112 protein-coding genes (2 of these 112 only partly in view) are annotated in these 110,296 nt (G+C 63.9%); 49 read left to right on the top strand and 63 right to left on the bottom strand.

Translation table 11 applies throughout. The features are described from left to right. From aroA to ACRARG_RS08810, 7 genes are all read left to right on the top strand, one after another. Positions 1-65, top strand: the 3' portion of a protein-coding gene (aroA, locus tag ACRARG_RS08840; RefSeq protein ID WP_432689649.1) for a 3-phosphoshikimate 1-carboxyvinyltransferase. It extends 1,282 nt beyond the left edge of the window; the window shows 65 of its 1,347 coding nt (coding positions 1,283-1,347); its start codon lies off the left edge, out of view; the stop codon is at positions 63-65. Positions 66-136: 71 nt separating this feature from the next. Beyond that, positions 137-760, top strand: a complete 624-nt coding sequence (locus tag ACRARG_RS08835) for a (d)CMP kinase (RefSeq protein WP_432689648.1) — start codon at positions 137-139, stop codon at positions 758-760. Between the two features lie 283 nt (positions 761-1,043). After that, the gene (locus tag ACRARG_RS08830) at positions 1,044-1,214 is read left to right on the top strand and encodes a hypothetical protein (RefSeq protein ID WP_432689647.1); all 171 of its coding nucleotides are present in this window, start codon (positions 1,044-1,046) and stop codon (positions 1,212-1,214) included. 626 nt (positions 1,215-1,840) lie between these two features. Beyond that, positions 1,841-3,517, top strand: a complete 1,677-nt coding sequence (gene rpsA / locus ACRARG_RS08825; RefSeq protein ID WP_432689646.1) for a 30S ribosomal protein S1 — start codon at positions 1,841-1,843, stop codon at positions 3,515-3,517. A 343-nt stretch (positions 3,518-3,860) separates the two neighbouring features. Further along, the gene (ihfB, locus tag ACRARG_RS08820) at positions 3,861-4,145 is read left to right on the top strand and encodes an integration host factor subunit beta (RefSeq protein ID WP_432689645.1); all 285 of its coding nucleotides are present in this window, start codon (positions 3,861-3,863) and stop codon (positions 4,143-4,145) included. Position 4,146: 1 nt separating this feature from the next. Beyond that, complete coding sequence (locus ACRARG_RS08815) at positions 4,147-4,488, top strand: LapA family protein (RefSeq protein WP_432689644.1); 342 nt, start codon at positions 4,147-4,149, stop codon at positions 4,486-4,488. A 37-nt stretch (positions 4,489-4,525) separates the two neighbouring features. Continuing rightward, complete coding sequence (locus tag ACRARG_RS08810) at positions 4,526-5,182, top strand: phosphoribosylanthranilate isomerase (protein WP_432689643.1); 657 nt, start codon at positions 4,526-4,528, stop codon at positions 5,180-5,182. On the opposite strand, the gene ACRARG_RS08805 is transcribed toward ACRARG_RS08810, so the two are convergent. From ACRARG_RS08805 to soxR, 4 genes are all read right to left on the bottom strand, one after another. Further along, positions 5,161-5,991, bottom strand: a complete 831-nt coding sequence (locus ACRARG_RS08805) for a 4-(cytidine 5'-diphospho)-2-C-methyl-D-erythritol kinase (protein WP_432689642.1) — start codon at positions 5,989-5,991, stop codon at positions 5,161-5,163. The two genes, ACRARG_RS08810 and ACRARG_RS08805, sit on opposite strands and share 22 nt — an antisense overlap. Before the next feature lie 3 nt (positions 5,992-5,994). Next, entirely contained in the window at positions 5,995-7,716 is a 1,722-nt protein-coding gene (locus tag ACRARG_RS08800; RefSeq protein WP_432689641.1) for a tetratricopeptide repeat protein, read from the bottom strand. A gap of 129 nt (positions 7,717-7,845) precedes the next feature. Continuing rightward, positions 7,846-9,492, bottom strand: coding sequence for an electron transfer flavoprotein-ubiquinone oxidoreductase (locus tag ACRARG_RS08795; RefSeq protein ID WP_432689640.1), 1,647 nt, complete (start codon positions 9,490-9,492; stop codon positions 7,846-7,848). Between the two features lie 115 nt (positions 9,493-9,607). Further along, on the bottom strand, positions 9,608-10,078 hold the full coding sequence (soxR, locus tag ACRARG_RS08790) for a redox-sensitive transcriptional activator SoxR (RefSeq protein WP_432689639.1): 471 nt from the start codon (positions 10,076-10,078) through the stop codon (positions 9,608-9,610). A gap of 74 nt (positions 10,079-10,152) precedes the next feature. Here soxR and ACRARG_RS08785 point away from each other — a divergent pair, with 74 nt between their 5' ends. From ACRARG_RS08785 to ACRARG_RS08775, 3 genes are all read left to right on the top strand, one after another. Beyond that, positions 10,153-10,536 carry a VOC family protein gene (locus ACRARG_RS08785; protein ID WP_432689638.1) on the top strand — a complete coding sequence of 128 codons (384 nt, stop codon included), beginning with the start codon at positions 10,153-10,155 and terminating at the stop codon, positions 10,534-10,536. A 107-nt stretch (positions 10,537-10,643) separates the two neighbouring features. Further along, positions 10,644-11,114 carry a transcription elongation factor GreA gene (gene greA / locus ACRARG_RS08780; RefSeq protein ID WP_432689637.1) on the top strand — a complete coding sequence of 157 codons (471 nt, stop codon included), beginning with the start codon at positions 10,644-10,646 and terminating at the stop codon, positions 11,112-11,114. Between the two features lie 45 nt (positions 11,115-11,159). Next, positions 11,160-12,179: a hypothetical protein gene (locus ACRARG_RS08775; protein WP_432689636.1), complete on the top strand. Its 1,020-nt coding sequence runs from the start codon at positions 11,160-11,162 to the stop codon at positions 12,177-12,179. Positions 12,180-12,233: 54 nt separating this feature from the next. On the opposite strand, the gene mobB is transcribed toward ACRARG_RS08775, so the two are convergent. Both mobB and mobA read right to left on the bottom strand, forming a co-directional pair. Continuing rightward, the gene (gene mobB, locus ACRARG_RS08770; RefSeq protein ID WP_432689635.1) at positions 12,234-12,734 is read right to left on the bottom strand and encodes a molybdopterin-guanine dinucleotide biosynthesis protein B; all 501 of its coding nucleotides are present in this window, start codon (positions 12,732-12,734) and stop codon (positions 12,234-12,236) included. Further along, a complete protein-coding gene (gene mobA, locus ACRARG_RS08765) occupies positions 12,731-13,330 on the bottom strand; it encodes a molybdenum cofactor guanylyltransferase MobA (protein ID WP_432689634.1) in 600 nt (199 codons plus the stop codon). The genes mobB and mobA overlap by 4 nt, the downstream gene beginning before the upstream one ends. Positions 13,331-13,446: 116 nt before the next feature. On the opposite strand from mobA, the gene ACRARG_RS08760 reads away from it, so the two are divergent. Together ACRARG_RS08760 and ACRARG_RS08755 are read left to right on the top strand one after the other, a co-directional pair. Beyond that, entirely contained in the window at positions 13,447-14,166 is a 720-nt protein-coding gene (locus ACRARG_RS08760) for an AzlC family ABC transporter permease (protein ID WP_432689633.1), read from the top strand. Then, entirely contained in the window at positions 14,163-14,483 is a 321-nt protein-coding gene (locus tag ACRARG_RS08755; RefSeq protein ID WP_432689632.1) for a branched-chain amino acid transport AzlD family protein, read from the top strand. Before ACRARG_RS08760 ends, ACRARG_RS08755 begins: the two co-directional genes overlap by 4 nt. Here the strand turns inward: ACRARG_RS08755 and ACRARG_RS08750 are convergent. The 5 genes from ACRARG_RS08750 to ACRARG_RS08730 form a co-directional block, all read right to left on the bottom strand. Then, positions 14,478-15,092: a hypothetical protein gene (locus ACRARG_RS08750; protein WP_432689631.1), complete on the bottom strand. Its 615-nt coding sequence runs from the start codon at positions 15,090-15,092 to the stop codon at positions 14,478-14,480. The genes ACRARG_RS08755 and ACRARG_RS08750 overlap by 6 nt on opposite strands. A 38-nt stretch (positions 15,093-15,130) precedes the next feature. Then, positions 15,131-15,265 (bottom strand): aa3-type cytochrome c oxidase subunit IV, encoded by a 135-nt coding sequence (locus ACRARG_RS08745; protein WP_432689630.1) that lies wholly within the window; start codon positions 15,263-15,265, stop codon positions 15,131-15,133. 61 nt (positions 15,266-15,326) lie between these two features. Continuing rightward, the gene (locus ACRARG_RS08740) at positions 15,327-15,788 is read right to left on the bottom strand and encodes a DUF6173 family protein (RefSeq protein WP_432689629.1); all 462 of its coding nucleotides are present in this window, start codon (positions 15,786-15,788) and stop codon (positions 15,327-15,329) included. A gap of 32 nt (positions 15,789-15,820) precedes the next feature. After that, positions 15,821-16,864 (bottom strand): MBL fold metallo-hydrolase, encoded by a 1,044-nt coding sequence (locus ACRARG_RS08735; protein WP_432689628.1) that lies wholly within the window; start codon positions 16,862-16,864, stop codon positions 15,821-15,823. Beyond that, positions 16,861-18,585 carry an acyl-CoA dehydrogenase gene (locus ACRARG_RS08730; RefSeq protein ID WP_432689627.1) on the bottom strand — a complete coding sequence of 575 codons (1,725 nt, stop codon included), beginning with the start codon at positions 18,583-18,585 and terminating at the stop codon, positions 16,861-16,863. Before ACRARG_RS08730 ends, ACRARG_RS08735 begins: the two co-directional genes overlap by 4 nt. A gap of 134 nt (positions 18,586-18,719) precedes the next feature. Here ACRARG_RS08730 and ACRARG_RS08725 point away from each other — a divergent pair, with 134 nt between their 5' ends. Then, positions 18,720-19,661, top strand: a complete 942-nt coding sequence (locus tag ACRARG_RS08725; protein WP_432689626.1) for an L-threonylcarbamoyladenylate synthase — start codon at positions 18,720-18,722, stop codon at positions 19,659-19,661. Here the strand turns inward: ACRARG_RS08725 and ACRARG_RS08720 are convergent. Beyond that, positions 19,658-20,224 (bottom strand): YqgE/AlgH family protein, encoded by a 567-nt coding sequence (locus tag ACRARG_RS08720; RefSeq protein WP_432689625.1) that lies wholly within the window; start codon positions 20,222-20,224, stop codon positions 19,658-19,660. The two genes, ACRARG_RS08725 and ACRARG_RS08720, sit on opposite strands and share 4 nt — an antisense overlap. A 139-nt stretch (positions 20,225-20,363) precedes the next feature. Here ACRARG_RS08720 and ACRARG_RS08715 point away from each other — a divergent pair, with 139 nt between their 5' ends. Further along, positions 20,364-21,176, top strand: a complete 813-nt coding sequence (locus tag ACRARG_RS08715) for a protein-disulfide reductase DsbD domain-containing protein (protein ID WP_432689624.1) — start codon at positions 20,364-20,366, stop codon at positions 21,174-21,176. Here the strand turns inward: ACRARG_RS08715 and ACRARG_RS08710 are convergent. From ACRARG_RS08710 to ACRARG_RS08690, 5 genes are all read right to left on the bottom strand, one after another. Further along, complete coding sequence (locus ACRARG_RS08710; RefSeq protein ID WP_432689623.1) at positions 21,173-24,580, bottom strand: efflux RND transporter permease subunit; 3,408 nt, start codon at positions 24,578-24,580, stop codon at positions 21,173-21,175. The two genes, ACRARG_RS08715 and ACRARG_RS08710, sit on opposite strands and share 4 nt — an antisense overlap. Before the next feature lie 3 nt (positions 24,581-24,583). After that, positions 24,584-26,077, bottom strand: a complete 1,494-nt coding sequence (locus ACRARG_RS08705; protein ID WP_432689622.1) for an efflux RND transporter periplasmic adaptor subunit — start codon at positions 26,075-26,077, stop codon at positions 24,584-24,586. Between the two features lie 90 nt (positions 26,078-26,167). Next, positions 26,168-26,698: a molybdenum cofactor biosynthesis protein B gene (moaB, locus tag ACRARG_RS08700; protein ID WP_432689621.1), complete on the bottom strand. Its 531-nt coding sequence runs from the start codon at positions 26,696-26,698 to the stop codon at positions 26,168-26,170. After that, a complete protein-coding gene (locus ACRARG_RS08695; protein ID WP_432689620.1) occupies positions 26,695-27,315 on the bottom strand; it encodes a LysE family translocator in 621 nt (206 codons plus the stop codon). Before ACRARG_RS08695 ends, moaB begins: the two co-directional genes overlap by 4 nt. Further along, complete coding sequence (locus ACRARG_RS08690; protein WP_432689619.1) at positions 27,312-28,085, bottom strand: uracil-DNA glycosylase; 774 nt, start codon at positions 28,083-28,085, stop codon at positions 27,312-27,314. Before ACRARG_RS08690 ends, ACRARG_RS08695 begins: the two co-directional genes overlap by 4 nt. A gap of 102 nt (positions 28,086-28,187) precedes the next feature. Between ACRARG_RS08690 and ACRARG_RS08685 the strand changes: the two genes are divergently transcribed. Together ACRARG_RS08685 and trpB are read left to right on the top strand one after the other, a co-directional pair. Next, positions 28,188-28,430, top strand: coding sequence for a hypothetical protein (locus ACRARG_RS08685; RefSeq protein WP_432689618.1), 243 nt, complete (start codon positions 28,188-28,190; stop codon positions 28,428-28,430). After that, positions 28,431-29,684 carry a tryptophan synthase subunit beta gene (trpB, locus tag ACRARG_RS08680; protein ID WP_432689617.1) on the top strand — a complete coding sequence of 418 codons (1,254 nt, stop codon included), beginning with the start codon at positions 28,431-28,433 and terminating at the stop codon, positions 29,682-29,684. 152 nt (positions 29,685-29,836) lie between these two features. Here trpB and ACRARG_RS08675 read toward each other — a convergent pair whose 3' ends face one another. From ACRARG_RS08675 to ACRARG_RS08650, 6 genes are all read right to left on the bottom strand, one after another. Continuing rightward, positions 29,837-30,379, bottom strand: coding sequence for a tetratricopeptide repeat protein (locus ACRARG_RS08675; protein WP_432689616.1), 543 nt, complete (start codon positions 30,377-30,379; stop codon positions 29,837-29,839). Between the two features lie 66 nt (positions 30,380-30,445). Continuing rightward, on the bottom strand, positions 30,446-30,829 hold the full coding sequence (locus ACRARG_RS08670; protein ID WP_432689615.1) for a DUF2237 family protein: 384 nt from the start codon (positions 30,827-30,829) through the stop codon (positions 30,446-30,448). 24 nt (positions 30,830-30,853) lie between these two features. Continuing rightward, a complete protein-coding gene (locus ACRARG_RS08665; protein WP_432689614.1) occupies positions 30,854-31,909 on the bottom strand; it encodes a DUF2332 domain-containing protein in 1,056 nt (351 codons plus the stop codon). Further along, positions 31,906-32,601 (bottom strand): aminoacyl-tRNA hydrolase, encoded by a 696-nt coding sequence (pth, locus tag ACRARG_RS08660; RefSeq protein ID WP_432689613.1) that lies wholly within the window; start codon positions 32,599-32,601, stop codon positions 31,906-31,908. The genes ACRARG_RS08665 and pth overlap by 4 nt, the downstream gene beginning before the upstream one ends. A 9-nt stretch (positions 32,602-32,610) precedes the next feature. Beyond that, positions 32,611-33,060, bottom strand: a complete 450-nt coding sequence (locus ACRARG_RS08655) for an Rv1443c family protein (RefSeq protein WP_432689612.1) — start codon at positions 33,058-33,060, stop codon at positions 32,611-32,613. Positions 33,061-33,181: 121 nt separating this feature from the next. Continuing rightward, a complete protein-coding gene (locus ACRARG_RS08650) occupies positions 33,182-33,832 on the bottom strand; it encodes a 50S ribosomal protein L25/general stress protein Ctc (protein WP_432689611.1) in 651 nt (216 codons plus the stop codon). Between the two features lie 269 nt (positions 33,833-34,101). On the opposite strand from ACRARG_RS08650, the gene ACRARG_RS08645 reads away from it, so the two are divergent. After that, a complete protein-coding gene (locus ACRARG_RS08645) occupies positions 34,102-35,328 on the top strand; it encodes an Hsp70 family protein (RefSeq protein ID WP_432689610.1) in 1,227 nt (408 codons plus the stop codon). A gap of 20 nt (positions 35,329-35,348) precedes the next feature. On the opposite strand, the gene ACRARG_RS08640 is transcribed toward ACRARG_RS08645, so the two are convergent. The 3 genes from ACRARG_RS08640 to ACRARG_RS08630 form a co-directional block, all read right to left on the bottom strand. After that, a complete protein-coding gene (locus ACRARG_RS08640) occupies positions 35,349-36,512 on the bottom strand; it encodes an alpha-hydroxy acid oxidase (protein ID WP_432689609.1) in 1,164 nt (387 codons plus the stop codon). A gap of 22 nt (positions 36,513-36,534) precedes the next feature. Beyond that, on the bottom strand, positions 36,535-37,326 hold the full coding sequence (gene trpA, locus ACRARG_RS08635) for a tryptophan synthase subunit alpha (protein ID WP_432689608.1): 792 nt from the start codon (positions 37,324-37,326) through the stop codon (positions 36,535-36,537). Between the two features lie 89 nt (positions 37,327-37,415). Beyond that, on the bottom strand, positions 37,416-38,411 hold the full coding sequence (locus ACRARG_RS08630; protein WP_432689607.1) for a polyprenyl synthetase family protein: 996 nt from the start codon (positions 38,409-38,411) through the stop codon (positions 37,416-37,418). A 58-nt stretch (positions 38,412-38,469) separates the two neighbouring features. Between ACRARG_RS08630 and ACRARG_RS08625 the strand changes: the two genes are divergently transcribed. The 3 genes from ACRARG_RS08625 (at position 38,470) to ACRARG_RS08615 (ending at position 39,725) form a co-directional block, all read left to right on the top strand. Then, complete coding sequence (locus ACRARG_RS08625) at positions 38,470-38,685, top strand: putative signal transducing protein (protein ID WP_432689606.1); 216 nt, start codon at positions 38,470-38,472, stop codon at positions 38,683-38,685. Then, positions 38,682-39,464 carry a tRNA1(Val) (adenine(37)-N6)-methyltransferase gene (locus tag ACRARG_RS08620; RefSeq protein WP_432689605.1) on the top strand — a complete coding sequence of 261 codons (783 nt, stop codon included), beginning with the start codon at positions 38,682-38,684 and terminating at the stop codon, positions 39,462-39,464. Before ACRARG_RS08625 ends, ACRARG_RS08620 begins: the two co-directional genes overlap by 4 nt. 99 nt (positions 39,465-39,563) lie before the next feature. Beyond that, positions 39,564-39,725, top strand: a complete 162-nt coding sequence (locus ACRARG_RS08615) for a YdcH family protein (protein ID WP_432689604.1) — start codon at positions 39,564-39,566, stop codon at positions 39,723-39,725. A gap of 10 nt (positions 39,726-39,735) precedes the next feature. Here the strand turns inward: ACRARG_RS08615 and yddG are convergent, their stop codons facing one another. The 5 genes from yddG to ACRARG_RS08590 all read right to left on the bottom strand — a co-directional run bounded on the left by yddG (position 39,736) and on the right by ACRARG_RS08590 (position 44,470). Beyond that, entirely contained in the window at positions 39,736-40,632 is an 897-nt protein-coding gene (yddG, locus tag ACRARG_RS08610) for an aromatic amino acid exporter YddG (protein WP_432689603.1), read from the bottom strand. Between the two features lie 99 nt (positions 40,633-40,731). Continuing rightward, positions 40,732-41,454 (bottom strand): acetoacetyl-CoA reductase, encoded by a 723-nt coding sequence (phbB, locus tag ACRARG_RS08605; protein ID WP_432689602.1) that lies wholly within the window; start codon positions 41,452-41,454, stop codon positions 40,732-40,734. A gap of 254 nt (positions 41,455-41,708) precedes the next feature. Next, positions 41,709-42,884 (bottom strand): acetyl-CoA C-acetyltransferase, encoded by a 1,176-nt coding sequence (locus tag ACRARG_RS08600; RefSeq protein ID WP_432689601.1) that lies wholly within the window; start codon positions 42,882-42,884, stop codon positions 41,709-41,711. Positions 42,885-43,004: 120 nt separating this feature from the next. Next, entirely contained in the window at positions 43,005-43,835 is an 831-nt protein-coding gene (locus ACRARG_RS08595; RefSeq protein WP_432689600.1) for an EAL domain-containing protein, read from the bottom strand. Between the two features lie 80 nt (positions 43,836-43,915). Then, on the bottom strand, positions 43,916-44,470 hold the full coding sequence (locus ACRARG_RS08590) for a TlpA disulfide reductase family protein (RefSeq protein WP_432689599.1): 555 nt from the start codon (positions 44,468-44,470) through the stop codon (positions 43,916-43,918). A 21-nt stretch (positions 44,471-44,491) separates the two neighbouring features. On the opposite strand from ACRARG_RS08590, the gene argH reads away from it, so the two are divergent. From argH to ACRARG_RS08565, 5 genes are read left to right on the top strand one after another with little or no spacing between them, the layout of a single operon-like run. After that, positions 44,492-45,883, top strand: a complete 1,392-nt coding sequence (gene argH, locus ACRARG_RS08585) for an argininosuccinate lyase (protein ID WP_432689598.1) — start codon at positions 44,492-44,494, stop codon at positions 45,881-45,883. Continuing rightward, the gene (locus ACRARG_RS08580; protein WP_432689597.1) at positions 45,880-46,035 is read left to right on the top strand and encodes an argininosuccinate lyase; all 156 of its coding nucleotides are present in this window, start codon (positions 45,880-45,882) and stop codon (positions 46,033-46,035) included. Before argH ends, ACRARG_RS08580 begins: the two co-directional genes overlap by 4 nt. After that, the gene (locus tag ACRARG_RS08575) at positions 46,035-46,349 is read left to right on the top strand and encodes a DUF2834 domain-containing protein (protein ID WP_432689596.1); all 315 of its coding nucleotides are present in this window, start codon (positions 46,035-46,037) and stop codon (positions 46,347-46,349) included. The genes ACRARG_RS08580 and ACRARG_RS08575 overlap by 1 nt, the downstream gene beginning before the upstream one ends. Before the next feature lie 18 nt (positions 46,350-46,367). Continuing rightward, positions 46,368-47,639, top strand: coding sequence for a diaminopimelate decarboxylase (lysA, locus tag ACRARG_RS08570; protein ID WP_432689595.1), 1,272 nt, complete (start codon positions 46,368-46,370; stop codon positions 47,637-47,639). A gap of 35 nt (positions 47,640-47,674) precedes the next feature. Beyond that, complete coding sequence (locus ACRARG_RS08565; RefSeq protein ID WP_432689594.1) at positions 47,675-50,302, top strand: TIGR02302 family protein; 2,628 nt, start codon at positions 47,675-47,677, stop codon at positions 50,300-50,302. 6 nt (positions 50,303-50,308) lie between these two features. On the opposite strand, the gene ACRARG_RS08560 is transcribed toward ACRARG_RS08565, so the two are convergent. Continuing rightward, on the bottom strand, positions 50,309-51,154 hold the full coding sequence (locus tag ACRARG_RS08560; RefSeq protein ID WP_432689593.1) for a zinc-ribbon domain-containing protein: 846 nt from the start codon (positions 51,152-51,154) through the stop codon (positions 50,309-50,311). 152 nt (positions 51,155-51,306) lie between these two features. On the opposite strand from ACRARG_RS08560, the gene ACRARG_RS08555 reads away from it, so the two are divergent. Genes ACRARG_RS08555 through ACRARG_RS08545 form a run of 3 tightly spaced genes read left to right on the top strand, consistent with a single transcriptional unit; the run spans position 51,307 to position 53,626 of the window. Next, positions 51,307-51,984 carry a cell division ATP-binding protein FtsE gene (locus ACRARG_RS08555; RefSeq protein WP_432689592.1) on the top strand — a complete coding sequence of 226 codons (678 nt, stop codon included), beginning with the start codon at positions 51,307-51,309 and terminating at the stop codon, positions 51,982-51,984. Positions 51,985-51,992: 8 nt separating this feature from the next. Further along, positions 51,993-52,883, top strand: coding sequence for a cell division protein FtsX (locus tag ACRARG_RS08550; RefSeq protein ID WP_432689591.1), 891 nt, complete (start codon positions 51,993-51,995; stop codon positions 52,881-52,883). Then, on the top strand, positions 52,883-53,626 hold the full coding sequence (locus ACRARG_RS08545; RefSeq protein WP_432689590.1) for a lysophospholipid acyltransferase family protein: 744 nt from the start codon (positions 52,883-52,885) through the stop codon (positions 53,624-53,626). The genes ACRARG_RS08550 and ACRARG_RS08545 overlap by 1 nt, the downstream gene beginning before the upstream one ends. A gap of 127 nt (positions 53,627-53,753) precedes the next feature. Here ACRARG_RS08545 and lpdA read toward each other — a convergent pair whose 3' ends face one another. From lpdA to sucC, 12 genes are all read right to left on the bottom strand, one after another. Next, positions 53,754-55,142 carry a dihydrolipoyl dehydrogenase gene (gene lpdA, locus ACRARG_RS08540; protein ID WP_432689589.1) on the bottom strand — a complete coding sequence of 463 codons (1,389 nt, stop codon included), beginning with the start codon at positions 55,140-55,142 and terminating at the stop codon, positions 53,754-53,756. Positions 55,143-55,280: 138 nt separating this feature from the next. After that, the gene (locus ACRARG_RS08535; protein ID WP_432689588.1) at positions 55,281-55,703 is read right to left on the bottom strand and encodes an MAPEG family protein; all 423 of its coding nucleotides are present in this window, start codon (positions 55,701-55,703) and stop codon (positions 55,281-55,283) included. Then, on the bottom strand, positions 55,700-55,966 hold the full coding sequence (locus tag ACRARG_RS08530; protein ID WP_432689587.1) for a hypothetical protein: 267 nt from the start codon (positions 55,964-55,966) through the stop codon (positions 55,700-55,702). The genes ACRARG_RS08535 and ACRARG_RS08530 overlap by 4 nt, the downstream gene beginning before the upstream one ends. 21 nt (positions 55,967-55,987) lie before the next feature. Next, complete coding sequence (locus ACRARG_RS08525) at positions 55,988-56,371, bottom strand: MAPEG family protein (RefSeq protein ID WP_432689586.1); 384 nt, start codon at positions 56,369-56,371, stop codon at positions 55,988-55,990. Positions 56,372-56,513: 142 nt separating this feature from the next. After that, positions 56,514-58,037, bottom strand: a complete 1,524-nt coding sequence (gene odhB / locus ACRARG_RS08520) for a 2-oxoglutarate dehydrogenase complex dihydrolipoyllysine-residue succinyltransferase (protein WP_432689585.1) — start codon at positions 58,035-58,037, stop codon at positions 56,514-56,516. A 6-nt stretch (positions 58,038-58,043) separates the two neighbouring features. After that, on the bottom strand, positions 58,044-61,016 hold the full coding sequence (locus tag ACRARG_RS08515) for a 2-oxoglutarate dehydrogenase E1 component (RefSeq protein WP_432689584.1): 2,973 nt from the start codon (positions 61,014-61,016) through the stop codon (positions 58,044-58,046). Beyond that, on the bottom strand, positions 61,013-61,546 hold the full coding sequence (locus ACRARG_RS08510; protein WP_432689583.1) for a DUF805 domain-containing protein: 534 nt from the start codon (positions 61,544-61,546) through the stop codon (positions 61,013-61,015). Before ACRARG_RS08510 ends, ACRARG_RS08515 begins: the two co-directional genes overlap by 4 nt. Positions 61,547-61,728: 182 nt before the next feature. Then, positions 61,729-62,613, bottom strand: a complete 885-nt coding sequence (gene sucD, locus ACRARG_RS08505) for a succinate--CoA ligase subunit alpha (protein ID WP_432689582.1) — start codon at positions 62,611-62,613, stop codon at positions 61,729-61,731. A gap of 19 nt (positions 62,614-62,632) precedes the next feature. Next, entirely contained in the window at positions 62,633-63,148 is a 516-nt protein-coding gene (locus ACRARG_RS08500; RefSeq protein ID WP_432689581.1) for a hypothetical protein, read from the bottom strand. Beyond that, the gene (locus ACRARG_RS08495; protein WP_432689580.1) at positions 63,148-63,705 is read right to left on the bottom strand and encodes a hypothetical protein; all 558 of its coding nucleotides are present in this window, start codon (positions 63,703-63,705) and stop codon (positions 63,148-63,150) included. The genes ACRARG_RS08500 and ACRARG_RS08495 overlap by 1 nt, the downstream gene beginning before the upstream one ends. Further along, entirely contained in the window at positions 63,702-64,316 is a 615-nt protein-coding gene (locus tag ACRARG_RS08490) for a hypothetical protein (RefSeq protein WP_432689579.1), read from the bottom strand. The genes ACRARG_RS08495 and ACRARG_RS08490 overlap by 4 nt, the downstream gene beginning before the upstream one ends. Before the next feature lie 4 nt (positions 64,317-64,320). After that, on the bottom strand, positions 64,321-65,514 hold the full coding sequence (sucC, locus tag ACRARG_RS08485) for an ADP-forming succinate--CoA ligase subunit beta (RefSeq protein ID WP_432689578.1): 1,194 nt from the start codon (positions 65,512-65,514) through the stop codon (positions 64,321-64,323). A 287-nt stretch (positions 65,515-65,801) separates the two neighbouring features. Between sucC and ACRARG_RS08480 the strand changes: the two genes are divergently transcribed. Beyond that, on the top strand, positions 65,802-66,137 hold the full coding sequence (locus tag ACRARG_RS08480) for a hypothetical protein (RefSeq protein ID WP_432689577.1): 336 nt from the start codon (positions 65,802-65,804) through the stop codon (positions 66,135-66,137). Positions 66,138-66,206: 69 nt separating this feature from the next. On the opposite strand, the gene mdh is transcribed toward ACRARG_RS08480, so the two are convergent. Continuing rightward, the gene (mdh, locus tag ACRARG_RS08475; RefSeq protein WP_432689576.1) at positions 66,207-67,169 is read right to left on the bottom strand and encodes a malate dehydrogenase; all 963 of its coding nucleotides are present in this window, start codon (positions 67,167-67,169) and stop codon (positions 66,207-66,209) included. 254 nt (positions 67,170-67,423) lie between these two features. Next, positions 67,424-67,744: a hypothetical protein gene (locus ACRARG_RS08470; protein WP_432689575.1), complete on the bottom strand. Its 321-nt coding sequence runs from the start codon at positions 67,742-67,744 to the stop codon at positions 67,424-67,426. A 291-nt stretch (positions 67,745-68,035) separates the two neighbouring features. Between ACRARG_RS08470 and ACRARG_RS08465 the strand changes: the two genes are divergently transcribed. The 11 genes from ACRARG_RS08465 to ACRARG_RS08415 all read left to right on the top strand — a co-directional run bounded on the left by ACRARG_RS08465 (position 68,036) and on the right by ACRARG_RS08415 (position 77,065). Beyond that, complete coding sequence (locus tag ACRARG_RS08465) at positions 68,036-68,890, top strand: HpcH/HpaI aldolase/citrate lyase family protein (RefSeq protein ID WP_432689574.1); 855 nt, start codon at positions 68,036-68,038, stop codon at positions 68,888-68,890. 49 nt (positions 68,891-68,939) lie between these two features. Then, positions 68,940-69,485, top strand: coding sequence for an NnrU family protein (locus ACRARG_RS08460; protein WP_432689573.1), 546 nt, complete (start codon positions 68,940-68,942; stop codon positions 69,483-69,485). 18 nt (positions 69,486-69,503) lie between these two features. After that, positions 69,504-69,707, top strand: a complete 204-nt coding sequence (locus ACRARG_RS08455; protein ID WP_432689572.1) for a DUF1737 domain-containing protein — start codon at positions 69,504-69,506, stop codon at positions 69,705-69,707. Then, positions 69,707-70,738 (top strand): MaoC family dehydratase, encoded by a 1,032-nt coding sequence (locus tag ACRARG_RS08450; protein WP_432689571.1) that lies wholly within the window; start codon positions 69,707-69,709, stop codon positions 70,736-70,738. Before ACRARG_RS08455 ends, ACRARG_RS08450 begins: the two co-directional genes overlap by 1 nt. Before the next feature lie 221 nt (positions 70,739-70,959). Beyond that, positions 70,960-71,589, top strand: coding sequence for a TorF family putative porin (locus tag ACRARG_RS08445; RefSeq protein WP_432689570.1), 630 nt, complete (start codon positions 70,960-70,962; stop codon positions 71,587-71,589). A 220-nt stretch (positions 71,590-71,809) separates the two neighbouring features. Next, on the top strand, positions 71,810-72,199 hold the full coding sequence (sdhC, locus tag ACRARG_RS08440) for a succinate dehydrogenase, cytochrome b556 subunit (RefSeq protein WP_432689569.1): 390 nt from the start codon (positions 71,810-71,812) through the stop codon (positions 72,197-72,199). 10 nt (positions 72,200-72,209) lie between these two features. After that, entirely contained in the window at positions 72,210-72,581 is a 372-nt protein-coding gene (gene sdhD / locus ACRARG_RS08435) for a succinate dehydrogenase, hydrophobic membrane anchor protein (RefSeq protein ID WP_432689568.1), read from the top strand. A 16-nt stretch (positions 72,582-72,597) separates the two neighbouring features. Continuing rightward, the gene (gene sdhA / locus ACRARG_RS08430) at positions 72,598-74,403 is read left to right on the top strand and encodes a succinate dehydrogenase flavoprotein subunit (protein WP_432689567.1); all 1,806 of its coding nucleotides are present in this window, start codon (positions 72,598-72,600) and stop codon (positions 74,401-74,403) included. Positions 74,404-74,413: 10 nt separating this feature from the next. Next, the gene (locus ACRARG_RS08425) at positions 74,414-75,193 is read left to right on the top strand and encodes a succinate dehydrogenase iron-sulfur subunit (RefSeq protein ID WP_432689566.1); all 780 of its coding nucleotides are present in this window, start codon (positions 74,414-74,416) and stop codon (positions 75,191-75,193) included. Positions 75,194-75,433: 240 nt separating this feature from the next. Next, entirely contained in the window at positions 75,434-75,586 is a 153-nt protein-coding gene (locus ACRARG_RS08420; protein WP_432689565.1) for a hypothetical protein, read from the top strand. Positions 75,587-75,892: 306 nt separating this feature from the next. Beyond that, positions 75,893-77,065, top strand: coding sequence for a type III PLP-dependent enzyme (locus ACRARG_RS08415; RefSeq protein ID WP_432689564.1), 1,173 nt, complete (start codon positions 75,893-75,895; stop codon positions 77,063-77,065). A gap of 100 nt (positions 77,066-77,165) precedes the next feature. Here the strand turns inward: ACRARG_RS08415 and ACRARG_RS08410 are convergent, their stop codons facing one another. Both ACRARG_RS08410 and yghU read right to left on the bottom strand, forming a co-directional pair. Beyond that, positions 77,166-77,432 (bottom strand): hypothetical protein, encoded by a 267-nt coding sequence (locus tag ACRARG_RS08410; protein WP_432689563.1) that lies wholly within the window; start codon positions 77,430-77,432, stop codon positions 77,166-77,168. 293 nt (positions 77,433-77,725) lie between these two features. Further along, positions 77,726-78,604, bottom strand: coding sequence for a glutathione-dependent disulfide-bond oxidoreductase (gene yghU / locus ACRARG_RS08405; RefSeq protein WP_432689562.1), 879 nt, complete (start codon positions 78,602-78,604; stop codon positions 77,726-77,728). Between the two features lie 135 nt (positions 78,605-78,739). Here yghU and ACRARG_RS08400 point away from each other — a divergent pair, with 135 nt between their 5' ends. Further along, positions 78,740-79,600, top strand: coding sequence for an urea carboxylase-associated family protein (locus ACRARG_RS08400; protein WP_432689561.1), 861 nt, complete (start codon positions 78,740-78,742; stop codon positions 79,598-79,600). A 37-nt stretch (positions 79,601-79,637) separates the two neighbouring features. On the opposite strand, the gene deoD is transcribed toward ACRARG_RS08400, so the two are convergent. Together deoD and ACRARG_RS08390 are read right to left on the bottom strand one after the other, a co-directional pair. Further along, positions 79,638-80,342 carry a purine-nucleoside phosphorylase gene (deoD, locus tag ACRARG_RS08395; protein WP_432689560.1) on the bottom strand — a complete coding sequence of 235 codons (705 nt, stop codon included), beginning with the start codon at positions 80,340-80,342 and terminating at the stop codon, positions 79,638-79,640. 272 nt (positions 80,343-80,614) lie between these two features. Continuing rightward, positions 80,615-82,606, bottom strand: a complete 1,992-nt coding sequence (locus ACRARG_RS08390; RefSeq protein WP_432691336.1) for an ethylmalonyl-CoA mutase — start codon at positions 82,604-82,606, stop codon at positions 80,615-80,617. Between the two features lie 297 nt (positions 82,607-82,903). Between ACRARG_RS08390 and ccrA the strand changes: the two genes are divergently transcribed. From ccrA to ACRARG_RS08375, 3 genes are all read left to right on the top strand, one after another. Further along, entirely contained in the window at positions 82,904-84,193 is a 1,290-nt protein-coding gene (ccrA, locus tag ACRARG_RS08385; protein WP_432689559.1) for a crotonyl-CoA carboxylase/reductase, read from the top strand. A 323-nt stretch (positions 84,194-84,516) separates the two neighbouring features. Continuing rightward, on the top strand, positions 84,517-86,052 hold the full coding sequence (locus tag ACRARG_RS08380) for an AAA family ATPase (RefSeq protein ID WP_432689558.1): 1,536 nt from the start codon (positions 84,517-84,519) through the stop codon (positions 86,050-86,052). Then, positions 86,049-86,768 (top strand): SDR family oxidoreductase, encoded by a 720-nt coding sequence (locus tag ACRARG_RS08375; RefSeq protein WP_432689557.1) that lies wholly within the window; start codon positions 86,049-86,051, stop codon positions 86,766-86,768. The genes ACRARG_RS08380 and ACRARG_RS08375 overlap by 4 nt, the downstream gene beginning before the upstream one ends. A gap of 358 nt (positions 86,769-87,126) precedes the next feature. Here ACRARG_RS08375 and ACRARG_RS08370 read toward each other — a convergent pair whose 3' ends face one another. Then, the gene (locus ACRARG_RS08370; RefSeq protein WP_432689556.1) at positions 87,127-89,616 is read right to left on the bottom strand and encodes a GcvT family protein; all 2,490 of its coding nucleotides are present in this window, start codon (positions 89,614-89,616) and stop codon (positions 87,127-87,129) included. A gap of 102 nt (positions 89,617-89,718) precedes the next feature. Next, positions 89,719-91,509, bottom strand: coding sequence for a gamma-glutamyltransferase (ggt, locus tag ACRARG_RS08365; RefSeq protein WP_432689555.1), 1,791 nt, complete (start codon positions 91,507-91,509; stop codon positions 89,719-89,721). A gap of 229 nt (positions 91,510-91,738) precedes the next feature. On the opposite strand from ggt, the gene ACRARG_RS08360 reads away from it, so the two are divergent. After that, positions 91,739-92,497 (top strand): electron transfer flavoprotein subunit beta/FixA family protein, encoded by a 759-nt coding sequence (locus ACRARG_RS08360; protein WP_432691335.1) that lies wholly within the window; start codon positions 91,739-91,741, stop codon positions 92,495-92,497. Then, positions 92,497-93,423, top strand: coding sequence for an electron transfer flavoprotein subunit alpha/FixB family protein (locus tag ACRARG_RS08355; RefSeq protein ID WP_432689554.1), 927 nt, complete (start codon positions 92,497-92,499; stop codon positions 93,421-93,423). Before ACRARG_RS08360 ends, ACRARG_RS08355 begins: the two co-directional genes overlap by 1 nt. 60 nt (positions 93,424-93,483) lie before the next feature. On the opposite strand, the gene ACRARG_RS08350 is transcribed toward ACRARG_RS08355, so the two are convergent. Next, positions 93,484-94,359, bottom strand: coding sequence for a DUF6473 family protein (locus ACRARG_RS08350; RefSeq protein ID WP_432689553.1), 876 nt, complete (start codon positions 94,357-94,359; stop codon positions 93,484-93,486). 116 nt (positions 94,360-94,475) lie between these two features. On the opposite strand from ACRARG_RS08350, the gene ACRARG_RS08345 reads away from it, so the two are divergent. Then, positions 94,476-95,351: a 3-hydroxybutyryl-CoA dehydrogenase gene (locus tag ACRARG_RS08345; protein ID WP_432689552.1), complete on the top strand. Its 876-nt coding sequence runs from the start codon at positions 94,476-94,478 to the stop codon at positions 95,349-95,351. A gap of 3 nt (positions 95,352-95,354) precedes the next feature. Here ACRARG_RS08345 and ACRARG_RS08340 read toward each other — a convergent pair whose 3' ends face one another. Beyond that, positions 95,355-96,710: a surface lipoprotein assembly modifier gene (locus ACRARG_RS08340; protein ID WP_432689551.1), complete on the bottom strand. Its 1,356-nt coding sequence runs from the start codon at positions 96,708-96,710 to the stop codon at positions 95,355-95,357. Positions 96,711-96,733: 23 nt separating this feature from the next. Then, a complete protein-coding gene (locus tag ACRARG_RS08335) occupies positions 96,734-97,822 on the bottom strand; it encodes an NAD(P)/FAD-dependent oxidoreductase (RefSeq protein ID WP_432689550.1) in 1,089 nt (362 codons plus the stop codon). Positions 97,823-97,938: 116 nt separating this feature from the next. Between ACRARG_RS08335 and ACRARG_RS08330 the strand changes: the two genes are divergently transcribed. Further along, positions 97,939-98,346, top strand: coding sequence for a CBS domain-containing protein (locus ACRARG_RS08330; protein ID WP_432689549.1), 408 nt, complete (start codon positions 97,939-97,941; stop codon positions 98,344-98,346). Positions 98,347-98,489: 143 nt separating this feature from the next. On the opposite strand, the gene ACRARG_RS08325 is transcribed toward ACRARG_RS08330, so the two are convergent. From ACRARG_RS08325 to ACRARG_RS08290, 8 genes are all read right to left on the bottom strand, one after another. After that, positions 98,490-99,560: a BMP family ABC transporter substrate-binding protein gene (locus tag ACRARG_RS08325; RefSeq protein ID WP_432689548.1), complete on the bottom strand. Its 1,071-nt coding sequence runs from the start codon at positions 99,558-99,560 to the stop codon at positions 98,490-98,492. A 61-nt stretch (positions 99,561-99,621) separates the two neighbouring features. Next, positions 99,622-100,551, bottom strand: a complete 930-nt coding sequence (locus ACRARG_RS08320) for an ABC transporter permease (RefSeq protein ID WP_432689547.1) — start codon at positions 100,549-100,551, stop codon at positions 99,622-99,624. A 10-nt stretch (positions 100,552-100,561) separates the two neighbouring features. Next, positions 100,562-101,641, bottom strand: a complete 1,080-nt coding sequence (locus ACRARG_RS08315) for an ABC transporter permease (protein WP_432689546.1) — start codon at positions 101,639-101,641, stop codon at positions 100,562-100,564. A gap of 108 nt (positions 101,642-101,749) precedes the next feature. Next, positions 101,750-103,267, bottom strand: coding sequence for an ABC transporter ATP-binding protein (locus ACRARG_RS08310; protein WP_432689545.1), 1,518 nt, complete (start codon positions 103,265-103,267; stop codon positions 101,750-101,752). Further along, positions 103,264-104,193, bottom strand: coding sequence for a xanthine dehydrogenase accessory protein XdhC (gene xdhC, locus ACRARG_RS08305; protein ID WP_432689544.1), 930 nt, complete (start codon positions 104,191-104,193; stop codon positions 103,264-103,266). The genes ACRARG_RS08310 and xdhC overlap by 4 nt, the downstream gene beginning before the upstream one ends. After that, on the bottom strand, positions 104,186-106,612 hold the full coding sequence (xdhB, locus tag ACRARG_RS08300) for a xanthine dehydrogenase molybdopterin binding subunit (protein ID WP_432689543.1): 2,427 nt from the start codon (positions 106,610-106,612) through the stop codon (positions 104,186-104,188). Before xdhB ends, xdhC begins: the two co-directional genes overlap by 8 nt. Next, complete coding sequence (gene xdhA, locus ACRARG_RS08295) at positions 106,609-107,973, bottom strand: xanthine dehydrogenase small subunit (RefSeq protein WP_432689542.1); 1,365 nt, start codon at positions 107,971-107,973, stop codon at positions 106,609-106,611. Before xdhA ends, xdhB begins: the two co-directional genes overlap by 4 nt. Before the next feature lie 160 nt (positions 107,974-108,133). Further along, positions 108,134-108,892: a LamB/YcsF family protein gene (locus tag ACRARG_RS08290; RefSeq protein WP_432689541.1), complete on the bottom strand. Its 759-nt coding sequence runs from the start codon at positions 108,890-108,892 to the stop codon at positions 108,134-108,136. Positions 108,893-108,990: 98 nt separating this feature from the next. On the opposite strand from ACRARG_RS08290, the gene dnaE reads away from it, so the two are divergent. Further along, on the top strand, positions 108,991-110,296 hold the 5' portion of the coding sequence (gene dnaE / locus ACRARG_RS08285) for a DNA polymerase III subunit alpha (protein ID WP_432689540.1). Its footprint extends 2,219 nt past the window's final position; the window shows 1,306 of its 3,525 coding nt (coding positions 1-1,306); the start codon lies at positions 108,991-108,993; its stop codon lies beyond the right edge, outside the window.

Here is a 110,296-nt window from a genome sequence, read left to right as displayed (position 1 = left end):
CCACTTCCTTCCCGATTTTCGAGGGGCTGATGGGCGGTCTGGGGGCCAAGCTCGCCCGGGTGTGACATCGGGGGCGGTGACAGGCGCGTCCAGTCGGGCTAGTCTGACCCTCCTGACGGGACGCAAGGACAGAGACTTGGCTTTCACGATTGCAATCGACGGGCCCGCCGCAGCGGGCAAAGGCACCATTTCGAAAGAGCTGGCGCGGGTCTTCGGCATCGCGCATCTCGACACAGGTCTGATCTATCGCGCGACCGGCCGGCGGCTGCTGGACGGGGTAACGGCGCTGGAAGCGGCGCAGACCCTGACGGCGGCGGATCTGGAGGCCGACGGGCTGCGCACGCCAGAGGTGGCGCGGCTGGCCTCTCAGGTTGCGGCGATCCCGGAGGTGCGGGCGGCGCTGGTCGATTTCCAGCGTGCTTTTGCGCGGCGGTCCGGGGGCGCGGTGCTGGACGGGCGCGACATCGGCACTGTGATCTGTCCGGAGGCGGAGGTGAAGTTCTTCGTCACCGCCAGCGACGAGGTCCGGGCGCATCGCCGGTTTCTGGAATTGCAGCCCAAGCATCCGGAGATGACGGAGGCGCAGGTGCTGGCCGATCTCAGGGAGCGGGACGCGCGGGATAGTGCGCGGGCGACGGCGCCGCTGAAACCGGCGGAGGACGCCGTGGTGATCGACACGTCCGAGATGGATATCGCGGAAGCGCTGGCCGAGACGATCCGTCTGGTCGAGGCACGGTCCGGGCGGGTGGCGACCGTCTGACCCGGGCCTGATCCCAGGAATGAAGTGACGTGATCAGCCCTTTCCGGCATCGGAGAGGGCGATTCTGACTGCGCTGCAGAAAAACCCCAAGCTTACCCAGCCCGCGCCGCAGCCATGCCTCAATATGTGGATAATCTGTCTGCAACCGGAAGGATTGTTCAGACGGACACACATCTGACGCTTAAAAATAAGGTCTGGAATACCCGACTATGGCGAAAGTTGGAACCGTGCGAGCCTGTTTTCGGTTATCCTGTAACCATTGTAGAATGGAAGGAATTTGCAGATGACCATCTTGTTCGACGCCAAGAAAGCCGAGGCCGGCGAGGCTGAGCCCACCTCCGAGCGTAAGCCCGTTCCGGAGGCAACCTGGCGCAGCTTTGACTTTGGCATGGATTGCCTGATCCCGGCCGAAGACTATGCCGTGCCAAAGGGCATGACCACCGGAGACAAGTGAAGCGCCAAAGGACCCGGGACACCCGGATCGGACCGGTTCCTCTCTAACGGGTGTGTAATTCACCCGGTCTCCAGGAGTGGTCATGGACGGTTTTGTCCTTAAGAAATTTGGCTCCACGGTCGAGGCTACATGAAAATCCCCGATATTGCCGGGGAAAGAAAGACCGAGATCGAGGCGATCTGGGGTACCAACGGCACCTCGCTGCCAATTGAACTGCCGCGGGTGAGGTAAGCGGACGAACGCTTCATCCTCGATCCCGAGAATATCACCACGGGGCCAGTTTTCTTCGAAGACCCGCTTTCGGCTGACGCCGGTTTATCGGTTTCAAAAAGCACTTTTCAGCAGAACAATGCCCGGGGCTTCGGCCCCGGGTATTTTTTCGGGCGCCTGCGCCCGACGGCTCCGGCCTGCCGAAAGGCCTGTTAAACGCGCTTTGGGGCTTGATTTGCTGGGCCGACCCGACTATTTCCGCCCCGTCGACAAGGCGCAAATGCCGCGATGAAGGATGAGCAGGGGTCGGGCAACCGGCCCTCTTTCGTTTCGCGGCGTCTACCTGACCAACCCCAAGACCGGCGGAGACAACCGCACGGCCAGTCAAACCGAAGTAAAAGGAAACCCATAGCCACATGGCAAACGCAACCATGGAGGAATTCGAAGCCCTCCTTAACGAAAGCTTCGAAATGGACACGCCCGAAGAAGGGTCTGTTGTCAAAGGCAAGGTCATCGCAATCGAAGCGGGACAAGCCATCATCGACGTCGGCTACAAAATGGAAGGCCGCGTTGATCTCAAAGAATTCGCAAATCCCGGTGAGACCCCCGACATCTCTGTCGGCGACGAGGTCGAAGTGTTCCTGCGTGCCGCAGAGAACGCCCGTGGCGAAGCCGTCATCTCCCGCGAGATGGCCCGCCGCGAAGAAGCCTGGGATCGTCTGGAAAAAGCCTATGCCGACGACGCCCGCGTCGACGGTGCGATCTTCGGCCGTGTCAAAGGCGGCTTCACCGTCGATCTGGGCGGTGCAGTTGCATTCCTGCCCGGCTCTCAGGTTGACGTGCGCCCCGTGCGCGACGCCGGCCCGCTGATGGGTCTGAAGCAGCCGTTCCAGATCCTCAAAATGGACCGTCGCCGGGGCAACATCGTTGTGTCGCGCCGCGCGATCCTCGAAGAGTCCCGCGCCGAACAGCGTGCCGAGGTTATCTCCAACCTCGAAGAAGGTCAGGCCGTGGAAGGCGTGGTCAAGAACATCACCGAGTACGGCGCATTCGTCGATCTGGGTGGCGTTGACGGCCTGCTGCACGTCACCGACATGGCATGGCGCCGCGTGAACCACCCGTCCGAGATCCTGAACATCGGCGAGACCGTCAAGGTCCAGGTGATCAAGATCAACAAGGACACCCACCGTATCTCGCTCGGCATGAAGCAGCTGCAGGAAGATCCGTGGGATCTGGTTGCTGCCAAGTACCCGCTGGGTTCGGTCCATCAGGGCCGCGTGACCAACATCACCGACTACGGCGCATTCGTCGAACTGGAAGCCGGTGTCGAAGGTCTGGTCCACGTCTCCGAGATGTCTTGGACCAAGAAGAACGTGCACCCCGGCAAGATCGTCTCCACCTCGCAGGAAGTGGACGTCATGGTTCTGGAAATCGACGGTGCGAAGCGCCGCGTGTCCCTGGGCCTCAAGCAGACGATGCGCAACCCGTGGGAAGTGTTTGCCGAAACGCACCCCGAGGGCACCGTTGTCGAAGGCGAAGTCAAGAACATCACCGAATTCGGTCTGTTCGTTGGCCTCGACGGCGATATCGACGGCATGGTTCACCTGTCCGACCTCAGCTGGGACGAGCGTGGCGAAGACGCGATCCAGAACTACCGCAAGGGCGACATGGTCACTGCAGTGGTTTCCGAAGTCGACACCGAGAAGGAGCGCATCTCGCTCTCCATCAAGAATGTCGGCGGCGACAAGTTCGCGGATGCCGTTGGCGGCGTGAAGCGCGGCTCGATCATCACCGTGACCGTCACGGCGATCGAAGATGGCGGGATCGAAGTGGAATACGAAGGCATGAAGTCCTTCATCCGCCGCTCCGACCTGTCGCGTGACCGTGCCGAACAGCGCCCTGAGCGTTTCTCGACCGGCGACCACGTCGATGTGCGCGTCACCAATGTCGACAGCAAGACCCGTCGTCTGGGCCTGTCGATCAAGGCACGCGAGATCGCCGAAGAGAAAGAGGCCGTGGAACAGTACGGTTCGTCGGACTCCGGTGCATCGCTGGGCGACATCCTGGGCGCCGCGCTCAAGTCGAACGACTGATCACGGGCCACAGACGGAGCTAAGGCCTTCGTTCAAATCAAGGAAAGGCGGGTCCCTGTGGCCCGCCTTTCTTTCTGGCGGCTCCGGTTTTCCACGGCATGCAACTGGCACATGGCGGGCATACGAATCAGCCATGGATGCCGCAATGCAGCACCGGGCCCGAGCCATGTCCGACTCTGCCGAAGCGCGCGAAATTGCGCCGTCAACTCCCTCAATCACGTATTTTTCCCTGATAATTCCGGTGTTTCGCCTTCACGTGACAGTTTCGGGACGAAACAAATGCTCCTATAGTCGACAGGTGTCTGTTGGATGCTGTTACCAAGCGCTTGGGGAGAAACCGCACATGATCCGGTCTGAACTCATTCAGAAAATCGCCGACGAGAACCCACATCTCTACCAACGGGACGTCGAAAGGATCGTGAATGTGATCTTCGAGGAGATCATCGATGCAATGGCCCGTGGCGACCGGGTGGAGCTGCGCGGATTTGGGGCCTTTTCCGTCAAGAAGCGGGATGCGAGAACGGGGCGAAACCCCCGCACAGGCGATGCGGTCGAAGTTGAAGAAAAGCACGTGCCGTTCTTCAAGACCGGGAAATTGCTGCGCGACCGTCTGAACGGACAGAACTGACATGAAATATATCCGATACCTCTTTTTGCTGTGTCTTGCGATCATCCTGATCTGCGTCGCTCTGGCGAACCGGGAACCCGTGACGCTGAACATGCTGCCTGACGGGCTGGCCGACATCGCCGGGATGAATTTCAGCGTGAACCTGCCGCTGTTTGTGGTCATCTTTGGTGGCGTCGTTGCGGGGCTGCTGATCGGTTTCGTCTGGGAATGGATGCGCGAACACAAGCACCGCGTGGCCATGCGGAAAGGCACCAAGCAGGTCGGCCGGCTTGAACGTGAGGTCAAGCGGCTGAAAAACGAAAAGCATGACGGCAAGGACGAGGTTCTGGCCCTGCTGGACTGACCTTGCCGGTCCGGGTCTGCTGGCGTAGACCCGGCGCATGGATATCCGTGTAAAAATCTGCGGGCTGACATCGCCTGGCGAAGTTGACGCGGCGGCGCGGGCCGGCGCGGCCTATGGCGGGTTTGTCTTCTTTCCCAAATCGCCCCGGCATCTGGAGGTCGAGGCCGCCCGCGCGCTGATGGCGGACGCGCCGGTCGGCATGGCCAAGGTAGCGCTTGTCGTTGATCCGGACGATGCCCGGGCCGACGTGCTGGCGGGCCTGCCGCTGGATATGGTGCAGCTGCATGGCAAAGAGAGCCCGGAGCGGGTCGCGGAGCTGCGGGCGCGGCTGGGCCTGCCTGTCATGAAGGCGGTCGGGGTCGCAGGACCGGATGATCTGGTCGCGATCGACACCTATTCACAGGTGGCTGATCAGATCCTCGTCGATGCCAAGGCGCCAAAGGGGGCGGAGCTGCCCGGCGGCAATGGCCTGCCCTTTGACTGGCGGCTGTTGTCGGGGCGGAAATACTGGACGCGCCCCTGGATGCTGGCGGGCGGTCTGACGCCGGGCAATGTGGCCGAGGCGATCCGGTTGACCGGCGCGCGGCAGGTCGATGTGTCGTCGGGTGTCGAAGGGGCTCCGGGCGTCAAGGACCACGGGCTGATCCGCGACTTTGTCGCCGCGGCGACGGGTCAGGCGAAGGTGACCGGCTGAACCCACCAGCCGGTCTGGCGGAGGGCTGCGGCCAGGGCTTCGGCATCCGGGCGGGTTGTGGTCAGGCCAAAGCAGGTCGCGCCGGAGCCGGACATGCGGGCCAGGCGGCAGAGCGGGCTTTGGGCAATCTGATGAAGGACGTCCCGGATGATCGGGGCGCAGGCGATGGCGGCTGCTTCCATGTCATTGCGCTGGTCCGCGAGCCAGCCGATCAGCGTTTCGGTATCGTTCCAGCGGGGCAGAGGTTCCGGCATCGGCGGGTTGGTCCGCTGCGACATGGCATTAAACACTGCGGGCGTCGCAACTGACACACCGGGGTTCACCAGAACGCCATGCAGCGGCGGCAGGGCAGGCAGGGGGGTGATCCGCTCTCCCACGCCCTGCAGGCGGCTGACGCGGGGGGTCAGGCAGACCGGAACGTCAGCGCCAAGCGCCTCTGTCCCGCAGGGCAGGGGGCGGGCATACAGAGTGGACAGGCCACGCAGCACAGCCGCCGCGTCGGAAGAGCCGCCGCCAATCCCGGCCGCTGCGGGCAGATGTTTGTCCAGCACGATGTCAGCCGTGAGGTTCATAAAGGCCGCCGCTTTCAGAACCAGATTGTTCGGGCCGGTGGGCACGCCACTGGCCAATGGCCCAGTGACCGACACTCTGGGTACATCGGCTTTCATCATGGTCAGATGGTCGCCGATATCGGCGAAGGCGACCAGCGAATCCAGCAGGTGATAGCCGTCCGGCCGCTGTCCGGTGACGTGCAGGCTCAGGTTGACCTTGGCCGGTGCGAATTCCTGCACCGCCCCGTCCGGGATCATGGGTCAGCCGCCGTTTTTCTGAAGGTCCTGCGCCACCTTGAGAGGTGCTGCGCCTTCCTCGGCCAGGACGGCATCTAGGCCGACTTTCAGCTTGCGCCGAATACGGGCCGCATCCTGATCCTGCGGGCTGAAGGACAGCGCACGGTTCCACTGGAACGCGGCCTCCATCCGGCGCCCGACGGCCCAGTAGACATCGCCGAGGTGATCGGTCACGACGGGATCGACGGGCATCAGTTCCGTTGCGCGTTCCATATGGCTGACCGCGTCCTGATATTGCCCCATCCGGTAGAGCGCCCAGCCCAGGCTGTCCAGGATATAGCCGCTGTCGGGCTGTGCCTCCACGGCCTCTTCGATCATGGCGAGTGCTTCGTCGAGCTTTTCGTTCTTTTCGACAAGCGAGTAGCCAAGGTAGTTCAGCACACGCGGTTGGCCGGGGTTCAGTTCCAGCGCTTCGCGGAAGTCGGCTTCGGCATCTGTCCACTGGCCCAGACGCTCCTGGCTGATGCCGCGCGCATAGTGGATGAACCAGCGGGTTCCATCGTCGTCTTTCGCCAGCTCCAGCGCTTTGTCATAGGCGGCCACCGCATCCATGTAGCGGTCCATGGTGCGCAGCAGATCGCCGCGCGTGGTGTGGACCACCGGCAGGTCGCCATGGCTGACAACGAGCTGGTCCAGTACTTCGAGCGCGGCGTCTTCGCGGCCTGCTTTGGACAGCGCATCGGCCCGGCCCAGCTCTGCGGCGTGGAAGGCGGGGTTGTCGCGCGGCACCCGGCGATAGGTGCGGGTGGCCAGCTCCGGCCGGCCCATATCTTCGAGCAGTTCGGCAGACAGCAGAATGGCGTCGACATGATCGGCGCGCAAATATTCGGCGACGCGGGAATAGATCAGCGTGTAGTCATCCGTGGCCTCACCACGAAGGGCCCCTGCGACCGAGTAGAAAATTTCGGACACGCCATCGGTGATATTGGTGACATGGGTAAAGGGCAGCGTATCGCCTGCCTTGAGCCGGTCCCGCAGATCGAGCAGGCCGGGGTCCAGATCGGCGCCGAAGAGCTGTTCCAGCAGGGCAAGGGCATCGGCGTTGCGGTCCAGCTGGCTGAGCACTTCGATCCGCGCCATCGCGCCGCGGCGGGTCATCTGAAGCGGGCCTGCGCTTTCGTCGGAATAAATCGCCTCGGAGGCCTCAAAGTCGCCGACCATCGCGAGGGCGAGCGATTTGTGGTACATGGCAAAGCCGTAGAGCCCCTGGGTCTGGGCAACTTTGTCGAATTGGGACAAGGCGGCGGACATGTCGCCGGAGCCCAGCTTGGCCCATGCAGACATCAGGCCATCCACCAGCGGTCCGATGCCCCGGTCTTCGTCGACACGTTTCAGAACCGATGTGTAATCGGCATTGTGGAATTCGTAGGCCGACAGGATCGCGCGTGCGATCTGGCTGGAGATCCCGTCTGCTTCCATCCGCTCTGCGATCGAAACCGCCCGGTCAAGATCGCCGGCGGAGAGCTGGGACAGGGCCGCCCCTTCCAGAAGCTGGGGATTATGCGGTGCCTCACCCAGAGCGCGCATGTAGTAATAAACCGCGGTGTCAAAATCGCTCGACAGCCGGGCCTGTCTGGCGGCCAGATAGTCGCCCGCGTTCCCGGCCAGGGCCGGTGCCACGAGGGATGTCGAGAGCGCGAGCGTTGCCGCCGCGGTGAGGATGCGCCAAGTGCCTTTAGTCTTCATGCCAATCTGCCCTTCTTCCCGTCACAGAAGCGTAATGGACAGTTGGGGGGCAACGCAATGAGGGGCAGGAAAACCTGCCCCTCAATGTAACTAAATTGTTCTTCCGGGTGAACTGCGCGTCAGGGCTGCTCACATATTGGGATAATTCGGCCCGTCGCCACCCTGCGGGGTTGTCCAGTTGATGTTCTGCGAGGGGTCCTTGATGTCGCAGGTCTTGCAGTGGACGCAGTTCTGGAAGTTGATGACGAATTTCGGGTCGCTGCCCTCTTCCGTCACAAATTCGTACACACCGGCCGGGCAGTAGCGGGCGGAGGGGCCGGCGAATTTGGGCAGGTTCACACCGACCGGAATCGACGGGTCCTTGAGCTTGAGGTGCGCCGGCTGCGATTCCTCGTGGTTGGTCATCGAGAAGCTGACGTTGGTCAGCCGGTCGAAGCTGAGCTTGCCGTCGGGCTTGGGGTAGTCGATGGGCTGATGTTTGTCGGCGGGTTCCGTCGCCTCCGCGTCGGATTTGCCGTGACCGATCGTACCCAGCAGCGAAAAGCCGAAGGTGTTGGTCCACATGTCCAGCCCACCGATCGCCAGCGAGGGAAAGAGGCCGTATTTGGACCAGAGCGGTTTGACGTTGCGGACCTTCTTGAGGTCCTTGCCGATGGCGCCGGTGCGGACCTCTGCCTCGTAATCGGTGAGCTCGTCACCCTCACGGCCTGCCTGGATTGCCGCATAGGCGGCCTCGGCCGCGGCCTTGCCCGAGAGCATGGCGTTATGGTTGCCCTTGATGCGCGGGACGTTGACCATACCGACGGAGCACCCCAGCAGGGCGGCGCCGGGGACGGTCATCTTGGGCATGGACTGATAGCCGCCCTCGGTGATGGCGCGGGCGCCATAGGCCACACGTTTGCCGCCCTCCAGCAGCTCCGCCACCATCGGATGATGTTTGAAGCGCTGGAATTCCATATAGGGGTAGAGATAGGGGTTCTTGTAGTTCAGGTGGACAACGAACCCGACGTAGACCTGATTGTTATCAAGGTGGTAGATGAAGGAGCCGCCGCCGGCCTTCGATCCCAGCGGCCAGCCCATGGTGTGGGTGACCGTGCCTTCGCGGTGCTTGGCCGGGTCGATCTCCCAGATCTCTTTCATGCCGATGCCGAATTTCTGCGGCTCGTGCCCTTCGGACAGCTCGTACTTGTTGATCAGCTCTTTCGCGAGCGATCCGCGCACGCCTTCGGAGATGAAGACGTATTTGCCGTGCAGCTCCATGCCCGGCTCCGTGTTCGGCCCGATGGAGCCGTCGGCTTCCAGCCCGAAGACGCCAGCGACAACGCCCTTCACGCGGTCGCCGTCATAGACGATCTCGGAGGCAGCCATGCCGGGGAAGACCTCGACGCCCAGTTCTTCGGCCTGTTCGGCCATCCAGCGGCAGACGTTGCCCATGGACACGATGTAGTTGCCGTGATTGTTCATCAGCGGCGGCATAGGGAAGTTGGGGACGCGGATCTTGCCGGCCTCGCCCAGGACGTAGAAGTTGTCTTCCTTCACCGGCACGGTGATCGGGGCGCCCTTTTCCTTCCAGTCGGGGATCAGCGCGTCGAGGCCGCAGGTGTCCAGAACTGCGCCCGACAGGATATGCGCGCCCACTTCGGAGCCCTTCTCCAGCACGACCACGCTGATTTCGGGATCAAGCTGCTTGAGACGGATCGCGGCTGACAGGCCAGCGGGGCCCGCGCCCACGATGACCACGTCATATTCCATTGCCTCGCGTTCAACTTCCGACATGTCGTTTCCTTCTCCCAAGCGGGTCCTTGCGAAATTTTGTTTCGCAGTGATTATCCCGCTGCCATGCAGCGGGTCAATCAGGACCAAGTGTATTTCACCGGTTAATGCGCGGAAATCATCGGTTTTCCGCAGCGTCCTCCTCCGGGCGGTCGCCCAGGAGGTAGCGCGGGCCGCTGCCTTTTCGAGCGGCGCGGTCACCAGGATTATAGAGACGGCATTTGTCGAGCGAGAGGCAGCCGCAGCCGATACAGCCGTCCAGATCGTCGCGCAGCCGTTCCAGCGCGGCGATCCGCTGGTTCAGGTCGCTGCGGTAGAGCGTCGACAGGCGGCGCCAGTCGGCGGCGGTGGGGGTGCGGCCCTTGGGCAGGGTGGACAGCTGGTCGCGGATCTCTGCGATCGAGAATCCCAGCTTTTGCGCGATCATCACGAAGGAGAGGCGGCGGATGTCGGCCTTCTGGAACTGGCGCTGACCGCCGGGACCGCGGTCGGGCGACACCAGCCCCTGGTCTTCGTAGAACCGGATGGCAGACACGGCGAGGCCTGTGCGCTCTGCCAGATGGCCAATCTGTATCCCTCTGAATTTCATGCGATCTTTCTTATTGATCTGAATATTTGTTGAGGTTTTATCTTGTGGCCTGATCAAAATGAAAGGAAAAATTCATGATCAGGTTGGAACATGCCAATGTCACGGTGTCGGACCCGAAGGCCACAGCGCGCTGGCTGTGTGAGGTGTTTGGCTGGGATATCCGCTGGGAAGGGCCGGGGATGCAGACCGGCTACACCGTCCATGTCGGCACAGGCGACAGCTACGTCGCGCTCTTTTCCTATGGAGAGGCAAAGGGGGAGGTGCCGGACAGCTACCGGACCGTGGGCATGCTGAATCACCTTGCTGTTTTCACGGAGGAGGAGATCGGAAAGGTTGAAACGCGGGTCTGGGCGGCCGGGTTCACGCCGATCAATCACGGGGAGTATGCGCCGGGCAAACGGTTCTATTTCCACGACCGGGACGGGATCGAATGGGAGGTCGCCTCGCATCAAAGATGAGCCAAAGCGCTTGCATTTGGCGGCCCGATTGGGTGAGGTATGCCGCACTAGAGATTTATGAAGGGGCCTGACCGCGGGCCCCTTCGTTATTGCCGCCGGAGGGAGCAATGGAAAAGATACCGATGACGCGCGCGGGCTTCACCGCCCTGGAGACCGAGCTGAAGCAGCTCAAGAGCGTGGAGCGTCCGGCAATCATTCAGGCCATCGCAGAGGCCCGCGAGCTGGGCGATCTGTCGGAAAACGCCGAATACCATTCCGCGCGCGAAAAGCAGTCCTTCATCGAGGGCCGGATCAAGGAGCTGGAGGGTGTGTTGTCGCTGGCCGATGTGATCGATCCGACCACTCTGTCCGGCAATGTGAAATTCGGCGCCCGGGTCACCGTGGTCGACGAGGATACGGACGAGGAAAAGGTCTGGCGGATCGTTGGCGAATACGAAGCCAATATCGAAAAGGGCCTGTTGAACATCAAAAGCCCCATCGCCAGAGCTCTTATCGGCAAGGACGAAGGCGATTCTGTCGAAGTGCGGACGCCCGGCGGTGAGAAAGCCTACGAAATTCTTAAAATTGAGTATAACTGACCGGGCTTCCGGCACAGAATCTCCGGGGGCGCAGAGCGCTGACTGATGACCGATTTGAGCGACACCCGCCCGACTCCGATGGGGGTCTATGATAAGCCAGACCGCGACGGGTTGACGGCCGCAGAGGTCATCGCACTGATCCTGTCCGTGCTGTGGCTGCTGGGGACGGGCAGTCTGTTCCTTTTCCTGCGGGACCCGGGGCAGCAGCCCGAGATGCAGTTCGATGTGCTGAACTTCGTTATGGTGCTGCTGGCGATTTTCATGCCCGTGGCCCTGATGTGGGTTGCCGCGATGGTGTCGCGGTCGGCGCGGACGATGCGGTCGGAAAGCCGCCGGATAGAGGCGGCCATCGACACGATCCGGGTCTCTTTCCAGCCCGATTTGTCCGGCACGACCGGGGCCACCGCCGGGTCCATCAGCCGAAAACTGGACGAGATCGCCGCTGCGCAGCGCAAGACCGAGGCGTCGCTGGCGACATTCCATTCGATTCGCGGTGAAGCCCCCTCACGGCCCGAACCGCCGGCCAAAATCGAGGAGCCGGGCGATGGTCAGCCCAGCCTTCCGCTGGACAATCTGCCAGAGGACAGCGATGTCGATCTTCCGCGCGATGTGTATCTGCGGGCGCTGAACTTCCCCGAAACGGCCGAGGACGAGGACGGGTTCACGGCGTTGCGCCACGCGCTGAAGGACCGTCAGACGGCGGCGCTGATCCAGGCGGCGCAGGATGTCCTGACGTTGCTGAGCCAGGACGGCATTTATATGGACGATCTCAGTCCGGACATGGCGCGGCCCGAAACATGGCGCCGGTTCGCCAATGGGGAGCGTGGACGTGTGGTCGCGGCGCTCGGCGGGGTCCGGGACAGGTCTTCGCTGGCGCTCACCGCAGGGCGCATGCGGCAGGATCCGGTTTTCCGGGACGCGGCGCACCATTTCATCCGCATCTTCGACCGTATGTTTGTCGAGTTTGAGAAAACCGCAAGCGATCAGGAGATTACGGAACTGTCCGAAACCCGGACAGCCCGGGCCTTTATGCTGCTGGGGCGGGTCGCGGGTACGTTCAACTGATTTCGACCGGACAAGGGATTGGCCGAGGGTCGACTTTGGGCTGACCCGGGGCCGTTACAGTCCGATCCGGTCCGCGATGAACGCGGCAATTTCCTGAGTGTCGTTCAGGTCCAGCACGGGATGATCGTAAGGGCCGAGCGTTTCCGGCGCATCGCTGGCAATGGCGAGCACGGTCGGGTCCTCATGGGCAAATGGCGCCTTACCAGTGTCGCGGCGGTGGGTTTCGATCTTGGGATGGGCGCCGGTCTTGTATCCCTCGACCAGCAGCAAATCGACGGGTGAGAGACGCGGCAGCAGCTCGTTCAGATCGGGTTCGGGCTGATCCCTGAGTTCGTGCATCAGCGCCCAGCGGCTTCCGGACACGACAAGGACTTCCTGCGCGCCGGCTAGACGGTGCCGATGACTATCCTTGCCGGGCTGATCCAGATCGACACGGTGATGGGTATGCTTGACCGTCGATACCGACAGGCCGCGGGCGGTGAATTCTGTCACCAGCCGTTCCATCAGACCGGTTTTGCCGGAATTCTTCCAGCCGGCAATTCCAAAGATCTTCACGTGCGCGCCCCTGACAGCTCTTCGGCCCGGCGCAGATCTTCCGGACGATTGATATTGTAAAACGGGTCCAGCTGCGTGGCCGGAAACTCCGCCAGACCTGGGTCCAGCCGATCGACCCAGTCCGACATGCGCCGTGTGCCCTGATCGAGGGCGCGCGACAAATCCTGTGCCAGCTCTGTTGGCCATATGCCGACGACAGGATGGCGGCGCCCCGCACTTATTGCGATGGCAGGACGATCGGGGCGGGGTTCCTGCGCCAGCAGAAGACGCGGGACAAGGTCCTGGGGCAGGAAAGGCGTGTCGGCGGGAAGGGTTATCACCCGGTCGGCCCCGATGCCGCGGGCCCAGTTCAGCGCCGCCAGCACGCCGGCCAGCGGGCCCCGGTCGTCTTTTTCGTCGCTGATCACCGGAAGACCGTAGTGGGCGAACCGTTCCGGGGCACCATTGGCGTTCAGTGCGACAGGTCCGGCCTGCGGGGTCACCCGGGCGAGGATGTGGTCCAGCAAGGGCTGCCCGCCAAGGGGCATCAGGCATTTGTCGCCGCCGCCCATGCGGCGCGCCCTGCCTCCGGCAAGGATGACGGCCGGCGGCGGCATCATTGGCAAAGCAGCCAAATGGCGGGTGCAAAGGCGGCTGTGTGAGGAAGGGGGAATTGCATTGAAGCTGGCACTGCACTAGTCGGATATCTTTACCAGTTTATGAGAAGCCGAGGATGTCCTCCACTCCGAATAGCATATATTGGCGCGGTGTGCGGGACGGTCTGCCGTTTCTTCTGATCGTGTCTCCCTTTTCGCTTCTGTTCGGCGTGATGGCGACGGAATCGGGTCTGAACGTTCTGGAAGCGCTGAGCTTTTCCGTCGTGGTGATTGCCGGCGCGGCGCAGTTCACCGCGCTTCAGCTGTTGCAGCACGATACACCGACCATTGTGGTGATCCTGTCGGCGCTGGCGGTGAACCTGCGGATGGCCATGTATTCGGCTTCGCTGACACCGCATCTGGGGGCGGCACCGATCTGGAAGCGGGCACTGGCGGCCTATCTGACGGTTGATCAGTCCTATGCCCTCAGCATCACGACATTCGAACGTAATCCCGAATGGGATGCGGGGCGAAAGATGAGCTATTTTTTCGGCGTCGTGACACCGATCGTTCCGGCCTGGTACGCGCTGACGGTGGTCGGGGCGCTGGTGGGCAGCAGCATTCCCCCGGAATACGCATTGGATTTTGCCATGCCGATCACCTTTATCGCCATGATTGCGCCCATGCTGCGGTCCGTGCCGCATCTTGTGGCGGCTGTTGTCGCGGTGGTTTCGGCCTTGGCTCTGGTCTGGCTGCCTTATAACTTCGGGCTGATCATCTCGGCTGTACTGGGCATGATGGCAGGCGCACAGACAGAGAAAAGGCTTTTGCCACGGCTTGATGAGGTCCAATCGTGATCGATAATCTCGACCTCTGGATTGTGATCGTGGCCCTTGGCGTCGGGAGCTTTGCGCTGCGGTTTGCCTTTACCGGCATCGTCGGTGACCGGAAAATGCCGGACTGGCTGCTCAGGCATCTCAGATATACTGCCGTCGCCGTGCTGCCCGCGCTGGTTGCGCCTCTGGTCGTATGGCCGGCTGCAACGGGGGGCGAGCCTGATATCGCGCGGATCGGGGCTGCGCTTGTGGCCCTGCTGGTCGGGCTGATGTCGCGCAGGACCTTTCTGGCGATTGCTGCGGGGATCGCGGCGCTCTACCTTCTTTTGTGGCTATAGGTCGGGGCGCTCGTCGAATTTTTGCGCACTGATGACCCGTGTCTGCGGGAACATGTCCTCGGTCAGTTCGGATATCTTTGCGCCCGGCATCTGGTCCAGCTGCTGGCCCAGTTTTTTCGGCGAATAGGTTTCCTGCAGCGCAGCGAAGGCCGGTTCAGATTTCAGAATTTCGATTGTGCTCACGGCACAATGCGCCGGTGCCGCGGGCCCCTGCGCCTTGGCTGCACGCAACAGTCTTTCGGCGGTTTCGGAAGACACTGCGAAACTATGGGTCCGAACCCGGAACGAATGCCGTTCATGGACCGAGAAATAGGCTTTTTCGACGCCGGGAGAATAGCCGTACAGGATATCGCCTGACCTCGGCACGCCTTCCGCTTCGAAGCCGCTGGCTGGGTCGTAGAGCACACGCTCCGATGCGTTGATCAAAAGCGCCGTGTGGGTTCCGCTGCCCGACGCCTTGTTCACTACGGTATAGACCGTCACCTCCGGCGGCTTGGCGCTTCGGTAGGCGGCCGCGGCCAGCTGTTCTGGCGGCAGGATTTGCGGGTTGCGCGGCGCGCAGGCCGGCAGGGCAAGCACGATCAGAAGCGCAGATAAGCGTGTCAGCATGAGGGGAGCAGGGCCGATCAGGGAATCAGGCCGGTGCTTCAGGTGTTGAACAGGGCGAGGAAGATCAGCACGCCGATAGAGATCCCTGCCACCCAGGTCGACGCCTTGATGAAGCCATCGAAGGTTTTCTCCTGGACGGTGATGTCCATCTCGCCATGCTTGTGCTCGGCCATAGGGCGCTCCTGATCGGTCAAAGGTCTGTCCCGGCGTGATTAGCCGATCCCCGCGCGCATGTCACGCCTCTGCCTCCTGCTGCGACGTCTTTTCCAGGTCGCGGCGCAGGCGAAAGCCGATCCGCTGCGGTTCTGCCGTTTCCACAAGCTTTGGCGTGGCGCGAAGCATGACCGACAGCTGGGTGACATGCTGGACCAGCTGGGTGCGGGCGCCGGTGCCATCGGTGCCGTAAAAGGTCACGATGTCGGGTTCGAAAAACCCCATGCCCTCGATCCGGATGACGCCTGTATCGCCCCCGGCAAACCCCATGGCGACCTCATGGTCGCTGTCCAGCGTCGCCTCGAACTTCTGGATATAGAGGATCAGCCGCTCATAAGCCCATTCGGCGGGACTTTTCGCCTTGGCCGGTTTGTCGGTCACATGATCGGTCGACAATTCCTCGCCTTCGGGGCGGTTGTCATAGCACCGGGGCAGGGCGTCGGCCTCATAGGCCTCTGCGCTGGTGGCGATCTTGTCATCCATTGGCGGGCCTCCTTCAGGACCTTGTGGCCGTGCTACAGCGTCTGCCACATATAAGCACCGTCCTCGCGCAGGGTGCGACTGGCCTGGCCGATCCGGTGCAGGTGCTGAAGGTGGGCATAGGCCTCTACCATGGCAAGGCCATAGATGGCGTCAACGATCTCCCGCTTGAAAAGGGGGGAGAAGCAGTCGACCGCCACCCGTGGCTCCGCGATATGTTTCTTGAGCCGATCGAGCGCGGTGTGGTGGTTCACGATCAGGTCGTTCATCCGGCGCGGCAGGCCGGTGAAGGGCAGCTTGTGGCCGCCGATGACGAAATGATCCTCCCGCGCGAGGGTCTGGAGACGTTCGCAGGCTTCCAGCCAGTCGGCCAGCGGGTCGGCCTCGGGCTCTGCCGGCTGGACGCCGACATTGGGGCTGATCGTTGGCAGGACCTGATCGCCCGCGATCACGAGATTGTCGTCGCGGGACCAGAGTGTCACATGTTCCGGCGCATGGCCGTTGCCCATGTGGACGTCCCAGTCGCGCCCGCCCGCTCGTATGACGTCTCCCTGCTGGATGCGGGTATGGCCGACCGGCACCGGGTGCACGATATCGGCAAAGTTGAACGGCCGCTCCGACATCCGTTTTGCCAGCTTTTCGGCGGGCATGCCGGCGCGTTTCCAGTAGGTTATGGCGGCCTGCGTTGGTAGCGGCTCCTCGTCCAGAACCAGCATCCGCGTCAGCAGGTATGTGGTGCGGGAGGACCAGTGCTCCACCCCGTGGTTCGTCATGAACCAGCCCAGCATGCCGACATGGTCCGGATGGTGGTGGGTAGAGATAATGCGGGTGACGGGTTTGCCCCTGAGCGGGCCGGCAAGGATCTGTTCCCATACCTTCACGGTGTCCTGCGTGTAGGTGCCGGTATCCACCAATGTCCAGCCATCGCCATCGTCCAGCGCGACTACATTGACCCATTTGAGCGCCATAGGCAGCGGGATCGCTATCCACAATACGCCTTCGGCCACCTCCACGGCTTCGCCGGGACCGGGGAGATCAGGGAAAGGGAAGGAGAGGGCGGCGTGGTCCGAGGGACTCACGCCTCAAGCTCCTCGGCGGTCAGCGCATAGAGGTCTTCGGCCCCGCAGGTGGCATGCGCCAGATGACCGACATGTTCGGGCAGCAGGCGGGTGATGTAATAGAGCGCGAGCTTGGTCCGCGGGCCACCGTCAGTTTCGGTCATCGCGGCCTTGAGGTGGTAATGGGCGCCCAGCACGCGGGCAAAGCCCAGCAGATAGGGGACGGCACCGGCGAAACGGTCGTTCAGGTCCTGCTGTGACAGCATCCATTCCGTCGCCTCGCGCAGCGTCTCCGCCGCCTCCCAGACGGCGGCGCCCAGTTCGGGCAGGGTGGCGCGGGCCTTTTCGGCCGTGCCCTCGATCTCCTCGATGATGGCATAGGCGGCCTCGCCCCCGTCCATCAGCTTGCGGGCGACCATGTCCATGGCCTGAATGCCATTGGTGCCCTCGTAGATCGCGGTGACGCGGACATCGCGGCTGTATTGCGCGGCGCCGGTTTCCTCGATGAAGCCCATGCCGCCATGCACCTGCACGCCCAGTTCGGACACGCGGATGCCGGTTTCCGTGCCAAAGGCCTTGGCGATGGGGGTGAGGAAGGCGGCGCGCGCCTCCCATCCCTTGTCGCCGGTGGCGTGGGACATGTCGATGGCGACGGAACAGGCCAGGGCGATGGCGCGGGCGGCGAAGGTGTCGGCCTTCATCGTGGTCAGCATGCGGCGCACATCGGCATGGTCGATGATCGTGCCGGTGCCGCCCTTGCCCTCCAGCGGGGTGCGGCCCTGCTTGCGGTCCATCGCATAGGCATGGGCGTGCTGCAGCGCGGCCTCTGCCGTGCCGACGCCCTGCATGCCAACGGCGAGGCGGGCGTTGTTCATCATGGTGAACATCGCGGCCATGCCCTTGTGTTCCTCGCCAATGAGCCAGCCGGTGGCATTGTCATACTGCATCACGCAGGTCGGCGAGCCATGCAGGCCCATCTTGTGTTCCAGCGAGACGACGCGGAGCGTATTGGCCTCGCCCAGGGTGCCATCCTCATTCGGGATATACTTCGGCACCATGAAAAGGCTGATGCCCTTGGTGCCTGGCGCCGCATCGGGCAGGCGGGCAAGGACCGCGTGGCAGATATTGCCGCCGAAATCGTGATCGCCCCAGGAGATGTAGATCTTCTGGCCGGAGATCGCATAGGTGCCATCACCATTCGGCACGGCCTTGGTTGTCAGCGCGCCCACATCCGACCCGGCCTGCGGTTCGGTCAGGTTCATGATGCCCGACCATTCGCCGGAGATCAGCTTGGGCAGATAGAGCTCTTTCATCCAGTCGGGCGCATGTTTCTGCAGCGCGTCGATCTGGCCCTGCGTCAGCAGCGGGTTCAGCCCCAGCGACAGGCAGGCGCCGGAGAAGATATCGTTCACCACGCTGGTCAGGGTGTGGGGCAGGTCCATGCCGCCCCATTCCTCGGGGGCCGAGAGTCCCATCCAGCCGCCTTCGGCAAAGGCCTTGAACCCTTCGGCAAAGCCTTTGGAGGTGCGCACGACGCCGTTCTCCAGCCGGGCCGGATCGGTGTCGCCATTGCGGTTCAGCGGGGCCAGAATGTCGTCAGCCAGCCGCCCGACTTCGGTCAGGATGGCGTCGACCGTGTCGGTCGTTGCCTCCGCATAATCTTCGGTGGCGGAGACTTTGTCGAAATCCACGACATTCTCCAGAACGAACTTATACTCTGAAACCGGGGTACGATACGGCATGTTGTCCTCCTCTTCACACCGCCCGATGCTTGGCAAGCGACGTAACGTCTTCTATGCACATCTTCTGTGGGGAAGGCTAGTGACCCGCCCGGGCCGCGCAACCCCAAACGCGGCGTCACGGAAAGGTCCTGCCCATGACAGAGCTCCTAAGCCCCGATCCGATTGGTCTGGCGCGCGCGGCTGCCCTGCTGCGCGGCGGGGCGGTTGTGGCGATCCCGACAGAGACGGTTTATGGTCTGGCCGGGAATGCCGCCGATGATCAGGCGGTTGCCGGAATCTACGCGGCCAAGGGGCGGCCCAGTTTCAATCCCCTGATTGTGCATGTCGCGGACCGCGCCGGGGTCGACCGGCTGGTTGAGGTCGGGGCAGAGGCGGAAAAGCTGATCGCCGCCTTCTGGCCGGGGCCCCTGACGCTGGTTCTGCCGTTGAAGGAGGGCGCGCCGGTGTCGCCGCTGGTCACGGCCGGGCTGCCGACGCTGGCGGTGCGCATGCCCGCGCATCCGCTGGCGCGTGATCTGCTGACGGTCTTCGGTGGAGGGCTGGCGGCGCCCTCGGCCAACCCGTCGGGCCGGATCAGCCCGACAGAGGCGGCGCATGTGCTCTCGGGCCTCGACGGCGAAATCGCGGCGGTGGTCGATGGCGGGCGATGCGGTGTTGGGCTGGAAAGCACGATCGTCGGATTTGACGATGCCGGCCGGGCCGTGGTGCTGCGCGAAGGCGGCGTCACGGCGGAGCGGCTGGCGGAGGTGCTGGGCTATCCTCTCGATACCCGCGCGGAGGGCGAGGCGATCAATGCGCCGGGGCAGATGACCTCTCATTACGCGCCGCAGGGCGTGATGCGTCTGAACGCGACAGTCGCGGAACCGGGAGAGGTGATGCTGGGGTTCGGCGCGACGGGGGGTGATCTGACCCTTTCGGCCTCCGGAGACCTGATCGAAGCCGCGTCAAATCTGTTCCGCATGATGCATGCGCTAGACGAGATGGGGGCGGAGCGGATCGCGGTGGCGCCTGTCCCCGACGAAGGTCTGGGCCGGGCGATCAACGACCGTCTGCGCCGCGCAGCCGCGCCGCGCTAGGCGCGTCCGGATGCGCTCGACAGTGACAGCGCCGAGATTTTTTCGTTCTTCAGGGCTGCTTCCCATTTGGCGGCATCCGGGGTGGCAAAGATGAGCCGCATCGGGGCGTCCCCGATCAGCCAGGCGTTCTGCGCGATCTCTGCCTCAAGCTGGCCGGGCCCCCAGCCGCAATAGCCCAGAAAGACCATGGCGACATCCGGTCCGGTCCCCTCGCTCAGATCTTCGAGGATATCCAGGGTGCCGGTCAGACAGATATCCTCTGTCACGGGCATGGTGGAGATGGCGCTGGAATATTCGGACGAATGCAGAACGAAACCGCGCTCCTGCTCGACCGGGCCGCCGGAATAGACCGGCATATCGCTCTGATCTTCTTCCATATCGAGATCGAGCTGATCGGCAAGGTCGGCCAGCGTGACCTCGTCTGTCGGGAGGTTCACAATCAGACCCATGGCGCCCTCTTCGCTATGGGCGCACAGCAGGATCACACTGCGGTCGAACCGCGAGTCGCCCATATCGGGCATGGCGATGAGGATTTTTCCGGCAAGCTCTGTGGTAGGGGTCACTGGGGCAGCTTTCGGTGATCTCGGACGTATCCCTTAACCTGAGGCTTTCCGGTCTCAGGTTCAATGCGAAACGCGGTGAAACATCCACTCGCCCGAAAGTGAGTTGGCAGGATGCGGGGCGCGGGGCATGCAAGGTGTCATGAGATACCTTTCGTCCGGCGCATGTGCCGTCGCCTTTGCCCTTGCCAGCGTTCTGCCTGCCCTGTCCGAAACCTTTGCGGATAAGGTTTCGGTACGCGTTCTGCCAGGCTGGCAGGAAAAAGACGGCAGTTTTGTCGCCGCGCTTGACGTCCATCTGGCCAAGGGGTGGAAAACCTACTGGCGTGCGCCGGGCGAGGCGGGGCTGCCGCCGGTCTTTTCCTGGGGCGGGTCGGAAAACGTGCAGGGTGTCCAGGTGATCTGGCCGCGTCCGGACGTCTTTTATCAGAATGGTCTGCGCACAATCGGCTACAAAGAGCGTCTGGTGCTGCCTCTGCGCGTCCTGCCGGGGCAAAGCGGCGGGCAGGTCGCCCTCGGCGGAACAGTCGAGATGGGGATTTGCGAAGATGTCTGCGTGCCCCTGACCGTGACCCTGCCGCCCGTCGAATTGTCGCAGAACACCCGCCGCGTGCCAGATATCGCGGCGGCACTGGCCGAGCGCCCCTTTGCGGCCCGTTCCGCCGGGGTCGGCGGTGTCTCCTGTACGGTTGCTCCCGAAGGCCGCAATCTGGTGCTGACCACGACGATTGAAATGCCCGCCCTGTCCGGGCAGGAGGTGGTTGTCGTCGAACCGGGGGATGCCACGATCTGGGTCCGGGACAGTGTCAGCCGGCGTGACGGCGACCGGCTGGTCACACGGACGGAGCTGATGGATGCCAATGGCGGGGCTTTTGCGCTTGATCGCAGCGCGCTGCGCCTGACGGTTCTGGGCGATGCGCGTGCGGTCGAAATCGACGGGTGTTCCGGCTCTTAGGCCGTCGCTCTCCGGCGCATCGAATAGACGGTGACGGCGGCGATATAGCAGACCAGCAGCAAGACGGCGCAACCTGCAAGAAACGCGACAAAAGCCAGAACCATTGGCGGCCAGTCTTGCGCTCCGGGTATCCCGGTGAGAACGGGCGACAGGGCATCCAGCCAGAGCGTTGCGCCCATTGTGGCCATGGCCCAGCCCAGAATCGCAAGCGTCATGAGCGCCAGCGCCGATCTGAGCCCGACGGCTCTGCGCGTCTTCAGCCCGCGGCGCCAGGCCATCAGGAGCCGGGCGATATCGTTCTGCGCGGCGAGGATCGCGGGGACGATGACCAGAACCAGCACCAGTCCGAAGCCCAGCCCGTAGACCAGGGTAATGACCGTGGGGCGCAGAAACTGCGCCTGGCTCGACTGTTCATACAAAAGCGGGGCCAGCCCGAGCACTGTGGTCAGCGTCGTCAGAAGAACCGGGCGCAAACGGTCCGCCGTCCCGTCGATGATGGAGGGCACCAGGCCGCGCTGTTCGGCGTATTCGTCGATGGTGGTGACCAGAACAATTGAATCGTTGATGATGATCCCGGTCATGCCCAGCAGCCCGACCACAGAGAACATCGACAGCGGAACATCCCAGATGTAGTGCCCGTAAATCGTGCCGATCAGGCCGAAGGGGATGATCGCCATGACCACCAGCGGCCGGGTCCAGCTGGAGAAAACCCAGCACAGGACAAGGTAGATCCCCAACAGGACCAGCGTCAGGCCGCTGCCCGCATCGCTCAGAAAATTCTGCTCCTGTTCGCTCAGTCCAGCCATCTGCCAGTCGACCTGGTAGCGGCTGGCGATATCCGGCAGAATTTCCGTCTCGAGCGTGGTCTGGATCAGGCTGGCGCGGGCCGGATCGTCCTCCGAAATGTCGCCGTTGACCGTGACCACCCTCAGCCCGTTCTCGCGGCGGATCGTGGTGAACCCTTCCTGCCGCTCGACCCGGACGATATCGGAAAGCGGTACATATTCGCCGGCGCCCGACCGCATCAGCGTCCGGTCCAGGAAATCTGCGGTTAGCTCTGCTTCGGGCAGTTCCACGCGGATCTCTGCGCTGCGGGGGCCTTCGGGATAGGTGGCAGCCTCTATCCCGTTAAGGCGATGCCGCAGCACGCGGCCCAGCTCTTCCGGTGTGAAGCCAAGCGCTTTGCCTTGGGGGGTCAGCTCCAGAATGAGCTCCTGCTTGTCATAGGCCAGGCTGTCTTCGACGGCCGAGACTTCGGGGTAGGGCAGAAGCGCCTCTTTCAGCGCTTCGCTGGCCGATTTCAGCCGGGCGCTGTCCGCGCCATAGAACTGAACATCCAGCGCATCGCCGGCGGGCCCCGAGCGCCAGCCGCGAAAACTCAGCTCCTCCGTATAGGGGTGTTGAGCGACCCTTTCCTGCAGGTCGGCCAGGAAGGTGAAACTGGAATAGGGCCGCAGATCGGGATCGATCAGCTCGATCGCGATGCTGCCCAGCAGATCTTCATCTTTCGTGTCCGCCCCGGCCAGGCTGCGGCCGGTGTTTCCCCCGATCTCGGCCAGGGCATAGTCGACCGGATTGGTGCCGTACCTTTCGCCATATTCCGCCCCGAGCGTTTCGACGGCCGATTGCAGTAGTCGCATCTGTTCGATCGTGTCGGCCCGGGATGCCCCCTCGACCATCATGAAATTGCCGGAGATGGAGCCCCGTTCCGGAGAATTGAAGAACCGCCATTGGACATCGCCGCGGATAAAGAGCACGGCCTGGCTTGCCAGCGCCAAGACCACCAGTGCCAGGACCGGATAGCGGGCTTTCACGACGGTCGCGATAAAGGGCCGGAACAGGGTCCGCCGGAACCAGCCAAAGCCCCGGTTCACCTGCCGCGAGGGCCAGTCATACCAGTGGTTTTCACCACTATGCGCCAGTGCATGGGACATATGGTTGGGCAGGATCAGAAAGCATTCGACGAGAGAGGCCAGAAGCACCGCGATAACGGTAAACGGGATATCGGCGATCATTTCTCCGAACCGGCCTTCGATCACTGTCAGGCCGAAAAAGGCGATGACGGTCGTCAGGGTTGCGGAAAACACCGGCAGGGCCATGCGGCGCGCTGCGGTCTCGGCGGCGATGACGGGCGATTCCCCGTGGCGGCGGACGCGGGCATCGGCATGTTCGCCGACGACAATTGCATCGTCCACGACGATGCCCAGCGTGATGATCAGTGCAAACAGGGAAATCATGTTTATCGTCAGGCCGGCCGCATACATGACGGCAATCGCGGCGAACATGGAAACGGGGATCCCGGCGGCAACCCAGAAGGCCGTGCGGGCGTTCAGAAACAGGAACAGCAGCACAACGACCAGGGCAAGCCCGCTGAGCCCGTTGTCGAGCAGGATGTCGAGCCGCCCTGTGATCATTTCCGCCCGGGTCCGGATCAGGTCGATCTCTGTGCCTGCGGGCAATGTCGGCTCCATCTCGGCGGCGACCTTTTCCACCTGGCGCTGGATCTTGATCGCATCACCCTCCTGGGATCGGTCGACCCGGATCGAGATGGCCGGATTGTCGCCTACAAAATAGCCGCGCAGCCGGGAGGTTCCAAAAACCGATACGGTTGCGACATCGCCCACGGTCAGGGTGGTGCCGTCCGGTTCCGTTCTGAGCGGGATCTCGGCGATCTGCGTCGCGCTGCGCTTCGCGATGCCGGTGCGGACCCGGGCGTTCGCGCCGGTCACATCGCCTGCCGGGTCTGTGTCGACCTCGGCGGCGATGGCGGTGGCAATGTCGGACATGGTGATGTCATGCGCGATCAGGCTGACGGAGGGGACTTCCACCAGCGTCTGCGGCGCGGCGACGCCGCGGATGGTCGTGCGGGTGACGCCCTCGGCAAACAGCCGGGTGGCGAATTCATCGGCATACCGGCCCAGCTGATCGGTCGCCAGAGGGCCGGTGATGACAACATCGGTCACACGGTCGCGCCAGGTAGAGCGGCGGATTTCCGGGTCTTCGGCGTCTTCGGGCAGGTTGCTGACCGAATCCATCGCGGCCTGCACGTCATCCTCGGCCCGGGCCATATCCCAGCCGGGCTCAAACTCCAGATTGATCGATGCGCTGCCCTGTCGGGACCGGGACTGAGAACTGGCAACGCCCTCAACAGCCAGAAGCGAGGGTTCCAGCAACTGAACAATGGCCGTGTCGACATCCTCGGCGCCGGCGCCGTCCCAGGTGATCGAGACGGATACCTCGTCCGAGACGATATCGGGAAAAAACTGGGCCCGCATCCGCGGTGTCGCGGTCAGACCCGCCACCAACAGAAGCAGCAGCAGAAGATTGGCGGCCGTGCGGTGCCGGGTGAAATAGGACAGAAGCCCGCCGGCCCCCTGTTTCAGTCCGTCATTCAGCGCCGCCATGGGTCAGCCTCCCATCCGGGCTTCGAGCCGCGCAATCATCGAGGCAGAAACGCGCTCCGCATCCAGCTGGGCCAGAATCCGCGTTTTGACATCCTCGGGCATGCGGGCATTGGCCTGCACAAAGGTCTTGAGTTTGGCGCGACGCTCGGCGGTCAGTTCGACCAGTTCCCGGGGGGGCGCGGCCCCGGTTCCGCCGAGGCTTGCGGATGCGCTGTCGGTATCGACGGCAACAGGCTGTGACGCTCTGACCTTTATGCCGGGGCCAAGCAGGGGGGTGCGCCGAGAAACCACAAGCTGGCCGTCGAGGTCGGGGGCGCGGACCAGAACCTCATTGCCCTGCCGACGCAGCAGCGTCACCTGCAGAAGCTCCAGCCGGTTCTCGGCCCCGACGGTCAGAACGGTCTCTGCCGCATCAATGGCCGTCGCGGGCAGGCGTATGACATCAGTCAGCGGCGGCTCCGACACGGTCACGGTCACAAAATCGCCGGGCTTCAGGCCGCGCGGGGTCTCCAGCCGGGCAAAGATCATCCGGCCGCTCTGGCCTTCGGCGACATTGGCACTGTCGCGTGCGATTGTGCCTTCGCTGGACAGGGCGAGCCCCTGAACGTCCAGCGTGGCCGTGACACTGGCTGGAATCAGGCGGCCGTCAGCGTCGAGCAGCCGGGCATATTGCGAGGTCGAGACGCGAAAGCCGACCTCCAGCGCCTTGTCGTCGATGAGCAGGGCAAGCTGTTCGTTCATCGTGACCAGACCACCGGACACGACAGCGGTGTCGGTCAGCGTACCGTCGAATTCGGCGTAGAGGGTGGTGTCCTGAACCGCGCGCTCTGCTTCTCTGCGTGCGATCCGGGCCCGGTCAAGCGCTGTCTGAGAGGTTTCGACCTGGGTTTCGGCCTGTGCCAGCGACGTCCGCGCGGAGATGACGGATTGCCGCGCACTGGAGGCGGCCAGTTCCGCAGTCTCAACCAGCGCCTCGGTTCCGACGCCGCGCCCGCGCAGATCGTCCTGACGCTGAAAGGCGCGCTGGCGCAAGGTTGCCTGCTCTTCGGCAGCGGCCAGCGTGTCGCGGCCAAGGGTGACGCGCCGTTCCGCATCGCGCAGCGCGGTCTCTGCCGTTGCCACATCGTTGATCGCGCGTTCCAGATCGAACTGGGCATCTTCGGGGTCGATCCGCACCAGCATGTCCCCGGCGGAAACTGTCGCGCCATCCTCAAAGCGGTCCGAGACCTCGATGATCTCTCCCGCTGCGGCCGCGCGCAGCTCAAGCGTCCTGCGACTGCGCACCTGACCGTAAACCGTCAGCATTGGCAGCACCGTGTCGACCTCCGCTGCGACGACGTTCACGGTAAACTCGCGTTCCCGGCCCTGCGGCGCGCGCTGCTCTGAATTCAGGCGGGACTGGATCGCGTCGCGCACCATGCCTGCGGCCAGCAGAATGGTGCCCAGGCTTATCGAAATGAGGAACAGGCCAATCAGGCTATGTCGGATAAATCGCATATGTGAGGTCGTGAGCTCCGGTTCCGGCGGGACTGGGTTTGCACCATAGTACGCGGGTCTGACCGAATTCCGTCTAAATTTTCTGCGACCTTATTTCCGGCGCAGATGTTCGTCGAGACGCGGCATGATCTCAACGAAGTTGCAGGGCATGTGGCGGTAGTCGAACTGGTGGATCAGGATTTCGTCCCAGGCATCCTTGCAGGCGCCGGTGGAGCCGGGCAGGGCGAAGAGGTAAGTGCCGCCGGCGACGCCTGCCGTGGCGCGGCTCTGCACCGCCGATGTGCCGATCTTTTTCATCGAAACGATGGTGAAGATCGTGCCGAAGGCGTCGATCTCCTTTTCATAGACGTCGCGATGCGCCTCCACGGTCACGTCGCGCCCGGTCAATCCGGTGCCGCCGGTGGAGATGATGGCGTCAATTGCCGGGTCGGCGATCCAGTCGCGCAGCTGGGCCGCGATCCTGTCGCGGTCGTCGGTGGTGATGGCGCGGGCCGCCAGCCGGTGACCGGCGTCCTCGATCCGGGCGACCAGCGTGTCGCCGGAGCGGTCGTCCGCCAGGGTCCGGGTGTCGGAGACGGTGAGGACGGCGATCCCGATGGGGATGAAGGTACGTTCGGTCATCGGGGCTCCATCAGGGCGAGGCGGAGGGCGAGCAGGCCGAAGACCCCGGCGCTGACACGGCCCAGCCAGCGGGAGAAGGCGTCGGACCGCGCCAGACGATTGCCCGCGCCGCCGGCCAGATGACCCACCGCGCCGTTGATCACGAAGCCGCCGATCCCCAGCATCACGCCATAGACGAGGAATTGCGGCAGGATGGCATGGGTCGGGTCGATGAACTGCGGGATGAAGGCCAGCACGAAGAGGATGACCTTGGGATTGGTCAGATTGACCAGAAGCCCCTCGCGGAAGGCATGAGCGGGGGCGTCCTGCGGGATGTCGGACCGGCCTGCATTTAGCGATTTCATCGCCAGCCAGAGCAGATAGGCCACACCGATCCAGCGGATCACCGACAGGAGCGCGGGATGGGCGGCGATCAGCGCGGCGAGGCCCAGCCCGGCCACCAGCGCATGGACCATGGCGCCTGCCGATATCCCGGCAGAGGCGGCCCAGGCCGCGCGCGGCCCCCGGCGCAACCCCTGCGCAAAGCAGAACATCATGTCGGCGCCGGGTGTCAGGTTCAGGGCCAGCCCGGCAGGCAGGAAGGCCAGCATCAGCAGGGGATCGACGGGCAGCGTCATGTCAGGCGGGCCTTCAGCGAGAGCAGATCGGCCCATGCCTCCCGCTTTGCGTGGGGCTGTCGCAGCAGGTAGGCGGGATGGGTCATGGGCAGTGCGGGGCGGCCAAAGGCCTCCGCCCACTGGCCGCGCAGCTTGAGAATGCCCTGTTTTCCAAGGCCCGCACGGCAGGGGATATTGCCCATCAGCACAATCATCTGCGGGTTCACAAGCTCCACATGTTTCTGCACGAAGGGCAACATCATCGCGATCTCCTCCGGCTCCGGATCGCGGTTCTGCGGCGGGCGCCAGGGCAGGACATTGGTGATGTAGAGCGCCTCTTCGGGGCTTTCGGCCTGACGGTCGAGGCCGATGGCGGCAAACATCCGGTCGAGCAGCTGACCGGCGCGGCCGACGAAGGGGCGGCCCTCGCGGTCCTCCTCCCGTCCCGGCGCCTCGCCCAGCACCATGACGCGGGCCCCGGCGTGACCATCGGCGAAGACGAGGTTGCGGGCGCCGCGCTTCAGGGCGCAATGTTCGTAATCCGACAGGGCGGCGCGCAGGGCGTCGAGTGTGGTGGCCTGCGTCGCGGCAGCACGGGCGACCTCCACCGCGTCGATCTCCTTGCGTTCGATGACGGGCGGGGCCGCAGCGGTGGCGGCAGGTTTCGCGGGCTCTTTGTCGGCCAGAGCGAAGCGGTCGACGGGCGCGTCGGCTATGGCCTCGTCCACGCCGAGGTCCACCTGCCAGTCCAGCAGGGCAAAGTTGGTATGCCAGTCGAGAGCCGATTCCATGCGCAGAGCCTATCCCGCCGCGCGGGCAGTGGAAACTAGGGCTGGAAATCGGCCCCAGCGCCCGATAGTGACACTCAACACCAGATGCGCGGGAGGCGGGATATGGCATTCGTTACAGCTATCGAAAGAGACGATGAACGAGAAATCCGTTCGGTCCATCCGACGAATTTGAAATGCCAGATCGTAGTTGGTGAAGTGGCTGGCCAAAAATTGTTGCAACTGAATACCTACGGTTCGTCCGATCGCGAATTGCCCGGAAAGGTGAGCCAGACTCTTCAGTTCGGGGAAACGACGGCTAAGCAGCTTTTCGAAATTTTGCGAACCGAATTTGGATTGGGGAACTAAATGGCCGACGATCTTTTCAACTCCTTCATGAACGGGCCGGACGAAAAGGGCCGGTTCGGGGAATTCGGCGGGCGCTTCGTGTCGGAGACACTGATGCCGCTGATCCTTGATCTGGAAGCGGAATTCGAGAAGGCCAAGACCGATGACAGCTTCTGGGAGGAGATGGATTACCTCTGGAAGCATTACGTGGGCCGTCCGTCCCCGCTCTATTTCGCGGAACGGCTGACGGAGCAGCTGGGCGGCGCGAAGATTTACTTCAAGCGGGACGAGCTGAACCATACCGGTGCGCATAAGATCAACAATGTGCTGGGGCAAATTATTCTGGCGCGGCGGATGGGCAAGACCCGGATCATCGCAGAGACGGGCGCGGGCCAGCATGGTGTGGCCACGGCCACGGTCTGTGCCAAATTCGGGCTGAAATGCGTGGTCTACATGGGCGCGCATGATGTGCAGCGTCAGGCGCCCAACGTCTTCCGCATGCGCCTGCTGGGGGCGGAAGTTGTGCCGGTGACGAGCGGTCGCGGCACGCTGAAGGATGCGATGAATGATGCGCTGCGTGACTGGGTGACCAATGTGCGCGACACCTTCTACTGCATCGGCACGGTGGCGGGGCCGCATCCCTATCCGGCGATGGTGCGGGATTTCCAGAAGATCATCGGCAAGGAAGTGCGCTGGCAGCTGGCCGAGCATGAGGGCGAGGGCCGCCTGCCCGACACCGTCATCGCGGCCATCGGCGGCGGGTCGAATGCGATGGGTCTGTTCTACGATTTCCTTGACGAGCCTTCGGTCCAGATCATCGGGGTCGAGGCCGGTGGCAAAGGCGTGGACGCCAAGATGGAGCATTGCGCGTCGCTCACCGGCGGGCGTCCGGGGGTGCTGCATGGCAACCGGACCTATCTGCTGCAGGATGAAGACGGGCAGATCCTTGAGGGGTATTCGATCTCTGCCGGGCTCGACTATCCGGGGATCGGGCCGGAGCATTCCTGGCTGCATGACACCGGCCGGGCGCAATATGTCTCGGTCACGGATATGGAGGCGCTGGAGGCGTTCCAGCTGTCCTGCTCGACCGAGGGGATCATTCCGGCGCTGGAGCCCTGCCACGCGCTGGCGCATGTGATGAAGCTGGCGCCGACGCTGCCCAAGGACCATGTGATCGTGATGAACATGTGCGGACGCGGCGACAAGGATGTGCAGACGGTTGCGCGCTATCTCGGGTTCGATATGTCCGACACGGAGGGGCGCAGCGCCGAGTGACGGTGGCTGCCGGGGCGTGATGTCGGGGGCGTGATCCAAAGGCGCGCCTGCGGCGCATTCTATCAATGGGCGAGGGGCGCTGCCCCTCGCGCTCCCCGGGATATTTCCGGCAAGAAAAAGCAGGGCCGCCGGGGTGAGCGGCCCCGGGTTGGTCAGTAGGCGGTAAACTCGCCCTTCATAGCCATCATCAGGGATTTATGGGCCCATGTGCCGTAGCCGTTGCGGGCTTCGATCTCGCGGAGCTGGGCCACGGCGGCTTCGCGGTGGCCTTGCGTCAGCAGGCCCTGGGCCATGTAGCTGCGCGCGAGGATATAGTCGGGGTCGATGGCGAGCGCTTTGCGATAGGCCTGCATGGCGCCGTCCACGTCGCCCATCTGGCGCAGCGAGAAGCCGACATAGGTCAGGAAGCGGGGGCTGTCTTTGGCCTCTGCGCCCTCGATCACCTTGAGCGCCGATTCGGGGCGGCCGGCATAGGCGAGTTCGCGGACGGCCTCATAGCGCTGATCGTCGTCGAGGCCGAGCGAGGCGGATTTTACACATGCGCCCTTGTCCTTGTCGAAGACCTCTCCATCCGCGCATTTGGTTGTGGTTTCAGTAGGTTTCGGCGGGGTCGAGGAGTCGCCTGCGGCAAAGGCGGGCAGGGCGGCGAGGGGCAGGATCAGGGTGAGGGCAGTGGCAGTCAGGGTCTGGCGCATCGGGGCCTCCATTGGCTGTGTGCCTGGAAAGCCTAGCGGAGTTTTGTGTCGGTGGATGCGGTGTCCTCAATCGGGGATCTCATCCTCGGCATAATTGTTGAGGATCTCATAGGGCACCACGTCCATGGCGCTGCGATGGGTGCATTCCAGGCGGATGCGCGGGGCGCAGCCTTCGTCATGGGCCTGCAGGAAGCGGCTGGCGCAGAGGCACCAGCGGTCGCCGGGTTTGAGGCCCGGGAAACCGTATTGCGGGGCGGGGGTCGAGAGGTCATTGCCGACATAGGCCGAGAAGGCGAGGAATTCGGCCGTCATGATGGCGCAGACCGTATGGGAGCCGTGATCTTCGGCGCAGGTGTTGCAATGGCCGTCGCGGAAAAAGCCGGTGCGCGGGGTGTTGGAGCAGGGTTGCAGCGCATTGCCCAGGACATTGATCGGCGGGTATTTTTCCATTTTCGAGGTCCTTCTTTGGCTGGCTTAGCTGAGGCGGAACGGCGGTGCGGCGATAAACTGTCTGCCATGCGGGTCCATCTGGCCCAGGGGCAGGATCTCCGGTTCCGGTGCGCCCGTCCAGAGGGTGAGCCGGGCGCTGGCTAGTTTCTGATCCGGTGCGGCTTCGACCCAGAGGTGGGCAAGAGGGGTGTCGGGTGTGGCCCGCGTTGCCGCATCGGCCAGGGCGGCGCGGCAGGCGGCATCGGTGGAGGCCGGGAAATACTGCCAGGCAATGGTGTGGAAGACGAGATCGATCTGACCCGGGGTCGGGCGGGCAAGGCGCGCGTGCAGCCAGTCGCCGGCATCGCCACGGTCCACGACCGGCGTTGCGATGGTCAGGGCGGCGTCGAGCCGCGCCATCCGGTCGGCCTGATCGGGCCAGGTGTAGCTGCGCAGCCGCAGCCGCGCCTGCGGGTCGTCGGGGGAGAGCGGGTTGAGGTCAACGCCGCGACGGTCGGCAATGGTAAACGGGAGGTCCGGCGGCAGGGGGCCCTGCCAGTCCGGGGTGAGCGTGATGACCGGGTCTTGCGCGCCCCTTGTGGTCCCGACGGGCAGCGACAGGGCGTAGTGATCGAACCAGAGGTTCAGCCCGGCGGAAGCGCCCAGTTCTGACAGGCGCAGCGGCAGCCCGGGACAGCGTTCGGCCAGCAGGCAGGCGGCGGCGATCATGGCGGCGGAGCGGCGGACCTCATTGGTCTGAGGGGCGCTGTCGAGCCAGTGCAGGATCTCGGTCTGATGCCTGCCCATGGCGGCGCGAATGGCGGACCAGAGCGTCGTGTCGTCAACGGTGTTGGGCGGGTAGGCGGCGGTGAGGTCCGGGTGCAGATCCCGCAGCACCAGCGCATGCAGGGCGCCGGCAAAGCGCAGGACAATGGCGGCGCCGAGGGCTGTGGCATCGCCCGGCCAGCTTTGCAGCCGCCGTGTGATCTCGTGGTCCGGCGGCATGTTCCGCGCGCAAAGATGGAGCATCCGGTCCATGAAGGGCGAGCCAAGGCGGCCACAGGCACCGGCCTGGGCCACGAACAGCTCAGGCAGGGTCACCTGAATTTCTCGGCGAGCCGCTGAAGGGGGCTGCGGGTGTCGGGTCTGGCTGGCTCTTCCGGCGTGGTGCCCGGCGTGGTGGTTGGGGCGGTTTCGGCCTTGGGTTTGCTTGTCGAACTGCGGGGCGGGGCGGTTCGCAGGGCGACCGCATTCATAAAGCGGCCCGGGTCGCCTGCTGCAAGGTCAGGCGCGCCATCGCCGATGCCGCGCAGCAAGTCGTCCAGCCAGCCTTCCTCTGCCTTGGCGAAATCCGACAGGACATAGCCGGGAACGCGGTCCTTGTGACCGGGATGACCAATGCCGAGGCGGACGCGGGCATAGTCGGGCCCGATATGCTGGTGCATGGAGCGCAGACCATTGTGGCCGGCATGGCCGCCGCCCTGTTTGACGCGGAGTTTGCCGGGGGCGAGGTCGAGCTCGTCATGGAAGACAGTCACATCGGCAGGGGTGAGTTTGTAAAAGCGCATGGTTTCGCCGACCGATTGGCCAGAGAGGTTCATGAAGGTCATCGGTTTGAGCAGCAGGACCTTTTCCGTGCCGAGCGTGCCTTCGCTGATCTCGCCCTGGAATTTCGACCGGAAGGGCGGAAACCCATGATCCGAGGCGATACGGTCGATCGCCATGAAACCGATATTGTGGCGGTTGGCGGCATATTTCCCGCCCGGATTTCCGAGGCCGACGAACAGCTGCATGGGGTCTCCTCAGGTGAAGGCGCCGCGCGTTTTCAGGATGCGCAGCCGGGGCTTGTGGCGCGAGCGGTACAGGAGATTGGCCCATCCGACAACGAGAGGTGTCATTCCGCCGGCGTCGATCTCTATCTCGTCGATCAGCCGGGCGCCTGTCGGTGTCGCGATGACCCGGCCGATGTGGTTCCAGGTTTTGACGCCGCTGCCATGTTCGGAGGAGCGGAATTCACGGGCCGTATCGTCGAGATCGGTGATGACGATCCGGTAGTCCTGGGCGGGGAGGAGACCAAAGAGCGAGGTGCGGATCGTCATGTCCTGACCGGCGTACATGTTGCCGGAGGGCAGGCCCTCCATCTTCACCATGCGGGCGTTCATCTCGCGCAGGGCGTCGAGATCCTTGGTGACGGCCCACAGGGCATCGGGCGAGACGTCGTAATCGCTTTCCACATGAACCTTGCCGGGCATGGTGCGCTCCTTTCCCTCATGGTGGCATGTGGCGGGAGAGGCGGCAAGGGAGGCGCGCGGCGGGCCGGACATGAAAACGGCCCCGCTGGGGGGCCGTTTTGCATTCGGATGATCCGGGGGATCAGTCGTCGGACTTTTCGTTGATCGCTTCGACTTCGTCGGCTGCGACCTCTTCCTCGTCGTCGGAGGAGGACCCGCCGAGACCGGAGGGCGCCTGAATGTTGGCGATCACGAAATCGCGGTCGATCACGGGCTTGGCGCCTTCGGGCAGGGTCACCATCGAGATGGTGATGGTGTCGCCGATGTTGTGGCCTTCGAGGTCAACGGTGATGTGGTCGGGAATGTCACCGGCCACGACGTTGAGATCGACATCGGCGCGCACAACGGTCAGGACGCCGCCCTTGCGGATGCCCGGGCACTTGTCTTCGTTGATGAATTCAACCGGGATGTGCAGGTTCACACGAGAGGTCCGGCGCAGGCGCATCAGGTCGAGATGCGTCGGCAGGTCCTTGACGACGTCGCGCTGCACGTTGCGGCAGATGACGCGGACGTCTTCGTGGCCGTCGACCTTGAGGTTCCAGAGCGTCGCGAGGAAGCGCCCGGCCTTCAGTTTCTTCAGCAGTTCGTTGAAGGGGATCTGGATCGCGATCGGATCTGCATCACCACCATAAACAACACCCGGAACCATGCCAGCGCGACGCGCTGCGCGAGCGGCGCCCTTGCCCGTCCCCGCACGTTCCTGGGCTACGAGATCAGGAATTTCTCCAGCCATTTTCTATTCTCCTAATGGGTGCGGACATCCTCCAAGGCTGTATGCCCGCGTGAAGTGGCGCGATTACACGGATTCTGGGGATTTGCAAAGAGGAAATGGCGGGGGTGCGGAAAAGGCGGCGCCCTGCGGCGCCATTCCTTTTGTTTGCGCCCGTCCTGCGGACGGTCGCGGTGGCCTCCGGCGGGAGTATTTCTGCCAAGATGAAGGGGCTTGTCTTTTTGCGGGGCCAGGGATAGGCGCGGGGGCTTTCGGATTTGGAGGTAGAGGTCATGGGGCAGGCAGCTCTGGGTGTGGATTTTGGCACTTCGAATTCGGCGGCGGCGGTGCTGGAGGGCGGCGCGGTGCGGCGCTTTGCCATCGAAGCGGGGGCGGAGACCCTGCCGACGGCGGTGTTTTTTCCCGAAGGCGGCGGGATGCTGATCGGGGAGGCGGCGGGGGCGGCGCTGATCGCGGGCGAGGAGGGGCGCTACATGCGGGCGCTGAAATCCGTGCTGGGGACGCCGCTGTTTCACGAGAGCCGGCTGATCGGAGGGGCGCGGCGGACGCTGGCGGAGATTGTGACGGGTTTTCTGGTTTGCGTGCGGGAGCGGGCGGAGGCAGAGGCGGGGCGGGCCTTTCCGCGCGTCGTGTCCGGGCGGCCGGTGCATTTCCACACCCGCGATCCGGAGCGGGATGCCCAGGCGGAGGAGGATCTGCTGGGTTGTTATCTGGCGGCGGGGTTCGAGGAGATTTCGTTCCGGTTCGAGCCGGAGGCGGCGGCGCTGGCCAGCCGGGGGGATGCCGGCGAGACGGGGCTGATTGTCGATATCGGCGGCGGGACCTCTGATTTCACGCTGTTCCGGCGCGGGGCGGAGATTGAGATCCTCGGCAGCCATGGCATCCGGCTGGGGGGGACGGATTTCGACCGGTCAATCTCGCTGGCCTTCGCCATGCCGGAGCTCGGCATGGGCGGGGAGTTGCGGCGGGTGCTGGGCGAGGGGCTGCTGCCGGTGCCGCAGGCGATTTATGGCGATCTGGCGAGCTGGGCGATGATCCCGTTCCTTTATACGCCGGAGGTGGCGCGGTCGGTGGCCGATCTGGTGGCCCATGCGGTGGAGCCTGTGAAGCTGCGGCGGCTGCAGACGGTGATCCGCGACCAGCTGGGGCATGATCTGGCCTTTGCGGTGGAGCGGGGCAAGATCGCGGCCAATGGCGGCGTGGCCGGGGCGGCGATCGACATGGGCGTGGTGGAGCGCGGGCTGCGCGTGCCGGTGTCGGAAGGCGGGGTGGCGCGGGCGCTGGAGGCGGCGCGGGAGCCGTTGCGCCATGCGATTTACGAGGTGCTGATGGCGGCGGGGGTGACGCCTGCCGGGGTGGATCATGTGATCCTCGTTGGCGGGTCGAGCCTGATGAAGATGGTGGTCGATGAGGTGCGGGCAGTCTGCCCCGGCGCCAAGGTCAGCCGGTCGGAGGCCTTTACCGGCGTGGTGGACGGGCTGGCGATCGCCGCAGCCTGAGCCGCGGCGGGGGCGGCGGATCAGACCCAGTCGCCGGAAAAGCCCGCCGGAACCAGGATATTGTCGCGGTTGACCGTCTTGATATCGCGGGCGCCGGTGAAGGCCATGGCGATGTCCATCTCCTTGCGGATGACCTCCAGCGCGGCGGTCACGCCGGCCTCGCCCATGGCGCCCAGACCGTGGATGAAGGCGCGGCCGATGAAGGTGCCCTTGGCGCCCATGGCCACGGCCTTGAGCACGTCCTGACCGGAGCGGATGCCGCTGTCGAGGTGAACCTCGACATCGCCGCCCACGGCCTGAAGGATCGGGTCGAGCGCGCGGATGGAGCTGAGTGCGCCGTCCTGCTGACGTCCGCCGTGGTTCGACACGATGATGGCGTCGCAACCGACGTTCCGGGCCATGATGGCGTCTTCGGGGTCGAGAATGCCCTTGAGGATGACGGGACCGCCCCAGAGCGATTTGATCTCTTCGATCTTCTTCCAGTCGAGCGCCGGGTCGAATTGCTGCGCGGTCCATTCGCCAAGGCGGGAGGTGTCCTCCACGCCGGAGACATGGCCGACGATATTGCCGAACTGGCGCCGCTTGGTCTGCAGCATCTCGATGCCCCAGGTCCATTTGGTCATGAGGTCCGCGATGACGGCGGGGGTCAGTTTCGGCGGGGCGGAGAGGCCGTTCTTGAGGTCCTTGTGGCGCTGGCCCAGGATCTGCAGGTCCAAAGTGATCACCAGCGCCGAGCATTTTGCATCCTTGGCTCGCTGGATCAGGCGTTTCAGATAGTCCTGATCCTTCATCGTGTAGAGCTGGAACCAGAAGGGTTTGGTCGTATGTTCGGCCACGTCCTCGATGGAACAGATGGACATGGTCGACAGGGTGAAGGGGACGCCGAATTTCTCTGCCGCTTTGGCCGCCTTGATCTCTCCATCCGCGCGTTGCATGCCGGTCAGGCCGACGGGGGCAAGGGCCACGGGCATGGCGACCTTCTGGCCGATCATCTCTGTCTCAAGCGTGCGGCCGGTCATGTCGACGGCGACGCGCTGGCGCAGGCGGATATCCTGAAAATCGGAGGTGTTTTCGCGGAAGGTCTGCTCCGTCCAGGAGCCGCTTTCGCAATAGTCGTAGAACATCTTGGGGGTGCGCCGCTTGTGCAGGCGCTTGAGGTCGTCAATGCAGGTGATGACGGGCATGGTGGCCTCCCCCCCCCGGTGATCAGGCGCGGTGTGTGCCGTCAGCCAGAGATTTTACGAAAGTGGCTACATCCGCCACGCTTTTGCCCTGGGCAATTTCGCTGACAATGGCAGAGCCGACAACGGCGCCATCCGCGATGCCTGCGATGGCCTGGGCGGTCTCCGGTGTACGGATGCCGAAGCCAACCACGATGGGCAGATCGGTCTGGGCTTTGATCCGCGCAACTTCGGGGCCGACGACATCGGCCTGTGCCTCGGCAGAGCCCGTGATGCCGGTGATCGATACGTAATACACAAAGCCGGAGGTGTTCTGCAGCACTTTGGGCAGGCGATTGTCATCTGTGGTGGGCGTGGCCAGCCGGATGAAGTTCAGCCCGGCCTTCTGTGCGGGGATGCAGAGCTCGTCATCCTCTTCGGGCGGCAGATCGACGATGATCAGCCCGTCAATCCCGGCGTTTTTCGCATCGGCCAGGAATTTATCGACGCCACGGCTGTAGACCGGGTTGTAATAGCCCATCATGACAATCGGCGTCTCGGCATCGAATTTGCGGAATTCCGTCACGAGGTCGAGCGTCTTCTGCAGGGTCATGCCGCCGGCCAGGGCGCGCTGGCCCGCCAGTTGTACGGCAGGGCCGTCCGCCATCGGATCGGTGAAGGGCAGGCCAAGTTCGATGATATCGGCGCCGGCGCCGGGCAGAGCCTTCATGATGTCCAGAGACGTGGCCACATCCGGATCGCCAGCCATGACGTAGGCCACAAAAGCCTTTTTGCCTTCGGCGCGGAGTCGGTCGAATGTCGCGTCGATACGTGTCATGAAAGCTCTCTCCTTATGCCGCTGCCTTGTGGGCGTGATCCGACTTGCCGCATGGGGGCGGCGGGGTCAATGGGGAAGCATGTCAGCGGTCAGCGGAGCCGTTCGACGACGTAGTCCGCCAGATCGGACAGAAGCCCCCTGAGACGATGGTCCGGAAGCGGGGCAAGGGCGGCCTTGGCGCGGTCGGCCCAGTCCAGTGCCGTGTCGCGTGTGCTTGCCAGGGCTCCATGGCGGTCCAGCAGATCGCGCGCGGTGATCAGGTCGTCGTCGGTCTGCCGGCCTTTTTCGATCGTGCGCCGCCAGAACGCCATCTCGTCCTCATCGGCGGCAGCAACGGCGCGGATCAGCGGCAGGGTCAATTTGCGTTCCCGGAAATCATCGCCGACGTTTTTGCCGGTCTTGTCCATATCGCCCTGCCAGTCCAGCAGGTCATCGGCCATCTGAAAGGCGATGCCAAGCGCGTCGCCATAGTCGAACAACGCCCGGACCTGATCCGGGGATGCGCCGGCGATTTCCGCTCCGGCCTCGGTCGCGGCAGAGAACAGCGCGGCGGTCTTGCCGCGCACGACGGTCAGATAGGTGTCTTCGGTGGTGGCCAGATCCTGGGCGGCGCTCAGCTGCAGCACCTCGCCCTCGGCAATGGTCGCGGCGGCATCCGACAGGATCGACAGCACGCGGAGATTGCCCGGCTCCACCATCAGCTGGAAGGCGCGGGCAAACAGATAGTCGCCGACCAGAACCGAAGATTTGTTGTCCCACAACAGATTGGCCGTCGGACGGCCCCGGCGCTGGCTGCTTTCGTCGACGACATCGTCATGCAAAAGCGTCGCGGTGTGGATAAACTCGACCGTCGTTGCCAGGTGGATGTGCCAGGGCCCCGCATATCCGCAGAGCCGTGCCGCCGCGAGGGTCAGCATCGGGCGGATACGCTTGCCGCCGGCCTCGACCAGATGCGCTGTGACTTCGGGAATCCGGGGCGCGTATTTCGACGCCATACGTTCGCGGATCAAAGAACTGACCGCGCTCAGGTCATCCGCCAGCAAGGCGGCGATGGCCTCGTGTGGTTTTTCGACGGGTTTGTCCAAGCCCGTTGCCCTCTGCCGTGCCCTCGACAACGCCGGGGGGTAGCCTTAAATCCAGATCATGAAACAGGTTCTCCGCACGACCAATCTGGCTGACATGGCTTTTGCCCGCGCGCTGCTTCAGGGCGAGGGTATAGACTGCTTTGAAATGGACGTAAACATGAGCATCCTCGAAGGGTCCTTGGGCGTATTGCCGCGCCGTCTCATGGTGGGCGATGAGGATTACGACCGGGCCGCGCGAACCTTGGTCGATAATGGGATCGACCGGGGCCTATGACAGCTGAACTGACGCCTGAGCTGACGCAGGACAAGTTTCTGGGCGGGCGGATAAAACTCTGGCAGCCGGCGCGCGGATACCGGGCCGGTGTCGACCCGGTCTTTCTTGCCGCCAGCATCAATGCCCGCGCCGGGCAGAGCGTGCTGGATCTGGGCTGCGGCGCGGGTGCGGCTTCTTTGTGCCTCGGCGCGAGAGTTGACGGGCTCCGCCTTGTCGGACTTGAACGGCAGGCCGCCTATGCGGAACTGGCCAGACGCAACGCGGTCGAAAATGCTGCCGATTTCGACGTGGTAGAGGGCGATCTGTCCGATATGCCGCCAGCGCTCCGGCAGCAGCGGTTCGATCATGTGATGGCGAACCCGCCCTATTTCCTTCGCAGCGCAAGCGTGGCCGCGACGGATGCGGGGCGAGAGGGCGCGCTGGGTGAGGACACGCCGCTGATCAACTGGGTTGAAGCGGCGGCAAAGCGCTGTGCGCCGGGCGGCACGGTCACGTTCATCCACAGGGTGGCCCGGCTGCCGGAGCTGATCACAGAATTTCACAGATTGCTCGGCTCGGTCGAACTTGTGCCTCTGATTCCCCGTATCGGCAGAGAATCGCAACTTTGTATCGTCAGGGCACGTAAGGGCGGGCGGGCAGAGTTTCGGATACGCCCCGGTCTGATCGTGCACAACGACACGGCACATAGCTGTGACAAAACCGACTACAGCCCTGATGCAGCACGCATTCTTAAAGATGCGGCAGCGATGCCTTTTCTGGACAACCCTGTGGAGAATTAACGTTTACGTAACCCTGTCGGCAGATGCTCGCGCGTGCAGCGTGACAGAAATGTAAAGTTGTGGTCCAATTCACTTACCGCCAACAGAGAGGAGTTTACGATGAGCTTGAGTTCCCACCTGGAAGAACTGAAGAAGAAGCACGCATCTCTCTCGGCCGCCGTGGAACATGCACAGCGGTCGCCAAGCGTCTCGACGCTTGAAATCACTCAGTTGAAGAAACAGAAACTCAGACTCAAAGAGGAAATCTCGCGGCTGTCCTGACCGCGTTTTCCTAAGGTTCAGCCCGCCCGTCCGGCACGGATCTGGGGCGGGCAAAGCTGGCGCGCGCGGCAATTGCCGCGCCGCCCGTGATGAGAAGCGCAGCCAGTATCAGCCGCGGCGATGCAGGGGCGAGACCGGCCATGATCAGAATCAGGGTCGACAGGAGCGGGGCGGAATAGGACGCCACGCCAAGCAGCTGGATATCCCCGCGCTTTACCCCGACATCCCAAGTGTAGAAGGCCAGTCCAACCGGACCGAGCCCTAGCCCTGCCACCGACAGCCAGGACACGGTCCGGTCGGGCCAGACCGTGTCTTCCAGCGCCAGATGCAGAATGGCCGACAGCAGGGCAGTGATCAGGCAAAAGACGGTCACGGCGCTGGTCGGCACTGCGCCGAACCGGCGCGACAGGATCGAATAGCCGGACCATGTCAGGGCACAGGCGAGGGCCAGCAGATAGCCGAACAGATGTTGCGGGTCGATGCTGGCGCCGTCCCCGGCGATGATCAGCGCGGCCCCGGCGAATCCTGCCAGTGCCCCGATTGCATGGCCCGCGCGCAGCTTCTCCTGTGGCAGGAGGCCGGAGAACAGCACAATCAGCAGCGGCCAGAGATAGGCGATCAGCCCCGCCTGAGCCGGTGGCGCGGATCGGAGTGCGGCGAAATAGAGGGCGTGATACCCGAAAAGCCCGGCAACCCCAAGCAGATAGGCCAGCGGCGGTATCGCGCGAAGCGTGGCGAACTGCCCGGTCGCGGCCGTCCAGATCAGGCCGATCGTTCCGCCAATCGCAAAGCAAAGCGCGTTGAGCTGAAGCGCCGGAACAGGCGTGCTGCCCACAGTCAGAATGGCAAGAAGCGCCCAGAGTAGGACAGAAACGAACCCGATCAGTGTGGCCTTGCCGCGCGACATGAGCCGCTTGTCGGCAAAGCGCCGGGTGCCGTCAATACGAAACCTGCGGCGCGCCTTTATCGCGCCCGGTTTTGTGCCGGACGCGACAGGTGCAGAGTGTCAGACGAAAAACTGGCCGCCATTGGCCGTGATCGTCGAGCCGTTGATGAACCCGGCATCATCGGCCGTCAGGAAAACGACGCAGCGGGCAATTTCTTCGGGCTCGCCCAGCCGGCCGGTCGGGATTTGGCTGATGATCGCATCCCGCACCTTTTCGGGGACCGCCATGACCATGTCGGTGGCGATATAGCCGGGGCAGATCGCATTTGCCGTGATCCCCTTGGCCGCGCCTTCCTGCGCCAGCGATTTTACAATGCCAAGGTCACCGGCCTTGGTCGCCGCATAATTCACCTGACCGAACTGGCCTTTCTGACCATTGATCGAAGAGATGACCACGATCCGGCCGAATCCACGCTCGCGCATGCCGGGCCAGACGGGATGGACGGTGTTAAATACGCCCGTCAGATTGGTGTCGATGACCTGATGCCATTGTTCGGGGGTCATTTTGTGGAACGGCGCATCGCGGGTGATCCCTGCATTGGCCACCACGATGTCGATGGGGCCCAGATCAGCCTCGACCTTGGCGATCCCTTCTTTAGAGGCCTCGTAGTCGGCGGCGTTCCATTTATAAGTCTTGATGCCGGTCTCTTCGGTGAAAGCGGCGGCGGCGTCGTCGTTGCCTGCATAGGTCGCCGCAACGGTATGTCCGGCCGCTTTCAGGGCTTTTGAAATGGCGGCGCCGATCCCACGGGACCCGCCGGTGACGAGTGCTGTACGTGCCATGTGTCTCCTCCAGAAAAATGTCTCGGTAACGCTGTTACTCATTTACGCAGAAATTCGCAACAATATTACTCTTGCATTTCCATCCTTATCCGTATGGTTTCAGGTTCCTTCGGAGGTTTGCATGTCTGGTGACGCTTGGGAAAGGGGCTCTGGCGAAATATCCTGTGGACAGGCAAAGATCGCCGGGTTCCGCATAGAAAATCCCGCGCCGGGACGCGGCGCGGGATCGGAAGTTTCTTACAGATGGCGATGTGTTACGGGCGTTCAACACACATTGCGACGCCCATGCCGCCGCCGATGCAAAGTGTGGCAAGGCCCTTCTTGGCGCCGCGCCGCTGCATCTCGAACAGCAGAGTATTGAGAACGCGGGCGCCGGACGCCCCGATCGGATGCCCGATCGCGATGGCCCCGCCGTTGACGTTCACGATGGAGGGGTCCCAGCCCATGTCTTTGTTCACGGCACAGGCCTGCGCGGCAAAGGCTTCGTTCGCTTCGACCAGATCAAGATCCGTCGGTTTCCAGCCAGCCTTTTCCAGCGCCTTGCGGGAGGCATGGATCGGGCCGACGCCCATGATCGACGGGTCAAGCCCTGCCGTGGCGTAGGAGACGATCCGCGCCAGCGGCTCGATCCCGCGTTTTTCGGCATTCTCGGCCGTCATCACCAGCACGCCAGCCGCGCCGTCATTGATGCCGGAGGCATTGGCGGCGGTGACCGACCCGTCCTTGACGAAGGCCGGACGCAGCTTCTGCATGGCTTCGATCGTGGCGCCGTGGCGAATATATTCGTCGTCCGAGACCGTAATCTCGCCTTTGCGGGTTTTCACGACGAAGGGGACGATCTCATCGGCAAATTTGCCGGCCTTCTGGGCGGCTTCGGCCTTGTTCTGGGAGGCGAGGGCAAATTCGTCCTGCTGTTCGCGGCTGATCTGCCATTTTTCGGCAACGTTTTCAGCGGTCTGCCCCATGTGGTAGCCGTTGAACGCGTCCCAGAGGCCGTCCTTGATCATCGAGTCGATATATTTCACATCGCCCATCTTATGCCCGGCGCGAAGGTGGGCGACATGGGGCGACAGCGACATGCTTTCCTGTCCGCCGGCTGCCACGATATCGGAATCGCCCAGCTGGACATGTTGCGCGGCCAGCGCCACGGCACGCAGGCCGGAGCCACAGACCTGATTGATGCTCCAGGCCGCGGCTTCCTGGGGAAGACCGGCGTTGATATGGGCCTGGCGCGCAGGGTTCTGGCCCTGTCCGGCCGTCAGCACCTGACCAAGAATGGTTTCGGAGACTTCGCCGGCCTCAATGCCGGCCCGTTTGACCAGTTCGGCCAGCACGGCAGAGCCGAGGTCATGCGCGGGTGTATTTGCAAACGATCCAAGAAAAGAGCCGACCGGCGTGCGCGCGGCCGAAGCGATGACGACATTCGTCATGGTAGGTTCCTCCACCTAATATGACGCAGGAGATTCTCCCCCCGCGCCTCCATGCGTCGGAGCTACACCAATGAGCTGCGAATCTCAATTCAACTCTGTCGGCGGCCCGGTGGCCGGCGGTCATGTTCCGGTGCGGCGGGCGGAGTCCTCCCATGGTGGGTGGATGGTCGGGGCGGCATAGAAATAGCCTTGGAGGCAGTCGACACCGGACCGTGACAGCCAGGCGGCATCTTCGGCGTTTTCAACCTGTTCGGCCACGGTCAGCATGTCCATGGCGCGGGCCACGGACAAGATCGCCTCCGTCACGACCTGATTATCGGGGGATTGCGCAATGCCGCGGGTGAACTGGCCGTCGATCTTGAGGATATCGAACATACAGTCGCGCAGATGCCGGAAGGCGGTGGCACCGGAGCCGAAATCGTCGATGGCGAAACTGATGCCGTGCCGTCGCATGTCCGCCATGAACCCCGTGACCAGTTCGGGGACAAGCATTGCCGAGGGTTCGGTGATTTCCAGGATCAGCCGTTCGCCGACCGTCCGGTCGCGCATCAATCCCTGCCGCAATATCCGCATGAACCGGGGGTAGCCGATAGACCGCGCGGACAGGTTGACCGACAGCCGCAGGTCCGGCGCCTGGTCCAGCTGGGCCAGTCCCAGCTGCAGAGCGGCGCAGTCGATATTGCGGCCTGTTTCCCGATTTTCGACAGCCAGAATGAAGTCGCGGGCGGGGATGATGCGGCCGGTGGGATCGTAGATTCGGATCAGACCTTCGTAAAAGGCGACCCGGTTGGCGGCGCCAGCCTGCATGACCGGCTGAAAGGCCAGCGCGACATTGCCATGCCTCAGCGCCTCATCCACCATGGCGACTGTGGTGCTGTCGCGCAGGGTGACGGCGGCAGCCAGCGGCGTTTCCACGTCCGGCGGTGCATCCGACAGGATTTTGCGTGGCATTGCGCCCGATCCGAACATTATCGCCTCCATCTCAGCCCGGACAGAATAGCGGATCGGGCTTAAGACAGGGCTAACGCGGATCAGCTTCCTGTGGCGGACAGAGCGGCAATGATGTCCCGGGCGCTCTGGCTTGACCAGTCGGCGGTGCCGGTCAGCCGGGCCAGTTCGCGCCCCTCGCGGTCCAGGATCACGGTGACGGGCAGGCCCAGCACGCCGGAGGCGCGGGCAAGGGCGCTTTTGGGGTCGCGGTATTTCGGCAGCGATTCGACGCCGATGTCGTCAAAGAACCCGTCGATCGCCGGCGGCGCATTGGGGCCGGTGGCGAGCGTGACGACGGCGAATTCCTCTCCTCCCATATCTCGGGCCAGGGTTTCCAGCGTCGGCATTTCCTCCCGGCAGGGGGCGCACCAGATGGCCCAGAAGTTCAGCAGGACGATCTTGCCGCGGTACTCCGCAAGGCTCACATCGCCGTCGGGGCCCTGAAAAGCCACATCCGCCAGCGGCTGCGGATCGTCATGGACCACCAGTTTGCGCAGGTCACCGTCGCGCAGGGCGGCAATGCCCGGTTCTGCGGCCGCGATATTTGCAGTGGCGATCAACCCCGTATAAAGGAGCGCGGTGAGCAGTTTATTCATCTTTCCTCCAGCGGGTGGCCTATGACCGATCAAAGCTCGAACCAGATGTGGGGCGGCCGTTTCGCCGCCGGTCCCGATGCGATCATGGAGGCGATCAATGCCTCCATCGGGTTCGACAAACGTATGGCCGCGCAGGACATCGCCGGGTCGCGCGCCCATGCGGCCATGCTGGCCGCACAGGGTATCGTTACCGATAAGGATGCGGAGAAAATGAGGGAAGGTCTCCTCACGATCTTGTCAGAGATCGAAGGCGGCCAGTTCCAGTTCTCCACCGCGCTGGAAGACATCCACATGAATGTGGAGGCACGGCTGAAGGAGATCATCGGCGAGCCGGCGGGGCGTCTGCACACGGGGCGGTCGCGCAACGATCAGGTCGCGACGGATTTCCGGCTCTGGGTGCGGGACCAGGTGGATGCGGCGATCCTGGGCGTGCAGGCGCTGATGAAGGAGCTGCTGGTGCAGGCGGAACAGGGCGCGGAGTGGGTCATGCCCGGCTTTACCCATCTGCAGACCGCGCAGCCGGTGACTTGGGGCCACCATATGATGGCCTATGTGGAGATGCTGTCGCGCGACCTGTCGCGGTTTCGCGATGCGCGGGCGCGGATGAACGAGTCGCCGCTGGGGGCGGCGGCTCTGGCGGGGACATCCTTCCCGATCGACCGACAGATGACGGCAGAGGCTCTGGGCTTCGACCGGCCGATGGCCAATTCGCTGGATGCCGTGTCGGACCGCGATTTCGCGCTGGAATTTCTTGGCGCGTCCACCATCTGCGCCATGCACCTCAGCCGGTTCGCCGAAGAGCTGGTGATCTGGTCCTCGGCCCAGTTCCGGTTTGTAACCCTGTCGGACCGGTTCTCCACCGGGTCGTCGATCATGCCGCAGAAGAAGAACCCCGATGCGGCAGAGCTGATCCGCGCCAAGATCGGGCGGATCTTCGGGGCGAATGTCGCGCTGACCATGGTGATGAAGGGGCTGCCGCTGGCCTATTCGAAGGACATGCAGGAAGACAAGGAACAGGTCTTCGACGCGGCCGATAACCTGATGCTGGCGCTTGCTGCCATGACCGGGATGGTGTCGGACATGTCCGCCAATGTCGCGGCGCTGGAAGCCGCCGCCGGGTCGGGCTTTTCGACCGCGACGGATCTGGCCGACTGGCTGGTGCGGGAACTGGGCATGCCCTTCCGCGACGCCCACCATGTGACCGGTGCGCTGGTCGCCATGGCCGAAAAACGCGGCTGCGGCCTGCCGGATCTGACGCTAGCCGATATGCAGTCGGTCCATGCGGAGATCACGGAGGCGGTCTTCGGTGTGCTGGGCGTGCACAACTCCGTCGCCTCCCGCATGTCTTACGGTGGCACGGCGCCCGCGCGGGTCCGCGAACAGATCGCCCGCTGGAAAGAGGTGCTGGCATGATGCGGCTGCTGACCGTCCTCTGCCTGATCGTGATCGCAGCCTTCGTGTCGGCCTGCGGGGTCGACGGCGAACCGGAGCGGCCCGAGCCGCAACCCAGGCCGGAGCCGGGCATTTCCGTCTCGGGCTATGCCACGATGGGCGTAAAGTTCTGATGTCCGTGCTGCGGATGATCTATCTGGGCCTCGCCATCTGGGGTGCGCTGCATCCGCTGGGACTGATGTTCGGCTGGATGATCGGCAATGGACGGGGGCTGTTCGGTCTCAAGGAGGCCTGGTTCGCCAATGCGGCAACCTCTGGCCTCGCCTGGGACCTGATCATTGCCGCCATCGCCTTGACAGTCTGGATCCTGGCGGAGGTCTATGTACGGCGCAACTGGTGGTCGCTGATCGCGATCCCGGCAACTTTCCTGATCGGGGTCAGCTGCGGGCTGCCCCTCTATCTTTTTCTCAGAACGCGGCCTGTCTGAGCCGCCCCGGAGCTTGCCATGGACCATTTTCTCTATCGTGACGGCATCCTCCATGCCGAAGATGTGCCGGTAGCCGAGATCGCGGCAGAGGTGGGCACGCCCTTCTACCTCTATTCCACCGCCACGCTGACCCGGCATTTCCAGGTCTTTGACGAGGCGCTGGCCTGGGGCCCGCATATGATCTGCTATGCGATGAAGGCAGCGTCGAACCAGGCGATCCTGAAAACGCTGGCGGGTCTGGGCGCGGGGATGGACGTCGTCTCCGGCGGGGAATATGCGCGGGCCATCGCGGCGGGCGTGCCGGGGGAGAAGATCGTGTTTTCCGGCGTCGGCAAGACCGAAGAGGAGATGCGGGCGGCGCTCACCGGCGGCGTGCGTCAGTTCAACCTCGAGTCGGAGCCGGAGATGGAGCGGCTGAACCGGGTCGCCGTGTCGATGGGCGTTGTGGCGCCGGTAACCGTGCGGGTGAACCCCGATGTCGACGCCAAGACCCATGCCAAGATCGCCACCGGCAAGTCCGAAAACAAGTTCGGCATCCCGATCTCCCGCGCGCGGGAGGTCTATGCCCGGATCGCCGCCCTGCCGGGGCTGGAGGCCGTGGGCATCGACGTGCATATCGGGTCGCAGCTGACGGATCTGGAGCCCTACCGGATGGCCTTTCTCAAGGTCGCCGAACTGACCGATGCGCTGCGTGCCGATGGACATGATATTCAGCGGCTCGACCTCGGCGGGGGCTTGGGCATTCCCTATACCCGCGGCAATGAGGCGCCGCCGCTGCCCGCCGAATACGGGCAGGTCATCCGCGAAACGCTGGGCGACAAGGGCTGCGAGATCGAGATCGAGCCGGGGCGGCTGGTCGCCGGGAATGCGGGCATCATGGTGTCGAAGGTGATCTATGTGAAATCGGGGGAGGGGCGCGATTTCCTCATCCTCGACGGGGCGATGAACGACCTGATCCGCCCGGCCATGTATGACGCGCATCACGATATCGTCGCTGTGACGGAGCCCGAGCCGGGTGTCGACCAGCGTCCCTATGACATCGTCGGCCCGGTCTGCGAATCCGGTGACACCTTCGCCAAGCAGCGGATGATGCCGCCGCTGGCCGAAGGGGACCTCGTCGCCTTCCGTTCGGCGGGTGCATATGGCGCGGTAATGAGCAGCGAATACAATACGCGGCCGCTGATCCCCGAAGTTTTGGTCAATGGGCATCAATTCGCCGTCATCCGTCCGCGACCGAGCTTTGAGGAAATCATAAACCGGGATACGCTACCCTCGTGGCTCATGGGCTGACTGCCCGCCCACCGGATCGGGCCACGAGGAGTTTCATGACCGACCGGACGACCTTTGCCGAAACCCTGCACCGCCTGCGGCGGCCCCTGGCCCTGACCCATGCCGGCATGGTTGCCGAACGCGCCGCGCGCGCCTTCTGGCCGCTCTGGACCGTTTTGAGCCTGACGCTGGCGCTGCTGATGCTGGGGGTTCAGGATACGCTGGCGGTTGAGGCGGTCTGGGGCATTGGTGCTGTGCTTGGACTGGGTGCGCTGGCCGCGCTGATCTGGGGCGTGCTGCGGTTCCGCTGGCCCGCGCGGGAAGAGGCGCTGCTGCGGCTTGATGCGTCGCTCACCGGGCGGCCGCTTCAGACGCTGCGCGACACGCAGGCCGTGGGTGCGGGCGATATGGGGTCGGAAACGCTCTGGCAGGCTCACCAGCGCCGGATGGCCAAGCGCGCGGAGGGTGCCAAGGCGGTGGAGCCGGATCTGCGCGTGTCCTCGCGCGACGTGTTCGGCCTGCGGTTCATTGCTCTGGCGCTTCTCGCGGTGGCGCTTCTCTTCGGGTCGTTCTGGCGGGTCGGGTCTGTGGCGGGCATGGCGCCGGGCGCAGGGGCCGCGCTGGCGGCAGGCCCGACCTGGGAAGGCTGGGTGGAGCCGCCGCTTTATACCGGCATGCCGGTCCTCTACATGGCCGATCAGAACGGCACGATTGCGGCGCCCGAGGGCAGCAAGGTCACGCTGCGGCTTTACGGGGAGGTCGGCGCGCTGACGGTCGATCAGACGGTTGGCCCGGCGCAGGAAGACCCCGCCGCACCGTCCCAGAGCTTCACGATGGAGCAGGACGGGCAGATCACCATCACGGGACACGGCGGCGAAAGCTGGACCGTGGCGCTGAAGGCCGATGCCGCGCCTACGGTCAGCGTGACCGGCCCGGCGGAGGCCAGCACGCGGGGCGAGTTCAAGCTGCCCTTCGCGGCGCAGGACGATTATGGCATCGAAGGCGGGGAGGCGGTGATCACGCTGAACCTCGACGCCGTCGACCGCCGCTACGGGCTGGCGATCGAGCCGGAGGCGCGGGAGGATATTCGCCTGCCCATGGTGCTGCCGATCTCCGGCGACCGCAGCAATTTCACCGAGACGATCATCGAGGACCTGTCGGAACACCCCTGGGCGAACATGCCCGTCAAGGTGACGATCACGGCGCAGGATGCCGCCGGGCAGGAGGGCACGTCGGAAAGCTATGAGACAACGCTTTCCTCGCGCCGGTTCTTCGATCCGCTGGCCGCCGCGCTGATCGAACAGCGCCGCGATTTGCTTTGGAACCGCGACAATGACCGCCGCATCGTGCAGGTGCTCAAGGCCGTGTCGTGGAAGCCGGAGGGGCTGTTCCGCTCCGATACCGTCTACCTGCGCCTGCGGGTGCTGATGCGGCGCATGGATACGGTTACGCGCTATGCGTCGCTCAATGACGAGCAGGTGGAAGAGATGTCTCAGGCGCTCTGGGATCTGGCGCTGCTGATCGAGGATGGCGATCTGGACGACGCCCGCGAACGTCTGCAGCGCGCGCAGGAACGGCTGTCGGAGGCAATGAAGAACGGTGCATCGGACGAGGAGATCGCGCGGCTGATGCAGGAACTCCGCGACGCGACGCAGGATTACATGCGCCAGCTCTCCCGGGAGGCCGCCGAGGAAGGCGAGCAGATGGGAGAGGAGCTCTCGGCGGAACAGATGGAAAACGCCATGCGCCTCAATCAGGACGATCTGCAGCGCATGATGGACCGCATTCAGGAGCTGATGGAGCAGGGCCGGATGGCGGAGGCCGAACAGGCGCTGCAGGAGCTTCAGCAGATGATGGAGAATATGCGCGTCACGCAGGGGCAGGGTGGCGATCAGCAATCCCCCGGCCAGCAGGCCATGGAGGGCCTGTCAGAGACGCTGCGCGAACAGCAGGGCCTGTCGGATCAGGCCTTCCGCGACCTGCAGGACCGGTTCAACCCGAATTCCCAGCAGGGCGAGGGACAGCAAAGTCAGGGCCAGGGCGGAGAGCAGGGACAGTCACAGCAGCCCGGCCAGCAACAGGGCCAGAACCAGGGCAACCAGCAGGGTGAGGGGCAGGGCTCCAACCCCGGTCAGCGCAATCAGGCCCAGAATGGTCAGGGCGATTCCAATGCGCAGGGCGGATCGGATCAGCAGTCGCTGGCAGACCGTCAGCAGGCGCTGCGGGATGAGCTGAACCGCCAGCGCGGCAACCTGCCCGGCATGGGCGGTCAGGCCGGGGACGCCGCGCGCGACGCGCTCGACCGGGCTGAACGGGCGATGCGTGGTGCCGAGGACGCCCTGCGCAACGAGGATCTGGCCGAGGCAATCGACCGCCAGTCTGAGGCGATGGAAGCCCTGCGCGACGGGCTGCGCAACATGGGCGAGGCCATGGCCGAGGAACAGCGCCAGCAGCAGGGTCAGCAGGGCCAGGCCAATGGCAATGCGGGGGGCGAACAGAACGATCCGCTGGGCCGCAATGCCGGGACCAATGGCGATATGGGCAATCAGCGCGACATGCTGCAGGGCGAGGATGTCTATCGCCGCGCCCTGGAGCTGGAGGAAGAGCTGCGCCGCCGCTCGGGTGACCGGCAACGTCCGGCGATTGAAAGGGATTACCTGCGGCGTCTTCTCGACAGGTTCTGAGCAGGTCTATTCCGTGGCCGGGGCCGCGTCCGGGTCCTGTTCCGCCGCTCCGGTCCAGTCATCAAGCTTGATCACCAGTGCGCGGGCCCGCTCGTCCAGCCAGAGCCGTCCGCGATCCACAGCCGATACATAGGCGGCAAGCGGTGACGCGAGCGGCGGGAGCGCTGCGGAAATCTTTGGCGCCTGCAGGTAGATGATCGCGGCGACAAGAACCACAATCAGGGACAGCATGAACCCACGCCGGAAACCCCGGCGCCGGGCCTGAACCAGTGGCGTGGTTTTGCGCGGCTCGCCCCGCCGCCCGCCTTCGCCGCGCCGGCGCAGCGTAGAGCTCAGCTCATCGATATCCGGCAGCAGGTTGCGCCGCGACACGGGGCGGTCCTGTGCGGCCATCGCTGCCTTTTCCTCGGGCGTCAGGCGAAGAGAGGGTTTTTCCGGTGCCGGGTCCTCTTCCGGGGCGGTGGCAGCCGGGCGGCGCGAAGTAACCGGCTCGTCCAGGCCAAGGTCCGGCTGGCTTTCCAGCGGATCGCCGGCCCGTGCCTTTTCCTCGACCGCAGCCTCTTCTCTGAGGATGGATTTGACCTCCGGCGCGAGGTTGCGCTGACGCAGGGCGGGGGCCGGCGGGGCCTGCCACTCCTCGTCGCCATAGTCCTCGTCGTAGTCGCCATCCTCGAAGTCGTCCGCCGCGGCTTCGGACAGATCTTCGTCCCACGCCTCGGCGTCCAGCGTCGAGGGATGCGGCTGAAACCAGGTGTCGCCACAGTTAGAGCACTGAACGTCCCGCCCGCTTTCCGGGATGACTTCGTCGGGCACTTCATATTGAGCGCCACAATTGGGACAGGTCAGTCGCATAAATCCTCCGGCCCGGAACGATGGGCAGAATTGCCTGCCTGTAGCCTATCTTGTATCCCTTTCTGACCAAAGCACAATCTTGTCCGGCTGTTGCGTGATTGAAAACGCCCTTTAGTTGGTGCAGATAGAACGGGTTATTCAGGGGGCAGGCCGTGATCGAGCTGGACAACGTGGCCTATAGCTATGGTGGGGGCGAGTTGCTGAGCAATGTCGCGCTCAAACTTGCGCCCGGGTCCTTTCATTTCCTGACGGGGCCGTCCGGGGCCGGAAAGACGACCTTCCTCAAGCTGTGTTATGGGGCCCTTGTCCCGACGGCGGGGTACGTCCGGCTTTTTGGTCAGGATGTGCGAGAGATGTCGCGCGACGATATCGCCGAGATCCGGCGCCGTGTCGGTGTCGTCCATCAGGACTGCCAGTTCCTCGATCACATGACCATGGCCGAAAACGTGGCCCTGCCCCTGACCGTGTCGGGCCGCGACGTGCAGGGCGAAGCGGAGAACCTGTCAGAGCTTCTGGGCTGGTGCGGGCTGACGGCCCGCGCCAACGCCCTGCCGCCGCAGCTCTCCGGTGGCGAACGGCAGCGCGCCGCGCTGGCGCGGGCGGTGATCATGTCGCCGGATGTGATCCTGGCAGACGAGCCGACCGGCAATATCGACTGGGAGATGTCGCAGAAATTGCTCCAGCTCCTGGTCGAGCTGAACCGGCTGGGCAAGACGGTGATGATCGCAACCCATGATCTGGGGCTCATCCGGGCTGCGAAACAGCATGTCCAGGCGCGTGTGCTGCGAATTTCGAACCGGCAGCTCCAGCTTGCGGGTGCGGACCTGTGAGCTTGCGGATGCGCCTCCGGACCTTTTTGTCAGGCGAGGGCTCAGCCGACAGGGTGGTGCCGCCGTCGGAGGGCACCGCCTATCTCACGCTGTTTGTGGCCGGGGTCATGACCTTTCTCGTCGTATTTGCGCTGGCGCTTTCGCTGGCCACGGGGCGACTGGCACAGAAATGGGATCAGGAGCTGGCGCATGCCTCCACGATCCGGATATCGGCGCCGCAGGATCAGCTGGCGGCCCAGACCGAGACGGTGCTGAACGTCCTGCGCACGACGGAGGGCGTCGCCTCCGCCCGGGCGCTGACGACAGAGGATCAGCGGGCCCTGCTGGCCCCCTGGTTCGGTGAAAACGTGCCCGTGGCCGCGCTGCCGGTTCCGCAGCTTGTCGAGGTGATCGAGACGCGGGACGGCTATGATGCGGCCGGGCTGCGGCTGCGGCTCTCGGCCGAAGCCCCGGGCGCGGTTCTGGACGATCACGGACGCTGGCGGCGCCCGCTTGTGACGGCGGCCAACCGGCTGCGGTGGCTCGGGTATCTCTGCATTCTCCTGATCGGCGGGGCGATGGCGGCGCTTATCACGCTGGCGGCCAATGCGGCGCTGGCGGCCAATGCGCAGGTGATCGAGGTGATGCGCCTCGTCGGGGCGCAGGATCGTTACATCGCCCAAGCCTTTGTGCGGCGCTTCACCCTGCGGACCCTGGCAGGGGCGATCATCGGCATGGCGCTTGGCATGTTTGCGATCCTGATCCTTCCTGCGGCGCAGGATCAGGGCGGGTTCCTCACCGGTCTGGGCTTCCGGGGAGGGCACTGGCTCTTACCGCTGCTCCTGCCGTTCATCGCCGCAGGCGTGGCCTATCTCGCGACGCGCCGGGCAGCGCTGCGCGTTCTGGGCGCGCTCAGCTGATGCAGGGGCTGCGCTCCCTGCTGTTTGTGGCGCAGATGTATCTGGCCATGCTGCTGCTCGGGCTCGTGTTCGCCGGTTTTGCCGTGTTCGACCGGCGCGCGGCCTATACCGGCGTCCGCACCTACAGCCGATATGTGCGCTGGACGGCAGGATTGATGGTCGGGCTCAGAACGGAGGTGCGCGGCACAATTCCCGTCGACGAGGTTCTGATCGCCAGCAAACATCAGAGCTTTCTCGATATCATTCTGCTGGTCAGCGTGCTGCCGCGTCCGAAGTTCATCATGAAGGACAGCCTGAGATATGCGCCGATCCTCGGGTGGTACGCGCAGCGGATAGGCTGTGTGCCCGTCAATCGCGGAAGGCGGGCCGAGGCGATCCGCCAGATGATGGCCGGGGTCCGCGCCGGTCATGCGCTGCCGGGGCAGCTGATTATCTATCCGCAGGGAACGCGTGTCGCCCCGGGTGCCTATCTGCCCTACAAACAGGGGGTCGCGGCCATTTACGAAGAGCTTGGCCAGCCCTGTGTCCCGGCGGCCACCAACGTCGGTCTGTTCTGGCCACGCAAGGGCATCTACCGCAAGCCCGGCCTGGCCGTGGTCGAATTCCTCGATCCGATCCCGCCAAACCTGCCGCGCGGCGACTTCCTCGACCGGCTCGAAACCGGCATCGAAGCGCGGAGCAATCAGCTCATGCGCGACGGCGGCTTTACCGGCGGCGGCCTCCCCACCGACCAGCCCAACTAATCTGACCCAAGAAAAAACCCTCCGGAGATGCCCGGAGGGCTGCTGCCCTGCTTCATCTTGGCAGAAATACTCTCGCCGAAGGCTGTCGCGGGCCCTCCCTCGATGGGAGGGCCCGCGACACCCGCCGTCAGACGTGGATGGCCCCATCGCCGCAGGCCAGGGCGGCTTCGCGCACGGCCTCGGAATAGGTCGGGTGGGCGTGGCAGGTCAGCGCCAGATCCTCGGCCGAGCCGCCGTATTCCATCGTCACGCAAATCTCGTGGATCAGGTCGCCGGCACAGGGGCCGATGATATGGGCGCCAAGGATCCGGTCGGTTTCCTTGTCGACGAGGATCTTCACAAAGCCCTCGGCGGCAAAGATCGCCTTGGCGCGGGCATTGCCCATGAAGGGGAATTTCCCGGCCTTGTAGGCGCGGCCTTCGTCCTTCAGCTGCTCTTCCGTCTTGCCGACAGAGGCGACCTCGGGATGGGTGTAGATCACGCCGGGGATCACGCCGTAGTTCACATGGCCGTGCTTGCCGGCGATGACTTCGGCGCAGGCCATGCCCTCGTCCTCGGCCTTGTGGGCCAGCATTGGCCCGACGATGGCGTCGCCGATGGCATAGATGCCCTTGACGTTGGTGGCCCAGTGATCGTCGGTCTTGACCTGACCGCGCTCGGTGAATTCAACGCCCAGTTCCTTCAGGCCCAGACCGTCAGTATAGGGTTTGCGGCCCGTGGCGATCAGCACGACATCAGCATCGAGCGTGGTCTCGCTGTCATCCTTGCGTGATTTGTAGGTCAGCTTGGCCTTGCCGCGTGACGTCTCCACCGACTGTACGGCGGAATTCAGCACGAAGCTCATGCCCTGCTTGGTCAGCAGTTTCTGCAGGCTGCGCTGGATTTCCTTGTCCATGCCGGGGGTGATGTGGTCGAGGAATTCGACCACCGTCACTTCGGTGCCGAGCCGGGCGTAGACCGATCCCATCTCCAGCCCGATGACACCGGCGCCGACGACGATCATCTTCTTGGGGACCTTCGGCAGGGCCAGGGCGCCGGTGGAGGAGACGACGGTCTTCTCGTCGATCTCGATCCCGGGCAGGGAGGCGGGCTCCGATCCGGTGGCGATGATGATGTTCTTGGCCTCGTGGACCTCATCGCCCACCTTGACCTTGCCGGCCTCGGGGATGGAGCCCCAGCCCTTGAGCCAGTCGATCTTGTTCTTCTTGAACAGGAATTCGATGCCGCCGGTGTTCTGGCCGACGACGGTGTCCTTGTATTCCTGCATCACCTTCCAGTCGACGGAGGGAGATTTGCCCTTCAGGCCCATGGTGGCGAAGTTATGCTCTGCCTCATGCAGCTGGTGGGTGGCGTGCAGCAGGGCTTTGGACGGAATGCAGCCGACGTTCAGGCAGGTGCCGCCGAGGGTCTCGCGCCCCTCCACGCAGGCGGTCTTGAGGCCGAGCTGGGCGCAGCGGATGGCGGCCACGTAGCCGCCGGGGCCTGCGCCGATCACGATCACATCATAGGAAGCCATGGGTGTCTCCTTGGTCTGTTTGGCGACGTCTTGGGGCGTCGATATGGGGATAGGGTGTTTTGGGCAAGGGGAGGGGGCGCTGCCCCCGCTTGGCCTGCGGCCAAGACTCCCCCGGGATATTTTTGGCAAGAAAAAGCATCAGAAGAGGGAGGCCAGGATCATCAGGGTGGTGGCGATGAGCCCGGTCATCCAGATCAGGCTGCGCCAGGGGACCCAGCCGAAAGCATAGGCGGGGACGTAGAGGATGCGGGCGGCGAGGTAGATCCAGGCGCAGGTCGCCGTGAAGGTGGAGGCGCGGCCCGAGAGGGTGACCACGACAACGGCCAGGGTAAAGAGGATCAGCGCTTCGAAATGGTTGGTCATGGCGCGGAAGATGCGGCCGGTCCGGGGGCTGACCTGGTCCATCAGGCTGCCGCCCAGCTTGTCGGGATCGCGGGGGCCCAGTGTCTTGCCGCGCGGCAATTCGCGGTTGGCGGTGACGGACATCAGGGCGATCTGAAGAACCTGCAGGAGGCCGGCGAGGGCCAGCACCGTGATCTCGGGGGCGAGGGCGGGGGTCATGCGGTCCTCAGGAAATGGGCGGTGGAGGCGGTCACGGCGGCGGGGCGGCCGTGGGTGTCGGCCTGCGCGCGCTGCAGCCAGGCTTCGGCCTTGGCGCGGTCATTCACGTCGAAGAGGAGCCAGAGGGCGGCGGCGCCCTCTTCGGTCCAGATCTGGAGGCGGGAGAGGCCGGCATTCTGCTGATCTTCGGCATCATTCAGCAGCGCCTGCTGGGTCCTGGCAGGGTCGCTGGTGGTGAGCTGGCAGATGAGTTGCAGGGACATGTCCGGCCTCTTTGGTCTGTGTCAGAGGGCCAGAAGGTAGAGCCAGAGCGTCATCACGAAACCCACCAGCCAGACAATTGTGCGGATATAGGTGATGCCAAGCGCATAGACCACGACATAGGCGATGCGGGCCAGCAGGAAGACCCAGGCGGGGAAGGCGCCGGTGCCGTCGCCGGGCGTGATGGCGAGGATCAGCACCGCGGGGGCGAACAGCGCCATGGCGACGACGGAGTTCATCTGCGCCCGGTCGAGCCGTCCGGCCATGCCGGTGAGCGAGGGCAGGCCCTCGCGGTTGCCCATGAGCTGGGTCAGGTCGAGCTTGCCCGCGGCAGACATGACCTGGGCCAGGATGGTGACGATGCAGACAAGGCCGTAGAGGGCGAGCGGGGTGGTGAGGCTGGACATGGGTCGTGCTCCGATCTGGTCAGGGTCCGGCAGGGGTGCCGTCGGGTGAAGTCTGCCCTGTATGCCTCTTGTTCTAGCTCGCCCCGGGGCGAGGTGTTGGCAGGGTGGGGGTGACCCCCGCCCTACAGTGCCGTGCGCGCGATCAGAGATCCATCAGCAGGCGGCGCGGATCTTCCAGTGCGTCCTTGACGCGGACGAGGAAGGTCACGGCGCCCTTGCCGTCGACGATGCGGTGATCGTAGCTCAGCGCCAGGTACATCATCGGGCGGATCTTGATCTCGCCGTTGATGACCATCGGCCGGTCCTGGATCTTGTGCATGCCGAGGATACCCGACTGCGGGGGGTTCAGGATCGGGGAGGACATCAGCGAGCCGTAGACACCGCCGTTGGAGATGGTGAAGGTGCCGCCCTGCATTTCCGCCATCGACAGCTTGCCGTCACGGGCGCGGGCGCCTTTTTCGGCAATCGCCTTCTCGATCTCGGCAAAGGACATCTGGTCGGCGTCGCGGATGACCGGAACGACGAGGCCCTGGGGCGTGCCCGCGGCGATGCCCATATGCACGAAGTTCTTGTAGACGACGTCGGTGCCGTCGATCTCCGCGTTCACCTCGGGGACTTCTTTCAGGGCGTGGCAGCAGGCCTTGGTGAAGAAGGACATGAAGCCCATGCGGACGCCGTGCTTCTTCTCGAACTCGGCCTTGTACTGGTTCCGCAGCGCCATGACCTCCGTCATGTCGACCTCGTTGTAGGTGGTCAGCATGGCGGCGGTGTTCTGCGCATCCTTCAGGCGGCGCGCGATGGTCTGGCGCAGGCGGGTCATCTTGACCCGTTCCTCGCGGGCGGCGTCATCGGCCGGGACGGGCGCGCGCGGCGCGGCGGCGGCGGCCGGGGCGGGCGCGGCGGTGGCGGATTTCAGCGCCTTGGCGACATCGTCCTTCATGATGCGGCCGTCCTTGCCGGTGCCGGTGACCTGATCTTTCGACAGGCCTGCTTCGGCCATGGCCTTCTTGGCAGCCGGTGCGTCTTCTACATCCTTGCCGGTGCTTGCGGCGGGGGCGGTGGCCGGGGCCTCGGCGGATTTGGCGGGCGCGGCACCGCCGGAGGTCATCTCTGCCAGCTGGCCACCGGCCTCCACCGTGTCGCCTTCGCCCTTGAGGATCTTCGACAGGACACCGGCGGCAGGCGCGGGCACCTCGACGGAGACCTTGTCGGTTTCCAGCTCGCAGAGCATTTCGTCGGCCTCGACCGTGTCGCCTTCCTTCTTGAACCAGGTGGCGATGGTCGCCTCCGTCACGGATTCACCCAGGGCGGGGACCATGACCTTGACCGTCTCCCCGCCGCCGGATTTACCGCCATTGGGCGCGGCCTCTGCATCGGTCTTTTTGGTTTCGGCGGCGCGGGGCTTGGTCTCTTCCGGGCCGGCATTGCCGGATTCCGAGATATTGCCCAGCAGGGCGTCGACGCCCACGGTCTCGCCTTCGGCGGCGACGATGTCGGCGAGGGTGCCTGCGGCGGGGGACGGCACTTCGACCGTCACCTTGTCGGTTTCCAGCTCGCAGAGCATTTCATCGACCTCGACCGTGTCGCCGGGTTTCTTGAACCAGGTGGCGACGGTGGCTTCGGTGACGGATTCACCCAGGGTAGGGACGCGGATTTCGGTGCTCATGGGGTCTTATTTCCCTTCGATGTTGAGCGCCTCGGCAACGAGGGCGGCTTGCTGTGCTTTGTGCTGTGCGGCGAGGCCCGTTGCGGGCGAGGCCGTGGCGATGCGGCCCGCGTAGACGGGGCGCTGGTGCTTGGCGTTGATCCGGCCGAGGACCCATTCGACATTGGGCTCGATGAAGGTCCAGGCGCCCTGGTTCTTGGGCTCTTCCTGACACCAGACCATCTCTGCGTTCTTGAACCGCTCGAGTTCCTTGACGAGGCTGATCGCCGGGAAGGGATAGAACTGTTCGATCCGCAGGATATAGGTGTCGTCCTTGCCGGCCTCGTCGCGGGCCTCCAGCAGGTCGTAATAGACCTTGCCGGAACACATGACGACGCGCTTGATCTTCTTGTCCTCGACCAGTTTCGTGGCCGACCGGCCCTTGCCGTACTGCTTGTCCGCATCGTCCCAGAGGACACGGTGGAAGCTCGATCCGGTGGTGAACTCATCCGCATCCGAGACCGCCAGCTTGTGACGCAGAAGCGATTTCGGCGTCATCATGATGAGCGGCTTGCGGAAGGACCGGTGCAGCTGGCGCCGCAGGATGTGGAAGTAGTTCGCGGGCGTGGAGCAGTTGGCGACGATCCAGTTGTCCTGGCCGCACATCTGCAGGAAGCGTTCCAGACGGGCGGAGGAGTGTTCCGGACCCTGGCCTTCGTAGCCATGCGGCAGCAGGCAGACGAGGCCCGACATCCGCAGCCATTTGGATTCGCCCGAGGAGATGAACTGGTCGAACATGATCTGAGCGCCATTGGCAAAATCGCCGAACTGCGCTTCCCAGAGGGTCAGGGCGTTCGGTTCGGCCAGCGAGTAGCCATATTCGAAGCCCAGCACGGCATATTCGGAGAGCATCGAGTCGATGACCTCGTACCGGCTCTGCCCCTCGCGGATATTGTTGAGCGGATAGTAGCGCTCCTCCGTGTCCTGGTTGACGATGCCGGAATGCCGCTGGGAGAAGGTGCCGCGGGTACTGTCCTGACCCGCCAGACGGACCGGATAGCCTTCGGTCAGCAGGGAGCCGAAGGCCAGCGCTTCGCCAGTGGCCCAGTCGAAGCCGGTGCCGCTGTCGAACATCTCTTTCTTGGAGGCCAGCAGGCGATCGACCGTTTTATGGGTCGGGAAGCCTTCGGGGACGCGGGTCAGGGCGGTGCCGATCTGCTCCATCGTCTCGGGGGCGATGGCGGTCTCGCCGCGCTGGTAGTCGTCTTTTTCCTTCTCCAGACCGGACCACTTCCCATCCAGCCAGTCGGCCTTGTTGGGTTTGTAGTCCTTGCCCGCCTCGAACTCGTCATTGAGGTGGGACTGGAAGGCGGCCTTCATATCCTCGATCTCGCCCTCGGGGATCAGCCCGTCCTTCACCAGACGTTCTGTATAGAGCGACAGGGTCGTCTTGTGGCCCTTGATGTTCTTATACATCAGCGGGTTGGTGAACATCGGCTCGTCGCCTTCGTTGTGACCGAAGCGGCGGTAGCAGAAGATGTCGAGCACGACATCCTTGTGGAACTTCTGGCGGAATTCCGTGGCGACCTTGGCGGCATGCACCACGGCCTCCGGATCGTCGCCGTTCACGTGGAAGATCGGCGCCTCCACCATCAGGGCGATGTCCGTGGGATAGGGGCTGGAGCGTGAGAAATGCGGCGCGGTGGTAAAGCCGATCTGGTTGTTCACCACGATATGCATCGTGCCGCCGGTGCGGTGGCCGCGCAGGCCGGAAAGGCCAAAGCATTCCGCCACGACGCCCTGACCGGCAAAGGCCGCATCGCCATGCAGCAGGATCGGCAGGACCGCGATCCGTTCGGCGCTGTCATGCAGCTGGTCCTGCTTGGCGCGGACCTTGCCCAGCACAACCGGGTTCACCGCCTCAAGGTGGGAGGGGTTGGCGGTCAGCGACAGGTGCACCGGATGGCCGTCGAATTCACGGTCCGATGACGCTCCGAGGTGGTATTTCACGTCACCCGAGCCATCCACATCCTCGGGCTTGAACGACCCGCCCTGGAATTCGTTGAAAATGGCGCGATAGGGCTTGTTCATCACGTTCGCCAGAACCGACAGGCGGCCACGGTGCGGCATGCCGATGACGATTTCCTTGACGCCCAGATTGCCGCCCCGCTTGATGATCTGTTCCATGGCGGGGATCAGCGCCTCGCCCCCGTCCAGACCAAACCGCTTGGTGCCCATGTATTTCACATGCAGGAACTTCTCAAAGCCCTCGGCCTCAACCAGCTTGTTCAGGATCGCCTTGCGGCCCTCGCGGGTAAAGGTGATCTCCTTGCCGTAGCCTTCGATCCGTTCCTTCAGCCAGCCGGCTTCTTCGGGGTTGGAGATGTGCATGTATTGCAGCGCGAAGGTGCCGCAATAGGTGCGCTTCACGATATCGACGATCTGGCGCATGGAGGCGATCTCAAGCCCCAGCACCTTGTCGATGAAGATCGGGCGATCCATGTCGGATTCCGCGAACCCGTAGGATTTCGGGTCAAGCTCCGGGTGGTTCGTCTCATCCCGCATGCCCAGCGGGTCGAGGTCAGCAGCCAGGTGTCCCCGGATCCGGTAGGCCCGGATCAGCATCAGCGCGCGGATCGAATCCAGCACCGCCTGTTTCACCGCGTCGTCGGAGACCTTCACGCCCTTTTCGGCGGCTTTCGACTTGATCTTGTCTCCGGCGGCCTTGGCTTCCACGGCAGGCCACTGGCCGTCCAGTGCGGCAGTCAGATCATCACTGGGGACCGGCGGCCAGTCCATCCGCGCCCAGGAGGGGCCGGCGGCCTCTTTCTTGGCGTCGATCTCGCTCTCGCCCAGCTGTTTGAAGAACGCAGCCCACCCTTCGTCGACCGAGGACGGGTCATTGGCCCAGCGGGCCTGAAGCTGTTCGAGATATTCCGCGTTATGCCCCTGCATGAAGCTGGAGGCGTGGAAAACATCGTTGGGGCTTTGTTCGGTCATGCGAGGACCTCATGAGGGTTTGGGCCATAGGTATTGGGGCCGGGTTGCGAGGGGCGGGTGAGCCACCAGATGACGATCAGCGGCGAAATGATGAACACAAGCATCGAAAGCAGCATGACAATGCCTGTCAGACCTGCAAAAGCGGCACCAAAATCGCCCGACATGACGGCGCTTGTGGCGCCGGCCATCGAGGCAAAGGTGCCCATGCCCACGATCACGATCAGCGGGTAGAGCAGGTAAAGGCCCGAACGGCCGGTGTCATGCATCCGTCGCCATCCCGCCGCCAATATGGGCAGCAGCGTCGCGAGGGAAAAGAGCCCGGAGATAGGCCCGTTCTCACTTTTCGCGGAGATGGCGCCGGGGCCGGTCTCGACCGTTCCGGTGCCGAAGAGGATGCTGTCCAGAATAGAGGTGGCAATGCCGCCCGCGATGAGGAACAGCACAAACCACCAGTATTCCGGACGCGAGGCGCGGCCAGAGAAGGTCACGTATTTCTGCAGGCAGGAGCGGATGGCGTCGGCGAAACTCATGCGCGCGCCTCCGGATGGTGGACCGCAGGGCAGAACCGGCGCTCGACGCGGGAGGCGGAGCGGGGTGGTCTGGTCTGCTGTGAACGGCGGGGCGCCATTTCTCGGTCCTGTCTGCTGGGGGCTTTGCCCCCGGATTGCGGCCCGGGCGATCTGTCGCCCGGACCCTTTTCACAGGCTGAAGATCAGCCCTTGATGGCTTTCAGCACGGCTTCGCCGAGGCCCGCGGGGCTGTCGGCAACCACGATCCCGGCGGATTTCATCGCCTCGATCTTGTCTTCCGCGCCGCCTTTGCCGCCGGCGACGATGGCGCCTGCGTGGCCCATGCGGCGGCCCGGAGGGGCGGTACGGCCGGCGATGAAACCTGCGGTCGGCTTCCAGCGGCCCTTCTTCTTCTCGTCGGCCAGGAACTGCGCAGCTTCTTCTTCGGCAGAGCCGCCGATTTCGCCGATCATGATGATCGACTGGGTCTCGTCATCGGCCAGGAACATTTCCAGCACTTCGAGGTGTTCGGTGCCCTTGATTGGATCGCCGCCGATGCCAACGGCGGAGGACTGGCCAAGGCCTGCATCCGTCGTCTGCTTCACCGCCTCATAGGTCAGCGTGCCGGAGCGGGAGACCACGCCGACGGAGCCACGCTTGTGGATATGGCCGGGCATGATGCCGATCTTGCAGGCGTCCGGCGTAATGACACCGGGGCAGTTCGGCCCGATCAGGCGCGACTTGGAATTCTTGAGCGCGGCCTTCACCTTCATCATGTCCAGTACCGGGATGCCTTCGGTGATGCAGACGATCAGCGGGATTTCCGCGTCGATGGCTTCCATGATCGAGTCGGCCGCAAACGGCGGCGGCACATAGATGACAGAGGCATTGGCGCCGGTCCGGTCGACCGCTTCATGCACCGAGTCAAAGACGGGCAGGCCAAGGTGTTCGCTGCCACCTTTGCCGGGGGTGACACCGCCGACCATCTTGGTTCCGTAGGCGATTGCCTGTTCGGAATGGAAGGTCCCCTGAGAGCCGGTGAAGCCCTGACAAATGACCTTCGTATTTTCGTCGACTAGAACTGCCATAGTTTACTCCTGATCCTAGTTATCCCGGAAAGGACATCGACACACTTATTGTGCCGTCGGTTTCATAGCGATTACGCGAGATGGTGCTGACGCTGACTATCAAAGGAAGCGGCGACAGATTGTAAAGAATGGTGCCCGAATTGCTGCGTTCTATCCGGGCATTGGGGTAGGCGCTGCGCAGCACGTCCATGACCAGCGCTTCGACCTCTCCCTGCGAGGCGTGTTTGGTGTAGACGTAACAGGTGCCTGCATAACGGTCCGGCTCAGCCACTTGGGCTTTGGCGGTGTCAGCAGGGGCATCGAAATAATGGCCGTAGCCAAGATTGACACCATATTTGTTTACACCACGGTTTTCGGCCCGATAGGTGAAGCCAGCGCTGGTGAAGGCGGGGCGCGGGGCAAGCTGCCGGAGGCTGACATCGGCACAGATGCGGGTCGCAACGGCCACGTTGTTCAGCGCCGCCTCGCGCAGGTTCTGCGCATGGGCCGGCAGGGCCAGGGCAAGCAGAAGGGATATCTTCAGAAGCCCGCGCATCACATACGCACCATGATTTGCGAGGTTCCGTCCATCACGCAGATCGGATCCTGACCGGCAATGCCGATGCTGATGTCGATGGCGCGCCGCGGAAAGAAGGCGGAATAGCCGGTGCAGGGAAAATTGGCGGCCTGCGGATGTGTCGGGGTGATGGCCGCCCCGCCCTGCATCTGACCGTAGGTGAACATGCCTGGGAAAAGCTCGCTCGTCGTCTGTTCGACGAACTGAACGGCCTCCGTAACATTCAGCACGTCGCTTGAAATGGCGCAGAAATCATCACCATCGGTGCCGTAGGTCATGATGCTGACGATGCCGGCCGGATCACTGAACTTGTGATAAGCGCGCGGATCGCCGGGCCGGGCATGGGTCGTGTACGAAAAGCCGGCTGCAGAGAGCGCGGCGACACGGCTGTCAGCATCGGAATAGAGATCGAGGCAGACATGCAGCGCAATACGGCTGTTGGCCAGCGCCGCGTCACGCGGCGACTGCGCCGCTGCAGGGCCGGTCAGGGCAAGGGCCGCGATGCCAGCGCTTAGGAGGACGGCAGACCGGGTCATTGGGCGCTCACCTGCTTGTAGGTGATCATCTCGAACCAGCCGGGCCAGACGTAGACCATGATCGGAATGTCGGGATCGTCATGCCAGTTGAGAACATAGAACAGCGCACCGCTTTCCATCACGTTCCCGACTATGTGCGAAGCGGGCCCGAAAGCGCTCAGCGGCATGGACCCGCCAACGATCTGAGCCTGCGGAGCTTCGCGGGCGATAATCGACCGGAACGTGTCCGTAACGGCCTGTGTCGACCCCGGCATCCCATATACGGCATCTCCGCCGCTCACCACACAGGAAATCGACCGGGTTCCCCCCAGAACGAAGACATGGGTTATTTCTTCGAAGGTATAACCGTTTTGCATGGAATTCATGCCGCCGGTCGTCACCAGAAGCGTGCTGCCATCGTCTGTATTGCCATGCGAAACGGCTCTGCCGTCGTTCCGGTTGGGCAGTTCCGCGAGGTAACGCTCCGGATCGGTGACGGCCGTCCCGCAGTGGCGCAGGAAATGTTCAATCCCGGCAGCAACAATTCCGGTAGGCCCCTGCTGCGCGCGCAGGTCCGACTGGCTGCTGAATACAGCCAGCGCGGACAGGGTCAGGGCGCGCAGCAGGGTCATCGGTTCAGCCTTTGACCGCTTTCACGATCTTTTCGGCACCGTCCGACAGGTTGTCGGCCGCGATGACGTTCAGGCCGGAGGTCGCGATGATCTCCTTGCCCTTTTCGACATTCGTGCCTTCCAGACGGACAACCAGCGGAACCTGCAGGCCGACTTCCTTCACCGCGGCGATCACGCCTTCGGCGATGACGTCGCAGCGCATGATGCCGCCGAAGATGTTCACGAGAATGCCTTTGACGTTCGGGTCAGAGGTGATGATCTTGAACGCCTCGGTCACTTTTTCCTTGGTGGCGCCGCCGCCAACGTCGAGGAAGTTCGCAGGCTCTGCCCCGTAGAGCTTGATGATGTCCATCGTCGCCATGGCGAGGCCTGCGCCGTTCACCATGCAGCCGATCTCACCATCCAGCGCGATGTAGTTCAGGTCGTATTTGGAGGCGGCGAGTTCCTTGGGGTCCTCTTCCGTCTCGTCGCGCAGGGCGGCGACGTCGGCATGGCGGTAGATCGCGTTGCCGTCGAAACCGACCTTGGCGTCCAGCACCTTGAGGTTGCCATCGGGCATGACGATCAGCGGGTTGATCTCCAGCTGTTCCATGTCCTTTTCCATGAAGGCACGGTAGAGGTTGCCCAGCAGCGCGACCATCTGCTTGACGGCACCACCTTCGAGGCCAAGCGCGAAGGCGACCTTGCGGCCGTGGAACGGCTGGTAGCCGGTGGCAGGCTCGATGGAGAAGGAGAGGATTTTCTCGGGCGTGGAGGCCGCGACTTCCTCGATGTCCATGCCGCCCTCGGTGGAGCAGACGATGGAGACGGCGGAGGTCTGACGGTCGACCAGCAGCGCGAGGTAAAGCTCACGCGAGATGTCGGACCCGGCTTCGATGTAGATGCGGTTCACCTGCTTGCCGGCGGGGCCGGTCTGATGGGTGACGAGGGTACGACCCAGCATCTTCTTGGCTTCTTCAGCGGCTTCTTCCACCGATTTGGCAAGGCGGACACCGCCCTTTTCGCCAGCGTCGGCTTCTTTGAATTTGCCTTTGCCGCGGCCACCGGCGTGGATCTGCGCCTTCACGACCCAGAGCGGACCGTCAAGTTCGCCTGCGGCGGTCTTGGCATTCTCCGCTTTCAGAACCGGGCGGCCATCCGACACCGGGCAGCCATAGTCGCGAAGGATTGCCTTCGCCTGATACTCATGAATGTTCATGAACTCCGTCCCTCGTTTCAGATACGATTAGCAACGGTAGTGGCACAGTGTAACTGCGCCATGAATCATTTTCTGGAACCGTGCGGGGAATTCTGCCGATTTTACAGCGTTTGTGATCACACGAAAAGCGGGTGTGATCACGTTGCGGGCGCTCATGCCGTCAATATGACCGCACTGCTCTGATTTCTGGCGATTCAGTGACTCTCCGGGCTCCGGAACCGCGTCCGGGGCGTCGCGGGGAACTTCCGCCGCGTGGCCGGGGTTGAGCTGCGAAAGAGGAGTTGACCATGACTATTTCCAGACATCTGCCGGACATCAAGCCTAATAATGGCGGACTTGCCCGACGCGACCGTTTGCGGCCGTTTGTCTTCGGCGCCGGCTTGGTGGCTGCGGGTGCGCTCCTGTCGCGGTTCCGTCCCGGGGCGCTTGATATGCCCAACCCCTCGCCAATGCGCGACGTCCGCAGCGGGCGGTTTGGGCAGGCTGTGCGGATGACCCGGGACGGGGTGGAACATGTGGCCCCGGATAATCTGAGCGCCAAGATCGGGTCGTCGCTGGCCATCGCGGGGGCGGCGATGATCGCGGCGCGGCTGCTGGACGAGGTCTCCGGCCACGGGCGATGATCGCTATCGTCAGACAAAGAAAAACGCCCGACACGGGGCCGGGCGTTTTTGGAATGCTTGTGCCGCGGATCAGGCGAGCGAGCCGTCGATGCCTTTGCAGGCCTCCATCAGGCCCTTCACGGCGTCGACGGATTTGTCGAACATGTCCTGCTCTTCCTTGGTGAGCTTGATGTTCACGATCTTCTCGATGCCGCCGGCGCCGATGACCGTGGGCACACCCACATACATGTCCTTCACGCCGATCTCGCCGTCGCAATAGGCGGCGCAGGGCAGGACGCGCTTCTGGTCTTTCAGATAGGCCTCGGCCATTTCGATGGCGGAGGTGGCGGGCGCGTAGAAGGCGGAACCGGTTTTCAGCAGGCCAACGATTTCGGCGCCGCCGTCACGGGTGCGCTGGATGATCGCGTCGAGCTTTTCCTGCGTGGTCCAGCCCATCTCCACCAGGTCGGGCAGCGGGATGCCGGCGACGGTGGAGTAACGGGTGGAGGGGACCATGGTGTCGCCGTGGCCGCCCAGAACGAAGGCGGTGACGTCTTTCATGGACACGCCGAATTCGAGGCTGAGGAAGTGGCGGAAGCGCGCGGAGTCCAGCACGCCGGCCATGCCGCAGACCTTGGCGGCAGGCAGGCCGGAGAATTTCTGCAGCGCCCAGACCATCGCGTCGAGCGGGTTGGTGATGCAGATCACGAAGGCGTCGGGCGCGTTGGCGGCAATGCCTTCGCCGACGGATTTCATGACCTTGAGGTTGATGCCCAGCAGGTCATCACGGGACATGCCCGGTTTGCGGGGCACGCCTGCGGTGACGATGCAGACGTCTGCGCCGGCGATGTCGGCATAGCTCTGGGTGCCCTTGAGCGTCGCGTCAAAGCCTTCGGAAGGGCCAGCCTCGGCGATGTCGAGCGCTTTGCCTTCCGGCGTGCCTTCGGCGATGTCGAAGAGAACGACGTCGCCCAATTCTTTGAGAGCTGCGAGATGGGCGAGCGTGCCGCCGATCTGACCTGCGCCAATGAGGGCGATCTTGGGTCGTGCCATGGAACTTATCTCCGGTCCGATGATATCTCGTCGCGATGGGTAGGCGTTCTGGACCCGTTGCGCAAGGGCAGTGGCGGGCCGGGCCGATGCGGCGTCAGCGCGGATGCGGTTATTTCGTTTAAAAAGTTCATAAATAGTGAGCTCTTGCCTTATTCTTCAACGATGGCCGCAGATGGCACGGAATATGCTGGGACGCCGCCGGAGGCCGAAGAAATTCGATTCTGGGCATCCGCATGTCCACCTCTCGTCGTTGGTCAGGCGTCCTTTTTCTTTGGCGGCAGCTGTTCCGTGAGCGTTTCATACGCCTTTCCCGAGGCCATCAGGCAGGTCATTCCGCCGGGTCGCGTGACCGTGATCGTCCAGGAGCCGGTGGCCGCTGATGCGAAGACCTCCACCATCTGATTGCCGTGACTGAGCGCGATGGACTGCCGGCTTTCGCCGTATTTTTCGGCCAGTCGTCCGACGATGATTTCCCTCGGCGCGCAGTGCTGCTGGGCCCATGCCGGGGCGGCGCTGAGCAGGGCGAGCGCCAGAGCCGGCAGGGCAAATCGGAGCAGGGCGGGGCAGGCGGACATGAGGCATCCCTTTCAAGCTATGACATTGCAGACAGGCAATGTCTGTCGCCGGCAAAGGCCGGCTTGTGGAACGTTGCCCGGATTGATCCGGACCTCCCTCACGTCCATGAAAGGAGACTGCGCCGGAGAGGCAAAGATATGGTTAATGCGCCGTACGCCGGGTGTTGCGTGGCCAGAATGCAGGCAATTCTGCGTCGCGGCGTGATTGGCCTTGAATTTTTCCCTCAAAAAATGGCAAAGCAGCGCAAGATTGTTACCAGCGCCCCGCCGCGCCCGACTCGGAGAGACTTCATGGACGACCAGTTCCGCCCCTATCGCTCGGTTCTCTATATCCCCGGCTCCAAGGAGCGGGCGCTGGACAAGGCGCGGGGGCTGGCCTGCGATGCGATCATCTTCGATCTGGAGGATGCGGTGACGCCCGATGCCAAGGGTGCGGCGCGGGAGACGCTGAAAGCCGCGCTTGTGGAGGGCGGCTACGGCGAGCGGGCCAAAATCATCCGGATCAATGGGCTGGACACCGATTGGGGTGCTGACGACGTCAAGGTGCTGAAGGATGCGGGGGCGGATGCCTTCCTTCTGCCCAAGGTGAATTCGGTGAAAGATATCGAGGCGCTGGACGATCTGCTGGGCGGCGAGACGGCGATCTGGGCGATGATCGAGACGCCGCTGGGCGTGCTGAACGCGCTGGAGATCGCGGCGCATCCACGGCTGAAGGGATTTGTCGCCGGGACCAACGATCTGGCGAAGGAGCTGAACTGCCGCTCCCGCGCTGACCGTCTGCCGATGATGTTCGCTTTGCAGCAGATGCTGCTGGCCGCGCGGGCCTATGACGTGATCTGCGTCGATGGGGTCCATAACCAGTATCTCGACGAAGAGGGGCTGGCCGCCGAATGCGAACAGGGTCGCGATCTGGGCTTCGACGGCAAGACGCTGATCCATCCGGCACAGGTGGCGGGCGCCAATACCGCCTTTGCGCCCACGGAGGCGGAGATCGACCTCGCCAAGCGGCAGATCGAGGCGCATGAGGAGATCGAGCGGACGGGGCAGGGCGTGGCCGTGGTCGATGGCAAGATCGTCGAGAACCTGCATGTCGAGACGGCGAAAAAGTTGCTGGCCAAGGCGGAAGTCATTGCACGCATGGCGTAAGCGGGGCAATGTGAAGGCGATTCACATTTAGCCAGCGGGCGGACCTGTTATGTTGCTTCTTATCCTTGGTGTACTTCTCTGGGCGGCGGCCCATTTCTTTAAACGTGCGGCACCTGATGTCCGGGCGCGGATGGGCGATCCCGGCAAGGGGGCCGTGGCCGGGGCGCTGGCCGTTGCGCTGCTGCTGATGATCTTTGGCTACCGGATGGCCGATGGCGCGTTTTTCTGGGGGCGGCATCCGGCGACGGTGGGGATCAACAACCTACTGATGTTGCTGGCGCTCTACTTCACCTCGCCGGGGCCGAAGAAGGGGGCGCTCTTTTACAAGATGCGGCACCCGATGCTGACGGGGTTCCTGCTGTGGTGTGTGGCGCATCTGCTGGTGAATGGCGATGTGCCGTCCTTCGTGCTCTGGGGTGGTCTGGGCGTCTGGGCCGTGGCAGAGATGGTGGTGATCAACCGGGCGGAGCCGGGCTGGCAGCCGCCCGCCAAGGGGTCGATCGCCAAGGACGGGATGTTCCTGGCCATATCGCTTGTCTTGCTGCTGCTGATCGGGGGCATCCACACCTGGCTGGGCTACCCGACATTCGGATAAAGAAAAGGACCTAAGGGTATGAAAGTTTACCGGTTTCTGAGCGAGGACGATACCTCTGCCTTCTGTCACAAGGTGTCGGCGGCCCTGGCCAAGGGATGGGAGCTGCACGGCAACCCGACCTATGCCCATGACGCGACCACGGGTGTGATGCGCTGCGGTCAGGCGGTGACGAAAGAGGTGCCGGGAGAGTATTCGCCGGACGTGAAGCTGGGAGAGCTGTGATGGCCAAGACCAATCCGGGACGGTTTTTCGAGGATTACGCGATTGGTCAGGTGATCGACCATGCCGTGCCGCGCACGGTCGGGGCGGGGGAGCGGGCGCTTTACCATGCGCTCTACCCGGCGCGGCATGCGCTCTATTCCTCGGATGAATTCGCGCGGGCTTGCGGGCTGCCGGGATCGCCGCTGGACGATCTTGCAGCGTTCCACGTGGTCTTTGGCAAGACCGTACCGGATGTGTCGCTGAATGCGGTGGCGAACCTTGGCTATGCGGAGGGGCGCTGGCTGAAGCCGGTCTATGCGGGGGATACGCTGCGATCCTCGTCGGAGGTGATCGGGCTCAAGCAGAATTCCAACGGCAAGACCGGGGTGGTCTATGTCCGTACCCGGGGCATGAACCAGCGCGACGAGGTCGTGATGGAGTATGTGCGCTGGGTGATGGTGCGGAAGAATGATGTCGACGCACCGGCGCCAGAGGCTGTGGTGCCAGAACTGAAGACGGTGCTGGCGCCGGAGGATCTGGTGATCCCGGAGGGGCTGGATTTCTCCACCTACGATTTCACCCTGGCGGGGGAGGCGCATCGCTGGGGCGATTACGAGGTGGGCGAGGTGATCGGCCATGTCGATGGCGTCACCATCGAGGAGGCGGAGCATATGCTGGCGACGCGCCTGTGGCAGAACACGGCCAAGGTGCATTTCGACGCGACCTTCCGGCCCGATGGGCAGCGGCTGATCTATGGCGGGCATGTGATCTCCATGGCGCGGGCGCTGTCGTTCAACGGGTTGGCCAATGCGCAGATGATCGTGGGGCTGAACGGGGGCGCGCATGCCAACCCGTGTTTCAGCGGCAAGACCGTCAAGGCCTGGTCGGAGGTGCTGGACAAGGCGAAGACGTCTGCGCCCGGTGTCGGCCTTGTGCGGCTGCGGCTGGTCGCGGTCGATGACGCCTCGGTCGGAGAGTTGAAGGGCGCGGACGGGAAATACCTGCCGCAGGTTCTGCTGGATCTCGATTACTGGGCGGTGATGCCGGTCTGAAGGGCCGAATCAGCGGTGCAGCAGATTTGAAGACGGCCGTGTGACAGCGGCCGTCTTTTCTCTTTCCGCCTGAAACTTAAGCGAAAATCCGGGCCATATGTGGCGCGGCAGATACAGCTTTGCGGCGGCGCAGCATCCGTGGGCCTCGGCGCGTGCATGCCCCCTTCTCCGGCGTCAAAAACAGGCGCTGAGCTACGGCGCGTTTTCCAACTGAGGTTATGATGCACGCGCTTCTCAAATCTTCCGCGCTTTCCGTTCTGCTGGGTCTTCCGACCCTGACCGCCGCTCAGGATTTCAGCCTGTCCTCCGGCGTGACCCTGACCAGCCGTTACGTGTCGAACGGGCTGGAACAGACCACCGGCGCCGCCCTCCAGCCCTGGGTCGAGCTGGGCTACGGCGGCTTCTACCTGGGCACCTGGGCCTCCAACACCGATGACGGCATCACCGGCAGCGATTACGAGATCGACGTCTATGCCGGGTTCCGCAACGAGGTCGGCAAGTTCAGCTACGACGTCGGCTATGCGCGCTACTACTACACCAGCCCCTATGTCGATTGCTGCGGCGAGTTCATCCTGTCGACCGCCCTTGCGCCGGTGGAGCCGCTGAGCCTTGGCCTGCGCTTTGCCTATGATCCGGATGCGGATGTGCTGAACTCCAAGATCTCGGCCGATTACACGTTCGACAAGATCACCTTCGGCGCCGCCTATGGCACGATCAACAACGGCGGGCATGAGTACTGGAGCGCCGGCGCCTCTTACGCGTTGTCGGACATGTTCTCCGTCTCCGGCACCTGGCATGACAGTTCCATCGCCAAGGGCCTTGCCGTCGTTTCGCTCGACGCCAGCTTCTGATCCGGGTCCTCCCTCGGTCCAAAGATCAGAGTGTCAGGTCCGCGGGGCGACTCGCGGACCTGACTGTTTTTATCGGATTTCTTGAGTGTGATCACAAGGCTGGAGCGTGTGATCACACATCGTGGAATAGCGCGGCATTGCAGCAATTTCCCGCTTCAAAAGGATGACAAGCCGGGAAAATCCGGTAGAAACACGCGTGAGGAACTCGAAAGGGGATTTCATGGCCGATGTGAACCGGGGCAACCGCCCGCTCTCGCCATTCATGCTGGGACAGTATTACCGCTTCCAGCTCAATTCCGTCACGTCCATCCTGACCCGCATCACAGGCAACGCGATGATCGTCGCGGCGCTGCTGATCGCCTGGTGGTTCATGGCGGCGGCATCCGGGCCGGATTATTTCGAGACGGTCAACTGGATCGTCACCAGCTTCATCGGCGATCTGATCATGTTCTTCTCGCTGCTGGGGCTCTGGTATCACACGCTGGCCGGCATGCGGCACCTGCTGTGGGACAACGGCTATTTCCTTGAGGTCGAGCAGGCGGACACGCTGGGCTGGATCGTCGTTATCGGCTCGGTCGCGCTGACGCTGCTGACCGCCATCATCGTCTGAGGAGGCCGCCATGCGTTATCTCACTGACCGCAAGCGCGCCGTCGGCATGGGCGCGTCGAAGACCGGGACCGAACATCACTGGTCCATGCAGGTGTCGTCCATCGCGCTGATCATCCTTGTTCCGCTCTTCCTCTTTACCTTCGGGCCGATCCTCGGGTCGTCCTACGAAGAGGTCGTGGCCTATTATTCGCGTCCCTGGCCTGCCTCTATCGCGGCGCTGACGCTCATCGTGGGCATGACCCACTTCAAGAACGGCGCCCAGATGGCGATCGAGGATTATGTGCATGGGATGGCGGGCCGCCTGACCATCATCGGTGTCACGATCCTGTCCTATGCCATCATGGGGGTCGGGGTGTTTTCCCTGATCCGCCTGGCGCTCTGAAGTCCGAGGTTTCCAAATGGCTGCTTACGAATACGAAACGCATGAATATGACGTGGTTGTCGTCGGGGCCGGCGGCGCCGGTCTGCGCGCCACGCTGGGCATGGCGGAACAGGGGCTGCGCACGGCCTGTGTGACCAAGGTTTTCCCGACCCGGTCGCATACCGTGGCCGCGCAGGGCGGGATCGCCGCATCGCTGTCGAATATGGGCCCGGACAACTGGCAGTGGCACATGTACGACACCGTGAAGGGGTCGGACTGGCTGGGCGATACGGATGCGATGGAATATCTCGCCCGGTCCGCCCCGAAGGCCGTCTACGAGCTGGAACATTACGGCGTGCCGTTCTCCCGCACCGAGGAGGGCAAGATCTACCAGCGTCCCTTCGGCGGTCACACCACCGAATTTGGCGAAGGCCCCGCCGTGCAGCGGACCTGTGCCGCCGCCGACCGGACCGGCCATGCGATCCTGCATACGCTCTACGGCCAGTCGCTGAAGAACAATGCAGAGTTCTACATCGAATATTTCGCCATCGATCTGATCATGTCCGAGGATGGCGTCTGTCAGGGCGTCGTTTGCTGGAAGCTCGACGATGGCACGATGCATGTGTTCAACGCCAAGATGGTCGTGCTGGCCACCGGCGGCTATGGGCGCGCCTATTTCTCTGCCACCTCCGCGCATACCTGCACGGGTGACGGCGGCGGCATGGTGGCGCGGGCGGGCCTCGCGCTGCAGGATATGGAATTCGTTCAGTTCCACCCCACGGGCATCTACGGCTCCGGCTGCCTGATCACCGAGGGTGCGCGGGGCGAGGGCGGCTACCTCACCAATTCCGAAGGCGAGCGGTTCATGGAGCGCTATGCGCCCCAGTACAAGGATCTGGCGCCGCGCGACTATGTCTCCCGGTCGATGACCATGGAGATCCGCGAGGGGCGTGGTGTGGGTGAACATGGGGACCATATCCACCTGAACCTGTCGCACCTGCCGAAAGAGGCGCTGGCGGAACGTCTGCCGGGGATTTCTGAATCAGCGAAGATCTTTGCCGGTGTGGACGTGACGAAGGAGCCGATCCCGGTTCTGCCGACCGTGCATTACAACATGGGCGGCATCCCCACGAACTACTGGGGCGAGGTGCTGAACCCGACGGAGGGCGATCCGAACGCCATCGTTCCAGGCCTGATGGCCGTGGGCGAGGCCGGTTGTGCCTCTGTGCACGGGGCGAACCGGCTGGGGTCCAACTCCCTGATCGACCTCGTGGTCTTTGGCCGTGCCGCGGCGATCAAGGCGGGCAAGGTCGTGGACCCGGAGGCGCCGAACCCGGTGCTGAACAAGGCGTCGCTCGACAAGGCCTTTGACCGGTTCGATTTCTACCGCAACGCGGACGGCGGTGTGCCGACCGCAGAGCTGCGGCTGGAGATGCAGCGGACCATGCAGTCCGACGCGGCGGTCTTCCGCGCCTCCGAGACGCTGAAGGAAGGCGTGGAGAAAATGACGGAGATCGCGGCCAAGCTGCCCGATCTGAAGGTCACAGACCGGTCGCTGGTCTGGAACTCTGACCTGATGGAGACGCTGGAGCTGACGAACCTGATGCCGAACGCTCTGGCGACCATCGTCGGCGCAGAGGCCCGGCACGAGAGCCGTGGCGCCCATGCGCATGAGGATTACGCAGAACGGGACGACGAGAACTGGCGCGTGCACACGATTTCGCGTGTCGAGGGCAACACGGTTGACCTGACCTACCGTCCCGTCATCAAGGATCCGCTGACCACCGAAGACGAAGGCGGCATCAGCCTGAAGAAAATCGCGCCCAAGGCGCGGACGTTCTGAGGAGGACGCCATGGTACAGTTTACCCTTCCCAAGAACAGCCGCATCAAGACCGGCAAGACATGGCCGAAGCCCTCGGGCGCGACCAATGTCCGCAAGTTCAAGATCTACCGCTGGTCGCCGGATGATGGCGAGAACCCCCGGGTCGACACCTATTTCCTTGATATGGACAAGTGCGGCCCGATGGTTCTGGACGCACTGATCAAGATCAAGAACGAGATCGACCCGACGCTGACCTTCCGCCGGTCCTGCCGCGAAGGCATCTGCGGATCCTGCGCGATGATGATCGACGGGATCAATACGCTGGCCTGTATCTACGGTCTGGACGAGATTGAGGGCGACGTGACGATCTACCCGCTGCCGCATATGCCGGTGGTAAAGGACCTGATCCCGGACCTGACGCATTTCTATGCGCAGCATGCCTCGATCATGCCCTGGCTGGAGACCAAGACGAACCGGCCCGCGAAGGAGTGGAAGCAGTCCATCGAGGATCGCAAGAAGCTGGATGGTCTTTATGAATGCGTGATGTGCGCCTCCTGTTCGACCTCCTGCCCGTCCTACTGGTGGAATGGCGACCGGTACCTTGGACCTGCCGCGCTGCTGCACGCCTATCGCTGGATCATCGATTCCCGCGATGAGGCGACGGGCGAGCGGCTGGATGAGCTGGAGGATCCGTTCAAGCTCTATCGCTGCCATACGATCATGAACTGCGCCAAGACCTGCCCGAAGGGGCTGAACCCGGCCAAGGCGATTTCGCATATCAAGCAGATGATGGTCGAGCGGACGGTCTGATCCGGCCGGTTGCGCGCGATGACTTAGCGGAGGGGCGGCCATGGGCCGCCCCGTTCGATTCTATTGGGGGAGGGGCGCTGCCCCTCTTGCGCCTTTGGCGCAATTCTCCCCGGAGTATTTCGGGAAAGATGAAGGGCCATGCGGGGGATGCATGGCGAGGTTGCGCCATTAAGGGTGTTTCTGCGGCGCAGCATAGGCATATAAAGCGGCAGGGAGGGGCCGAACGTTTAGAGGCACCCTATGGAAAAGATCGCAAAACCCAGCCAGCAAGAGCTTCGCAAGGCACAGGCCGCACTTGATGCGCTGAATGTGGCTTATGCATATTTCGATGCAGAGCCGCGCGTTGCACAGACAGCAGCTGCTGACTATCAGCCCTACGGTCAGGCCGCCTGAGGCGGGGTTGGCCCGTACCGCACCCAAAATCAAAGACCGTGAACAGGCGCGCTTCGGCGGGCCTGTTGTATTTTGGCGGCACGGCAGGCGCGGTCGGAAAAAAATCGCGCGCGGGAAAAATCCCTCTTGATCGAATCCGGGTTTGGCCCGATATGCGGTCTCACATAGACGCCAACGCACGCGCCTCTGGCGAGAGGGCTAAATCGATAAGCCCTGCGGTTACGTAGCGACGGTAACGTCTCCCTTGGAACTGAGCGGTCTGAGCCGATGGAAATCGGAATGGCCGGGTCTGATTGGAGATGACCAATGAACGCATACGTAGCCGAATTTTCGGCCCGCACTTCTGTACGCCGTGAGTCCCGTGTAGAATCCTACATCCGTGCCAACACGTTTGATCGCCCGACGCTGGTGATCGACGTCGATCGCGTGGAAGAGCAGTACCATGCGCTGAAAGCAGGTCTGGGCCATGCGCGTATTCACTACGCCGTCAAAGCCAACCCGCAGCGCGAGATCATCGAACGTCTGGTCGACCTGGGGTCCGGTTTCGACGCCGCCTCGCGTGCCGAGATCGAGCTCTGCCTGTCGCTGGGTGCCCGCCCCGAGAACATCTCGTTCGGGAATACTGTGAAGAAAGTCCGCGACATCGAGTTCGCCTTCCATGCCGGTGTGACCCTGTTCGCGGCTGATGCGGAAGAAGAGCTTGAGAAGATTGCAGAATTCGCACCCGGTGCAGAGGTCTACATCCGCCTGATCGTCGATGCATCCGAGGCCGACTGGCCGCTGTCGCGCAAATTCGGCTGCTCTCGCGATAAAGCGATTGCGCTGATGGACATGGCAGTTGAGCTGGGCCTGAAGCCGGTCGGTTTCTCGTTCCACGTGGGGTCGCAGACCAAACGCGCCGAGATGTGGACCACCACGCTCGACCAGGTTGCGGCCATGTGGAAAGCGGCACATGACGCGGGTCACGAGCTGACGCTTCTGAACATCGGTGGCGGCTTCCCGGCCTATTACGGTGAAGAGATCCAGCGCCCGACGGCCTATGCCGCCCGCGTGATGGAGCTGATCACCGAGCGTTTCGGCGACGTTGCCCACGTGATGGCAGAGCCGGGCCGTGGTCTGGTGGCTGAATCCGGTGCAATCGCAGCCGAAGTTCTTTTGGTGTCGAAGAAATCCGACAACGACCTGCATCGTTGGGTGTACCTCGACATCGGCAAATTCTCCGGTCTGGCCGAAACCATGGACGAAGCGATCCGGTATCAGTTCCTGACCGACCGTGATCACGACGCCACCGGCCCCTGCATTCTGGCTGGCCCGTCCTGCGACTCGGCTGACGTGCTGTACGAGAAGCGTCCTGTTGACCTGCCGCTCGGCCTGCGCTCGGGCGACCGGTTCATCATCCGCAACTGCGGCGCCTATACCTCGACCTATGCGTCGATCGGGTTCAACGGCTTCCCTCCGCTGGATGTGGTTGTGATCTGATCTCTGCCAGGGTCCCGAGGGACGGGCAGGGGCAAAAAGCGGGGCGCGTCGATATCGGCGCGCCCCGGTTTCGTTTGATCGTCCGGGTTTGGGTGCCGGCCTACCTGTCTGACAATCCGGCGCGCGCGGCACGCAGCAGGCCGTGCGAATAGAGCCGATGGAAGGGCGTGAGCCCGCGATAGCCGAGAGAGACCCGCCCGGATGGCGCGGGAATGAGCGCGGAGCCGAAAGACAGACGGGTGCCCGACGCGCGGGGCGAGATCATGAACCACGATGCCGTCGGCCCGCCGATCTGTCGCATCAGCAATTCCGTTTCGGTCCGACGGCGCACACGCCAGATCGCGAACCGGTCGGCCTGGCCGGTCATGAAGGCTGCGATGTCGGTGTCGCTGGATGTGTGACCGGCAAGCAAGCGCCAGGAGCCGCCGCTCCATCCGGAACAGCGGGCTTGTATAGAACGCCGTGACGTAATCCCGAAGAGAGACCGTGCCGGGCAGTTCGGTGACGAAACAGTCGACGATGGCGCCGCGCTCTCGTGCCAGGTTGTCCAGGAGCGACCCGGGCGGCACCGGCGCGGCGCGGCTCATGCCAGGGCGCGCCGGCTGTGGGTCAGGGACCCGGGTCCTGAGCACCGGCAGAGACAGACCGCCGCACGCGCCATCAGGAGCCTGCCTGATCCAGTTTGTCCTGCGTGCGGGTGTCGAAATCCCCGGCATCGTGACGTTCGCGCAGCTGCGTGGACGGATCGCCGGAGACCGCGTTTACCATCCGCCCCCGTTTCACCGCAGGCCGGGCGAAAATCGTTTCGGCCCATCTTACGACATGGGTGTAGTCCTGCGCGGACAGGAAGGTTTTGCCGGCCTCATACGCGCCTTCGGTGACCATGCGGCCGTACCATGGGGCGGTCGCCATATCTGCGATCGAATATTCCGACCCGCTGAGATATTCGTTTTCCGCCAGATGTTTGTCCAAAACGTCGAGCTGACGTTTGACCTCCATCGCGAAGCGGTTGATCGGATATTCCATCTTGAACGGCGCATAGGCGTAGAAATGCCCAAAGCCGCCGCCCAGATATGGGGCCGAGCCCTGCAGCCAGAACAGCCAGTTCAGCGCCTCGGTCCGGGGGGCATGGTCTTTGGGAAGGAAGGCGCCGAATTTTTCGGCCAGGTAAAGCAGGATATTGCCGGATTCGAACACCCGGACCGGCTCCGGTCCGGATCTGTCGAGCAGGGCGGGAATTTTGGAATTCGGATTGACCGAGACAAAGCCGGAGCCGAACTGATCGCCGTCGCCGATCCTGATCAGCCAGGCGTCGTATTCGGCGCCCTCATATCCGGCGGCAAGCAGCTCCTCCAGCATGATGGTGACCTTTTGACCGTTCGGCGTGGCCAGCGAATACAGCTGCAGCGGGTGCTGGCCGGTCTCAAGCGGCGCATCATGGGTGGCGCCGGCGATGGGGCGGTTGATGCTGGCAAAGCGGCCGCCGCTTTCGGTGTCCCATGTCCAGACTTCTGGCGGCGTGTATGAAGCGTCTGTCATCGCAATCCTCATTTTTCCGGGGTGGTCGGTTTTCAGCCCTACTAGACACAGTTCGCGGCACCGTCACAATCCAACACTGTGCACAGGCCGGAATTCTCGATTGCGCAGCAGCACGGGCCCGGCAAAACTGATGCCATGACTGATCCTCTCTCTCCGCCAGAAGATGCGGCGGCACGCCGTGCCGTTACGCCCGTCCTGTGTTATCCGTCAGGCACTCTGCCTGCGCCGGATATGACCCTTTATCAGCAGGCGCGGCTTGGGGCGGAGAAGGTGGCGGAACATCTGATCGCCCCGCGCGATGCGGCAAGTTTCACGGTTCCGGCCGGGCAATTTTTCCGGATCAGCTGTGTCGAGGGGCCGCAGGTGGGCGATCTGAACCTCTGGGCGGCAGCTGATCACGCCGAACGCTTTTATTCGGGCAAGACGCGGGCCCTTCACGGGACACATCTTGGCACGGGCGACAGGATGTGGAGCTGCTTTCCCTACCTCAGGCCGATGGCGACGGTCGTGGATGACACGCTGGCCTGGTATGGCACGGATACGTTCGGCGGCCGCGTTCACGATGTCATCGGAACCCGGTGCGACCCCTATACCCAGCAGCTGCTGACCGGGAAGGGCTATGACTTCTGCTGCCATTCGAACCTGACCAGAGCATATGCGACGGCGACTGGCTGTTCTGTGACAGAGGCTTCTGCGCAGGTTCACGATGTGCTGAACGTGTTCATGTGCAGGGGGTTCACCCGTGACACAGGGCAGTATTTCATGAAGGCGAGCCCCGTCCGGCCAGGCGACTACCTGGAGCTCTTTGCAGAGATCGACCTGCTGGGGGCGCTGTCGGCCTGTCCGGGGGGCGACTGCTCGTCAGAACATTCCTCGGATACCGCGGCCTGCTACCCTCTTCTGGTAGAGGTCTTCGCCCCGCAGGCCGGGGCATTGGGCACCTGGCGCAGCCCCTCCGGCAATGGTTATTGCGGGGGGCATGGCCTGCCGGGCTGATCCGCTTCGGTCAGGCCGGTCAGGCCAGTCGGGACGGTCAGGCGAAGGCGGCCTCAAGTGCGATCTCCACCATATCGCCAAAGCTCTTTTCCCGGTCCGACGCAGGCAAGGCCTCATGCGTCTTGAGGTGATCTGAAACCGTCAGGACCGCCAGGGCCCGCCGTCCGAACCGGGCGGCCAGGGTGTAAAGCTCCGCCGCCTCCATCTCGACGGCCAGAACGCCGTGCCGTTCCATTGTCTCGTCAAGATCAGGGCGTTCGGCATAAAACACATCGGCCGAATAGATCGCGCCGGTATGCGTGGTCACGCTCCTGGCCTCCGCGGCATGGAACGCCTCGTGCAGCAGGCCAAAATCGGCGCTCGGCGCAAAGTTCACCTCTTTGAAAAAGCCCAGTGACGGGGTCGAGATGGAACAGGCCGTCATGGCAAGGATCACATCGCGGATCCCGACCTTGGTCTGCATCGCGCCGCAGGACCCGATCCGTATCAGGGTCTGGGCGCCATAGTCGCGGATCAGCTCATTGGCATATATGGACAGCGAAGGCATGCCCATGCCGGACCCCTGAATCGTAACGCGATTGCCCTTCCAGGTGCCGGTATAGCCCAGCATGCCGCGCACCTCGTTGACCAGCTCCGCCCCCTCCAGAAAGGTCTCCGCCGCCCATTTCGCGCGATAAGGATCGCCGGGCATCAGGACGGTTTCGGCGATCTGGCCGGGTTTGGCTCCGATATGAATGGTCATGGGCAGGGTCTCCGGCTGCGTGCTTCTCGGGCGCAACTATCGTCAGGTCGCCGCGTCTTGTCCATGACCGGACCCTGTGGCGCGAGTATCCCATAGCCCCGGCGCGCCGGATCACCCGACGAACCGGGCTGGCAAAACGCAGGACTTCAGGTCTGGCGCCCCCCAAAGACGCAAGGCGCGGGCCTCTCTCGCCAAGCCCGCTTTTTCTTGCCTGAAATATCCCGGGGTAGCCGGGCCGCAGGGCCGGCGCAGGGGCAGCGCCCCTGTCCGACCTATTCAGCCGCCACCGACTGCGGATCGGCAAGCCCCACCACATCCATCATGATCGCGTTCAGCTGGAAATCCTTGGGCGTATAGACCTTGGCCACGCCCGAGGCCAGCAGCCGCTTGGCGTCCTCTTCAGGGATAATGCCGCCGACGATCAGCGGGATATGTCCCAGCCCGGCCTCGCGCATCCGCGTTACCGTCTCCTCCACCAGCGGCAGATGCGATCCCGACAGGATTGACAGGCCCACGACATGGGCCTCCTGCTCCTTGGCGCGGCTCACGATCTCTTCCGGGGTCAGCCGGATACCGTCGTAATTGATATCCATGCCGCAGTCGCGCGCGCGGAAGGCGATCTGTTCGGCACCGTTGGAATGGCCGTCGAGCCCGGGCTTGCCGATCACGAATTTCAGCCGCCGTCCCAGCTTGTCCGACACGGCGTTGACCGCATCGCGAATATCGTCCAGCCCCTCGGTCTTGTTCGAGACGGAGGCGGACACGCCGGTCGGTCCCCGATACTCGCCATGCACGGCGCGCATCTGCGCGGCCCATTCGCCAGTGGTAACCCCCGCCTTGGCCGCGGCGATAGAGGCGGGCATGCAGTTCTCGCCCTTGGCGGCGGCCTCCCGCAGGTCCGAAAGCGCCTTTGTCACGGCAGCCTCGTCCCGCTCGGCGCGCCAGGCGTTCAGCCGTTCGATCTGGTCGGCCTCCACCGCCGGATCGACGGTCATGATGCCGCCGTCCTCGCCCATCAGCGGCGAGGGCTCGGCCTCGGTCCATTTGTTCACGCCGACGACGATGGTCTTGTCGGTCTCGATCCGGTTGACGCGCTCGGCATTGGATTCGACCAGACGCGACTTCATGTATTCGATGGAGGACACCGCCCCGCCCATCGACTCGAGATTGGAGAGCTCGGCCCGGGCGCCTTCTTTCAGCGCCTCGACCTTCGCATCCACCGCCGGGTTGCCGTCGAAAAGGTCGCCATACTCCAGCAGGTCCGTCTCATAGGCCATGATCTGCTGCATCCTCAGCGACCATTGCTGGTCCCAGGGGCGGGGCAGGCCAAGCGCCTCGTTCCAGGCGGGCAGCTGCACCGCACGGGCGCGCGCCTTTTTCGAGAGCGTCACGGCCAGCATCTCGATCAGGATGCGGTAGACGTTGTTTTCCGGCTGCTGTTCGGTCAGGCCCAGCGAGTTCACCTGCACGCCATAGCGGAAGCGGCGGAACTTGGGGTTCTCGACGCCATAGCGGGTCTCACAGATCTCGTCCCAGAGATCGACAAAGGCGCGCATCTTGCACATCTCGGTCACGAAGCGGATGCCCGCGTTGACGAAGAAGGAGATGCGGCCGACGACGGTCGGGAAATCTTCGGCCGGGACGCGCGGCTTCAGCTCGTCCAGCACGGCCATGCCGGTGGCCAGCGCATAGGCCAGCTCCTGCTCCGGCGTCGCGCCGGCCTCCTGCAGGTGGTAGGAGCAGACGTTCATCGGGTTCCACTTGGGCACCTCGCGGTAGCAGTATTCGGCCACATCCGCGATCATCTTGAGGCTGGGCGCGGGCGGGCAGATATAGGTGCCGCGGCTGAGGTATTCCTTGATCAGGTCGTTCTGCACCGTGCCCTGCAGCACCTTGGGGTCGGCGCCCTGTTCCTCGGCCACCGCGATATAAAGCGACAGCAGCCAGGGCGCCGTGGCGTTGATCGTCATGGAGGTGTTCATCTCCGCCAGAGGGATCTGGTCGAAGAGCGTGCGCATGTCGCCCAGGTGCGAGATCGGCACACCCACCTTGCCCACTTCGCCACGTGCCAGGACGTGGTCGCTGTCATAGCCCGTCTGCGTCGGCAGGTCGAAGGCCACCGAGAGCCCGGTCTGACCCTTCTTCAGGTTTGTCCGGTACAGCTCGTTGGATGCGCTGGCCGTTGAATGGCCCGAATAGGTGCGGAACAGCCAGGGACGGTCTTTCTGGGTCTCGGTCATGGCGGGCCTCCGGACAGGTTTGATTTGGTCGAGTAATATTCTTTCGTTCGTGTGTAGTTATCGGAAAGAATATGGCGATGTCAATTCGCCGCGATGCGGCGTACCCTGATGCTACGACGACTCAGAGGGAAAAGCGCGAGAAATGAGGAAAACCGGGCTTTGAGGTAGAACTCTGACCCGGGCCGTGGATTTTTCTGCATCCGCTCGGTCATAAAATTACAAAATCATTGCGACTGAGGTTGCAATGTTGCGCGCCCGCCGATATTCCGGAGGCCAGCCCGGCGATTCTGCATCGCGGCACAGACGACTGAGGAGGCTTGAATGGCTCTGGACACAGATTCCGCAATCGCCGCGTATGACGCGCCCAAGAAAGACCTGTACGAGATCGGTGAGATGCCGCCGCTCGGCCATGTGCCGAAGCAGATGTATGCCTGGGCGATCCGGCGCGAACGTCATGGCGAGCCCGACAAGAGCTTTCAGGTCGAGGTCGTCGATACCTGGGCCATCGACAGTCACGAGGTTCTGGTGCTCGTGATGGCCGCGGGCGTGAATTACAACGGCGTCTGGGCGGGCCTCGGCCAGCCGATCAGCCCCTTTGACGTGCACGGGCAGGACTTCCACGTTGCCGGTTCCGATGCGTCGGGCATCATCTGGGCGGTTGGCGACAAGGTGAAGAACTGGAAAGTGGGCGACGAGGTCGTGATCCACTGCAATCAGGACGATGGTGACGACGAAGAATGTAACGGCGGCGATCCGATGTTCTCTCCGACCCAGCGGATCTGGGGCTATGAGACGGGCGACGGCTCTTTCTCACAGTTCTGCCGGGTGCAGGCGCAGCAGCTGATGCCGCGCCCCAAGCATCTGACCTGGGAAGAAAGCGCCTGCTACACGCTCACTCTGGCCACCGCATACCGGATGCTCTTTGGCCATCACCCGCATGAGCTTAAGCCGGGGCAGAACGTTCTGGTCTGGGGCGCGTCCGGCGGCCTCGGCTCCTATGCGATCCAGCTGGCCAATACGGCCGGCGCCAATGCGATCGGCGTGATCTCGGACGAAAGCAAACGCGATTTCGTTCTGGCGCAGGGTGCCAAGGGCGTCATCAACCGCAAGGATTTCAAATGCTGGGGCCAGCTGCCCACCGTGAACTCGCCCGAGTATAACGAGTGGCTGAAAGAGGCGCGCAAGTTTGGCAAGGCGATCTGGGACATCACCGGCAAGGGTGTGAATGTTGACATGGTCTTCGAACATCCGGGCGAGGCGACCTTCCCGGTCTCCACGCTGGTGGTCAAGAAGGGTGGCATCGTGGTGATCTGCGCCGGCACCTCCGGTTTCAACACGACCTTTGACGTGCGCTACATGTGGATGCACCAGAAGCGCCTGCAGGGCTCGCATTTCGCGAACCTGAAACAGGCGGCCTCGGCCAACCGGCTGATGCTGGAGCGCCGGCTCGACCCCTGCATGTCGGAGCTTTTCCCCTGGGATGAAATTCCGCAGGCTCATATGAAAATGCTCAGGAACGAGCATAAGCCCGGCAATATGGCGGTTCTGGTTCAGTCACCGCGCCCGGGGCTGCGGACCGTCGAGGACGTTCTGGACGCAGGCCGGAGCTGAGCCCGACCGGTCCCGCCGCGCCCCTGCTTTTGTCAGGGGGCGGCCGGACCCATGTGGATGGCATAAGCGCCTTCGGAGGCTTCTCTGTCTCAAAAGGTTGGCTCCCCGCCGCCCACCGACACAGTGGCGCCGCGGGGAGCTTCCCCTTGCACGGTCATCGGCGTCCCCGCCTGTACCGCCCCACGAGGCTCCGCGATTCTGGTTAAGGAAAGCTTGCTTCCTCTTGCCGCAAATATCCCGGGGGGAGTCCGCAGGACGGGGGGCAGCGCCCCCCGACCCGCTCGGGGATGGTGCGCCGCATCAAAGCACTGTAGCGTCCGCGCATGACCATGCCTTCCGTCACTTTTTCTCATGATCAGGCTGATGCCTTCGACCGGATCGTCGCGGCCTTGCGCGAGGAGGGCGTCGATCTCGAAGATGAGACGCTGCGGCCGCCCGGGTCCGGCAAGGGACAGGTTCTGGCCGTGACCGGCAAGGCCGGATCCGGCAAGACGCTGCTGCTGTCGGCGATATCTTCGGCGGCCGAAGCGGCGGGGGTCACCCTGATTTCCGGCGATTACGAACCCAAAAAGGCGAAAACCAGCCGCACGCTGGCCATTCTGGCCCCCACCAACAAGGCGGCCTCGGTCCTGCGTCTCCGCGGCGTGCCGGCCACCACGATCCACAGGATTCTCTACACGCCGGTTTATGACCCGGAATATGAGCGCGTCGCAGAGTGGCTGGCAGGAGAGGGCGACCGCCCGCAGATCGAGGGGCTTACGGATGCCGCGCTCGACCGGGCAAAACTGTCCTACGATGTCAACAAATCCGTGCCGGCCGCTCTGGCCGCTGCCGGTCTGCGCGGGTCGGATTTCATCACCGGCTGGAAACGCCGGGACGATCCGCTCGACATGGGCCTGATCGACGAGGCCTCGATGCTCGACGACAAGCAGTTCGACGATCTGCGCGAGATTTTTCCGACACTTCTGCTGTTTGGCGATCCGGCCCAGCTGGCGCCGGTCGGGCAGTCCGGACGGATGGTCTTTGAAAGATTGCCGGAGGCACGGGTCATGCATCTTGACCGGGTGCATCGGCAAGATGCGGACAATCCGATCCTCGATCTGGCCCATGCGCTGGCGGATCCGGATCTGAGCTTCGACGATTTCGAACGCATGGTCGAGGACAAGGCGGCACAGGATGATCGCGTCGTCTGCGCTCAGCGGGTCGAGGTGGACCTGATGGCGCGCTCCCCGGTTCTGGTCTGGCGGAACGCGACCCGGATCAGGCTGATCAATGCCTTCCGCACCGTGCACGGCGCGCCGGAGGATGCGCTGCTGCCGGGTGAGCCGCTGATCTGCGACGGGATCGAACTGCCCCTCAAACACCGCAAGAAACGGCTGGACCTGGAGGCGCGGGGGCTGATCAAAGGGGCGCAGGTGGTCTACCTTGGCCCTGGCTCCAAGCCCGGATTTTCGCGACTTCACGTGATGGGCGCGGAAAGCCCGCAGGTCTCTGCCGCGTCGATCGTGAAGATCGAGAAGCCGGAGGAAGAAGAACCCTTTATCCCCTTCGCCGCAAGAATGGGCGCGACGTTCCTGCACGGGGCTGCGGTGACCATCCACAAGGCGCAGGGGTCGCAATGGTCCGATGTGCAGGTGTTTGCCCCCGACTTGTGGGCCGCGGCCCGGGTCGGACGGGTCGAGGCGGGCCAGCCGCTCTGGAAACGTCTGACATATGTGGCCATCACGCGGGCGGAGACGCGGCTGCACTGGGTGCTGCGAAACAGGCTGGCCCGTCCGACGCAACCGCTGGGCGTGGAGGACCTGCGCGTCCCTGCGGCGCCTCTTGAACTGACAGGACCGGATGAGGGCATGGCATGAAGACGATCCTTATCACCGGTGCCAGCAGCGGTATCGGGCTTGCCACCGCGCGTGTCTTTCTGGGGGCCGGATGGACCGTCGGCTGTTTCGCGCGCCGCGAGGAGGAGATGCGTGCGGCCTTTGCCAAAGAGGCGCGCGCCATCATCCTGCCCGGCGATGTCACATCCGAGACAGAGGTGGATGCCGCGTTTGACCGGTTTATCGAGGAAACCGGGCGGATAGATGTACTGTTCAACAATGCCGGAACATTCGGCCGGGCGGATACGATCGACGGGATTGCACTTGCAGAATGGCGCGCCGTAATCGACCTCAACGTGACGGGCATGTTTCTGGCTGCCCGCGCCGCGTTCGCCCGGATGCGCCGACAGGTGCCGCAAGGCGGACGGATCATCAACAACGGGTCCATCTCGGCCCATGTCCCGCGGGAGATGTCACTGCCTTATACGGCCAGTAAACATGCCGTGACTGGTATGACGCGGAGCCTGTCGCTCGACGGCCGTGCCTTTGATATCGCCTGTGGCCAGATCGACATCGGAAATGCCCGAACCGAGCTTCTGGATGGCATCATCCGGGAAAACCCTGCCGCTGCGCCAGACGTCATGGATGTGGAACATGCGGCGCATTCGGTGCTGCATATGGCCGAGCTCCCGCTTGCGGCCAATATACAGTTCTTGACGGTAATGGCGACCAAGATGCCCTATATCGGGCGTGGCTGACAACGGCGCTCCGTGCCCTGTGGGTTTCGAAGAGAGAAGCCCGGCAATATCGCCGCGTGGTACGGGGCGGAGGCGGGGGCTCTGCCCCCGCACCCCCGGGATATTTTCAGCAAGAAAAATTTAAGAGGAATCAGAGAAAGTCACTCTGCGGTACAGGCGGGGACGCCGATGACCGTGCAAGGAAAAGGCCCTCCGCAGCACCGCAGATGTCGCGGCCGGCGGAGGGCTGACACCTAATTGTGCATGTTGTTTTTCTTGCTGAAAATATCCCCGCCGGAGGCAAAACGCCCCTCCGCCCGGAGGGGGGAGGGGCCAAGTTTCGTGTGCGCCGCAGGCGCGCTATTGGATAAGAGCAGCCTCAGCCGTCGATGCGGATGACCTCGTTTTTCGGATCATAGGGGCTGTCTTCCGTGATCTCCGCATCCCAGAGCTCATTGAACATCCTGACCTTGAGCTTCGTTCCCGGCACGGCGAGGTCCGGCGTGACATAACCCATGCCGATGGATTTGCCGAAGGCCACCGAATAGCCGCCGGAGGTCAGGCGTCCCACTTTGGTGTCACCGTCGTAGAGCGCTTCGCGGCCCCATGGATCGGCGTCTGCCGGTCCGTCGATCAGCAGGGTCACGCATTTGGCGCGGATGCCGGTTTTCTCCAGCGCTTCTTTGCCGTGGAACTCCTTGGTCAGGTCGACGAAGCGAGGCAGGTCGGCCTCGAGCGGTGTGGCGTCACGGCCAAGTTCGGTGCCGAAGGCGCGGTAGCTTTTCTCCTGGCGCAGCCAGTTCTGGGCCCGGGCGCCGACGAGTTTCATCCCGTGTTTCTCGCCTGCCGCCGTGAGCTGATCGAAGAGGTAATTCTGCATCTCGATCGGGTGGTGCAGTTCCCAGCCGAGCTCTCCGGTATAGGCCACGCGGATGGCGCGGACCGGGCACATGCCGAGCTCGATATTGCGCATCGTGAGCCAGGGGAAGCGCTTGTTCGACAGCACGGTGGCCGGATCGCCGTCGCGGACCAGCTCGTTCAGCACGTCGCGGGATTTTGGCCCGGCGATGGCGAAGACGCCCCATTGGGTGGTCACATCGTGGCAGGAGATATAGCCGAATTCCGGCATCTTGTCCTCGATGGCCTTCTGCAGGAAGTCGCTGTCATAGGCGGTCCAGGCGCCGGCGGAGACGAGGTAATATTCATCCTCGGCCAGCCGCACGATGGTGTATTCGGTGCGGGTGGTGCCGGCGGTGGTCAGGGCGTAGGTCAGGTTGATCCGGCCGACCTTGGGCAGTTTGTTGCAGGTGAACCAGTCGAGGAACTGGGTCGCGCCCGGCCCCTTAAGCAGGTGCTTGGTGAAGGCCGTGGCGTCGATCAGGCCGACGCCTTCGCGGATCGCCTTGGCCTCTTCGACCGCATATTGCCACCAGCCACCGCGGCGGAAGCTGCGGGCGGCGTGATCGTCGAAGCCTTCGGGCGCGTAGTAGTTCGGGCGGTCCCAGCCGTTGACCTGGCCGAACTGGGCGCCGCGGGCCTTTTGCCGGTCATAGGCCGGGGAGGTGCGCAGGGCGCGGGCGCGTTCGCGCTCTTCGTCGGGGTGGTGCAGGATGAAGACGTGTTCGTAGGCTTCCTCGTTCTTCTCGATGGCAAACTCGGTCGTCATCCAGGAGCCGTAGCGTTTCGGGTCGAGGGAGGCCATGTCGATTTCGGCTTCGCCTTCGACCATCATCTGGGCGAGGTAGTAGCCGGTGCCGCCAGCGGCGGTGATCCCGAAGGAGAAGCCCTCGGCCAGCCACATGTTGCGCAGGCCGGGTGCGGGGCCGATCAGCGGGTTGCCGTCGGGGGTGTAGCAGATCGGGCCGTTGAAATCGTCCTTGAGACCCACGACCTCGGACGAGGGGATGCGGTGGATCATGGACATGTATTCCTCCTCGATCCGCTCCAGGTCGAGCGGGAAGAGGTCGGCGCGGAAGCTGTCCGGCACGCCGTAGGGGAAGCAGGCAGGCGCGTTGCGCTCATAGGGGCCGAGGATCCAGCCGCCGCGCTCCTCCCGCACGTACCACTTGGCGTCGGCGTCGCGCAGCACCGGGTGTTCGCCGTGGGTCTTGCGGTATTCGACGAGGGCCGGGTCGGGCTCCGTCACGATATACTGGTGTTCGACGGGGATCGCGGGGACCTTGATGCCGAGCAGTTTGGCGGTGCGCTGGGCATGGTTGCCGGTGGCAGTGACGACATGTTCTGCGGTGATGACCATCTGCTCTTCGGAGGGCACGAGGTTGCCGCCGCGTTCGACCATTTTGGTGATGGTGACTTTCCATTCGGAGCCGGTCCATTCATAGCCGTCGACCTGCCATTTGCGTTCGATCAGCACGCCGCGCTGGCGGGCGCCCTTGGCCATGGCCTGGGTCACGTCGGCGGGGTTGATATAGCCATCGGTGGGGTGGAAGATCGCACCCTTCAGATCCTCGGTGCGGACCAGCGGCCAGCGTTCCTTGATCTGGGCGGGGGTGAGCCATTCATAGGGGACGCCTGCCGTTTCCGCCGTAGAGGCGTAGAGCATGTATTCGTCCATCCGGTCCTGGGTCTGCGCCATGCGCAGGTTGCCGACGACGGAGAAGCCGGCGTTGAGGCCCGTTTCGGCCTCCAGCGACTTATAGAGGTCGACCGAATACTTGTGGATATGGGTCGTGGCGTAGCTCATGTTGAAGAGCGGCAGCAGACCGGCAGCATGCCAGGTGGAGCCGGAAGTGAGTTCGTCCCGTTCCAGCAGCATCACGTCGCTCCAGCCGGCCTTGGCGAGGTGGTAGGCGATGGAGGCCCCGACGGCACCGCCGCCGACGACCAGAGCTTTGACATGCGTTTTCATTGAGGTGGAATCCCCTGTTGATGGCTAGACCCGGTTTAGCAGGCCGGACGCGCCGCGCAGGGTCCAGCCGACATTTTCGGTGCTGAAACCGACCTGCGCAGATTATTCCCCATAGGCGATGCCTTCCCGTCGCGGGTCGGCGGCGCCCAGCAGGCCCTTGTCGGTGATCGCAACGCCATGCAACCCGCTGTTCAGATCGGTGATATTGACCTTGAAGCCCCGGCTTTCGAGGCGGGCTTTCAGCGCCTCGGCCTCCGGCGCTGTTTCGATGTCGTAAGTGCCGAAGCGGTTGACCATATGCGGCGCGGCAATGGCGGCCTGGATGTCGTCACCATCCTTCAGGTGGCGCCAGATCGTTTCCGCCACATAGCCGATGATGCGGGAGCCGCCTGGGGAGCCGATGACGAGGCGCGGCTTGCCGGCCTGCATGACAATGGTCGGCGCCATGGAGGAGCGGGGGCGTTTGCCGGGCTCGACGCTGTTGGCGATCGGGGTCCCATCGGTGTGCGAGCGGAAGGAGAAATCGGTCAGCTGGTTGTTGAGCAGGAACCCCCCGGCCATGAGGCGGGAGCCGAAGGCATTTTCGACCGAAGAGGTCAGAGAGAGCGCATTGCCGTAGCTGTCGACGATGGACATGTGCGTGGTGGAGGGCAGGGCGCGGCCGACATGGTCGGCCAGGTTCATCGCATGGTCCCAGCCGGGCTGGCCGGGGGTGACCTCTTTCAACGCGGCGTCGGGGGTGGCGAGGGTGGCGCGGTCCTTGAGGTAGGCCGGATCCAGCAGGCCCTTGACCGGCAGCGGCACGAAATCGCTGTCGGCGATGTAACGCCCCCGGTCGGCAAAGGCGAGCCGGGAGGCGTTTCCGAACAGCGTGGCCGTATCGAGCGCCGGCTCCGCGCTGGTTTGGTCACGCGTGGCATCTGCAGTGGCGGAAAGCCCGAGGATCTGCGCGACAGTGATGCCGCCCGAAGAGGGCGGGCCCATGCCGCAGACATCATAGTCGAGGAATTCCGCGCAGGTCGGGGGCCGTTCTTTGACCAGGTAATTGCGCATGTCCCAGCCGGTGAGGCGCCCGGGCTGGGGGGCGTTCATGACGGCTGTCACGATCTCCTCGGCGATGGGGCCGCTGTAGAATGGGTCTATGCCCTGTTCGGCGAGGGTGCGCAGGGTCTCTGCGTAGGCCGGGTTTTTCAGGATGTCACCCGCGGCGAGCGGGGTGCCGCCGGGCAGGAAATAGGCGGCGGTGTCCGGATGGACGGCGAGACGGTCCTGATCGAAGGCGATCATGGCGGAAAGGCGGGCGGAAACGGGGAAGCCGTCCTCCGCCATGGTAATGGCCGGGGCCAGCAGTGTGTCCCAGGCGGCTGTGCCCCATTTGGCATGCGCTGCGGCCATAAGCGCCGGTGTGCCGGGAACACCGACGGAGAGCCCGCCGACAACGGCCTCGAAAAAGCCCATCGGCTCGCCGGAGGCGTTCTGGAAGAGTGTCGGCGTCGCCGCCATCGGTGCGGTCTCGCGCCCGTCGAGCGTGGTCAGCGCGCCGCTGGTGGCGTCGTAATAGAGCAGGAAGCCGCCGCCGCCGAGGCCGGAGCTCTGCGGTTCCACAAGCCCCAGCACGGCCTGCACCGCCACCATGGCATCTGCTGCGGTGCCGCCTGCCCGCAGGACATCGGCGCCGACCCGTACGGCTTCGGGATGGGCGGCGGAGATCATCCAGCTGGTTGCGGCGACAGAAAGCCCTTCGGCCTTGGCCTCCTGCGAGGCGCGCAGGGCGGGGTCTTCGATGGGGGCGGAAAGATCCGTCGTCATCTCCGGCGGCACGGCATCGGTGGCCTGCTGGGCGCAGAGCGGTGCGGCGGTCAGACAAAGGGCGAGGCAGGTTCTGAGGATCATGGCACTGTCCAGTATGAGCGATTCGGACAGAGATAGTGCGAAATTGGAGGCGCTAAAATTGTTCGCATAGCGGAATTAAGAGCCGCATTTCGGAATATCGCGGCGTCAGGTCGCGTCAAAGGGTCGATTTTGATCTGTCGCGGAGCATATGAAGCTTATATCAACACGCGAGAACGTGGGGCTCCGAATCCGGGGCTTCCTTTGACTTGCAATGAGGGAGAAACCGCTGATGAAGGTGCTGGTGCCTGTCAAACGCGTGATCGACTACAACGTGAAGGTCCGCGTGAAGGCGGACGGATCGGGTGTCGATCTTGCCAATGTGAAAATGTCGATGAACCCGTTCGACGAGATTGCCGTCGAAGAGGCCATCCGCCTGAAAGAGGCCGGGAAGGCCGAAGAGGTGGTTGTCGTCTCCATCGGTGTGAAACAGGCGCAGGAAACCCTGCGGACCGCACTGGCCATGGGCGCCGACCGGGCGATCCTCGTGGTGGCTGCCGATGACGTGCACACGGATATCGAACCGCTGGCGGTTGCCAAGATCCTCAAGGCCGTGATCGACGAAGAGGCCCCGGGCCTCGTCATCGCCGGCAAGCAGGCGATCGACAATGACATGAACGCCACTGGCCAGATGCTGTCGGCGCTGCTGGGCTGGTCCCAGGCGACTTTCGCCAATGAGCTGGACATCGACGGCGACTCTGCTGTCGTGAAGCGCGAAGTCGACGGTGGTCTGCAGACCATCAAGGTGAAGATGCCCGCCATCATTACCGCCGACCTGCGCCTGAACGAGCCGCGTTACGCGTCGCTGCCGAACATCATGAAGGCAAAGAAAAAGCCGCTGGACGAGAAGACCGCGGCCGATTTTGGTGTCGATGTCACGCCGCGCCTGGAGATCGTGAAGACCTCCGAGCCCGAAGCGCGCAAGGCCGGTGAGATGGTGCCCGATGTGGACACGCTCGTGGCGAAACTCAAAGAGAAGGGGATCGTGTAATGGCCGTTCTTCTGCTTGCCGAAGTCAATGATGGCGAACTGTCGGTCGATGCGACCGCAAAGGCCGTTTCCGCCGCGAAATCGCTGGGCGATGTGACGGTTCTGGCCGTCGGCGCCTCTGCCAAGGCCGCCGGTGAAGCCGCCGCCAAGATCGACGGTGTTGCCAAGGTGCTGGTCGCCGAGGATGCGCTTTACGGGCACCGTCTGGCGGAGCCGGTCTCGGCGCTGATCGTGTCGCTGGCCGGGGATTATTCGCACATCGTGGCGCCCGCCACGACCGATGCGAAAAACATCATGCCGCGCGTTGCGGCGCTGCTCGACGTGATGGTCCTGACCGATGTGACCGGTGTGGTCGATGCCGATACGTTCGAGCGTCCGATCTATGCCGGTAACGCGATCCAGACTGTGAAGTCCAAGGATGCGAAAAAGGTTATCACCTTCCGGACGTCGACCTTCGACGCGGCTGGCGAAGGCGGCTCCGCCTCTGTCGCGGATGCGGCCACGGCCGAGGATCCGGGTCTTTCGGAATGGGTCTCTGACTCCATGGCGGAAAGCGATCGTCCGGAACTGACCTCTGCCGGGATCGTCGTGTCGGGCGGCCGTGGTGTCGGCTCCAAGGACGATTTCGCGCTGATCGAAAAGCTGGCGGACAAGCTGGGTGCTGCTGTTGGCGCCTCCCGCGCGGCGGTCGACTCGGGTTATGCCCCGAACGACTGGCAGGTGGGTCAGACCGGTAAGGTCGTGGCACCGGAGCTCTATGTCGCTGTCGGCATCTCCGGCGCGATCCAGCACCTTGCCGGGATGAAGGACTCCAAGGTCATCGTCGCGATCAACAAGGACGAAGAGGCGCCGATCTTCCAGGTGGCCGATTACGGTCTGGTTGCCGACCTCTTCGAAGCCGTTCCGGCGCTGGTCGAAAAGCTCTGATAAGGCCGACCAAGGCTGACGCATCGTGTAAAGGCCCGCCCATTGTGGCGGGCCTTTCCGTTACATGCGGTTTCGCTGAACGAGCGGCGCCAATGCTCTGGCAATATCAATTGACGCCAGCTCATGCGCCTCCACGCCCAGCAACCGCCCGGCTGCGGGCGCCTCGATCTGCGTGTGATCGAGCCGGTCTATGCCGCGCTGACGGACCTCCGGCGTGACAACCGTTTCAACGATTTTGGACACAAGCGGCCGGAGAGTCTCCAGCATGCTGCGCGTGACAAACAGCGGGTCGCGGTTGAGGTCAGCGTTGTCGGCATCCTCGTCGTCACCCGGCGGGTGATCTGCAAACCAGTGCAGGACAACAGGGCCGGTCGTGACCTCGATCAAGGCTTTCATGCGCGCCAGCCAGGCGTCCTGCAGTTCGGCGCGGACCAGTTCGAACCTGTCCTGCGATCTGTTCTGAAGCGCCTGAAGCAGATGACGGGTGAAATGGAACTGCGTAAAATCGACGTCCCGGAAGACCGTTTCCATCATGGTCGAGGGATGCAGGAACCTGTCGTTCCGCCTGGGGTGGACGACATAATATCTGTTGGACAGGTTCTGTGCCCCCATGATCTGAACAACGGTTGCGTCGGCGCGCGCGGCCATGGCCTGCATCGTTGTGTCCGACAGGTAAAGTTCAGGCCCGGCATTGGCCGCGCCAAGGTTGACGCAGGTCAGGCCGATGGCATCCTCTACCAACATGGGCAAAGGATGCGCCGCATATTTTCCAAAGATTTCGATCCCGCCCATGAACAGAACATGAGGGCTGTTCAGCCGGCGCCTTGGCCCGCGAAACAGCAGTTTGGACGTGCCATATCGGCACATCATATAGTCGAGGGCCGCTGGCCCATGCCGGTCGTACATCGTTTCCCACCACTTTTTCCCGCCGGCCATTAAACGCGAAGGTCGTTTCCGATCTGTTAAACGACCAAATTGAAACGGTTCTGGCCTCTTGCGGGCGGGGCCGGGATTGGCCAGTGTGTGGCGACTGCCGAAACAGGGAGGCGCAGATGGAAATCTCACGGATCGGAGTTATCGGAGCCGGCCAGATGGGCAACGGCATCGCCCATGTCTGCGCAGTGTCCGGGTATGAGGTCGTTCTGACCGACGTGAGCCAGGATGCGCTGGACAAGGCGCTGTCGCAGATCGACCGAAACCTCGCGCGGCAGGTGTCTCGCGGCAAGCTGGACGAGGCGACGAAGGCCGAAGCGCAGAAGCGGATCTCGACCACGCTGAGCCTGCCGGAGCTGGGGCAGGCGGATCTGGTGATCGAGGCCGCGACGGAACGCGAAACCGTCAAGGACAGTATTTTCAAAGAGCTGGTGCCGCATCTGAAGCCGGATACCATTCTGACGTCGAACACCTCTTCGATCTCGATCACGCGGCTGGCGTCGCGGACGGACCGGCCGGAAAAGTTCATGGGGTTCCATTTCATGAACCCGGTTCCCGTCATGCAGCTGGTCGAACTGATCCGGGGTATTGCGACGGATGAGGAAACCTACAAAGCCTGCCTGGGCGTCGTGGAACGTCTGGGGAAAACAGCATCCAGCGCGGAAGATTTCCCGGCCTTTATCGTGAACAGGGTTCTGGTGCCCATGATCAACGAGGCCGTCTATGTGCTGTATGAAGGCGTCGGCAATGTGAAGAGCATCGACGAGGCGATGAAACTGGGGGCCAACCATCCGATGGGGCCGCTGGAGCTGGCCGATTTCATTGGTCTGGACACCTGTCTGGCGATCATGAACGTGTTGCACGACGGGCTGGCGGATACCAAGTACCGGCCCTGTCCGCTTCTGACGAAATACGTGGAGGCCGGCTGGCTGGGGCGGAAAACCGGGCGCGGCTTCTACGATTATCGGGGAGAGGCGCCGGTTCCGACCCGGTGAGCCTCAGAACTTCCGGGTCAGCCCGATCGTCGCCGACAGCTCATCGAAGCTGTAGATCACGATATTCGAGCTGCGGTTGGTGTACTGGACCTCGATTTCCGGGGCGAAGCCATAAAACTGCACTTTTGAATGGGTGGCGCGCAGGGTTGTTCTGAACTGACGGTCTTTTCTGGCGTCGCTGAATAGTGTGCTGGGGCCATCGTATTCCGACCAGCGGAAGCTCGACATCAGGCCAAGCCTCAGACCGCCCCGGAACAGGACCGTCGCGCCCCCGCCGATCTCTGCGGCGGAGGAGCTCGCGCTGGCGATCTTGGCAGAGGCCCGTTCCGCACGCAGCAGGCCGTGCAGGTGCAGTTGCGGGGTCATGGCACGCGTATAGGACAGCACGGCGACGCTGCGCGGGCCGTCGAGATCCGCGGCCCCATCGTGTTTGAGGAAATCCACAAGGGCAAAGGCGTCAATCCGGCTGGCCCGGGTCGGGAAGGCGGAGAGGCCAAATGTCACGCCAACCCCGTGGGAATATGGCTGATCCGCGATCCAGCGCCGCGATGCGGTCAGGCCGCCTTCGAGCCGCAGACGGGGCGAGACCTTTTTGGTGATCCCGAATTCGGCCCGGAGCCGGATATCATCGGGCGCATTGTCATCATAGAGCCGCGCATCGGCAGACAGGCCGATCCGCAGACGGGTCCGGTCGGTTAGGCGGGGTCCATAGGTCAGCCCGCCCGTCAGGCGGATGCCCAGAGCGCCCTGCTTTCGCGAATCCGGGTCGATCACGAAAGGGGTCCCCAGCAGAAAGACCGTATCGGCAGAGGTGCGTTGTGCCGCATTGGTCGAGGGGATCAGGGCCAGACCAAACCGGCCGTTGAAATCGCCCTGATCGTTGAGGGAGGTCAGCCCCTCGCCGGCGCGGTTTCGGTCGGCTTCGGTATCGGCGCTGAGCCGGACGTTTTCAAACTGAAGCCGGGCTCGCTCCGACTGCCCCAGAGCGGCCAGGGTTTCGGCCAGGGCAAGCCGGAACCGGACGATATCGGGCCGGGTCGCGACCAGCGTTTCAAGACGTGGCCGTGCCTCTTTGTGCCGGTTCAGCAGGCGTAGAACGACCGCTTCTCCCCAGAGTTTCTGTTCCTTTTCGGCCGCTGTGGCCGGCTGCCAGGATTTCAGAACCTCCAGCGCACGGGCGGGCTGGCCCCGGCGCATCAGCAGCCGTGCCTCGGTATAGGGGGCGGGCTGGGCAGTGGGGGCGTCATTTGCGACGACGGAGGTCGGCAGCGCTGCGCATCCGATGGCGAGGCAGATCAGCAGCGCGCGGGCAAGCGTTCCGCACCGGGCCGACCGCAGCAGGGGCAGAGGTTTCCCCAAAATGGCTGATAGGTGCAGAGGGATCACCGGCTGAACCGTTCCGGCGCCAGTCGGGTCACAATGTCGGCCGGCAGCGCAGGGGGGCGGTTCAGAGCAATATCGGCGACAAGTCCGGCTGCGGCCGGTGCGGTCTGGAACCCGTATCCGCCCTGACCGGCCAGCCAGATGAACTCCGGCCGGTCGGCATCGCGCCCGATGACCAGACTGCCGTCCGGGGCAAAGGTGCGCAGGCCGGCCCAGGTGGACTGCACGCGCGAGATCTCCATCGTGACGTGGTCCTGAAATCGGGCCAGCCCCTCTGCGATGACCATATCATCGGCCCAGGCGTCCATCGGTTCGCTTCGGTCCGCTTCGGACGGCGATACGATCAGCATCCCGGCGTCGGGCTTGGCGTACCAGCCTTCGCGGACGCCATCGACAAAGGCCCAGCCGGACGGGTCGAGGCCGTCGGGCAGGGGAATCCGCGCCATGGATCTGCGATAGGGGACAAGTCCAAGCGGGGCCACGCCCGCCATCTGCGCAACGGTATCCGCCCAGGCACCCGCGGCATTGATCAGCGTGCGGGCCTGCCACTGGTCGCCGTTCGATGTGGTGATTTGCCAGACACCGTCAAACCGGATGTCCGCAACCCTCATGCCGGTCGCGATGGTGGCGCCTGCCGCGCGGGCATGGCGGCGGGCGTTCTGGACCAGCAGATCGGTGTCGATATCGCTTGTGTCATGGCGGATCGCGGCCAGCGGCGATCGTTCAGGGTCAAGGAGCGGAAAATAGGTCAGCGCCTCTGCCGTCGAGATCGGGGTCAGGCTGAAGGCGCGCGATTCCTGCTCGAAATCGGCGCGGTCCTCCGCTGCCGCTGTCATCATCATCGGGCGGTCTTTCAGGACACCTCCGTCAGCGGAGCGATGGTGCTCTGCCGAGGCTTCGTTCAGCGCCCGGACGGTCGCATTGCCATAGCTTTCGAGGAACATCGCGGCCGAGCGGCCGGAGGCGTGGTAGCAGAGGTGATCCTCGGCCTCCAGCAGCGCGACGCTGGCCTGTGGTGCAAGGGCTGCAGCGGCGGTGATGCCGGCCACCCCACCCCCGATAATAAGGATGTCAAATGTGTCTTCCATGTCGCCGACCATGCCATCTGCCACGGGACTGTCAAACCGAAAACTACCGGAATTCCTGACCAGACAGGCCATGGGGGGCGGGGTAGTCTCGCGTCATTCCGATTGGAGAATTTGAGATGTCACATTTGAAAGTTACAGACTTGCTGGGGGATTTGCCCGAAACCAGCCTGTCTCCCGAGACCTCTGTTCGCGACGCCTGCCTTTTGATGGAACGCGTCGGGCGCAAGGCTCTGCCGGTCATGGTCGATGGCTGGCTTGTCGGGGTCGTCGCGCGTGAGGATATCGCCCGGGTCGTCCTGCAACGCCGGAGGGATACGGCGACAATTCCGGTGTCGCGGATTATGTCGCTGTCACCGATCTATCTGCGTGGCTCGACCCCGGTCGACGTGGCCTGTGCCCATATGTTCGACGGCGGGTTTCGGCACCTCGTCGTGATCGACGGCGGGCAGGTCAGCGGGGTTCTGTCGCTGGACGATATCCCGGATTCGGTGCGCCAGATGGCGCGTGCCGCCGATGCCGCCTGACGCGCCAATCGGCTGTCAGGCGGTCAGGCGCCAATAAAAAGGCCCGGTTTGCGCCGGGCCTTTTCCTGTCCTGTCCGCCGGCCCGGCCATGTGGCCGAAACAGGACGGGTGCTTTGGCGCGAAGGCGTCGCGCGATTGCAGCGTTACTGCGGAATATCGCCGGTGATGCCCTCGACATAGAAGGTCATGCCGGCCAGCGTGCCGTCATCGGCCACTTCGCCCTCGGCCAGCCAGTCGCTGCCGTCCTGCTTTTTCAGCGGGCCGGTGAAGGGGTGGTAGGCGCCGGATGCGATATCCTCGACCATCTTCTCGGCTTCGGCTTTCACCTCTGCGGGGACCGGGCCGGTGATCTCGCCGATGCCAACCATGCCGGCGCCGATGCCGTCCCAGGTGTTGTCGCTCTCCCAGGTGCCGTCGATGACGGCCTGCACGCGTTCGATATAATAGGGGGCCCATTCATCGATGATGGAGGAGATGCGCGGCTCGGGCTTGTATTCGGCCATGTCGGCCGCCTGGCCAAAGCCGTAGCCGCCCTTTTCCTTCAGCACCGCCAGCGGCGCGGTGGAATCGGTATGGGCCAGAACCACGTCGACACCCTGGTCGAGCAGCGCCTGGGTTGCATCCGCCTCTTTCGCCGGGTCGAACCAGGTGGAGATCCAGACGACAGAGATCTCGACGTCCGGGTTCACCTTCTTGGCGTGGATGTAGGAGGAGTTGATGCCGCGGATCACTTCGGGGATCGGGAAGGAGCCGATATAGCCGATCTTGCCGGTCTTGGACATGTGACCGGCGAGGAAGCCCTCGATCGCACGGCCTTCATAGAAGCGGGCGGAATAGACGCCGACGTTGGGCGCGGTCTTATAGCCGGTGGCATGTTCGAACTTCACATCCGGGAATTTGGAGGCGACGTTGATCGTCGGGTCCATATAGCCGAAAGAGGTGGTGAAGATCAGGTCGGCACCGCCAAGCGCCATTTGGGTCAGCACACGTTCGGCATCGGCGCCCTCGGGGACGGAGGCCTGTTCGACCAGTTCGATGGCGTCGCCGAAATGTTCCTTCATGGTCATCGCGGCCTCGTGATGGTGCTGCGACCAGCCGCCGTCATTGACCGGGCCGACATAGACAAAGCCGATCTTCGGCACGTCCTGGGCGAAGGCTGCGCCGGATGCCAGGGCCAGGGCCGCGGCGGAGGCGAGTAGCGTTCTGCGTTTCATGGAATTCTCCCTTAGAGTTTGGACTTGGGTACGGGTCTTTTGCCCGCGCTGTTGGTCGCCGTCACTGCGTAGCATGGAAAATCCGCCCGAGCGATGCCGGTGCGGCCCCAGCCCCGCCCTTGCGGGCGGAGATGACGACGAGAACGAGAATGGTGATGATATAGGGCGACATCGACAGCAGCTGGACAGGCACATTGACGCCCGCCGCCTGCATGTTGAGCTGCAGCACGGTGATGCCGCCAAAAAGGTAGGCGCCCAGCAGGGCCCGCCAGGGTTTCCAGGAGGCGAAGACGACAATCGCCAGCGCGATCCAGCCGGCGCCTGCGGTCATGCCGTCGGTCCATTGCGGCACGCGGACGAGGCTGAGGTAGGCGCCGCCCATCCCGGCGCAGGCCCCGCCGAAGGCAATCGCGCCGATGCGGATCAGCACGACCTTGTAGCCAAGCGCATGGGCGGCATCGTGGTTTTCACCCACGGCGCGCAGGATCAGCCCGGCGCGGGTGAACTTGAGAAAGGCCCAGACCGCCGCCACCAGCAGGATGGAGACATAGACCATCAGGTCATGCTGAAAGAAGGCGCGCCCCAGAAATGGCATGTCCGACAGGCCGGGGATATCCAGCCGGTAGGAGCGTGGCGGGCTCTTGCCGCCATAGGCCTGACCGATCAGCGACGACAGGCCCAGCCCAAAGAGGGTCAGCGACAGGCCGGAGGCCACCTGATTGGCCAGGGCGAATTGTGTCAGCAAAGCAAACAGCATGCTCAGCAGGGCGCCGCCGACCGCCGCCGCCAGAAAGCCGACCAGCGGATTGTCGGTGCCCACGGCCGCGGCAAAACCGCAGATCGCCCCGGTGATCATCATCCCTTCGACGCCCAGGTTCAGAACGCCGGCGCGTTCGGTCACCAGCTCTCCGATAGAGGCCAGCAGGATCGGCGTTGCCGCCACCATGATGGAGGCGATGAGCAGGGCAGGGTTAGCAAGCAGGAAATCCATCGTCGTCCCCTCAGGCCGTCTGGGCGCCAAATCGGACGCGGTAATTGGTCAGCACGTCGACCGCCAGAAGAAAGAACAGCAGCATCCCCTGGAAAACCTGGATCGCGGCGGCGGGCAGGCCCATCGACGACTGGGTGATCTCGCCGCCGATATAGGTCAGCGCCATCAGAAGCCCGGCCAGCAGGATGCCAATCGGATGCAGCCGGCCCAGGAAAGCCACGATGATCGCGGTGAACCCGTAGCCCGAGTTGAAATCGACGCTCACCTGTCCGGCGGGGCCCGCGACTTCGAACATGCCCGCCAGCCCGGCCAGCGCGCCGGAGGTGCCGAGGCAGAAGAGGATCAGTCGCGCCGGTGACACGCCCGCGAATTTTGCGGCCCGTGGTGCCTCGCCGGTCAGCCGGATGTGATAGCCCAGCTGATGCCGCGTCAGCAGGATATAGGCGAATATGACGGCGATAAGCGCCGCGGCCACACCCCAGTGCAGGCCTGTATTGGCGATGATGTCTGCATTATGGGCGGAGGGATATTGCTGAAGGTTCCGCGATCCCGGAAACCCGAACCCCTCCGGGTTCTTCAGCAATCCCAGGGACATCGAGGCAAGCAGCTGTTCTGCGACATAGACCAGCATCAGCGACACAAGGATTTCGTTGGTGCCAAAGGCCACCTTCAGAACACCGGGGATCAATGCCCAGACCAGCCCGCAGATCGCACCCGCGAGGATCATCAGCGGAAAGATGTACCAGCCCGCCTGCGGATAGAAGGCCAGGGCCACGGCCGCCCCGCCAAGCGCGCCCAGAATATACTGTCCCTCCGCGCCGATGTTCCAGATGCCGGCCCGGAACCCGAGGCTCAGCCCGATCGCAATCAGGATCAGCGGCCCGCCTTTGACCAGCAGCTGCGGCCGGTAATAAAAAGCATGCTCGCCAAACAGGGGATCCCAGAAAATCGTGCGGATCGCATCTAAGGGGTCTTTGCCCAGGGCGGCAAACAGCAACCCGCCGAATATCATCGTGGCCAGAACCGCCAGCAGCGGCGTGAGATAGGCAAAAACCTGCGACGGCTGCCGTCTTTTTTCCAGCCTCAGCATGCGCCCGTCCTCCGGAGGGCAGACCCGCGCCCCCCCTTCATCTTTCCAAAAATACTCCCGCCGGAGGCATCCGCCACCTGCCAGACAGACCGCCAGAAGGGCAGAAACTCAGACATCTGCCACCTCCATATCGCCGGACCCGCCCATCATCAGGCCAATCTCATCAACGGTCAGCCCCTGAGCCGGACGTATATCGCTCAGACGCCCTTCGTTGAGGGCGGCGAAAATGTCCGAAACTTCCATCAGCTCATCCAGATCCTGTGAAATCACGATCAGCGCCGTGCCCCCTGCCGCGAGATCGAGCAGCGCCTGACGGATGACGGCGGCGGCGGCGGCATCCACCCCCCAGGTCGGCTGGTTGACCACCAGAACTTCCGGGGCCTGCATCACTTCGCGACCAATTACGAATTTCTGTAAATTGCCGCCGGACAGGGACCGCGCCGCGTTTTCCGTTCCCGGCGTACGGACGTCGAACCGCGTGATGATCTCCTGCGCGAAGGCGCGCGCCCGCGCCCAGTCCAGGAACCCGTTCCGTTCGATCCCCTTGCGCTGCGCGCCGGTCAGAGCCGCGTTCTCGGTCAGGCTCATATCCGGGGCCGCGGCATGGCCAAGCCGTTCTTCCGGGGCCGTCAGCAGGCCCTTGCGACGACGTTCTGCGGGGCCGGCCGCGCCGATCTCCTCACCGTTGAAAACGACCATCGGATTGTCGGACCGCAGCTCTCCGGACAGCGCCCCGAGAAGTTCATCCTGGCCATTGCCGGCAACGCCCGCCAGCCCCAGAACCTCGCCCGCGCGGACCTCCAGCGTGATCCCCTTGAGCGAAGTGCCGAACTGCCCGGGGGAGGCGACGCTCAGATCGCGCAGCGCCAGTTTCACCGGACCCGGTGCGCGGGTCTCTCGCGACGGGACATGCAGTTCCGCCCCCACCATCAGCTCCGCCATCTCGCGGGCTGTGGTGTCGCGGGGGGTGCAGGTCGCGACCTTCTTGCCCAGCCGCAGGATCGTCGCCTCGTCGCAGAGCGCCCGGATCTCTTCCAGCTTGTGCGAGATATAGAGGATCGACGTCCCCTCCGCTTTCAGCTTGCGCAGGGTCTTGAAGAGGATCTCCACCTCCTGCGGCGTCAGCACGGAGGTCGGCTCGTCCATGATCAGCAGCTTGGGGTTCTGCAGCAGGCAGCGGATGATCTCCACCCGCTGGCGTTCCCCCGCCGACAGGTCGCCCACGATCCGCCAGGGGTCGAGCGGCAGGCCATATTGTTCCGACACTTCCTTGATGCGCGCGGCCAGCTCACCCATCTTCGGCGGCTCGGCCATGCCAAGGGCGATGTTCTCGGCCACGTTCAGCGCGTCGAAGAGCGAGAAATGCTGGAAGACCATGGCGACGCCTGCGGCCCGTGCCGCCTGCGGTTCCGACGGCGCATAGGGCTGGCCGCGCAGGGTCATCTCGCCGCTGTCGGGGCTGACAAGGCCGTAGATCATCTTGACCATGGTGGATTTGCCGGCGCCGTTCTCGCCCAGCAGGGCATGGACCTCGCCTGGCAGAATGTCGAAGGACACGTCGGAATTGGCCACGACGCCGGGATAGGCCTTGGTCAGGCCCCGAATGGAGAGAAGTGCGTCCGTCACCCTGTCATGTCCCTTCTGGCGTCTTTGCGCGCCGTGTCTTTCAGTAGCGCGGCGGCGACGCTGACGGCAATCGCCTGCGGATGTTTGCCGTAGGCCGGATCGCCGATGGGGCAGGTAATGCTGCCGATCCGGGCATCGGAATGACCCGCCGCGCGCAACCGGCTGCGGAAGCGGGCCCATTTGCTGGCCGATCCGATCAGGCCCGCGCTGGCAAAGCCGTGCCGCAGCAACGCATCGCAGAGCGCGAGGTCGATCGAATGCGAATAGGTCAGGATCAGGTGGCGGGCTTGTTCCGGGGCATGGGGGACCAGCAGCTCCGGCTTGGCGGCGGGCAGGGGGGTGACGCCTGCCGGTATCGTCTCCGGGAACCTGTTGGGGGCGGTGTCGACCCAGGTGATCGCGATATCCGGCAGCGGGGCCAGGACGGAAACCAGGGCGCGCCCGACATGGCCCGCGCCCCAGATCCAGAGATCGGTCGCGGGTTCTGTCACCGGCTCGACCAGCCAGCCTTCGATCAGGGCGGGCGACGCGGGCAGGCTGCCATTCCGCAGCCCAGACATACGGCGGCGCAGGGAGAGCGGCATCTCCTCCGGCCCGTCGATGCGGCGGATCAGCAGGCCGTCCTGCGCCTCTGGTATCCCGGAGACCAGATCATAGGCCAGCGTCACCGCCCCGCCGCAGCATTGCCCGAAGTCGGGCCCGAGCGCCCGGCGGTCCAGTTTCGACCGGCTCAGACCCTGCGCGGCGTGGATCGCCTCCAGCTCCAGCGCGCCGCCGCCGATGGTGCCGTCGACCAGCCCGGCGGGGCTGACCAGCATCGTCGCGCCCACTTCGCGCGGGGCAGAGCCGCGGACCTCTGCCACGATCACCCGCACCAGCGGCCCGTGCTGCTCCAGCATCTCGGACAGGCGGGCGAGGTCAGCCATGGCGCACACGCTCCACCGCCGCCAGCACCCGTTCCGGCGTCGCGGGCGCGTCAAGATGTGGGTAGCCCGTGCCGCAGGCTGCCACGGCATCCGACAGCGCCATCAGCACGGAAATGCCCAGCATGAAGGGCGGCTCGCCCACGGCTTTCGACCGGTAAATCGTCTCTGCCGGGTTCTCGCCATCCCAGAGCGAGACGTTGAAGACCTGCGGCCGGTCGGCAAAGGCCGGGATCTTGTAGGTGGAGGGCGCATGGGTCCGCAGGCGGCCCTTGCCGTCCCAGACCAGCTCCTCTGTTGTCAGCCAGCCCGCGCCCTGCACAAAACCGCCCTCGACCTGGCCGATATCAAGGCTGGGGTTCAGCGACCGGCCGACGTCGTGGATGATATCGGTGCGCAGGATGCGGTATTCGCCGGTCAGGGTATCGATTACGACCTCCGAACAGGCCGCGCCATGGGCGAAGTAGAAAAACGGTTTGCCCTGGCCCCGGATCCGGTCCCAGGCGAGGCCCGGCGTCTTGTAGAACCCGGTCGACGACAGGCTCACCCGGCGTTCGTAGCAAAGCTGGGCTGCGCGGGCAAAGCTGATCGTCTCATTGCCGATCTGCACCGCGCCCTCGGCAAAGATCACCTCGGCTGGTTTGACCTGATAGAGCCCCGCCAGAGCCCCTGCCATACGATCCCGGATGGTGTCGCAGGCGGCCTTCACCGCCATGCCGTTCAGATCGGAACCGGAGGAGGCCGCCGTGGCGGAGGTGTTGGGCACCTTGCCGGTATCCGTGGCGGTCACCCGGATTACCCCGGTCGGCACGCCAAAGCCTTCGGCGGCGACCTGCGCCACCTTCTGGTAGAGGCCCTGGCCCATCTCCGTGCCGCCATGGTTCACCTGGACGGAGCCGTCCTGATAGACATGCACCAGCGCGCCCGCCTGGTTCAGATGGGTCAGGGTGAAGCTGATGCCGAACTTGACCGGCGTCAGGGCGATGCCTTTCTTGAGCACGGGCTGCGTGGCGTTCCAGTCGGCAATCGCCGCCCGCCGCGCCTCGTATCCGCTTTTCTTCGCCAGCTTGGCGACCAGCCCGTTCAGGATGAAATCCTCGACGACCATGCCGTAGGGCGTGGTCTGTCCGGACCCCGAAGCCACGGCCACCCGGTCCAGCTCATCCGACCCGCCCCGGGAGGCCATGTCCCCGGTCTTTTTCTTGCCGGAAATATCCTCGGGGGGAGTCGCCTTCAGGCGACGGGGGGCAGACAGCCCCCCTGCATCCTCTCCGGCCTTCGCATCGGCATAGAAATTCACCCGCCGCAGCTCCAGCGGGTCCATGCCCAGCTCATGCGCGGCATGGTCCATCACCCGCTCGATCCCGATCATCCCCTGCGGCCCGCCAAAGCCACGAAAGGCGGTGGCGGAGCAGGTGTTGGTCTTCAGCCGGTGGCTCTCGATCCGGACATGGTGGAGCAGGTAGGCATTATCGGCATGCAGCATGGCGCGGTCGGCTACGGGCAGGGAGAGGTCCTGGCTCCAGCCGCAGCGCATCAGGTGCAGGAATTCGATCCCCAGCAGGCGGCCGCTCTCGTCGAACCCGGCGCGGTAGTCGATCCGCAAGTCATGCCGCTTACCCGTCACCACCATGTCGTCGTCGCGGTCATAGCGCATGCGGCAGGCCTTGCCCGTCAGCCGCGCGGCAATCGCGCAGGAGACGGCCAGCGCATTGCCCTGGCTTTCCTTGCCGCCAAAGCCGCCGCCCATCCGGCGGGTTTCAACCCGGACGGCATGCATGGGCAGGCCGATGGCATGGGCGACCTTGTGCTGGATCTCCGTCGGGTGCTGGGTGGAGGACATGACGACCATGTCGCCGCCATCCTGCGGCAGGGCGAGGGCGGCCTGACCTTCGAGGTAGAAATGCTCCTGCCCGCCGACCTCCATCGACCCCTTGATGACATGCTTGGCCTTGGAAATGGCCTTGGCCGGGTCGCCCTTGGTCCAGATGCGCGGCCCGTCCTCGAACCGGCTGTCCATCGCCATGGCCTCGTCGACCGTGAGGATCGGCGTCTCCGCCTTGATCTCGGCCTTGCCCAGCCGGGCCGCGCGGCGGGCGGCGCGGTGGCTTTCGGCAATCACGAGGAAGAGCGGCTGGCCCACGAAATGCACACGTTTCGTGGCCAGCAGCGGCTCATCATGGTTGGAGGGGGAGACGTCGGCGTCAAACGGCAGGTCGGCGGCGGTCAGAACGGCGACCACGCCCGGCGCGGCACGCACCGCGTCGAGGTCGAGCGAGATCAGCTTGCCGCAGGCGACCTCCGACAGGCCGAAGGCGAGGCTGAGGCAGCCGGCGGGGGCCGGAATGTCATCGACATAGCGCGCGGCGCCGGTGACATGCAGGGCGGCGGCATCATGCGGAAGCGGGCGGCCGACGCTCATGGCTGCACCTCCCGGATTTTCGGCGCATGGGCCGTCTTCTCTGTAAAATAGCGGTGGAGCAGGTTGCGCGCGGCAGACAGACGATAATCGGCAGAGGCGCGCATGTCCGACATGGGCTGGAAATCCTTTGCCCATTCGGCGGCGACCGCCTCAAGCGTCGCTTCGGTCCAGTCCTTGCCGGTCAGCGCGGCCTCGACATGGGCGGCGCGTTTGGGGATGCCTGCCATGCCGCCAAAGGCGATGCGCGCAGCGGTGACCTTGCCGCCAGCGACCGTGACGTTGAAGGCACCGAGCACGGCGGAGATATCCTGATCGAAGCGTTTCGACAGTTTGTAGCAGGCCAGCGCGGGGGCATGGGCGGGGATGGTCACTGCCTCCACGAACTCGCCGGGGGCGCGGTCCTGTTTGCCGTAGTCGAGGAAGAAATCCTCGATCGGCATCTCCCGACGGGTATCACCGTGACGCAGGTGGAGCGTGGCTCCGAGCGCGATCAGCGCGGGCGGGTTGTCCCCGATGGGGGAGCCATTTGCGATATTGCCACCGATGGTCGCGGCCTGACGTACCTGTTCTGACCCGTAGCGGCGGACCATGGCGGCATAGCCCGGGTGGTGATCCTGCAGCACCGGCAGCAGTTCTGCCATGGTGACGGCGGCGCCGATGCGGATGCTGTCTTCGCCGATCTCGATCCGTTTCAGGTCGTGGCAGCGGTTCAGGAAGGCGACCTCCGACAGGTCGCGCATCTGCTTGGTGACCCAGAGGCCCACATCGGTCGCGCCCGCGATCAGCGTGGCGTCGGGGTGGGCGGCGTACCATGTTGCCAGCTCGTCCGAAGTTTCCGGCGCGATGGCGAGCGGGCCGACCTGCGGCGCGGTTTCCGCGATCCAGTCGGGGACGGGGGCGTCCTCTGCGGCCTCGGCGGCGCGCAGGATCGGGGCATAGCCGGTGCAGCGGCAGAGATTGCCGGCAAGCAGGTCGTCATAATTCGTCTCGCCCCGTGTATGGGCCGTGACCATGGAGGTGATGAAGCCCGGCGTGCAGAACCCGCACTGGCTGCCGTGCTTGTCGACCATGGCTTGCTGCACGGGATGCAGCGTGCCGTCCTTTGCGGCCATGCCCTCGACCGTGCGCACGGATTTGCCGTGCAGCTGCGGCAGGAAGAGGATGCAGGCATTGAGCGCCCGCGCCGTGCCGCCCGCATCGGTGACCATCACCGTGCAGGCGCCGCAATCGCCTTCGTTACAGCCTTCCTTGGTGCCGGTGAGGCCGCGCGTCTCGCGCAGCCAGTCGAGCAGAGTCGTCGTCGGGTCGACCTCGGGGGAGAGATCGACGCGGTCTCCGTTCAGGTGAAAGGAGAGTGTCATGGCATTGTCCGCCGCCTTACCCAAGCAACCTTATGTCCCGTTCGATGCGGCGTAGAACGGGGGTCCCCTTGCGCCTAGGAAAGCGGCAAGCGGCGGTCTTGGCAAGCATCTGCTGAATTATCGGGCGGTTGCCGCCGGGGAAATGCCTGCGGATCGGGCGTCAGAGCGGGGCGATAGCCAGCCCGTCGGCCTCCAGCGCGGTGCGGACGGCACGGGCGATATCAACGGCTTCGGCGGTGTCGCCATGCAGGCAGATGCTGTCGATCCGGGTCGGGATGCGCTTGCCGCTGGCGGTGATGATGGCGCCTTCACGCAGCATCTCGGCCATGCGGCGCCCGGCCTCTGCCGCGTCGTGAATGACCGCGCCGGGCAGGCTGCGGTCGACAAGGGTGGCATCGTCATTATAGGCGCGGTCGGCAAAGATTTCGCCTGCGCGGGGCAGGCCCAGCTCTTCGGCGGCGGCCTCCTGCGCGGTGCCGGCGATGGTCATCATGATAAGCTCCGGTGCGGCACGATGGGCGGCGGCGTAGCAGGTGCGGGCCATCTCGATATCCTCCGATGCCATGTTGGCCAGCGCGCCGTGCAGTTTCATATGCCGCAGCGTACCGCCCGCCGCACGGGCCATGCCGAGTGCGGCGCCGGTCTGGTAGGCGACGAGATTGCCCAGCTCCTCGCCCGAGAGTTTCAGGCGGCGGCGGCCAAAGCCCTGCATGTCGTCGAACCCGGGATGGGCGCCCATGCCAACCTTGTTTTCCACGGCCATGCGCATGGTCTTCATCATGACCTGCGGGTCGCCCGCGTGAAAGCCACAGGCGATATTGGCGGAGGAGATGATCTTCAGCAGCGCCGCATCGTCGCCCATGGTCCAGGGGCCAAAGCTTTCGCCCATATCGGCGTTGAGGTCGATTGTGCGGGTCATCGTGGGCTCCTCTTCGGGTGGTCCGCGAGTCTTAGGATGTCACGGACAGGATGTCATGACCTGTTCCTCCCGGGACCACGACGCGATAGCATCGATATATGAGCAGCACCCCCCGATTCATTCATCTCCGCACCCATACCGAATATTCCCTGCTGGAGGGCGCCGTCCGGCTGAAGAAGCTGTCGGGCCTGTGCAAGGCCGCCGGCATGCCCGCCGTGGCGGTCACCGATACCAACAACATGTTCGCAGCGCTGGAATTTTCCGTCTATGCCAGCGGCGACGGGATCCAGCCAATCCTCGGCTGTCAGGTCGATGTCCAGTATCTGGAGACCCAGCCCGGCGAGAAGCCCAAGCTGCCCGCTCCGGTCGTTCTGCTGGCGCAGAACGAGACGGGGTATGAGAACCTCATGCGGCTGAACTCCTGCCTCTATATCGACAAGGGCGGGCAGCTGCCGCAGGTGACGGTGGCGGAGCTTGAGGCGTTCTCCGACGGTGTGATCTGCCTGACCGGCGGCGCTCTGGGCCCCGTTGGGATGCTGCTGCAACAGGGGCAGCGCCCGGCGGCGCAGGCGCTGATGACGCGGCTTCAGGGGATCTATGCGGACCGGCTTTATGTCGAGCTGCAGCGCCATCCGGGCGACAAGGGCCTGCCGGAGGCCGAACGCCTGACCGAGCGCGGCTTTGTCGAGATGGCCTATGCGATGGAGCTGCCGCTGGTCGCTACCAATGACGCCTATTTCCCCAAGTCAGATATGTACGAGGCGCATGATGCGCTGATCTGCATCGCGGAAGGCGCCTATGTCGACCAGCAGGAACCGCGCCGCCGCCTGACGCCACAGCATTACTTCAAAACGCCGGAAGAGATGGCGACGCTGTTCGCCGATCTGCCGGAGGCGCTGGAGAATACGGTCGAGATCGCAAAGCGCTGCGCCTTCATGGCCTACCGGCGCGACCCGATCCTGCCGAAATTCGCCGATGACGAGGTGGCGGAACTACGTCGCATGGCCAATGAAGGCCTGCAGGCGCGTCTGGCCGTGATCCCGCATGCGGTGACGCCCGAAGAATATCAGGCGCGGCTGGATTTCGAACTGGGGATCATCGAAGGGATGGGCTTTCCCGGCTACTTCCTGATCGTTGCGGACTTCATCCAGTGGTCGAAGGACAACAATATCCCGGTGGGGCCGGGGCGGGGCTCCGGCGCGGGGTCGCTCGTGGCCTATGCGCTGACGATCACCGACCTCGATCCGCTGCGCTATTCGCTGCTGTTTGAACGGTTCCTGAACCCGGAACGTGTGTCGATGCCCGACTTCGACATCGACTTCTGCATGGACCGGCGGGAGGAAACGATCCGCTACGTGCAGGAGAAATACGGCCGCGACAAAGTCGGCCAGATCATCACCTTCG

This window comes from Pseudooceanicola profundi, assembly GCF_050897955.1.
In the GTDB taxonomy this organism is placed as follows: Bacteria; Pseudomonadota; Alphaproteobacteria; order Rhodobacterales; family Rhodobacteraceae; genus Pseudooceanicola.
Note: the sequence above shows the minus strand (reverse complement) of the source record. Positions and strands in the feature narration are given on the sequence as shown.

What these genes read in the sequence shown, in the direction of transcription:
- greA (WP_432689637.1), top strand. Translation starts at nt 10,644, where the DNA reads ATGGAAAAGATACCGATGACGCGCGCGGGCTTCACCGCCCTGGAGACC.
- ACRARG_RS08695 (WP_432689620.1), bottom strand. Translation starts at nt 27,315, where the DNA reads ATGACGCTGCCCGTCGATCCCCTGCTGATGCTGGCCTTCCTGCCTGCC.
- ACRARG_RS08560 (WP_432689593.1), bottom strand. Translation starts at nt 51,154, where the DNA reads ATGCGACTGACCTGTCCCAATTGTGGCGCTCAATATGAAGTGCCCGAC.
- ACRARG_RS08740 (WP_432689629.1), bottom strand. Translation starts at nt 15,788, where the DNA reads ATGGATGACAAGATCGCCACCAGCGCAGAGGCCTATGAGGCCGACGCC.
- ACRARG_RS08805 (WP_432689642.1), bottom strand. Translation starts at nt 5,991, where the DNA reads ATGATCCCGGACGGGGCGGTGCAGGAATTCGCACCGGCCAAGGTCAAC.
- ACRARG_RS08400 (WP_432689561.1), top strand. Translation starts at nt 78,740, where the DNA reads ATGACTGATCCTCTCTCTCCGCCAGAAGATGCGGCGGCACGCCGTGCC.
- ACRARG_RS08375 (WP_432689557.1), top strand. Translation starts at nt 86,049, where the DNA reads ATGAAGACGATCCTTATCACCGGTGCCAGCAGCGGTATCGGGCTTGCC.
- ACRARG_RS08625 (WP_432689606.1), top strand. Translation starts at nt 38,470, where the DNA reads ATGAAACAGGTTCTCCGCACGACCAATCTGGCTGACATGGCTTTTGCC.
- ACRARG_RS08525 (WP_432689586.1), bottom strand. Translation starts at nt 56,371, where the DNA reads ATGTCCAGCCTCACCACCCCGCTCGCCCTCTACGGCCTTGTCTGCATC.
- ACRARG_RS08705 (WP_432689622.1), bottom strand. Translation starts at nt 26,077, where the DNA reads ATGCGATTTATCCGACATAGCCTGATTGGCCTGTTCCTCATTTCGATA.
- ACRARG_RS08415 (WP_432689564.1), top strand. Translation starts at nt 75,893, where the DNA reads ATGAACGCATACGTAGCCGAATTTTCGGCCCGCACTTCTGTACGCCGT.
- ACRARG_RS08550 (WP_432689591.1), top strand. Translation starts at nt 51,993, where the DNA reads ATGCGCCTCCGGACCTTTTTGTCAGGCGAGGGCTCAGCCGACAGGGTG.
- ACRARG_RS08345 (WP_432689552.1), top strand. Translation starts at nt 94,476, where the DNA reads ATGGAAATCTCACGGATCGGAGTTATCGGAGCCGGCCAGATGGGCAAC.
- ACRARG_RS08575 (WP_432689596.1), top strand. Translation starts at nt 46,035, where the DNA reads ATGTCCGTGCTGCGGATGATCTATCTGGGCCTCGCCATCTGGGGTGCG.
- trpA (WP_432689608.1), bottom strand. Translation starts at nt 37,326, where the DNA reads ATGACACGTATCGACGCGACATTCGACCGACTCCGCGCCGAAGGCAAA.
- ACRARG_RS08730 (WP_432689627.1), bottom strand. Translation starts at nt 18,585, where the DNA reads ATGCCGTATCGTACCCCGGTTTCAGAGTATAAGTTCGTTCTGGAGAAT.
- ACRARG_RS08460 (WP_432689573.1), top strand. Translation starts at nt 68,940, where the DNA reads ATGTTGCTTCTTATCCTTGGTGTACTTCTCTGGGCGGCGGCCCATTTC.
- ACRARG_RS08420 (WP_432689565.1), top strand. Translation starts at nt 75,434, where the DNA reads ATGGAAAAGATCGCAAAACCCAGCCAGCAAGAGCTTCGCAAGGCACAG.
- ACRARG_RS08800 (WP_432689641.1), bottom strand. Translation starts at nt 7,716, where the DNA reads ATGAAGACTAAAGGCACTTGGCGCATCCTCACCGCGGCGGCAACGCTC.
- ACRARG_RS08290 (WP_432689541.1), bottom strand. Translation starts at nt 108,892, where the DNA reads ATGACCCGCACAATCGACCTCAACGCCGATATGGGCGAAAGCTTTGGC.
- mdh (WP_432689576.1), bottom strand. Translation starts at nt 67,169, where the DNA reads ATGGCACGACCCAAGATCGCCCTCATTGGCGCAGGTCAGATCGGCGGC.
- ACRARG_RS08545 (WP_432689590.1), top strand. Translation starts at nt 52,883, where the DNA reads ATGCAGGGGCTGCGCTCCCTGCTGTTTGTGGCGCAGATGTATCTGGCC.
- ACRARG_RS08315 (WP_432689546.1), bottom strand. Translation starts at nt 101,641, where the DNA reads ATGCTGAGGCTGGAAAAAAGACGGCAGCCGTCGCAGGTTTTTGCCTAT.
- pth (WP_432689613.1), bottom strand. Translation starts at nt 32,601, where the DNA reads ATGCAGCTGTTCGTCGGCCTCGGAAATCCGGGCGGGAAATATGCCGCC.
- ACRARG_RS08580 (WP_432689597.1), top strand. Translation starts at nt 45,880, where the DNA reads ATGATGCGGCTGCTGACCGTCCTCTGCCTGATCGTGATCGCAGCCTTC.
- ACRARG_RS08725 (WP_432689626.1), top strand. Translation starts at nt 18,720, where the DNA reads ATGACAGAGCTCCTAAGCCCCGATCCGATTGGTCTGGCGCGCGCGGCT.
- ACRARG_RS08810 (WP_432689643.1), top strand. Translation starts at nt 4,526, where the DNA reads ATGGATATCCGTGTAAAAATCTGCGGGCTGACATCGCCTGGCGAAGTT.
- deoD (WP_432689560.1), bottom strand. Translation starts at nt 80,342, where the DNA reads ATGACCATTCATATCGGAGCCAAACCCGGCCAGATCGCCGAAACCGTC.
- xdhB (WP_432689543.1), bottom strand. Translation starts at nt 106,612, where the DNA reads ATGAGCGTCGGCCGCCCGCTTCCGCATGATGCCGCCGCCCTGCATGTC.
- ACRARG_RS08565 (WP_432689594.1), top strand. Translation starts at nt 47,675, where the DNA reads ATGACCGACCGGACGACCTTTGCCGAAACCCTGCACCGCCTGCGGCGG.
- ACRARG_RS08320 (WP_432689547.1), bottom strand. Translation starts at nt 100,551, where the DNA reads ATGGATTTCCTGCTTGCTAACCCTGCCCTGCTCATCGCCTCCATCATG.
- ihfB (WP_432689645.1), top strand. Translation starts at nt 3,861, where the DNA reads ATGATCCGGTCTGAACTCATTCAGAAAATCGCCGACGAGAACCCACAT.
- ACRARG_RS08645 (WP_432689610.1), top strand. Translation starts at nt 34,102, where the DNA reads ATGGGGCAGGCAGCTCTGGGTGTGGATTTTGGCACTTCGAATTCGGCG.
- ACRARG_RS08360 (WP_432691335.1), top strand. Translation starts at nt 91,739, where the DNA reads ATGAAGGTGCTGGTGCCTGTCAAACGCGTGATCGACTACAACGTGAAG.
- ACRARG_RS08380 (WP_432689558.1), top strand. Translation starts at nt 84,517, where the DNA reads ATGACCATGCCTTCCGTCACTTTTTCTCATGATCAGGCTGATGCCTTC.
- ACRARG_RS08745 (WP_432689630.1), bottom strand. Translation starts at nt 15,265, where the DNA reads ATGGCCGAGCACAAGCATGGCGAGATGGACATCACCGTCCAGGAGAAA.
- ACRARG_RS08795 (WP_432689640.1), bottom strand. Translation starts at nt 9,492, where the DNA reads ATGTCGGAAGTTGAACGCGAGGCAATGGAATATGACGTGGTCATCGTG.
- ACRARG_RS08640 (WP_432689609.1), bottom strand. Translation starts at nt 36,512, where the DNA reads ATGCCCGTCATCACCTGCATTGACGACCTCAAGCGCCTGCACAAGCGG.
- yghU (WP_432689562.1), bottom strand. Translation starts at nt 78,604, where the DNA reads ATGACAGACGCTTCATACACGCCGCCAGAAGTCTGGACATGGGACACC.
- sucD (WP_432689582.1), bottom strand. Translation starts at nt 62,613, where the DNA reads ATGGCAGTTCTAGTCGACGAAAATACGAAGGTCATTTGTCAGGGCTTC.
- moaB (WP_432689621.1), bottom strand. Translation starts at nt 26,698, where the DNA reads ATGACCGAACGTACCTTCATCCCCATCGGGATCGCCGTCCTCACCGTC.
- ACRARG_RS08650 (WP_432689611.1), bottom strand. Translation starts at nt 33,832, where the DNA reads ATGGCTGGAGAAATTCCTGATCTCGTAGCCCAGGAACGTGCGGGGACG.
- ACRARG_RS08530 (WP_432689587.1), bottom strand. Translation starts at nt 55,966, where the DNA reads ATGTCCCTGCAACTCATCTGCCAGCTCACCACCAGCGACCCTGCCAGG.
- ACRARG_RS08615 (WP_432689604.1), top strand. Translation starts at nt 39,564, where the DNA reads ATGAGCTTGAGTTCCCACCTGGAAGAACTGAAGAAGAAGCACGCATCT.
- ACRARG_RS08830 (WP_432689647.1), top strand. Translation starts at nt 1,044, where the DNA reads ATGACCATCTTGTTCGACGCCAAGAAAGCCGAGGCCGGCGAGGCTGAG.
- ACRARG_RS08590 (WP_432689599.1), bottom strand. Translation starts at nt 44,470, where the DNA reads ATGAATAAACTGCTCACCGCGCTCCTTTATACGGGGTTGATCGCCACT.
- ACRARG_RS08510 (WP_432689583.1), bottom strand. Translation starts at nt 61,546, where the DNA reads ATGAGTTTCGCCGACGCCATCCGCTCCTGCCTGCAGAAATACGTGACC.
- ACRARG_RS08785 (WP_432689638.1), top strand. Translation starts at nt 10,153, where the DNA reads ATGATCAGGTTGGAACATGCCAATGTCACGGTGTCGGACCCGAAGGCC.
- soxR (WP_432689639.1), bottom strand. Translation starts at nt 10,078, where the DNA reads ATGAAATTCAGAGGGATACAGATTGGCCATCTGGCAGAGCGCACAGGC.
- ACRARG_RS08495 (WP_432689580.1), bottom strand. Translation starts at nt 63,705, where the DNA reads ATGACCCGGTCTGCCGTCCTCCTAAGCGCTGGCATCGCGGCCCTTGCC.
- ACRARG_RS08350 (WP_432689553.1), bottom strand. Translation starts at nt 94,359, where the DNA reads ATGGCCGGCGGGAAAAAGTGGTGGGAAACGATGTACGACCGGCATGGG.
- ACRARG_RS08445 (WP_432689570.1), top strand. Translation starts at nt 70,960, where the DNA reads ATGCACGCGCTTCTCAAATCTTCCGCGCTTTCCGTTCTGCTGGGTCTT.
- ACRARG_RS08775 (WP_432689636.1), top strand. Translation starts at nt 11,160, where the DNA reads ATGACCGATTTGAGCGACACCCGCCCGACTCCGATGGGGGTCTATGAT.
- ACRARG_RS08655 (WP_432689612.1), bottom strand. Translation starts at nt 33,060, where the DNA reads ATGCCCGGCAAGGTTCATGTGGAAAGCGATTACGACGTCTCGCCCGAT.
- sucC (WP_432689578.1), bottom strand. Translation starts at nt 65,514, where the DNA reads ATGAACATTCATGAGTATCAGGCGAAGGCAATCCTTCGCGACTATGGC.
- ACRARG_RS08490 (WP_432689579.1), bottom strand. Translation starts at nt 64,316, where the DNA reads ATGACCCTGCTGCGCGCCCTGACCCTGTCCGCGCTGGCTGTATTCAGC.
- ACRARG_RS08355 (WP_432689554.1), top strand. Translation starts at nt 92,497, where the DNA reads ATGGCCGTTCTTCTGCTTGCCGAAGTCAATGATGGCGAACTGTCGGTC.
- ACRARG_RS08710 (WP_432689623.1), bottom strand. Translation starts at nt 24,580, where the DNA reads ATGGCGGCGCTGAATGACGGACTGAAACAGGGGGCCGGCGGGCTTCTG.
- ACRARG_RS08500 (WP_432689581.1), bottom strand. Translation starts at nt 63,148, where the DNA reads ATGCGCGGGCTTCTGAAGATATCCCTTCTGCTTGCCCTGGCCCTGCCG.
- xdhA (WP_432689542.1), bottom strand. Translation starts at nt 107,973, where the DNA reads ATGACACTCTCCTTTCACCTGAACGGAGACCGCGTCGATCTCTCCCCC.
- odhB (WP_432689585.1), bottom strand. Translation starts at nt 58,037, where the DNA reads ATGAGCACCGAAATCCGCGTCCCTACCCTGGGTGAATCCGTCACCGAA.
- ACRARG_RS08330 (WP_432689549.1), top strand. Translation starts at nt 97,939, where the DNA reads ATGTCACATTTGAAAGTTACAGACTTGCTGGGGGATTTGCCCGAAACC.
- ACRARG_RS08620 (WP_432689605.1), top strand. Translation starts at nt 38,682, where the DNA reads ATGACAGCTGAACTGACGCCTGAGCTGACGCAGGACAAGTTTCTGGGC.
- ACRARG_RS08685 (WP_432689618.1), top strand. Translation starts at nt 28,188, where the DNA reads ATGGCATTCGTTACAGCTATCGAAAGAGACGATGAACGAGAAATCCGT.
- lpdA (WP_432689589.1), bottom strand. Translation starts at nt 55,142, where the DNA reads ATGGCTTCCTATGATGTGATCGTGATCGGCGCAGGCCCCGGCGGCTAC.
- ACRARG_RS08675 (WP_432689616.1), bottom strand. Translation starts at nt 30,379, where the DNA reads ATGCGCCAGACCCTGACTGCCACTGCCCTCACCCTGATCCTGCCCCTC.
- trpB (WP_432689617.1), top strand. Translation starts at nt 28,431, where the DNA reads ATGGCCGACGATCTTTTCAACTCCTTCATGAACGGGCCGGACGAAAAG.
- xdhC (WP_432689544.1), bottom strand. Translation starts at nt 104,193, where the DNA reads ATGGCTGACCTCGCCCGCCTGTCCGAGATGCTGGAGCAGCACGGGCCG.
- ACRARG_RS08760 (WP_432689633.1), top strand. Translation starts at nt 13,447, where the DNA reads ATGTCCTCCACTCCGAATAGCATATATTGGCGCGGTGTGCGGGACGGT.
- mobA (WP_432689634.1), bottom strand. Translation starts at nt 13,330, where the DNA reads ATGCCGCCGCCGGCCGTCATCCTTGCCGGAGGCAGGGCGCGCCGCATG.
- ACRARG_RS08325 (WP_432689548.1), bottom strand. Translation starts at nt 99,560, where the DNA reads ATGAAACGCAGAACGCTACTCGCCTCCGCCGCGGCCCTGGCCCTGGCA.
- rpsA (WP_432689646.1), top strand. Translation starts at nt 1,841, where the DNA reads ATGGCAAACGCAACCATGGAGGAATTCGAAGCCCTCCTTAACGAAAGC.
- ACRARG_RS08470 (WP_432689575.1), bottom strand. Translation starts at nt 67,744, where the DNA reads ATGTCCGCCTGCCCCGCCCTGCTCCGATTTGCCCTGCCGGCTCTGGCG.
- ACRARG_RS08715 (WP_432689624.1), top strand. Translation starts at nt 20,364, where the DNA reads ATGAGATACCTTTCGTCCGGCGCATGTGCCGTCGCCTTTGCCCTTGCC.
- ACRARG_RS08410 (WP_432689563.1), bottom strand. Translation starts at nt 77,432, where the DNA reads ATGACCGGCCAGGCCGACCGGTTCGCGATCTGGCGTGTGCGCCGTCGG.
- sdhC (WP_432689569.1), top strand. Translation starts at nt 71,810, where the DNA reads ATGGCCGATGTGAACCGGGGCAACCGCCCGCTCTCGCCATTCATGCTG.
- ACRARG_RS08515 (WP_432689584.1), bottom strand. Translation starts at nt 61,016, where the DNA reads ATGACCGAACAAAGCCCCAACGATGTTTTCCACGCCTCCAGCTTCATG.
- ACRARG_RS08465 (WP_432689574.1), top strand. Translation starts at nt 68,036, where the DNA reads ATGGACGACCAGTTCCGCCCCTATCGCTCGGTTCTCTATATCCCCGGC.
- ACRARG_RS08535 (WP_432689588.1), bottom strand. Translation starts at nt 55,703, where the DNA reads ATGACCCCCGCCCTCGCCCCCGAGATCACGGTGCTGGCCCTCGCCGGC.
- ACRARG_RS08690 (WP_432689619.1), bottom strand. Translation starts at nt 28,085, where the DNA reads ATGGAATCGGCTCTCGACTGGCATACCAACTTTGCCCTGCTGGACTGG.
- ACRARG_RS08450 (WP_432689571.1), top strand. Translation starts at nt 69,707, where the DNA reads ATGGCCAAGACCAATCCGGGACGGTTTTTCGAGGATTACGCGATTGGT.
- sdhD (WP_432689568.1), top strand. Translation starts at nt 72,210, where the DNA reads ATGCGTTATCTCACTGACCGCAAGCGCGCCGTCGGCATGGGCGCGTCG.
- ACRARG_RS08600 (WP_432689601.1), bottom strand. Translation starts at nt 42,884, where the DNA reads ATGACGAATGTCGTCATCGCTTCGGCCGCGCGCACGCCGGTCGGCTCT.
- yddG (WP_432689603.1), bottom strand. Translation starts at nt 40,632, where the DNA reads ATGTCGCGCGGCAAGGCCACACTGATCGGGTTCGTTTCTGTCCTACTC.
- ACRARG_RS08595 (WP_432689600.1), bottom strand. Translation starts at nt 43,835, where the DNA reads ATGCCACGCAAAATCCTGTCGGATGCACCGCCGGACGTGGAAACGCCG.
- ggt (WP_432689555.1), bottom strand. Translation starts at nt 91,509, where the DNA reads ATGATCCTCAGAACCTGCCTCGCCCTTTGTCTGACCGCCGCACCGCTC.
- phbB (WP_432689602.1), bottom strand. Translation starts at nt 41,454, where the DNA reads ATGGCACGTACAGCACTCGTCACCGGCGGGTCCCGTGGGATCGGCGCC.
- ACRARG_RS08370 (WP_432689556.1), bottom strand. Translation starts at nt 89,616, where the DNA reads ATGAAAACGCATGTCAAAGCTCTGGTCGTCGGCGGCGGTGCCGTCGGG.
- ACRARG_RS08335 (WP_432689550.1), bottom strand. Translation starts at nt 97,822, where the DNA reads ATGGAAGACACATTTGACATCCTTATTATCGGGGGTGGGGTGGCCGGC.
- argH (WP_432689598.1), top strand. Translation starts at nt 44,492, where the DNA reads ATGACCGATCAAAGCTCGAACCAGATGTGGGGCGGCCGTTTCGCCGCC.
- ACRARG_RS08425 (WP_432689566.1), top strand. Translation starts at nt 74,414, where the DNA reads ATGGTACAGTTTACCCTTCCCAAGAACAGCCGCATCAAGACCGGCAAG.
- ACRARG_RS08815 (WP_432689644.1), top strand. Translation starts at nt 4,147, where the DNA reads ATGAAATATATCCGATACCTCTTTTTGCTGTGTCTTGCGATCATCCTG.
- ACRARG_RS08750 (WP_432689631.1), bottom strand. Translation starts at nt 15,092, where the DNA reads ATGCTGACACGCTTATCTGCGCTTCTGATCGTGCTTGCCCTGCCGGCC.
- ACRARG_RS08670 (WP_432689615.1), bottom strand. Translation starts at nt 30,829, where the DNA reads ATGGAAAAATACCCGCCGATCAATGTCCTGGGCAATGCGCTGCAACCC.
- ACRARG_RS08480 (WP_432689577.1), top strand. Translation starts at nt 65,802, where the DNA reads ATGACTATTTCCAGACATCTGCCGGACATCAAGCCTAATAATGGCGGA.
- ACRARG_RS08455 (WP_432689572.1), top strand. Translation starts at nt 69,504, where the DNA reads ATGAAAGTTTACCGGTTTCTGAGCGAGGACGATACCTCTGCCTTCTGT.
- sdhA (WP_432689567.1), top strand. Translation starts at nt 72,598, where the DNA reads ATGGCTGCTTACGAATACGAAACGCATGAATATGACGTGGTTGTCGTC.
- lysA (WP_432689595.1), top strand. Translation starts at nt 46,368, where the DNA reads ATGGACCATTTTCTCTATCGTGACGGCATCCTCCATGCCGAAGATGTG.
- ccrA (WP_432689559.1), top strand. Translation starts at nt 82,904, where the DNA reads ATGGCTCTGGACACAGATTCCGCAATCGCCGCGTATGACGCGCCCAAG.